Raw genomic sequence first — 115,343 nt, forward strand, 5'->3', positions numbered from 1 at the left:
ACGTCTGTTGTAAGCTGATCAAGATCAGTTGCGCCAGCTGAAAGTGTTGAAAGGTATCCCTCAACTTCGCTGACATTCATACCCTTTTGTGCCATATTTTTTTCCTCCGTTTAAAAAATATTATTGATCTGGTTCTTTTACCAGAATCTAATCTATGATAAAGACTGATACAGTCCGTATCACGCAGTAGCCATGCGTTGATGCGCAAAGCACCCCTCTAAAATGAACGCTACATCTTATATACAGATGAGCCTCCAAAAATGTTGCACATGGTTTCAAAAAAAATAAAATAAAATTTCCAAGTGCGTCAAAAAATAAGCTCTTCGTACCGAAGCGCCAATGCCAACCCTCATAAGAAAAATCGATAACCGAACGGTCATCTTAGATTAAGGCCTAAGGCCCCCACTCCCCTAAGACTTTATTTTATCCTTATCCTCCAAATTGTAAATAGTTTATTTACGTTTTTTAAGAATTCTACATTTTGTCCAAAAAAGTTGTAGCAGATTTATTCAAATATCATAAAAGACTATTTCTCAAATATCTTCGAATTATCCGTCAATTACGGTATTTGTCACAAAATAAAAACACGAAAGAACCTAATAGCAGATTCTTTCGTGTTCCACAAATTCTTTAATTAATCGTTAGCATTTCCCTTAAATATTACGATGCCTTTTTTCTTAAACTTCTTAACCGGCTCTGAAGCTGGTTTCTTAACTGGCGTCTCACTTGAGGCACTTGCAGGCTTCTTCGCAGCTGTAGTTCCCTCAGTCTTCTTAGCTGCAGGCTTCTTGGTAACTCCTGCTGCCTTAGCAACCTGATCAACAACTGATGTCTTCTTAGGAGCTGCCTTAGTCTTACCTGCATCAGGATTAGCCTTTGGAGCAGGTCTCTGAGCTGCTCTCTGGGCAGCCTCAGCTGCAACCTTAGCTGGATCCTCAATCTTCATGGTAAGGGCAATTCTCTTTTTATCAAGCTCTACATCAAGAACCTGAACATCTACGATATCACCAACGCTGACAGCCTCAAGAGGATGCTTGATGAACTTATCAGTGATATGAGAGATGTGAACCAGACCATCCTGGTGAACACCTATATCAACGAAGCAACCAAAGTCGATAACGTTTCTGACTGTTCCCTTAAGAACCATACCAGGCTTAAGGTCCTTCATATCAAGGACGTCGCTTCTAAGGATAGGAGCTGGCATGTTCTCACGAGGGTCTCTTGATGGTTTCTCAAGCTCTGAGAGGATATCTGTAAGTGTGATTTCACCGATACCAAGCTCTTCTGACAATTTCTTTTTATCAGTCTCTGAAACCTTCTTGGAAAGAGATCCTGTAACGCCTGTAGTAGCGCTTGTCTCTGTAGCCTTATTATCTGTATTCTTCTTAGCGCTATCGCTTGCGCCATCATCCACAACTGCAAGATTGCTTCCTGCAAGAGCTGCTGCAAGGGCTGCTCCCATGGCTGTGCTGGTATTTCTGATAACTACCTGCTTAGGCTTCTTCTGTGGGCGAGGCTTCTCTTCCTTCTTGGCAGCTGGCTTTTCAAGAGCTGCCTTAGCTGCGTTCTTCTGAGCTGCGCGAACATCATCAAAGGTGATGCCGAGCTTATCCATGAGCTTAAGTGTTGCCTCGTAGGACTCTGGGTGAACACTGGTTGCATCCAGAGGATTCTCACCATCTGCGATTCTAAGGAAGCCTGCGCACTGCTCGTAAGCCTTTGGTCCAAGCTTAGGAACGTTGAGAAGCTCTTCTCTTGATTTGAACTTACCGTTCTCTTCTCTATAATCAACGATATTCTTAGCAATTACCTTACTGATACCAGAAATGTACTGAAGAAGTGGAGCTGATGCAGTGTTAAGGTCTACACCAACCTTGTTAACGCAGTCTTCAACAACACCCTCAAGGGTTTCGCCCAGCTTCTTCTGGTTCATGTCGTGCTGGTACTGGCCAACACCGATTGACTTAGGGTCAATCTTAACAAGCTCTGCAAGAGGATCCTGAAGTCTTCTGGCAATAGAAGCAGCACTTCTCTGTCCTACGTCAAACTGTGGGAACTCCTCTGTAGCAAGCTTACTTGCTGAATAAACAGAAGCACCAGCTTCGTTAACGATGACATACTGAACTGGACTGTCCAGCTCTTTTATCAGTTCTACAATTACCTGCTCTGACTCTCTTGAAGCAGTTCCGTTACCAACTGAAATAAGATCTACGTTGTATTTATCAATGAGCTTCTTAAGCTCTGCCTTAGATTCCTCTACCTTGTTCTGAGGTGCTGTAGGATATATGACCTTGGTATCAAGGACCTTACCTGTAGCATCTACGATGGCAAGCTTACAGCCTGTTCTGAAGGCTGGGTCCCAACCAAGAACTGTCTTGCCTGCAATAGGTGGTGCCATAAGGAGCTGAGTTAAGTTCTTACCAAATACTGTGATAGCGCCGTCCTCAGCCTTCTCTGTAAGCTCGTTGCGGATATCTCTTTCGATAGCAGGAGCGATAAGTCTTTCGTAGGCATCCTGGTTGATCTCTTCGATAACTGGTGTAGTAATTGGGTTATCCTTAGTGATCATCTTCTTGTTAAGGTACTGAAGAATCTGCTCTTCTGGAGCCTCGATTTTAACCACAAGGAATTTCTCCGCTTCACCTCTGTTAAGTGCCAGAACTCTGTGTCCAAGCACCTTTCCAACTGGCTCCTGATAGTCGTAGTACATCTCGTATACGCTCTGAGCCTTCTCGTCCTTAGCCTTACTTGTGAGAAGTCCCTGTTCCATTGTGGCTTCTCTAATATATGTACGGAAGTCAGCATTATCAGACACTTCTTCGGCGATGATATCCATAGCGCCCTGAAGAGCCTCTGCTGCGTCGCTTACTCCCTTTTCTTCATCAACAAAAGCTGCTGCTTCTTCTACTAAAGGCTTAGTAGTCTCCTGGGCACGAAGGATATCAGCCAGTCCCTCAAGGCCCTTCTCTCTGGCAATGCTGGCTCTAGTCTTTCTCTTAGGTCTATATGGAAGATAAAGATCCTCGATGGCAACCATGGTCTCAGCAGCAACGATCTTAGCTCTGAGCTCATCGGTCATCTTGCCCTGCTCCTCGATGGAAGCAAGAACCTGCTCTCTTCTTTCTTCAAGACCGCGAAGGTATTTAAGTCTCTCATCAAGGTTACGGAGCTGCTCATCGTTAAGTGATCCGGTAACCTCTTTACGATATCGGGAAATGAAAGGAATGGTGTTGCCTTCGTCAATCAGCTTGATTGCGGCCTCGACCTGCCATTTCTCAACCTTAAGTTCCTCTTTGATCTTCAATACAATATCCATACAATCTCTCCTGCAAAAACGAATATAAACGTAAATGAATGCTGTATTTCTCATAAATCCCGTAAGAATTTACGGTGAAATTTTTATAAACAGCACCAACGTCACTATTATACCAATGAAACGGCAGGTGTTTCAAGCATTTCAAACTGGCGTAAACATTGTAAAATGTGGGATTATATTGTAGAATTTACTATAAGAAAGTATGTTTGAAAGGCTTATTTGATGGACTACAACAATTACAACTACAACATTTCGCACAATGAGTTGGATCCACATGTGAAGATGGCGCAGACAGCCCTGACCTTGGGGCTTATCTCCATTCCGCTATGTCTTTTTCCATATGTTGGTATCCCAATGGCCGGCGTGGCAATCCTTCTAGCCATCCTTTCCAAGGGCAACTATCAGAAGCTCCTGCCCCAGGCCAAGAAAAGTGTTTTTTATTCAATCGTAGGAATCGTGCTTGGATACGCACTTATCGCTCACTCCTTTGTGACGGTATTTACTAATCCGGAAGCAAGAGATTACCTCAATCAGACCTATGAGAGAATGTATGGTATTAGCTTTGATGATGCGTTAAAAGAGCTTGGAGTTCCAACGGATTATTAACGCATAGGAAGAAGGTGCCTATGAGTATGATCGGTGCAATAGGAAGTTACGGTGCATATGCCGCATATTCAGCTATTAGCATGCCTGCTTCAGGAGTAGATGGACAATCCAAGGCCATCCTCAATCCAAATGAATCAACCACAAAGGCTCCGGGGAGAACCTCTTCTCCTGCAGAGTGTGAAACATGTAGGAACCGTAAGTACCAAGACGGTTCTGATGAAATGGTTTCTTTTAAAAGTGCGCAGCACATCAGTCCTCAGGCCGCAGCAGCAAGGGTCAGAGGTCATGAAGCTGAGCACGTAAGTAATGCTTATAAGACAGCGGCTCAGAAGAACGGCAAAGTTCTTCAGGCATCTGTTTCTATAAAGACGGCGGTGTGCCCTGAGTGTGGCCGCACCTATGTCAGCGGTGGGGAGACCGCAACCAAGATCAAATATTCTAATGAAGACAATCCTTATCAGCAGGCAAGAAAGTCCAGCGACAGACAGGCATTAGTTGGGGCTAATATTGACCTTGCCGGATAAGGCAAGGGAGTTTTAATGACCAAATTTAAATCAGCAAAAGAGCTTAAATCCATCGCCAAAGAAGTTAGCATCGGTAAGTACGGTACCCTCATAGGTGCCGATCTTCTTATCCTCGCAATTACCTTTGGCGTTTCTTTATTTACAGGTGTTTCCAATGTATCCAGTATCGCCTTTTACATTTTCGGGCTGCTTCTTTCCTTTGCAGCATCAGTATTCCTTGGCATTCTTATGTCAGGTAAGGCGTACCTTTACATGAACCTCTTGTATTCACAGACTGTTTCCGTTTCTGATATATTCTTTGGCTTCAAACAGCAGCCAGTAAGCGCCATGAAGATTCAGGCATTTATCAGCGGAATCACAATGATCGCAGGAATTCCTGTTTCCTACTTCACGCTTCAGTTCTACACCAATCCTACAATTGATGTTTATATGTACGTTATCATCGGTCTTATTGTACAGATCATTGTTTCTGTCTACATGGACCTTACATATTCCATGTCTTTCTTCCTGCTTCAGGATTTCCCTGAAAGATCAGCAGCTCAGATCCTTGCCACAAGCCGCAGGATCATGAAAGGCAACAGGCTCCGCCTCTTTTACCTTAAGGTGACCTTTATTCCACTGTACATTCTGTGCTTTATAGCATTTATTATTCCTATTCTTTGGGCAACTGTTTATCAGTATGCTTCAACCTGCGCATTCTACCAGGATCTCATTGCTGGTATTAGCGCTAATTCAGCAAGGAAAAATGCTCCTGAGGTAGTTGATACCAAGATCACAGAAGAAAAGGACGGTGACTATGGACTTAATTGATGCAATCCGTGCAATAGACAAACCGCACGTTGACGATGTGCTCAACAGGCTCTATACTCCCTGGGGCGAGAACCTCGACCCAGACAACGTTCTAAAGGAATATCCCCGTCCCCAGTTTGTCAGGGACAGCTATATCAACCTAAATGGATATTGGGAATACGCCTTCTGTACTGAATCCGGCGACGAATCAGACCTTACTATCCCTAAAGATATGGAAGGCATTATCCTGGTGCCATTTTCACCAGAGGCCATGTTGTCAGGCGTGGAGAGACGCCTTAATCCAGAGTCCTACCTGTGGTATCAAAAGAAATTACCAGATCTTACAAGGAAGAACCAGGCTTCAAGGTTCCTGCTTCACTTCGGTGCGGTAGACCAGTTCGCCGATGTATTTATCAACAATACTCTCATCGGATCTCACAGTGGCGGCTACCTTCCATTTACCGTAGATATTACAGATTATCTTAAGTTTGGCGACGACAATCTTTTGGCAAAAGACAATACTCTTAACCTGAGAGTTAAGGACACCAGCGACTCCTCTTATCACAGCAGAGGCAAGCAGACTCTTAAGCGAGGCGGCATGTACTACACCTGTCAGAGCGGTATCTGGCAGACTGTCTGGATTGAAGAGGTTCCTGAAACTTATATCAGAGAGCTGTTCATTCGTCCTGAGAACGACCTTAAGACTGTATCCATAGAGATTTCCACTAACCGTCCAACCCAGGTAAGCGTTAAGATTCCTGGTCTTGAACAGGTTAAGTCTGCATCATCTGCTTCCGAGCAGTCACAGTACAATAACGACTTCGAATATTCATCGGACACCTGCCCTTGTGTTGGCATTGACCATTCAGAGGTTAGTCCGACATATTATCATTTCACCTTTGAGATCACAGATCCACACCTTTGGTCTCCTGAGGATCCATATCTATATCCTCTCCAGATCACAGCTGCAGAGGATCAGGTCAAGTCCTACTTCGCCGTAAGATCCTACACCGTAGAAAAAGATCCAAAGGGCTTTATGAGGTTCTGTCTCAACCACAAGCCTTACTTCCTTATGGGAGTTCTGGACCAGGGCTACTGGCCAGATGGCTTATACACTGCACCTTCAGATGAAGCTCTGATCTTTGACATCAAAGAAATGAAGAGACTTCACTTTAACATGCTTAGAAAGCACATCAAGGTTGAGTCCGCTCGCTGGTACTACCACTGCGACCGCCTTGGCATGATCGTATGGCAGGATATGGTTTCCGGCGGATCATCCTATGCTAAGCCTATGGTTTCCTATCTTCCAACGCTGTTCCCTAAGGTATTTGGTCGTATGAGCGATGGTCCAGCCTACTACAAGACCTTCTCAAGAGGCTCTGCCGAAGGTCGAAGCGAGTGGATCAACGAGATGAAGTCCACAATCCGCTACCTGTACAACGTTCCAAGCATTGCTACCTGGGTTCTTTTCAACGAGGGCTGGGGACAGTTCAATGCAGCGGGAGCTACGATTATTGCAAGGGAGATGGATGATTCCAGACCTATCGATCAGGCCAGTGGCTGGTTTGATGAGGGCAGTGGCAATTTCCGCAGTGTCCACAACTACTTCCGCCCACTTACTGTAGAGGTTGAAGAGAAAAGAGCTTTCGTCATATCCGAATACGGTGGATTCACCCACCACATTGAAGGACACAGTAGCGTTGATCGTGTTTTTGGTTACAAGAAGTACAACACCATCGAAGAACTTGGTGTGGCATACTACAACCTTATGAACGGAACACTTAAGCCTCTTATTCCAAGGGGCCTTTCCGGAGCTGTTTACACACAGCTAAGTGACGTTGAGGAAGAGGTAAATGGTCTTATGACCTACGACAGACGAATTACCAAGATCAATCCTGATCTGGATCCTAACATGACAGCAAGAATTAACGAATACTAAAAATAAGCACATCCAGCCATTTAGGTTAGATGTGCTTTTTATTATGTGTTTAATCATTGATATAGCTCTTTTTAATAGACTTCCACCTGACCGCTAAAGATCTTCCGCAGCTTGTTACGGACAATGATGAAGGCTGGAATAAGAAAGGCGTCTGCAAGGACCCATGCTACCGGGCTCGCAAAGCAGATAGCCACGTAGCCCACCTTTGGTACCAGAAGCACTGCCACTGCTGTTCTTCCTATCATCTCCATGATACCTGCAATTACTGCAAACATTGAGAAGCCCATTCCCTGTATCAGGAATCTAACGATATTAACAAGAGCAAGTGGTACATAGAACATGCTGTTGTAGATAACAAAGAGGTGGGCGTCATCCAGGCACTTAACCTCGCTGGCATCAAGGAACAGCATAGCAAAGTTCCTTCCAAAGAAGTAAAGAACTATGAAGGCCAGAACTGCATATCCGCATCCAAGCTTAATGGCTGCCACCAGGCCCTGGGACAGGTGATCAAGCTTCTTAGCTCCAACATTCTGTCCGCCATAGGTTGCCATGGTGGATCCAAGGGCATCGAATGGAATACAGAAGAACATTCCCACCATACCGCCTGTGGTTACGGCTGTTACCGCATCTGGTCCTACGCCGTTGATAGCGGTCTGAAGAATAACACTTCCTATAGCAGTTATGGAATACTGAAGTCCCATAGGAATTCCCATGTTACATAGAATCGCAAAGTGCCATTTGTCTATCTCCCAGTCTTCCTTGGAGAGCTTCAGGATATCAATCTTCCTGATAATAAATACAAGGCACATGATACCTGCTGCCAGCTGAGCAATTACTGTTGCAAGGGCTGCTCCCATGATTCCCCATTTGAAAGGAATAATGAAAAGAAGGTCAAGGCCAATATTGATGATAGATGCAATGATAAGGTATTGCACTGGATGCTTACTGTCACCAAGGGCTCTGATAATACCAGAGAGAAGGTTGTACATGTAAGTTACAGGAATACCAAGGAATATAACGATAATATACTGATAAGCGTAGTCCAAAAGTGAATCAGGTGTCTTCATAGCCACCAGGATCTGTCTGCAGAACACACTGACCAGCACTGTCATAACAAGTGCAAAGGCTGAACACAGCATAATGGCATGTGTTACGAACTTACGCATACTCTTATAGTCCTTAGCTCCAAATCTCTGAGCTACAGGAATAGCAAAACCGTTGCAGACTCCCATGCAAAATCCCATGATAAGGAAGTTGATAGCACCTGTTGAACCCATGCCAGAGTATGCCTCTGTTCCGAGGAACCAGGATACTATGGCTTTATCTATGATGTTGTAAAGCTGCTGGAACAACATGCCCCAGAACAGTGACAGAGCAAATCTAAAGATAAGCCCCATTGGATTACCAACTGTTAGATCCTTTACTGCTTCGTTTCTACCCATTTTTCTCACCATTTACACAAAATAGAAGGCATCTACCGATGCCTTCTCAAGAGTTATCAATAAGTAATTAATGTTCCAGCCTTGCCCTTAAGTGCATCCTGCACTGAAGAAAGAGATGTAATAAGTACTTGTCCCTCGTGGTTAGCCTCAAGGAACTCGATTGCTGCTTCAATCTTAGGAAGCATATCTACTTCTCCGAATTCACCAGCTTCGATGTACTTCTTAGCATCTGCTACTGTCATCTTAGCGATTGGCTCCTGGTCTTCCTTACCAAAGTTCTTGTAAACAAATGGTACAGAAGTAAGGATGAATAATCTATCTGAGTGAAGGTCTGCTGCAAGCTTACCTGCGATAGCATCCTTCTCAATTACTGCTGAAGCGCCCTTAAGAACATGTCCCTGCTGAATAACTGGGATTCCGCCACCGCCACAGGCAATTACGATCTGACCTGCATCTACTAAAGTCTTGATGGCATCCATCTCAACAATATCGATTGGCTTAGGAGCTGCAATGATACGTCTGTAGCCCTTGCCAGGCTCTTCCTTTACGAAGTTACCTTTTTTAACCTCAACATCAGCATCCTCTCTGGACATGTTACGTCCGATGGCCTTAGTTGGTGCATAGAAAGCTTCGTCATAAGGATCAACTGTTACCTGTGTAAGGATTGTGCTTACTGGCTTGGAAATACCTCTGCTTGTAAGCTCTGACTTAAGGGAATTCTGAATATCATATCCAACATATCCCTGGCTCATAGCACTGCAAACGCACATAGGTGCTGCAGTATAATCTATATACATACGGTGAAGCTCAGTCATGGCCTTGTGGATCATGCTGACCTGTGGTCCATTACTATGTGTGATAGTAAGCTGATAACCACTCTCAACAAGATCTGCCAGCGCCTTGGCTGCATTCTTGGTAGCATTCATCTGCTCATTAGTTGTGATACCAAGAGCTTCGTGACCTAAAGAAACAACTGCTTTCAAACTGTCCATATTGGGCCTCCACTTTATTCAGAAAAGATAGGTTTATTGTACCCTATTTACCGAGGTTTTAAAAGAAAAAGTATCCCCAAATCCTATTTCTGAATCTGGGGATACTATATTTATCGCAAATTGATCAGACACCTGTAGCCTGCTCTGTATTAAATACAGGAAGCTTAGGCTGAACGGCATCTCCGCGGATCTCGATAACTGGTCCGCCGGTGCCTTCGATGTAATCTCTTGTAATTGTAACGCGGCCGATGTTGTCATCCTTAGGAATCTCATACATGATATCCAGCATGAATTCCTCGATGATGGCACGAAGAGCTCTTGCTCCTGTCTCTTTTTCCAGAGCCTTCTCAGCAATAGCTTCAAGGGCGCTATCATCAAAGATAAGCTCAACCTCATCAAGAGCAAGGAGCTTCTGATACTGCTTAAGAATAGCATTCTTAGGCTCTTTTAATATCTTAACAAGCATCTCCTTAGTGAGAGCCTGAAGTGAACAGATAATAGGAAGACGGCCCAGGAACTCTGGAATCATTCCAAACTTCTTAAGGTCCTCAACTGTAACGTTGGTAAGAAGGTTAGGATCATCTTCGTATTTGTCCTTAAGATCAGCATCAAAACCGATTGATGTCTGCTTATTAAGTCTCTGTGTAATAATCTCCTCAAGATCCGGGAAAGCACCTCCGCAGATAAAGAGAATATTTCTTGTATTAACTGTAGCAAGTGGAACCATGGCGTTCTTGGAGCCGGCGCCAACTGGAACCTCTACGTTGGAACCTTCTAAGAGCTTAAGCATTCCCTGCTGAACTGACTCACCGCTTACATCACGGGATGTGGTGTTCTTCTTCTTGGCAATCTTATCGATCTCATCGATAAAGATGATTCCATGCTCTGTCTTCTCAACATCATTACCAGCTGCTGCCAGGAGCTTACTTACAACACTTTCGATATCATCGCCGATGTAACCAGCCTCTGTAAGAGATGTGGCATCTGCAATAGCAAGAGGCACATCAAGAAGACGGGCAAGAGTCTTAACAAGGTAAGTCTTACCACTACCTGTTGGTCCAAGTAAGAGAATGTTGGACTTCTCAATCTCTATCTCATCCATTGTATCTGTTGCAACTCTCTTATAGTGGTTATAAACCGCAACAGACATAACCTTCTTGGCCTGGTCCTGTCCGATGATATACTCATCAAGCTTAGCCTTGATCTTGTGTGGGGCAGGGATGTTCTTGATGTCGATAGTTGCCTTTTCTGACTTCTCTGCCTTTTTCTTGATCTTCTGTGAATTAGGGATTCCTCCCATGTTCATATTGTTATTCTGCATATCCCCCAGGTTAAAGAAGCCCATGTTAGGGAAGCCGGAATTCATATTCTTATTAAGTTCGTTCATAAGAGTAGGATTGTTGAGCATGTTCTGATAATCGAACTGGCTCACAGTGTCCATGGTCTTATGCATGCAGTCGTTACATACGCAGATGTTGTTAGGAAGATGGAACATCTTACCAGCCTTACTCTCAGGGCGTCTGCACACAAAGCAGACATCCTCGTACTCAGGGCCCTTATCCTCTGGGCCTTTGTCCTGAGATCCGGTAGATGAATCATCTTTTTTAACATCTGAGTTATCTGATGTATTCTCTACATTATCCTCTGAATGCTCAGAAGTAATCACCTCTTCGCCATCCTTAACTTCTCTAAAATCAAACTCGTTGTCTCTATTATCTGTCATACACTCTCCATTATAACGATGGCTTAGCCGTCATCGTCTTCGTCGTTACCACCCTGATTAGGCTGTCCTGGATACTGTCCTCCATTGCCGCTTCCTGGGCCATTTGAATCTGTGGCGGAATCATCTGCGCTTCCAAGTGTTACCTGAAGCTCAACTTCTTCGTATCCGTCGTCGCCTTCTCTCATTACCTTTATTGTAACAGTTGTTCCAGCTGCGTAGTACTCAAGTCTTGTAGTAAGATCTTCCATTGAAGAAATTTCTTTTCCCTCGAATTCTACGATAACATCGCCCTTCTTCATGCCTGCTGCCTCTGCAGCTCCTCCAGGAACTACTTCTGCAACATAGATTCCTTCTGGAAGGCCGTAGTAGCTGTTAACATCTGATGTTACCATTACGCCTTTGATTCCAACATAGCCACGCTCTGACTCATCCACCTTATATCTGGTCTCTTCGTTCATGAGCTCTTCGATGATAGGCTTAGCCACAGATATAGGAATAGCATATCCCATACCTTCTACAACGTCGCCACCAAGCTTGTTAGAATTGATTCCTATTACTTCACCATTTATGTTAAGAAGCGCACCACCTGAGTTACCAGGGTTGATGGCTGCATCTGTCTGAATAAAGGTCTTGGTCACACCTTCCTCGATCTCAACCTCACGGTTAAGAGCTGAGATAACGCCTGTTGTAACTGACTGTCCATAGCCAAGAGCGTTACCAATTGCGATGGCAGGCTCACCAAGCTTAAGTGTCTCACTGTCGCCCAGTGTTGCAACCTTGATTGTGTTGATGGTATCTGCTGAAATATCCTCAAGGTTAACTGCGATAACTGCCAGGTCCATATCTGAATCTGTACCCTTAACAACTGCAGGAACTACTGCATCGTCGCAGAAAATAACTTCAAGGGAGTCAGCACCCTCAATAACGTGATAGTTAGTAGCTACCAAGAGCTCAGTGTCGTTCTGTCCAACAATGATGCCACTTCCTGATGCTGTAGCCTCTTCTGACTGAGAATATCCAAAGTAATTAGCTGATGTCATGAAGTTATTGTGGATCATGACCATGGCTGGCATAACTGCCTCAACCATCTCTGTGATATCTGTTACAACCGCTGAAGAAGTTGTTGTAAGTGAAACCTTCTGTGCCTGAGTTCCTGCTGCGTTCTCAGTGCTGGCTGTTGTGCTGGCATCAGCAACTGCCTCTGAACCTCCAAAGCTAAAGCCATTATGTGAGAAGTACGCAACTCCAAGTCCTGTTATGAAAAGAACCAACACTAGTGCCACAGCTATGATAGCAGGTGCTTTGTTCTTTTTCTTAGGAGGAATGTTACCTCCATTAGGTGTGTTAACGCCAGTGTTGTTCTGTGTTGCGTACTGATATGTGCCGTACACTGGCTTTGGAGTCTCATAGCCGTTGTTACCTGTTAAGCTGTCGCTGTTCAGGTTAGAAAATGGACCCGACTGTGTCTGATATGAGTAATTGTGCTCTGGGTCAGTGTTTCCAGTATATGAATTACCAGCTACTGTCTGTGGCTGAGACTGAATCTGTGGCTGTGCACCAGTCTGTACCTGACTTGTATTCTGGAATGTATTATTAATCTGATTGTTCAGATTAGTATTCATATTTGGATTCATGTCTGAATTCACATTTGTGTTTACATTTGAATCCACATTTGGGTTCATGTTCAAATTATAAAAATTAGGGTTTTGGTTTTGATTATTCTGCTCTTCGTTCATGATATATCCCTTCTTCCTTTCATTTTATGGGACTAGTATAGTTTTATTCTGTGACGGAAATGTGTTTTAATTATTATAAAAATATAATCAAATAATTAATAATCTTCCTCTAAAACCTGTATCTCCATATAGTCAAAAGGAACGCTTTCCATAAAGGAATCCTTGTTAAATCGGCATTTAGCGTAAAGCTGGAACTCTTTAACCACATTATCAAGCCAGATTGGCTTGGAAAGATCCATCTCATAGCATGCCTTCTCTATTGAATTAAACACCTTGTGGGTTCTGGTATCCTGCGTATCGTCGCAGACAACCATGTCCTTGATAAGGTGGTTATTGTCTATTAGCTTAACCCATAATCTAAACATATCTCTATCTCCAAAACATCCCAGATCCAGTCTCACTGTAATAAGAAATAAGACTAAATCTGGGATTAATAATACTAAAGTATGTAACTAATATGCAAGAATTTTGGAATACTTATGTCACTTGTTAAGAGTAAATACTCCGCTTTCCTCAAGTCCTTTGAGGAAACTCTCTGCTGTTCTGTTTACGATAAGCTCCTCAGGGAAGTGGATATTCTCCAGGATTTCCTTAGTTTTATCCACTTTACCTATATCAAGACTGATATGTGCATCTGTGTTAACGCAGATGCCAACACCAAGCTCAGCGCATCTTTCTGCTACGTTGGAGCAGATGGATTCATTATCATCATTAAAGCCAAAGCTGTGTTCATTGATCTCTACTGGCTTATGAAGCTCTTTAGCAACCTTAAGAACCTCATCCATTTCAAATGGAACTCCGGCTCTTCCGATGTGTCCAATGAAGAATACCTTAGGATTCTCAAGAGCCTTAATGTACATATTAGTAGTCTGAGAAAGGCTTGCTCCTATTGTATGTCTCTTGGAATGTATGCTGGCGATAACATAATCGCAGCAGCCAAACACCATCTGCTGAAGGTTACGGGGAGTATCATAGATATCTCCGATGGTTGCCTTATAAACGCTGATGTCATGGCCAAACATATTGCCATCAAGATCAACTATATCCGCTTCGCATCCCTTAAGTACTGTCACGCCGTCCCAGTTGCGGGGCCACATGTGAGTACATAGAAGATACTGATAATTCTTGATATTCTCATAATCAGGAAAAAGCATTTCACTGAAGTGATCTGTGCTTCCAAGAAGCTTAAGTCCCGCTTCCTTGGCAGCCATTACATTTTCCTGAATTGTGGAATATGCGTGTCTTGAAAATAAAGTATGTGTATGGGTGTCGCATTCAATTTTATACATATCTACCTCTTAAATCTTCCCCATACCCCCTAAGTATCTATACTTGCTTATGATAGCTCTTTTAACAATTACTCGTCGTATCCGTTAGGATTCTGACTCTGCCATCTCCAGGCATCCTCGCACATCTCTCTGATGCCGTTCTCAGCCTTCCAGCCAAGCTCTCTCTCAGCCTTGTCTGCGTTGGAGTAGCAGGTAGCGATATCTCCAGCTCTTCTGTCTCTGATTACGTAAGGAATCTTAACCCCAGTTGCTTCTTCGAAATTCTTTACGATATCAAGGACACTGTATCCTACACCAGTTCCCAGATTGTAGATATTAAGTCCACTGCCTGGCTGAAGCTTGGCAAGAGCCTTAACATGTCCCTTTGCAAGGTCTACAACATGGATGTAATCACGTACTCCGGTTCCATCTGGTGTGTCGTAGTCATTACCAAATACGTTAAGCTCAGGAAGCTTACCTACAGCAACCTGTGTAATGTATGGCATAAGGTTGTTAGGAATTCCGTTAGGATTCTCGCCGATTGTACCACTCTTATGAGCTCCGATAGGGTTGAAGTATCTAAGAAGGACTACGTTCCACTCTGGATCAGCCTTCTGAATATCTGTAAGCACCTGCTCAAGCATGGACTTGGTCCATCCATAAGGATTAGTGCATGTTCCCTTTGGGCACTCCTCTGTGATAGGGATAAATGCCGGATTACCGTAAACTGTAGCTGATGATGAGAAGATGATGTTCTTGCATCCGTGCTGTCTCATTACATCTACAAGTGTAAGGGTTCCTGCGATATTGTTCTCGTAGTATTCCCATGGCTTCTGTACAGACTCGCCTACTGCCTTAAGTCCTGCGAAATGAATTACGCTTTCGATCTTCTCCTTGGAAAAGATCTCCTCCAGTCCCTGTCTGTCTCTTATATCAGTTTCATAAAATGGAACCTTCTTACCTGTAAGAGCCTCAACTCTTCCGATAACCTTCTTACTTGCGTTAGCAAGGTTATCCATTACTACCACGTCGTAGCCAGCGTTCTGAAGCTCAACTACTGTGTGTGATCCGATGTATCCTGCTCCACCTGTTACAAGAATAGCCATATTCAACCTCTTTTCTGTTTAACAACAAACTTTTTGTTTACATCAATTGTTCCTAATGTCTTTCTTCCCCCTGACATCAACTCCATTTTATTGTCGAATCCGAATATGTACAATTTCATTTTGTTATAATAACCTGTCAAAATGTTATAATTCTATTCCGTTCTTCTTGCAAAGCTCACGAGCTGACTCTACAGAATCCACACCCTCTTTGTTCTTGATAGGTGCAAATTCATGCTCTCTGACAACCTCGTAAGGAAGGCATGTATCGAGCTCATGGATCATATCAAGAACCAGCTGCTCAAACTTGCAACCATTTGGGCTCTCAGGCTTAACGAGGTTTGCATTCTCATCAATATATGGAATCTTCTTCTCAACAACGTGAAGAGGAAGAGTCTTCTTGGCAATCTCATAAAGAGCTTTCTCATTAAACATATAGTTCAGGATAACGCCGTAGTTGTATGCTGGATCGCCGTTTGCATCCTTAGCATCCATCATCTCCTGTGAAAGCTCGTAGTACTCAACGATTGAAGGTCTGCCATCCTCAAGGCACATAACACCAACTTTCTCATCTGGAGCATTCTTTCTAACCACCTTGGCACCGCAGGAAACACCTGCCTCAACTGTTGCACCAACAAAGCAAGGATCAGCAATTCTCTGAAGAACATTATCTACAGCAAAGATATCGATCCATTCGATTCCCTCCTTAAGGAGTGTATCGCGAAGGCCTGCCTTGAGCATTGATGAGTACCAGCCCGCATTACCGTTAGGTGATGTGGAGATTCTGCCCTTTCCTTCCATGTATACCTTGCCATCATAGTCAGAAGCTGGTGCCATATCCTGCTTGAAGAATGTCACCTTATCCTCTGGATATCCAAAGAACTTGTGCTCCTTAAGGAAAGCAACTGTTGCGTCATTGTTCTTTTCACTGGTCATGATAAAGAGGTGGATGTAGCTGCCCTCTGCCTGATTAACTGTATCCATCAGGTTCTCAATAAGTCTCTGGAAGATGTAAACTGGCTTAGTAAGTCCAATATTATACATTCCCTTAGGATCGTCAGAACCAAGTCTTGTTCCCATGCCACCTGCAAGGAGTACTGCTGCAACCTTGCCAGCCTTGATAGTTTCCACACCGATCTTGGTGAATTCGTCTTTTCTTTTCTCAATCTCTGATACCTGAAGAGCTGCCAGTGGCTCAAACTTACCACGAGCCTGACCCTTTCCAAGGTTCTTGCAGTTCTCAAGAATAGTGAAGTCAGTCTCTTCAATCTGTGTTAAAAGAGCTTCCTTCTCAGCGTCACTTAACTCATCATAATATTTAAGGACATGCTCCTGTCCAAATGCTTTAAGTTTCTCTTGTGCTTTAATAAAATCCATTGTAGTTTCCTTCCTGATTAATCAAACTGTCGACATTCGTAACTAATATTCTACCACAATAATAGAAAAGAGATAAGCTCTAAAGAATCCTAGAGCTTATCTCTAATTATTCTATGGATTATAGTCTTAGTTTCCTGTTGATGATGAAGCATCAGCAGCTGCTACTGGAGCAGGTGTGCCAGGTGTCCATCCTGCAGGATCTGTAAGAATACCGTTTGCATCAAATGTGCAGGATACGTTATCAAGAACTGCCGTCACATTTACAAGCATTCTTCCGTTGTTAGCGTCGAAGTAGCGCCATCCTTCTGGTGTCTGAACCCATCCAACAACCTGATGTCCATCTGCTGGATCAAGGTAATATACACCATCCTGAAGGGATGCAAGTCCAAGAACCATCTTGCCGTCTGCTGCGAAGTAGTAAGACTTGCCTTCAATTGCGTTCCAGCCTGTAACCATCTTACCATCTGGTCCGAAGTAATATCTTGCAGAAAGATCTCCTGACCATCCAGTGAACATTACACCATCAGCTCCAAAGAGGTATACTGCGTTATCTACTGACTGAAGTCCTACGAGAGCTGCGTGGTTAGCTGCAAAGTAGAATCTCTGTCCCTGTTCGTTGGAGTACCAGCCTGAAATAGCTACGCCGTCTGCACCGAACATGTACTTGCCACTCTCAAGAGCGAACATTCCAGCCTGCATGATACCGTTCTCGTTGAAGTAGTAGAGCTTGTCTCCAATCTGAGTAAGTCCGGTATGCATGATGTACTGCTCATCAAAGTATCTGATGCCATCCTCAAGGTTTACAAAGCCTCTCTGGCAAAGGCCATCAGCGTTAGCGTAATAAACTGTTCCGCCAAGGTTAAGAAGTCCTGTGCATCTGACACCATTCTCATTGAAATAGTAGTGACCGCCGTCTATATCAGCAAATCCAGTCTTAGCAAGACCGCCTGCGTTAGGATCAAGGTAATAGATACCGCTCTCGTCCTGGAACCAGCCTGTCTGAATGAATCCGTTGGCGTCAGCATGATATCTTGCGCCGCTAAGGTTAATCCAGCCGTACTGCTTGCGGTAGTTATGATAATAATAAACATGTCCACCCCAGCTGTTAAAGCCCTCTGGAATGATACGTGAGAAATAGTCCACATAAAGGTGGTTAACATCACATCTTGTTGGGACACCAGCATATGTAGCATGTGAGCTTGACTGCCACATAGCGTAATCACCAGGATAATCGCAGGCTGTGTTGTACTGAGCTACCCACTTAGCTGATGCTACGTTAGGCATTCTCTGAAGGAACCAGTTCCTGCTGGCATATACCATTGCCTCATAGCCGTTGGCATTGATGATGCCACAGAATGTATCTGCGATTGCCTGAAGCTGGCCTGCATTAAGGCCCTTCTGGCAAGAATCCTCAATATCAATTGCGATTGGGAAAGTAACTGTATAAGGTGCTATCCAGGCAAGTACCTGATTAGCCTCAGCTGCTGCAGCCTCTGGTGTTGTTGCATAAGAGTAAATGTAGATACCTGTTCTGATACCTGCTGCATTAGCTCCATTGATGTTATTAACAAACTGTTCATCAAGGCCCTTCTTGGTTGTACCAACTCTGATCATGGCGAATCTAACGCCTGAAGCCTTGACCTGCTGCCAGTTGATTGTTCCCTGATACTTGGAAACGTCGATTCCCACTGCCACTTCTGGTCCAACGGCCTCAGCCTTAAATGACGCGGCAGGAGAAAAAGACAGGATTGCTACTACCCCCAGTAACATTCCCAGTGAAAGTATGATGTTTCTAAGCTTTTTCATCAAAATATCTCCCCTCAGTTTTAAGCATGTCTTAACATTTAAATTATACTTGGATATCATTAGGCGGGTCAACCTATTTTAAAAGAGGTACCGGTATAAACCGATACCTCTCTGAATAGTTATTTCTTTTGACCTATTCTGCAATTAAGCGAATGGGTTCTCTGTAGGATATGGAAGTGATGCAGGCTGGTTGTAGCCGATTACTTCTGCTCCTAAATACTTAAATACTTCGTAGATAGCCTTTCCAAAGTGACCGAATGCTACTGCACCGTGGTGAGGGAAGTTGTGCTGGATAAGAATGTGTCTGTAGAATCTTCCCATCTCTGGAATAGCGAATACACCGATACCACCGAAGGACTGTGTAGCAACAGGAAGAACCTCACCCTGTGCAACATAAGCCTTAAGATGATTGTCAGATGTGCTCTGAAGTCTGTAGAATGTGATGTTTCCAGGAGCGATATCGCCTTCAAGTGTTCCCTGTGTAACTTCCTCAGGAAGGTTTCTAGCCATAATTCTCTGGAACTTCATCTCGCAGCTTGAAAGCTTGCTTGTGCATGTGTTTCCGCAGTGGAAGCCCATGAATGTATCTGTGTGCTTGTAATCAAACTTGCCTTTGATTGACTGCTCATACATATCAGCAGGTACAGAGTTGTTGATATCAAGAAGTGTAACAGCGTCGTCAGAGATGCATGTTCCGATGAACTCAGAAAGTGCACCGTAGATATCTACTTCGCAAGATACAGGGATTCCTCTTCCTGTAAGTCTTGAGTTAACATAGCAAGGAACGAAACCAAACTGTGTCTGGAATGCAGGCCAGCACTTACCAGCGATACATACGAACTTCTTGCTGCCCTTGTGCTCTTCGATCCAGTCAAGAAGTGTAAGCTCGTACTGAGCAAGCTTGTCAAGGATCTCAGGCTTCTTGTTGCCAGCGCCAAGATCTTTTTCCATATCAGCTCTAACTTCTGCGATTCTAGGATCTCCAGCGTGCTTATTGAATGACTCGAAGAGGTCAAGCTCTGAGTTCTCTTCAATCTCAGCACCAAGGTTGTAAAGCTGCTGAATAGGAGCGTTACAAGCAAGGAAGTTCATTGGACGAGGTCCGAATGAAATAACCTTGAGGTTAGCAATTCCGTAAAGAGCTCTTGCGATTGGCACGAACTCGTTGATCATCTTAGCACACTCATCAGCTGTTCCTACTGGATACTCTGGGATGTATGCCTTTACGTTACGAAGGTGAAGGTTGTAGCTTGCGTTAAGCATACCGCAGTAAGCATCTCCTCTACCATCGATAAGGTCGCCCTGTGACTCCTCTGCAGCTGCGCAGAACATTACAGGTCCGTCGAACTTCTCAGCAAGAAGTGTCTCAGAAATTTCTGGTCCGAAGTTGCCAAGATATACGCAAAGTGCGTTACATCCAGCCTTCTTGATATCCTCAAGAGCTTCCATAGTCTGAGTCTCGCTCTCGATGATACATACAGGACACTCATATACGTCCTTGTCGTTAAAGTTCTTCTTGTAAGCCTCTACTAAAGCTTTTCTTCTGTTAACAGCAAGTGATGCTGGGAAGCAGTCACGGCTTACTGCAACAAGTCCAATTTTTACTTCTGGAATGTTAATCATAAAAAATCCCCTTTCTACGCTTAAAAAGCGCATCTAAAACTATTCATATAATCCCAAGAGCTGCCCGCTCTATTTGGTCAAAAAACATATGCCTCATGGCATTGTGCCCCGACGTATCTAATTATCTGTCATGGCAAATCAAAATACAATTCGCGAAAATGTAGAAATTTGGGGCTGAAATTTATTCAAAATGCTTGTAGTTATTATCAGAGTGTCAGATCAAATGAAGCACACTTGTGGCCTGTAAGTTCCTCTGATCTTGCGCCTGGCTGCTGTGTTCCTGCGAAGATTCTGAAGTTCTTTCCAAAGATCTTACGCTGACCCTCTTCATTAACTGAAGTGAAAGCTTTTTTATCAATGTTGATCTGAACTTCTACCTCTGATCCAGCTGGAACGTGTACTCTCTTAAATCCGCAAAGTGTAGGATTTGTTGTGGCAAACTCAGAATCCAGGTCCTTAATGTAAGCCTGAACAACCTCATCGGTGTCGAACTTACCATCATTAACAACAGTAACGATAAGAACTGCGCCCTTAGCCTCATCATCTTCGATGCCTTCAACTGTGAAGTGGTTCTCTGGCTTAACGTAGCAGTCACCATATGTAAGACCATATCCGAATGGATAAAGTGGTGTGCCTGTGAAGTATTTGTAAGTTCTGTTCTTCATTGAGTAATCTCTAAAGTCTGGAAGATCGTCAGCTGACTTGTAGAAGGTTACAGGGAGCTTACCTGATGGAGATACTTCTCCAAAGAGGATGTCAGCGATATCTGCGCCACCTCTCGCTCCAGGATACCATCCCTGAAGAACTGCATTAGCTTTATCCTGAGCAACAGAAAGATCTATTGCACTACCTGCCATGTCGATAACGATTGTTGGCTTGCCACACTCAAGAGCTGTGTAAAGGAGCTGTCTCTGAGGAAGTGGAAGGTTAAGATTGATCTTATCTCCTGACGCAAACTGGTTACCTGCATCACCCTCTTCTCCTTCAAGATTCTCATCAAGTCCAACTACAACCACCAGAACGTCTGAATACTCAGCTACTGTCTTAACCTCTGAAAGTCTGTCAGGAAGGTTAGGATCTGCAAGGTTACTGATGTTGTCCTTGAAGATGTCGCAGCCCTCTGAGTAGAGAACTCTTACGTCATCCCCAACCTTGTTCTGAATTCCCTCAAGAACAGTGATGTATTTGGATGATGTTCCGTGGTAGTTACCAATAAGAGCAATTCTTGAGTTGGCGTTTGGTCCAACTACACCGATTGTCTTGATGTTGTCCTTGTTAAGAGGAAGAAGTCCGTCATTCTTAAGAAGAACTACTGACTCCTTAGCTGCTCTGCTGGCAACTGCAAGGTGTTCCTTGCACTCAACTACTGTATATGGAATCTCGTCGTATTCTGTCTTATCAAACATTCCCAGGAGGAATCTTGCTGTGAAGAGTCTCTCACATGATGTTGTAAGAAGGTCTTCGCTGATGATGCCCTCTCTGTATGCGTTCATGATCTTCTGATATGTGCATCCGCAGTTAAGATCACATCCCATTTCAAGAGCAAGCTTAACTGACTCTTCAGGGCTTGATGTAACCTTGTGGTTCTCATGGAAATCTCTTACTGCCCAGCAGTCTGATACGAAGTGACCTTCGAATCCCCACTTACCTCTAAGAGTATCTACCATAAGTGGCTTGTTAGCACAGCATGGCTCTCCGTTGGTTCTGTTGTAGGCACCCATAACAGCCTCAACACCAGCCTCTTTTACAAGAGCTTCAAATGCTGGAAGATATGTCTCCTCAAGGTCTTTCTTGGATGCCTTGGCATCGAAGAAGTGTCTGTCTCCCTCAGGACCTGAGTGTACAGCGAAGTGCTTGGCACAAGCTGCTGCCTTCATGTACTCTCCATCTCCCTGGATTCCCTCTACAAAAGGAACTGCCAGTCTGCTTGTAAGGTATGGATCCTCACCATAGGTCTCATGTCCTCTTCCCCAACGTGGGTCACGGAAGATATTAACGTTAGGAGCCCAGAATGTAAGGCCCTTATAAATATCTCTGTCATCATGCTTGGACTGCTCGTTGTACTTGGCACGTCCCTCTGTAGCAATGATCTCACCGATCTCTTTCATAAGCTCTTCATCAAAAGCTGCAGCCATTCCGATGGCCTGTGGGAACATTGTAGCTGTACCCGCTCTTGCAACACCGTGAAGCGCTTCATTCCACCAGTTGTATGCTGGAATTCCAAGTCTATCTATAGCTGGTGCGTCGTAACGAAGCTGTGAAGCCTTCTCTTCAACAGTCATCTTGCTCACAAGCTCGTGCGCACGTTTTCTTGCTTCCTGTCTGTCCATTATTATCCCTTTCTTATTTGTATTCCCGCCAGCTAGTCTTATGTGATTCGCATTAATTCCAGTTACATTCCATTAGACCAGTGTGCAGCAATCTCATCTTTCATAATTTTACATTGCGGTGGTCTTGTTTTCTTACCATATTTTGCCTTCCTACTCTTAATATGTGCGGAGGCGATTTTCTATATTTGCAACAAATAAAAACGCTTATCTGTATTAATGATAGAGACAGGAAAGGGAGGATTTATAGATATGACCAACCAGATGCCCAGGAAAAAGATAACCGTGCTTAAGGTTCTTGTTGCATTTATTCCAATAATTCTTTTTATAATCGCCACAGGATGGGACATGCAGTTATCCCACCCAAGATATAACGTATTTAAACTAGTCTTTGATTCAATAATCATGGGACTTATGTGCATGCTCTGCGGCGCAGGATTTGGCCCATTATCCTTTGCCATCTACCTTATTATTCAGGGTCTTGGAAAGGTAAGTGATATCTGCGGATTCATAGGGGTTATTGTGGGAGTTTTTGCAGGAAACATTTTAGGATTTTTTGGAATGTACATCCTTGCCATAGAAGGCAACACAGAATACGGCTACAAAATGACTTCCTATTTAGGAATTGCGTATATAATAATTGCTGCCATTATTCTTATCATTAATATGATAGGATATGCCAACAAAGAGTAATAGCATTTACACTTCATGTATATTTAGACGCAACAAACAGAAGATTTTAGCACAAAAGAAACGGATAAGATGAAAAATATCATCTTATCCGCTTTCTCTATTCTCGCACAATCTAACCCTAATCCAAATTCACGCTATATCTTGCTTTATTTCCACTCTATCAAATAATTTTCACTAATTGGCACTTACTCCAACTCAATCCTCTTAACCCCATACCCAAAGAAGCTATCATAAGTAGCCAGAATAACATCATCACCTTTCCTGGTTCTACCATAGGTCTTAGGGCTCACTTCATATCTCTCGTACTTGCCATCATTATCAATAGTGAAGTAGTAATATACAGATCTATGCTTTCCGCCAGATACTTGCTTCTCCTTTTTCACAACATATACTTCTTCTTTCGTTGAAGAAGGCGCATGAGCAACAACGGCAAATCCATAGGCAAAAGCATTAACTAAAAACAATGTTATGAACAGTGTTATCACATATGCAAGAATCTTCCTTGGAACATTTGACTTGATTCCCATCTGTCTATTTCTGCGTCCGCGGATTACACCAGCAATTCCCACAGCAAGAACAGCTACAACCACAACAAAGGTATTAAAGCTAGCCAAGTTATTCACATTAAACACAAAGAATCTAATAGAAAAAAGCCCTGCTAACAAGTACCCTATGAAAGCAGCTGAAATAACAGCTCCACCCACTTTGCCGTAATCTCTTTTCGCAGCGACATCCTTATAACGAACATATTCGCTCCCGACAGCAATCCCGATAACATCAGAATACAACAGTCGGAAAATCAAGAAGGCAGGCACAATGGTCATTACCCATTCTGAAAAAACGCGATAATTTAGGAAAAACTTGTCAACAAACATCAGGATCGGTGACAGGATTCCCACCACTGTTCCAGCATAAGGTATCAGGCCAACCGAATAGTCATGATCAATTTCTACAATATCATCAGCATTCTTTTTTCGTGGCTTAGGTTTCTCAGTAAGATACATGGAATGCTTAACGAGATAGTTTTCCAGTTCCTTAAAGCCCCTATGATATTGTTCATAAATAGAGACGTGCTTGTCTCCATAATATACCTTTAGAACCCTGGTTCCTTTTCTGCTCTTATTTTCAATGTCGTCATATCTATATCCCAGAAGCTCTCTTTTAGTTATCGCCACTGGTCTACCTGGAAATCTACGTATTATCAATCCATCGTTATGCACTTTAATATAGGCACCCATCACCGCTAAAGCATGATAAATGCAGTAAATACCAAAGCCGAGTATACTTCCAAAAAATAGAATTATAAATAGAATCAAAGCTACATCAAACGCTTCATCTTTGCTTGGCGCAGTTACCAAAAAATAAAAACCAAAAAAGCAAAGTGCTCCCATCGGATAAAACAAAACTATGGGAAACACTTTGCTCTTAACTTCAAATAAAACTATACTCAATTCTGTGACTCCTGTGCTTCATTTTCCTGTCTCAAAATATTAGCACATTTTTCAGATTAGTAAATCTCTCTACCCTTTTCATCTGCAATTCCGCTCTTACGGAAGAAGTAAGAGTTGACCTGATCACGCCATTCCTTAGCATTATAAAGCTGCATCTCAAATCTGTGCTTAACCAGATTAAATACTTCCTGAGGCACCTTGCCCTCAAGGGAATCCCAGGTCTTAGCAAGCTCTTCAGCCTCTGCTTCGCCCTCGAAGTGACTGTCATAGATGTGCTGGATCAAAGTCTTGCCAGTCTTAAGCTTATATGTATAAGGAATATGGTGGAAGAAGAGAAGGAGCTCCTCTGGACATGTAGCAGGGTCATTGTACATGCTGGCATTTGGCTCATAGTACTGCTGAGCGTAGCCTGTGCCCTTGTCTGTTCTGTCTACACCAATTCCAAGATGATCAGCTCTGTGGTAAGTGCCCCAACGTGAATACTCGTAGCCGTCAACACTTGGTCCGTAGTGCACGTTAGGAGTTACCATCCAGCCTATTCCAAGAGGAGAGGTGTACTTCTCGTAGATCTCTCTTGATCTAAGAAGCATGTCCACAAGCTTGTCCTCCTCAGCCTTCTCAAGGCCAAAACTCATGCGAACCCACTCTCTTGCAATCTCTTCAGAAGTAAGCTCAGTATTAAAAGCAAGTCTTCCAAATCCATATGTATTAGCTGCTGCCAGGTAGTTACCTGTCCAGTTGTAGTCATTACCTGTGTTAATAACTGCTGCCATTCCGGCAAGCTTATTGCCCATGGTTCTGCCGCTTACAACATCAGCAACTGTGTCCTTGCCCTCGCAGCAATGTGTGTGGAAATCAAGAACCTCCTTGAACATAGGCATAAGGTAGCAAAGGTCGATCTGATGGCCTGTGTATTCCTGTGCGATCTGCACCTCCAGCATCTGGTTAGTCTTGGTGAGACCGCCAAGAAGTGGAGAAATAGGCTCTCTTATCTGGAAATCCATAGGACCGTTCTTGATCTGGAGGATTACATTGTCATGATAAGCTCCGTCCAGATCCTTGAAGTAATCGTAGCCAGCCCTTGCTCTGTCTGTCTTGTAGTCTCTCCAGTCCTGAGTGCAGTTGTAAACAAAGCATCTCCAGATGATGATTCCGCCATAAGGAGCCACAATATCACCAAGCATGTTAGCTCCGTCGGCCTGAGTTCTTCCATATGTGAATGGGCCAGGTCTTCCCTCAGAATCCGCCTTTACGAGGAATCCACCAAATCCAGGAAGTCTTGTGAACACTTCCTTGGCCTTTTCCTTCCACCATGCGATAACGTCCTCATCGAGAGGATCGCAGACCTCAAGGCCTCCGAGCTCGATAGGAGCTGCAAAGTTAAGTGACAGATACAGCTTGATGCCGTAATCTGCAAAGATTTCCTGCATCTTCTGAACCTTGTCAAAAAATCTATCGGTGATCAGGTAAGTAGCGGCGCCCTTAACGTTAACATTGTTGATAACAACGCCGTTGATACCTACGCTGGCCATGAATCTTGCGTAGTCTACAGTTCTTTCACCAATGACAATATCGTTATTCTCAAAGAAGAAGGACTGTCCTGAATAGCCTCTCTCAATGCTGCCATCCATGTTGTCCCAGTGGTTCGTCATTCGAAGCGGATTAGATGGCATCTCGCCCTCATCAAGAGAAGCCAGATCCTTACTACATGCCTCAGCTCTAATAAGCGCAAACACACCATACAACGCGCCATTTGCATCAGAGGCCTTTACCAGCACCTTTCTATCCTGTGAAAAGAGCTTATATCCTTCCGCAGCAACGCTCTCATCTTTAAAAAGAACTATCTCACGCTCTTTACCTAAAAGGCCCTTTGTAAGCTCTTTTACCGCGCTAGCTATCACGCGGTCAGCCTTATCAAAGCCCTCAAATGTCACCTTCACTTCCTTGTTAGCATCGCAGCCCTTCTTGTCATAGTCAAGCCAGAGCTGTGTCCAATTACTGTTCCCCATTTCAAAAACCTCTTTCCCTAAATATTTCAACAGATATTAGTAGCAAATTTAATCATCATTGTTACTATAACTCAAATCCATTTTGAAAACTCCTCGTTTCCTTACCAAAATATTGCCCAATATGTGCTATTTGCCAAGAACAGCTAAAAATGTGCTATTCACTAAACATTGCGTTCCCAGGACCCATAATGTAAAATGTTTGCGGAGGAAACGCTATGATAGATGATATTAATTCTCAGGCACGTGAGCATATTAACTATGACACGCTTAAGGGCGTTCTTTTATATCACAACACCCTTTCAGAATATCCAATTCACTGGCACAATGAGGTGGAGCTTATCCTGCCACTATCAGGATCTCTCAAGCTCAAGTTCCACAATGATACCTCATCAGTGATCACCTGCAATCCAGGAGATATAATGCTTGTGGCTCCTGGTACTTTGCATGAATATCTGTCAGTGGCTCCTGGCGGAGAGAAGCTGATACTTCTTTTCGACATCGCCAACTATTCACAGGTATCATCCCTGATACCGCTTTTGCAGACACTTCCTCCTTACGTACACATCAAGCAGGATGAGTATCCAGTAGAGACTGCCCGCCTTCAGAACTATTTCTGGGAGATTGACAGACTTTACGGAGAAAGCGACGAATTCCTTCAGGTAAGTGTGTACTCACTTGTAACACTAATCCTTGCCCAGATTGGAAGCATGCACCTTGGGGAGAAGCCTAAGACTGACGATGCTCCAGATCCTCAGCGCAAGAATATTGATAAGCTCGTATCTGTTACCAACTACATTGACGCTCACAGGTCAGACGACCTGACTGTGGAACAGCTGGCTGAGATTGCAGGCTTTTCCAAGTTCCACTTTGAGAGACTTTTCAAATCCTACATGGGAATCTCATGCTATCAGTACATTACCAAGCGCCGCGTGTTGATGGCTCAGGAGCTCCTTGGAGACACAGATCTGTCTGTTATGGACATAGCTCTTCAGTCAGGGTTCTTTAGCCTTTCCACCTTCAACCGCGTGTTCAAGGATATCAACAAGTGCTCTCCAACTGAATTCAGGAAGCTCTATCGTACTGGTGCCGACAGAACTCCCTGATCATTCATACAATCATATTTAGTTCCAGATCACTGATAACCACCAAGAACTACTAGTTATCAAATATCACTCAAAACGGAAGCTCTTAAAATCAAAATTGCTTCCAGGTAAAAATACAAATGAAACACTCCAGCTTCCTGATTTCTTATCAATTGGGAAGCTGATTTCTTTATATTCAGAAGTCTTAGGGAACTCAAGAATTTCCTTGGTCTCCTCAGAATCATTCTTCATTCTAAGGTGAATGGTGTTGGCCCCCTGGGTCGCTCTTCCGGTAACCACAACCTCAGTAACACCCTCACTTCCAAGCTCCATCTCATCAAAGGTAATGGTCACGTTATTACCAATTCCCTCTACAGAATCTGCCTTCTTAGTAAAGCTGTCACCATAGATGGAATCTGCGTTCAGCACGCTCTCACCTCGCAGGGCCCGGAGCTGTCTTTCAAAGGAGAAGCCCTTAAGATGCATCTTCTGATTCACCTTAAAGCTCATGGTCTTAAGTCCAACCAGCACCTTGTCCAGCTTATAGGTCACATCCTGGTAGGTATTCCAGATCATGCCCTTATCATAGACCACATCCCCAATAAGCTCTGCCCCTGCTTCTCCAGGAACGCCGTCCCAGATCTCAATAGGGAATGAATCATTGGTAAGAGGGAAAATCGGCATGGTTATCGTATCTGACCCATCCACTCCAAAGTCCACACCGCTGTAGGTAACTACAGTCTCTGTCTCTCTGCCAGTGGCAACGCCCTGTTCATTACCGCTTCCCACCTGTCCAACTGTTGAAGAGTACATGCATCCGGGAACAAAATCGTAAGGATCAAGGAACGCCTTTCCAACTCCAGATACCTTGAAGTTAAGGGCGGACATAACCTTAACACAGTCGCAGCCACTCTTTGCTTCGCACCTAAGGACGAACTCTCCATCTCCAAGGGCTGTAACTGTAGCCACGTTTCCTTCCCAGGTAACCTCTGCAATATTGGATTTAACGCACTTTTCATTAAGCACCTTGAAGGTCAGCTCTTTATCTGTAGCATCCTCTGGCAGCACCTTGGCTGTCACCTTTACAGTTTTATGGTCAGGCCCCAGCTCACATTCATCCTCTGGTAAAAGAACTATCTTCCTAACCGGAATGTCTGCAACAACCTTTTCAACATGAACCTCTGGAACCTTATACTTAACTGCGTCTGAATCAGAACAGTTATCCACATCAGCCTTTATAATTGCCAGTAGTTTTCCACTAAATAATCTTCTGTTATCAACCTTGAAGCTGTCGTAGTCAGCACTGTCACCATTATCAAGTGCAAGGAGCTTACCACCTTCAACAGTTACTTTAACTCTGTCTACAGCATTCTCCACAGGATTGCCATCCTTGTCGATGGCGCTTATCTCAGCAAAAACAAGATCACTTCCTGCTTCCTTCATAGCTCTTTTATCAAGATTAACCACGAAGGAGTCTGTATCTCCAAAGGATCTGTGCTCGTCAGATGCGATCTCTTTGCCATTGTCATCGTAGGCCACAGCCCTGATAACGCCTGGCTCATAGGCAACCTGATAATCTCCAAGGACATTCATGCCACTGCCCTTTTTGTTTGAGAGAGTTCTTTTGCCAAGGCTCTTTCCATTTAGGAAAAGCTCCACAACTGGCGCGTTGCTGGCAACTCTCACATCGATGATCTGGCCCTCATTAAAGTCCCAATATGGAAATACGTGAACAAAAGGATCCTTGTCGCAGGTCACCCAGGCTGACTTCCAGATGTAGTAGGCATCCTTGTAAAAGCCTGCGGTGTCGATGAGGCCAAAATAAGAATTCTTAGTATCGTAGGGAGTTGGCTCTCCCAGGTAATCATAGCCAGTCCAAAGGAACTGACCCATGGAATAATCAGTGTCTCTGTCTTTGCAGATACAAGCTTCGATACTCTCAGCGCCCCAGCAGGTAATGGAGTTACCAAGGCTTGAGCACTGCAGGTCTGAGTCTGAGAGGATCTGGGTTGCCAGAGGGAAATGATAGATTCCCCTACTCTGCACAATTGAATAGGTCTCGCTTCCGTAGATGATCCAGTCAGGATACTTCTTGTGATGGTCCTCGTAACAGCTCTCAGCATAGTTATAGCCTGCAAGCTTGTAGTGGTCCGCACATTTCTGGGCATTTTCCCACTGCATATAGTTGGAAGCAATGGTCACTCTTGCATTCTTCCTTGGATCATGGAGTTCCACAAGGTTCATAAGCTGCTTGGTAATATCTTCGCCGTGCTCATCACAGTGGGTGTCGTAGATCTCATTACCAATGCTCCACATGATGACACAAGGATGATTGCGGTCGCGCCTTATCCAGCTCTCCACATCTCTTTCGTGCCATTCCTTAAAGTAATTGGAGTAGTCGTACTCTGTCTTTGGCTTCTCCCACATGTCAAAGGCTTCGGAGATCACGAGAAATCCCATGGTATCAGCCATCTCCAGCACTCCCGGATCAAACATGTTGTGGGCAAGTCTAAGGGCATTAACTCCCATATCCTTAAGCTGCAACAGCCTTCTCTTCATGGCTGTCTGATTGTAAGCTACCCCAAGGCCTCCTAAATCGTGATGAATGCACACGCCGTTTAGCTTGGTGTTCTTGCCGTTTATAAAGAATCCTTTTTCAGGGTCAAAAACAAAATCTCTAAAACCAAAGGGCACTTCTTCCTTCTGTATTGTGACGCCCTTTATCTTAAGCTCCACCACAAGGATATAGCGAACTGGGTTGTCCAGATCCCAGCACTCAATGTCCTGGATCAGGAACTCGGCCTGATTCCTGCCTTCCTTAAGGTTGTTGGAATCGATCATCTCCTGATAGAGCTCGTTGCCTTCTGTATCCGTAAGGGAATAGAAGACCTCCACGTTGTCCTCAGGGTTTAATTTCTTTTCCCTGTTGTTACAGTTCTTGTCCAGATACTCATCGATGAGTTCTTCCTCGTCCTGATACTCCCTCTTTATCTCGGTATCAACGAACAAAAGAAATCCCTCTGATGCCTTCTGGGTATGCAGATAAATTCCATTCTCAGGGATATAGGTCTTTTCATACTGGCAAAGCCACACGTTGCGGTAGATTCCGCCTCCGGTGTACCATCTGGCGCTTGGGTATCTGCACCTAAGAGCCACCATGATAGTGTTCTCGCCTTCCTTAACATACTGACTGATATCCAGGATGAACTGGGAATAGCCGTATCTCCAGACCCCAGCCTTATGTCCATTGACAATGACCACTGCGTTCATATAAAGGCCATCAAAAACAAGCGTAGTTACTTTGTCAGCAACTTCCAAGTTGAATTTCTTGTAATACCATCCACAGGCGTCCTTGTAGAAGCTACTGACCTGGCCTATCTGAAAGTCATGAGGAATCTCAACATCCTCAAATTCCTGAAGGCGGTCCATAGCATCCTCGTATGTAGTCCCAATCTCAGTTCGCAAAAATTTCCAGTCGTCGATGAATAGTGTCTTCACGTGTTATTCCCTTTCTGTTATCGGCAAGTCGAACGGTGACATAGGGATGTCAGTGATGTTGGTAACAAGGCCTCCATGGTAGGTATCATCAACGCACCACTGTACTCGTGATGGGTCAAAAGAACTATCTTGTGGAGTTAAAATGATCTGACTTCCACTAAGGTGGGCTGATGCTTTAGCTCTTTTACCATCCTCGTCTACGATGTAGAAGTCTTCAAGGTCTGTTCCCTTTCCTGCATCCAATATATGAAGGCCTTCGGCGTGGGAAAGATTTATGCTGATTGCAAGCTTGCCGTCCTGGTGAATTCCAGTGGCACTTTCCGCAACAGGCCCCATGTACTCTCTATTATAACCATATTTGATGTGGGCTGCTAGCAAAGAAAGCCTTTCTCCAACAGGTTCTTTGGTAACAGGGTGAAGATCATTGTCCTCGCCAAGGCCAAGAGTTACCACAAGACCTGTGGAAGGAAGCTCTAGGAGCTTATTCTGCTTAAGTCTGAAAGGTCCCCACTTATCCTGGTCGTTAAGGTCTATTGTAAAGTTAGGGAGCTGTACTCCGATGAATGGAAGGTTCTCCTCTCCCCACATTTTGCGGTAGCCTTCCACCTGTCTCTTAGTTAGATCTGCGTAGTCGTATGGCTCATGGGTGTTGGACTCGCCCTGATACCAGATGACGCCGTCGATCTTGAAATTATGGCAAGGCGCAGTCATGGCGTTGTAAAGACCTGTAGACTTCCAGTTAACAAAGTCTGTTGGCTGAATCTGCTCAGTTGTAGCGCCGATTCTGTACTGCCATGTGCCATCTACGTTAACAGCAAGTTCTGGCTGATCATTTATAAAGAACTTGTAATCCTTGTCCGGAGTGAATCTTCCAAGTCCGTTCTCCACAACAAGTCTTATTACTATTGTATTATCTTTTTCCCTGGTAAGGCCTTCTCTTATGTCATATTTGCGTGGTGGATACTGATAAAAAGTCTCACCAACCTTCTCTCCGTTGACGAATACCGTATCGGAATCAACCATGGTTCCAAGGAAAAGACGCATCTTCTTACCTGCCATTTCCTTGGGAAGGTCGAAGGTTCTTCTAAACCAGACTACGCCAATAAAGCCCTTAAGCTCTGTATCTACAAACATTGCAGGGATATTGAATGGCTTCCACTCCCCTGAATCCTTGGAGAAATCTGCCTTGTCCCACTTCTCCTTAAGGCCAAGGTCTCTTGAATCCAAGTCCTGATGCCAGTTCATGGCATTGTCCATATTTCTCTTTTCAACTGATTCTACAAAGTAGTCGTCTGCGTATTTATCAGTCTCAGCAAGAAGCTCATCGTAGCCCTCAAGCATTTCTCTGCTCATCCAGGAGCTGATTCTGGAGCCGCCAAGGCTGGCGTCAATAAAGCCCACAGTCTGACCTGTGATCTGCTGAAGGTGCTGTGCAAAAAAGGTTCCTGTGGCAGAAAAGTCCATGATGGTTTCCTGGGAAATACTCTTCCACTGACCTGATTCAAGCTCCTCAAATGGTCCGTGGTAGCTGGACTTAGCTGTGATCTTGAAGGTTCTGATCTTGTCATTTGGTTCTGTATGTAGAAACTCTGGATATTTATCTTTTACCCTTGTTATAGGAAGCTCCATGTTGGACTGGCCTGTGCAGAACCAGACAAGGCCCAGCATTACATCCTTAACAGTCTTAGTGTTGCCAAGATCGTCAGATACTACAAGTTCGTATGGTCCGCCACTTTCCCTTGCAGGAAGGTAGAGATCGAAACGTCCCTTCTCATCTGCCTTTCCTGTCACTTCGTCCTTTTCAAGTCTGGCTGTGACCTTGGCTCCTGCCTCATCCCAGCCCCATATGTGAATGCTCTTTCTTCTCTGTAATACGCAGCCATCTGATAAAAGCCTTGGTAATCTTAACTGTGACATAATCTCCCACCTCATATATTGTTTTTCGCTCTCATATCAAACAATTATATAGGTATGTGTTTTTGTTTACCGCGTATATAATGCGGCTATTTTCTCAATTTATGCGTTGCGAAATAAGCGCAGCAATACTTAATTGCAATAAAAGGCCCGAACCCCCGTCAATAGGTTCGAGCCTTAAGTTTTTTATTTTTTGTCAAAGCTGTCGAGAATGTCAGAAACGCCGCCAGCAACCTTTCTCATGTTGTACTCGTTAGGGTTGATGTAAGCCTTTCTGAAATCAAGAACTGTGTTACCTGACTTGATTCCAAGAATGATCTTGTCGCGAAGTTCTGTATCCAGCTGGTGAGACTGAACGTACTGGATGTAATCGCAAAGAAGCTCCATGTAGTTGCCCTTTGGACTAAGAACGATGCTAATGATAAATTCAACAACCATGATGGCGATGAATACAGGACTCTTTGTGTACATGTACAGAAGAAGGAATGGAATCATGAATACTGTTGAGATCTTATTGCAGATAAATCTCTTGAATTCCAACTTAACTGTCTTAGAAACAAAGCTCTTTCCATCCTGAACAAAGTATGTAACAAGATCATAGAACTGGTCCTGATTAGCCTCTTCGTAGTAGCCCAGCTGATAAAGAATAACGATACTAGCTGACTCCTTGAGAAGTCTCTCAACAATTCTCTTATAGGTGCTTGCAAGCTCCTTAACATAAGGCACCTGCTCCATCATATCACCAAAGGCCATAGCACCCTTTGCTACCCAGTACATGATACGGCCGCAGCTTCTTCTGTACTGCCAAAGGTTTCTTCTACCGAACTTTCTGATTCTCTCAATACCCTCTTTAACAGGGTTATCTGAGATTGGCTTGCCAACAAGGGCGCGAGCATACATAAGTCTCTCAGCCTCATCCAGAAGGTTCCAATAGGACATTGTAATTCCCCAGATAATGAGCAGAATGATACCACCCACGATCATAACGATTTCATTTGAAATAAACTTGAATGCCAGCAAAGCAATTGCAGATAAAGCAAGAATAATGAGTGCAAATGGATATGACTTCTTATTAAACTGCTTCTGGATAGACTTTGCTAATCTTTTTCTTTCCTCCAACTTAACTTCCTCCTTGAACACTTGATTAACCGCGGCTCTATTTATGCTCCCCTTCTAAGCAATACTGCAATAGTGTCACAGCCTGTGCAAATCTTTTATATTATAAACAATGACGGCCATTGGGGCAATACAAAATAAAAAGTAGAATCAAATGTTAATCTGTGATATTATCTCTTTCATATGATTTTAATTGAGAGGATTTTATATGAATAATTTGAAATGGATAAAAGAGCTTGTGGCTATGCTTTTAGTAGCTGTTATAGTATCTGCAGCTATAGCAGCCTGTGGCACTAACGAAAGCGCAAGTGAAGAGGATATTGCCAAGGCCAGCGAGCTCATTGATAAGTGCAGCCGCGTGGACATTATGTACGGCTACGATGCTGATACTCAGAAGGTAGGAGATGTGTGGTTCTATGTGGCAGACATGCCAGAGCGCGATGACGTTGTTTTCAACGTATATCCCGCAAAGGAATCGAAGTACGAGACCATTAATAGCTCTTTTCCAAAAGAGAAATATACAGAGCTGATGGGAGCTATGAAGGATGCTGCTCCTGTAGTGATCACCGAGGAAGAGACTAAGAATCTTAAGAAGGATCAGCCAGCTATCTGCATCTACATCGCATCTGATAGTTCTGATGCAGAGACAGAAGTATACTGGATCAAGGTTACAAAGCCTAAGGCTCTTAAGAGCGTTCTTATGAGCATGTATGACAACGTAAAATAAAAGAGGCAGCCAAATGGCTAACCTCCATTCACAGCAAAAATTTACAGCCCCGAATAATCGGGGCTGTCTTCATTAATCAATATTGATATTATGTTCCTGTCCGGAGGAACCAAGTCGTACCAGCGCTCTATAGAGCTTAGCCTCAGCACGGATTCGTGCTTCGTTATCAAGCTGCTTATCCTTAAGGATCTCTTCAGCTCTTGCCTTAGCTTCTCTAGCACGCTCAACGTCGATGTTTTCGCTCCACTCCCAGGTGGTAGGAAGAACTCTGACTTCACCGTTCATAACGGAAATCATTCCACCGATACAGGCTGCTTTTCTTTCCTGGCCGTCCTCCATGGTCACCTTGGCTGTGCCCATTCCAATAGCTGTACAGTAGTTGGTGTGACGAGCAAGAATCTCGATGTCACCATCTATTGTACGAAGCAATATCTTTTGAACTTCGCCCTCATATTCAAGACCATCTAAGGATACAACCTGTAAATGATAAGTTGCGGACATATTGTTCTCCTTTACTGCTTCTTAGCCTTTTCGAAAACTTCGTCGATGGTTCCAACAAGAAGGAATGCTGACTCTGGGAGATCATCACACTCACCATCAAGAATCATCTTGAAGCCACGGATTGTCTCCTTAAGAGGAACATACTTTCCAGGAAGACCTGTGAACTGCTCAGCAACTGAGAAGCTCTGTGACAGGAAGTTCTGAACCTTACGAGCTCTGTAAACAGTAAGCTTATCTTCTTCAGAAAGCTCATCCATACCCATGATGGCGATGATATCCTGAAGTTCACGATATCTCTGAAGCACCTGCTGAACGCCCTTGGCAACTTCATAATGCTCTTTTCCTACGATATCAGGTGAAAGGATACGGCTTGTTGAATCAAGAGGATCAACAGCTGGATAAATACCCTTTGAAGCAATATCTCTGGAAAGAACGGTTGTTGCATCAAGGTGTGTGAATGTTGTAGCAGGAGCAGGGTCTGTAAGGTCATCAGCAGGTACGTAAACGGCCTGAACTGATGTGATAGAACCCTTCTTGGTAGATGTGATACGCTCCTGAAGAGCACCCATTTCTGTAGCCAGTGTAGGCTGATAACCTACGGCTGAAGGCATACGTCCAAGAAGCGCTGAAACCTCTGAACCAGCCTGTGTGAAACGGAAGATATTATCGATGAAAAGAAGCACGTCCTGATTCTTAACATCACGGAAATATTCAGCCATGGTCAGTCCTGACAGACCAACTCTCATTCTTGCTCCTGGTGGCTCATTCATCTGTCCATAAACCAGGGCTGTTTTATTAATAACTCCGGATTCTTTCATTTCTCCGTAAAGGTCGTTACCTTCACGAGTACGCTCACCAACACCGGTGAATACTGAAAGTCCGCCGTGAGCCTTAGCAACGTTGTTGATAAGCTCCATGATAAGTACGGTTTTACCTACGCCGGCACCACCGAACAAACCAATCTTACCACCCTTAGCATAAGGGCAGATAAGGTCAACGACTTTGATTCCAGTCTCGAAGATTTCTGTAGCAGGAACCTGATCTTCATATGAAGGAGCTGGACGATGGATTGGCCATCTCTCTACTCCCTCTGGAGCAGGTTCGTTATCAACAGGCTCTCCAAGAAGATTGAAGATTCTTCCCAGACACGCTTCACCCACTGGAACAGTGATTGGGCTTCCGGTATCTAACGCATCTACGCCACGTACAAGACCATCAGTTGAACTCATGGCTACGCATCTAACTACGTCGTCTCCAACCTGCTGAGCAACCTCTGCGATCAGCTTGTGGTCTTCGACCTTGATCTCTATGGCATTGTGAAGATCCGGAAGTTCACCCTCTTTAAAGCGGATGTCGAGTACAGGGCCTGTAACCTGTATTACCTTTCCTACATGATTTTCACTCATTATTGTATACTCCTTATCGTTGTCTAGCGGGCGTCAACTTTCTGCCCCTGCGACTATTTCGGTTATTTCTTGTGTAATGCTTGCCTGACGAGCTCTGTTATAGTACAGACTCAACGTCTCAATCATTTCCTCTGCGTTATCAGTTGCTGCCTCCATGGCTGTTCGCCTAGCAGCCAGCTCACTGGCATAGGAGATGTTGATACTTGTATAAAGAATACCCGCCAGATATTCCGGAACAATAGCATCGAACACTGTCTCACTATTTGGCTCATACAGAATCAGATCTTTTGGCTTACCATCAGATTCCTGCTCCTCTGAACGAAGGTCAGAAAGAGGAAGAAGTGATGTAGCTGTAGGAACCTGTGAAAGCATGGACACGAAATTTGTGTAGCACAGGAATACATGTCCAAATCCTTCACCACCATATGATCCGCAGATTATCTTAGCTATCTGGAAACAGTCTGAGATAGTAATCTTAGCAACCTCAGCATATTCCTCCGTTAAGATAGGAATATTTCTGTGTTTAAAGAACTCCACAGACTTCTTACCAATAGGAAGAACTGTTACGTCTGTCTTGTCCTTGATCTCAGCCTCAACAAACTTAAACAGGTTAGAGTTGTAGCCGCCTGCAAGACCTCTGTCTCCGGCAATTACAACATACAGCCATCTTTCAGCATTATCACCAGGCTTGGTGTAGATTGATCTGAAGTCGGTGTTACCGTTAGCTATATCTGTAAGCGTTGTAAGCATTGTTTCAAGGTAAGGCTTTGACTCATCAGCTCTTTCCTTAGCTTTACGAAGCTTTGAAGCTGCAACCAGCTGCATGGCCTTCGTAATCTGCATGGTGCTCTGGACGCTCTTGATTCGGAGTTTAACAGCTTTCATTGATCCAGCCATTATTTCATCCTCCTGTCATCATTATTTCTTACTACTAACAAACTTGTCAGTATATGCGTTCAAAGCAGCTTTGAGCTTGTCTTCTGTCTCTGCTTCAAGTTTTCCGGTCTCACGAATATCGCGCATTGCTGCAATTCCTGAAGGATTCTGATCCAGGAAGTCATAAAGACCTGCCTCATACTCAGCAACGTCGCTGGCTTCGATCTTCATCAGGATGTTGTTAACAACGGCATAAAGGATTGCAACCTGCTTCTCAACTGGTACAGGCTGATTCTTGTCCTGCTTAAGAACTTCCACAATTCTTTCACCCTGTGCAAGACGATTCTTGGTATCCTCGTCCAGGTCGGATCCGAACTGTGCGAAACTCTGCAGCTCACGATACTGTGAATATACAAGCTTAAGTGTACCAGCAACCTTCTTCATGGCCTTGATCTGAGCGTTACCACCTACACGGGATACGGAGATACCAGGGTTAACCGCTGGCATGATTCCTGAGTGGAAAAGCTCTGTCTCAAGGAAGATCTGTCCGTCTGTGATAGAGATAACGTTTGTAGGGATGTATGCTGATACATCGCCGGCCTGAGTCTCAATGATAGGAAGGGCTGTAAGTGATCCACCGCCGTTCTCATCAGAGAGCTTAGCTGCTCTCTCAAGGAGTCTTGAGTGCAAGTAGAAAACGTCTCCAGGATAAGCTTCACGTCCTGGTGGTCTTCTGATAAGAAGGGAGAGTGCACGGTAAGCTACGGCGTGTTTAGAAAGATCGTCGTAGATACAAAGCACGTGTTTTCCCTTATTCATAAAGTACTCACCCATAGCACAGCCTGTGTATGGAGAGATGTACTGAAGTGGGCTTGGTTCTGAAGCTGTAGCTGCTACAACGATTGTGTAGTCCATAGCTCCGCCCTTTTTAAGGTCTTCAACAAGTGATGTTACTGTTGAACGCTTCTGTCCAATAGCAACATAGATACAGATAACGTCCTTACCCTTCTGGTTAAGGATAGTATCTATAGCAATTGTTGTTTTACCTGTCTGTCTATCGCCAATGATCAGCTCACGCTGTCCTCTTCCGATAGGGATCATGGAATCGATAGCCTTGATACCTGTCTGAAGTGGCTCTTTAACGGGCTGTCTTGCGATGATACCAGGTGCAGGTGACTCAACAGGTCTGTATTCTGATGACTCGATTGGTCCCTGTCCATCAATTGGCTGACCGATAGCATTTACTACACGGCCAATCATCTTTTCACCTACAGGAACAGATACAACTCTTCCTGTACGCTTAACGGTCTGTCCTTCGCTGATACCTACATCCTCTCCGAACAATACCGCGGATACTACTGTTTCCTCGAGGTTCTGAGCCATTCCGAATGTACCATTCTCGAACTCCAAAAGCTCGCCGGACATACAGTTCAAAAGACCGCTAACACGAGCGATACCGTCACCAACGGTAAGAACTGTTCCAGTCTCATTCTGGATAATTGCATTCTGATAATTCTTTATCTGGCTTCGAATGACCTCGGATATTTTTTCTGGTTTTAGTTCCATATCATCCTCCGACGTATAATTTTAGATGACCGTCTCGTCGACTCTTCTGCGAAGCTCGGATAACCTGCCTTTGACTGTTCCGTCAAAGAGCTGTCCCTCCAGATCCACTCTTACACCGCCGTATACGTTAGGATCTGTTTTCTGCTCAAGCAGAATCTTTTTACCACTGATCTTTTCAAGCTTGTCCTTAAGAAGTGACAGCTGCTTTTCATCAAGCTTAACCGCTGTTGTAACAAGGGCATCTGCTATTCCGTGATCCTCGTTATAGCTCTTACGAAATCTCTTTTGACATGCTGAGAATTCTCTAAGGAGCCCCTTCTCAATGAGTATCTTGATAAAGTTCATAAGGTATGGCTGCAGGCTATTGTCAAAAGCCTGATCAACAAGCTGCAGTCTTTCATTCTTCGGGACTGAGGGTTCCGACAGGAGTGTGATGTAATCAGGATTTTCTTTGAAAATCTGCTTCACAACTTCCATTTCGCCCAGTATCTCATCCGATAGGTTTTCTTCCACTGCCAGATCATATAGGCTCTGCCCATAAAGATCTCCAGCTTTACTCATTATTACCTCTTTTCTCTAATCAAGCACCGACTTTATTTATGAAGTCGTCGATAAGCTTCTTGTGATCAGCTTCGTTAATCTCTTTTTCAACAACCTTGCCTGCAATATCCATTGCAAGGGAGCCAATCTCGTCTTTGGCTTCGTTGATAGCCTTCTTCTTTTCCTGTTCAATATCAGCTGCAGCTCTTGCTTTGATGCTTGCTGCCTCTTCCTCAGCTTCCTTGACCATTGTATCGGCCTTGGCCTGAGCCTCCTTCTGGGCCTCAGAAACAATCTGAGCAGCTTCAGTATGAGCCTTTGTTAAGCTGCTTTCGTACTGTTCCTTGAGGGAATCAGCTTCACTCTGAGCATCCCTGGCTTCTCTAATTACCTTATCAGCAAGGTTCTTTCTCTTTTCAAGAATCTCGTTGATTGGTTTAAAAAGAAATTTCTTAATCAGGTAAACCTGTAAGAACAGGTTGAGAATCTGAATAATAAATGTCCAAGGTACTAAAGTTACAAGCTCCTGTGTAGGCTCAACCTTCTTGGTCATGCCTACATAAAATAAGAGTGCAACGAAAAAGGCAAGAAGCGCTATGAAAAATATGCCATTTTTTCCGGCATTTTTCTTCTCGTTCATAGAAGTAGCACCTCCTTAATGAATTATTACTGCAAATAGTTCATGAACATTCCAGGTGCAACGAAAATAAGAAGAAGACCTGTAACAAATCCATAGATACCAGTTGTCTCAGCAACCGCACAACCAAGAAGCATTGTACCAGTAACATCGCCCTTACACTCTGGCTGACGGCCAATAGCTTCAAGAGCCTTAGAAACAGCAGTTCCTTCACCAATACCAGGTCCAATACCTGCGATAAGTGCACATCCTGCACCAATACCACATCCTGCAAGTGCAATACCTCTAGCTAGTAACTGATAATCACCCATAATTATTTGCCTCCTAAATGAAACTATTATTATTTTGTTTTTTATGATAACGGACCGCTCTGCGATCCTTTTTCACGCGTTATCCTTCTTCTGCCGCATTAGCAATATACATTACCGTCAGCATACAGAAAATGAACGCCTGCATACATCCTGAGAACCAGTCAAAGTAAACACCGGTAACAGCAGGAAGTCCCAATCCTAAGATAGGGATGTTTGACAGGAATGCGCCCACAGCTCCTGGTATAAGCTTAAGGAGTGCTGCAGATGCAAGTCCAAGTGCCCAGTAGATAAGTCCGTCGATAACTACACCTGACAAGATGTTACCAAAATGACGGCACGCCATACTTACTGGAGTTGCCAACTCTGACAGAACGTTAAACGGGGTCATGACAGCAATTGGTGTTGTAAATCCCTTTAAATATCCGCCAAATCCGTTGGTCTTGATCTTGGTAGCAGTAATCATTACGAATACTACTATCGCCCAGGCTGCTTCTGTTGATAGGTCTGCTGTTGGACTTCGTAGTCCGATCAGGCTTATCAGGTTTGATACCACACTCGTAGTAAAAAGAGCTGCTACAAATGGAATAAGGTGATCAAACTTGTTTCCACCTGTGTTGTTACGGACAAAGTTATTGGCCGTTTCAACCAGCATTTCTGCAAAAGCCTGCCTTTTCGAAATGTTCTCGATCTTCAGATTCCGGGTTAAGAATATACATAACCCTGTGATGATGATCATCACTATCCAGCTCACGATCAGCGTCTGAGTGATTTTGAAGTCGCCCAGAACCGGGATGCCAGTTTTAATAGTCTGATAGATCTTGGCGTAATCAACTTCGAAACTACTATTCATGCTTTCGCCTTCAACCTCCTTTCCCCGCAGACATTATCCCGCGTAATTTAATTGTTAAGCTAGGTATAAATAGCGGTACAATGCCCGCCACCAGGTTAAACACTGGAACTACTATAGCCAGTATCACCCATAAAAGCTGAAGAAGGGTTCTGTACCTGAAGCTTACGCCCATGGTCTGTCTTGCCTTCTGTTCATCCTCTATAGATGCTACTTTTTGCACTGTGATTGCCATCCAGAAGAAATTGCCAACGGCTACGATAAAGCCCACAATTCCTCCAAGGACAACTGTATAATCAAATGGCACCCAATCATCTGGTATCACCATGTGCAAAACAAAAAATACAAGGATCATTACTGCAACGCCAATTCCTGTGCCGATTGCAATATTTCTAGTTTCCTTCTTAACTGCATCCTGTAACTTAAACATTTAGTCTCTCCCAACTCCCAATAATGCCCATAAACACCTTACATGTGCTTGTTAAAATAGACTTCGTTTGGATTCTTTTCTTTTTTCTTTTTCTCTTCCCTGTGAATTACTGACAGATAAACCTTATAGGCAGTTGTCATAGAACCGCCGAGCCCCAAAATAAACCCCGGTATGTAAACCCATGTACCAACAGACATCTTGGTACACAGCAAATAGCAGACAAAAAGACATATCAGAAGTGGCATCAAAAGAGAAAGTCCCAATTGTCCAACCATTGCAAACTGACTAATTAGCTTTGACGCTTCTCTCATTTGCATTTCTAACTATATTGCCCCTTCCTTTGGTGTTATCGATAAACCGTATACATCAGCTTATCTTTTGTTTACTATCCAAGAAGTATTTTAAAAAAACACAGAATATGAATAGTATAACAACATAATAATACACTTTTTGCGGGGTTTTCTCAACTAATGTTAGACAATTTGTCCTTTTTGCACAATTGAACACAAAAAAGCCGAAAGCCGCTTGTTTACTAATACAACCGGCTTCCAGCTTTTTTCTTCATAAATATTTTATCAAAATTTCGCTCATGCTCGTTCTATCAAATCTTGAACTGACTGATAAGGTCTTCAATTCTGCCAGAAGATTCTGATACAGCAGCGGCGCTTCCATCTACGCCTCTGGAGTTCTCAGCAACCTGTTCTGCGCTTGTAGCAAGGGTTGTAGCTGTAGCGCTAACTTCCTGTGTACTAGCTGACTGTTCTTCAGAAATAGCTGCCATAGAAGTTGCGATTTCATCTACACTTCCTACCTTGGCAATCATCTCTCCAACAATATCGCTTGTCTCATCAAGACTTCTGAAGATTTCTTCGAAGGTCTCACCTGCTGTGTTAACAGCGTCCATATTTGCATTGATTTCTTCCATGTTGGACTGAGATTTATTAGACAGATCCTGAATCTGAGCTGTGATATCTTTGATGATCTCTGCAATCTGTGTTGTGGATTCAGCACTGTTATTAGCAAGCTGACCAATCTCTGTTGCAACTACTGCAAAGCCTTTACCTGCTTCGCCTGCTCTTGCTGCCTCAATAGAAGCATTAAGTGAAAGAAGGTTGGTCTGTGATGCAATAGAGTTAATAATCTCGATGATAGAATTAATCTTATTAGCAGATTCTCCTACATCGCCTACTACTCTGTTCATGTCTTCCATAGAGGATGCAATTCCTGTCATACCGGTCTGAACTGCTTCCATGTCCTTCTGACCCTCTTTTGCCTTGGTTACAAGAGCGCCCATAGTATCCTGAGTCTGATGGCTCTTATCTGTAAGGTTGCTAACTTCCTGGGCAAGAGTTGTTGCCTGATTTGCAAGCTCTGTAACAGCATCAGCCATGTCATCCATAGCACCCTGAATCTGCTGCATTGCCTTGCTCTGTTCATCAGCCTGAACATTAAGATCACTGGATGCACTCTTACTGTTTCCGGCTTCAACTGCAAGTTTGTCTGTAACAGACTTAAGTTCTGAGAGAGTATCACGCATCTGATTTACGTAATCAAACATGTTGTTATTCATTACGCCAATTTCATTTTCATTGCCAGAACCCTTCTTGATATCAACTGTAAAGTCACCACTTGCAATTCTTGTAATATTGTTTGTAAGGCTGCTAACCGGCTTAGTGATCATCTTGCTAATAATATTGAGCATTACGAGTGCAGAAACAAGAATCATTACTGCTGCAATAATAACACTTATAATTATGAATCTCCTAAGTGATGCTAATACGTCAGATTCTTTTACAAAAGAAACCATGTACCAATCGGTTCCAGCTACATTGTTAAATGCAACGTAGTAATCATGTCCGTCTGTTCCATGAATATCCTTGATTTCATCTGTTCCGCCCTGCTGAACAATAGCAGCTACTTCCTGAACAAATCCATCATCCGCATATTCAGAAACCTCTTTACCAATCTGTTCTTCTGTAGGAGAAGCCAGAATTGTTGTTCCGCTGAACATCATTGTTGCACCGGTTCCTAAAGGCTTAAATGCACTTGCATTCTTGGAAACACCAGCAAGGCCGATATCAATTGACATAACACCAGATCTACCGTCACGCATATTAATGCTTCTTGATCCGCACACAACCATATTGCCGGTTGTAAGGTCAAATGAAGGCGCACCAAGTACTACGCTTGTAGCACTCTCACCGTTTTTATACCATGCTCTTGTTGTTGGGTCATAATCAGACTCCGGAACCCAGCCAGATCCATCATAGAATCCTTCTCTTCCAAGTGCTATATATACATCGCTTACAACATCCTTATACTCTGTCATGCCTGGCTCTAAAGCTTTAAGGATATCTGCATCTGTCTCATATACAGACACTTCAATTACATCAGCAAGTCCGTTGTAGTATCCTTTAATACCATCTACCATCTGCGCAATATCAGCACAGTTCGCTCTGGCCTCCTGATATAGGCCGTGAGTTGCCTGTTCTGAAATGACATTCCTGGCCTGCAAAGAAACAAAGATAGTTACAATCGCTATTGCTGCGATCATCATTGGAATGATAACCAGAAGTAGCTGTGCACTTATGTGTTTAGCCTGTTTTTTGTTTGAAGTAGCTTTTTTCTCCGACATAGCACCCTCCTTACAAAATTGAACAAGAGCAAAATCAAAAAGAAAAATTAACGAAATATAGACTGTAACATATTCATTATAATATGTCCCATACATCATATAAATAAACAAAGAATTAATAAAACATAGAATAAAAATAAAATGAGTGCCCTGCTGCTAAGCACCAGAGCACTCATCAATAATATTATTCTTCTGTCTTTGTTACTTTAATATGTAATTCCTCAAGCTGCTTGTCTGTTACGTATCCAGGCGCGTCCATCATTACGTCCTGTGCATTCTTATTCATTGGGAAAGGAATAATCTCACGGATTGAATCCTCACCAGCAAGAAGCATAACCATACGGTCAACACCAGGAGCAATACCAGCGTGTGGTGGTGCACCATAGCAGAATGCGTTGTACATAGCAGGGAACTTAGCCTTAACGTCTTCTTCACCAAGTCTTACCATCTCGAATGCCTTGATCATGATTTCAGGATCATGGTTACGAACAGCACCAGATGAAAGCTCTACGCCGTTACATACAAGGTCGTACTGATCAGCTGTGATTGAAAGAGGATCAATCTCGCCTCTCTCTGCCTTGAGAAGTGTCTCAAGACCGCCTGTTGGCATTGAGAATGGGTTATGACAGAACTCAAGCTCACCTGACTCCTCACCAATTTCATACATAGGGAAGTCAACAATCCAGCAGAATGCGTACTGCTCTTTATCCATATGTCCAGGAACAGCAGCACCGAAGGTCTTAACGATAACACCAGCAGTCTTCTGAGCTGCAAGAAGCTTGCCGCTTGAAAGAACTACAAGGTCGCCTGCCTTAAGTGAAAGAGCTGAAACAACAGCATCCTTGATAGGAGCAACGAACTTAGAGATACCTCCAACAAGCTCGCCGTTCTCATCCATTCTGAACCAGTAAGCCTTGTTACCTGACTGAACCTCTACATCACCGATAGTCTTGTCGATGAACTTACGGCTCTCCTTGAAGTCAGAAACAACAACAGCCTTAATTCTAACGTTTGTATCTGTTCCATCCTCAGCCTTAGTAGCGAATGGTCCAAAGCCGCAATCCTTAAGAGTCTCAGTTACATCAGCAACTGTAAGGTCAATTCTAAGGTCTGGCTTATCTGAACCATATTTCTCCATAGCCTCAAGGAATGGAATTCTCATGAATGGAGCGCCTGATGCGCGATTGTATGTACCATATTTAGCAAAGATTGGAGGAAGAACATCCTCACAAACAGCGAATACGTCTTCCTGAGAAGCGAAAGCCATCTCCATATCGAGCTGATAGAACTCTCCTGGGCTTCTGTCTCCTCTTGCATCCTCATCACGGAAGCAAGGTGCGATCTGGAAGTAACGGTCAAAACCAGCTGTCATAAGAAGCTGCTTGAACTGCTGTGGAGCCTGTGGAAGTGCATAGAACTTACCAGGGTGCTTACGTGCAGGAACAAGGTAGTCTCTAGCTCCCTCAGGTGATGATGCTGTAAGGATAGGAGTTGTGATCTCCATGAATCCATGCTCTGTCATTGACTGACGAAGAGCTGCTACAACATTACATCTAAGAATGATATTCTTCTTAACTTCTGGGTTACGAAGATCAAGATAACGATACTTAAGACGAGCTGTCTCATCAGCCTCTCTTGAGTGGTTGATCTCGAATGGAAGCTCGTTGTAACGGCATCTTCCAAGAACTGTGATAGTCTCTGGAACAACCTCGATATCACCAGTTGCCTGCTTAGGGTTCTTGGAGCTACGCTCTCTTACAACGCCCTTTACAGAAATAGTAGACTCCTTGTTGATAGCCTTGGCAGTCTTAACCATTTCCTCTGTCTCTAAAACGATCTGTGTTGTGCCATAGAAGTCACGAAGAACTACGAATCCAAGTCCTGATCCAACTTCTCTCATATTCTCGAGCCAGCCAACAAGTGTAACGCTCTCGCCAGCATTCTCGATACGAAGCTCACCACAGTTATGTGTACGTGATTGCATCATAAATACTACTCCATTTCATCATTAATTACGTTTTACAATTCAACATCAAACTATTTTAATGCAACACCTTAATAGTTGCAACCTTTAATAAGAAATAACATCTTCAATATGATCTTTAGCTCTTTCCACAAGCTGAATGTACTCACTTACGCCAATGGATTTAACTTCTCCATACTCTCCATAGAAGGTATCAGGATGCTCTTTGTCCACATCTCCCCAGCCAGAAAAGCGCTTTGGAGAAATGCTTTCATCCATATCGCAGTCAAGAAATACAGTCCTTGCCTCATCTCTCCAGGGCCTTCCAAGAAATACCGAACCTGGCTTGCACCCTTCTTCCCCGCGGATCCTGCAATTCATAAAGACAAATCCAAGGCCATCCTTTTTGCCGCTGGCGGCGGTGATATAGCCGTTGATCCCGCCGTTGTCAGGCCTGTGATTGCAGGTGATAAGACAGTCCTCAAACACAGCATCTGCTCCGCCAAAGATAAAGTCCACATCGCCCCTTATCTCGCAGCCTTTGTAATACTGCCTTGTAAGAACCCTTGGAGAAAGAACTCTTGGCCCAAGGAAGCCGTTCTTTTGCCTTTCCTTTTCAGGAAGCGGACTTAAGAATAGCGTATCCTGATGACCTTCAAGTTTCACGTTCTCAAAGTGACAGTAGTCTGCATCTGCATACACCGCCAGAGCCTGTCCAGCTTTAGCCCCGTCTCCTGCAGTGTTTCTGATGGTCATGTCCTTTACAACAGCCCTGTGTCCACCAAAGAATGCGGTAAAAGATCTAAAGGTTCCCCGTTTGGTTCCATCCTCCATGTCATCAAAAGCTCCATCGCCGTATTCTAAGATGGTCTTGTCCATTCCTGCCCCGATAAAAGAGATAGCTCTTTTGTCTGAAAAGATCTTCTCCCTGTAGGTGCCCTCGCCGATGTAGATCACAGCCTCTGTGTCATAGGGCACAGCCCAGATGGCCTCCGTTATGGTGGAGAAATCTCCGTTTTGTTTATCTACATGTATTTCCAGCATAGTTCCCCTTAATCAAGCTTAAGAATCAGCTTGAGCACTCGCTCTGCGCTTCTTTCAAGGTCTTTTCTCTTAAGGACCTTCTTGTCGATGGCTTCAAGGAGCTGATCTGTGTAGCCGCAGCCCATCTTGATATCGTTGCCTGCAAGGACTTCCTTGTAGTGCTCGCCGTAGCCCCACCAGTCGCTGACAACAACGCCATCAAAGCCCCACTCATCTCTAAGGATTCCTGTTAAAAGATCTGCTGACTCTGAGCAGCGCTGACCGTTGACGATGTTGTAGGAAGACATGATGCTCCAAGGCTCTGCCTCTTTTACCACGATCTCGAAGGCCTTGAGGTAAATCTCTCTGATGGCACGCTCTGATGCTCTTGAGTCGCTGGCCTTTCTGTTGGATTCCTTGTTGTTAAGGGCAAAGTGCTTAGGTGTAGCGGCGATGTTGTTACTCTGAATTCCGCGAACCATGGCTGCTGCCTGTTTTCCTGCAAGGAATGGATCCTCTGAGTAATATTCAAAGTTTCTTCCGCAGAGAGGACTTCTGTGAATGTTAATGGCAGGTGTAAGCCATGCTCCAAAGTTGCATTCTTTGGCCTCTTCACCGCCAGCTACACCAACTTCATAGCAAATATCTTCATTCCAGGTGCAGGCAAGAAGTGTTGAGCATGGGAAAGCTGTTGTTACAACGCCAACCTCCTGCTGGATTCTAACGCCAGCAGGTCCGTCGCAGGTCTGCATTGATGGAACACCCACCTCTGGAAGATTGCCGTAGCCAAAGGTGTTGGCCATTCCTGTGTTAGGCTGTCCACCAAGAAGTGAAGCCAGCTGCTCGTCGGAAAGCTGTTTCATGAAGTCCTCGAGAGTTATCTTGCACTCAGCAACCTCAATGAATTTCTTAGGATCTGTATCCTTGGCTGGTAAAAAGAGCTGCATCATTTCCTGAGGGCGAACCTTAGGAGTCTTAAGGACTTTCCAATTGATGGTCTCTTTCCAGTCTTTATCTCTTTTGAAAATAGTTGCGTAGGTATCAACAGGCTTGGTCTGAGGAAGGTCTTCAAAGCTTCCGTCAGCAAGCATTCTATTCTTAAGGGATGTAGGTGTGAGTCTGTTTGCAACCTGCTCTACAACTACGTTTTTAGTAAGCTTATAAGTATAGTCCAGCTCTTTTACGTCTCTAACAGAGGTTCCAAGGAAGAACTTGTACTCACCCTTTTCAAGAACCCATGCGGCTTTCTTGACCTTTCCAAGGTCGTCGTAGGAAGCCATGTCATCCATATAAAGAGCTATAGTCACTTTCTGACTCTCACCTGGCTGAAGAAGTCTTGTCTTAACGTATCCGCCAAGGGCCTTGGCTGGCTTACCAAGCTTACCCTGAGGAGCACTGTAGTAGAGCTGAACAACTTCCTTGCCTGGAATCTTGCCGATATTGGTGACTGTAGCGCTGACTACAATGGCATCTGCAAGACCAGACTCTTTCTTGTCAGTGCTCTTGGCTGTCTTTGCTTTTTCGTCCTGGAATTCTACAGTGAATGGCTCTGCCTTGTAGTCCTCTAAGAGGAATGTGGTGTAAGAAAGGCCGTATCCAAATGGATAGTTGACCTTCTTAGCCGCTCCTGGAATTGTCTCAAAGTATCTGTAACCTACGTAGATATCCTCTGTGTAATCTACGTATTCGTCGTCTTCGTGGAAACCTGCAGTTGAAGGGTAATCCTCCAACTTCTCCGCAAAGGTATCTGCAAGCTTTCCTGATGGGTTCTCTTTTCCAAGAAGGATCTTGGCTGCAGCAAGACCGCCTTCCATTCCGCCCTGCCAAGCCATGAGAACTGCTGGAATCGCTTCGTTATCCTTGAACCATGTGGTGTCCACAACGCCGCCCACATTCATAACAACGACTACATTAGAAAAATTCTCAGCAACCTGCTTAACCATCTTCTTCTCTGCGTTTGTGAGGTAGAAGTCGCCATGGTCAAAGATCTTGTTGCCTGCTGCCACCAAGTCCACAGCCTCGCACTTGATTTCTCTGTCTACGCCAGCAACCTTTCTATCCCAGCCCTCGCCTGAGAATCTGCTGATGGTGATGATAGCTGTATCTGTATAGGCTGAAGCGTCAGCAATGATGTCCTCTGGAAGAGATGGCTCTTTTAACATTCCAGGAACGATGCCCTGCTTGTACTGATCGTTAACATAATCCTCGTAGAATCTGGCAGACTTCTCGTAGATTGAGATGTCTGAAGAGAACATAGAAAGGCCCTGGTAGAGGTTTCTGATGTAAGGCACTGTTACATCGCCGCTTCCACCGCCTCCCTTAACATAATCAAAGGTTCCCTTACCAAAAAGAGCTACTCTAGTGCCCTTCTTAAGTGGGAGGAGATTTCTTTCGTTCTTTAAAAGAACCATGCCTTCGCAGGCGGCTGCACAGGATAAGTCGATGTGCTTCTTACTTGCTGTAACATAGGTTCTGTCCTCACCCAATGGGAGGTTTGGTGTATATTTGATTCTTGCCCATTTTTCCATAAAAAATACCTCGCTTGATAATTCACATATATATTGACTTTAGTATATTATCCAGCGGTTGGCAAAAGGTTTTTCATGATTTTTCTGTTATTCTGTCCAATATTTTTGGGTACACATTTCAAAAAATGTGTGCTACAGTAATAATGCGTTAAAAAGGTTTATCTAAAATTCAACGCATTCGTATTGAAAAGATTATTATTCAGATGTCTTTCAATAAATCTCCGAAGGAAAGGAAGGTGGTTTTTATGAAGTCAGATACACATATATGTTTAAGTGATCCTGCTCCTGGTCGAAGTACCAAGCTAAGAACCACCATCAATTTCATAAAAGGAGATTTATACAATGGAATTACAAGAAGAGAAGACAATCGCTGAAATTCTACAAGAGCTTCTTGAATCCAGGCAATACACAATGCTTCGCCAGACCATCTCAGAGATGAACACAGTAGATATCGCTGCTGCCATGGGTGAGATGGAGGAGGAGGATTCCCTTAAGATGTTCAGAATCCTTCCAAAAGACATGGCTGCTGATGTTTTTGCCGATCTGGAACTGGATAATCAGCAGTATATTATCCGTTCACTGTCAGATCGAGAAGCTTCCAACGTTATTGACAATCTAATGGCCGATGATGCTACAGACTTGCTGGAAGAAATGCCTGCAAGCGTTGTTAAGCGCATCCTGGCTAACGCAAGCCCTGAAACAAGAGCTGATATCAACCATCTGCTTCAGTATCCTGAGGATTCCGCTGGTAGTATCATGACCGTGGAGTATGTAGACCTCAGAGAGGATATGACTGTGGCAGATGCTATTGAGCGTATCCGTTCAAAGGGCGTTGATTCTGAGACTATCAACATCTGCTACGTTGTAACCAAGCAGAAGGTCCTGGTTGGTACTGTGGCCCTCAGATACCTGCTGATCATGAAGCCTGATGATATTATTGGTGACATCATGAACACCAATGTCATCAGCATCAACACCATGACTGACCAGGAAGAAGCTGCCAGAATGTTCCAGAAATACGGCTTTACCGCCATGCCCGTTGTAGACAACGAGAATCGTATGGTCGGTATCATCACCATCGATGACGTAGTGGACATCCTGGAAGAAGAGGCTACCGAGGATATCGAGAAGATGGCTGCTATCGTGCCATCCGACAAGCCCTATCCAAAGGTTGGTATTTTTGAGACCTACAAGAGCAGAATTCCCTGGCTTTTGTTCCTGATGGTAAGTGCCACATTTACAGGCGCCATCATTACAGGCTTTGAGGATGCTCTTTCATCATTTGTTGTACTGACAGCATACATTCCAATGCTGATGGATACCGGCGGTAATGCAGGTTCCCAGGCAAGTGTTTCAATCATTCGTGGATTGTCACTTAAAGAGATTGAGTTTAAGGATCTGTTCAAGATCATCTGGAAAGAGGCCCGTGTTGCTCTGCTTTGCGGCTTAACACTTTCTCTTGCCAACTTTATCAAGCTTCTTTTGCTTGATCGCCTGCAGCTTGAAGTTGCTGCTGTTATCTGCCTGACACTGCTCGTAGTAGTGCTCATTGCTAAGTTTGTTGGCTGCTGCCTTCCTATGCTGGCTTCACGCCTTGGCTTCGACCCAGCAGTTATGGCCAGCCCATTTATCACAACAATTGTTGATGCACTTTCACTTCTGGTGTACTTCAATGTGGCAACAAGTTTGCTTCACCTGGGGACATGAGGGTAGACAATGTAGTGAATAAACTACATAGTTGTAGAACTACAGAGATAGTGGCTAAGATGCGGCGTTATTGCTGCGGAGAGGCGATTAAATATGTGTGAACACATAATATGCGGATAAGAGACGCTGAATCAGCTCTCTTATCCGCATTTTTGTTGGATGAGTGACGGATACAATAGATTTGCGGATAAAGCGGGCTGATTCATGATCTCTTATTCGCAAGTTTTGTTGATTGAATGGTGGCTGAAAAGACGTGTTCGCAAAAAATACAGAAAAATCGCCATTTTTTGGATTTTTACCGTAATGGTTTCCCGAGTTCCTCCAAAAACAATCGGAATGTAGTTATAATACATTCGCAATTTTGCAAAAACGTTCTCTTGCTTCAATCACCGTATATTAGTGCACTTTTTATTGTGAAAAAATACAGAAAAATCGCCAAAATTTCTATTTTTACCGTAATTTTCCATGGAAACTATTTTTCTAGTTTTCTCGGAACGCTCTCCTGAACACCACGCGTACCACCGCGTACATGACTACTGCACCGAGTACGTTAAGGATGAAGTCGTCGATGTCGCAGGAGCCAACGCAGAATAGGAACTGTGTGGACTCGATAAATACTACAACCAGTGCTGCCATAAGGGTAAAGGGCAGGAAGTGTCTTGCCCGTCTGAACAGTGCTGGCAAGAAGAAGCCCAGGGGCGCAAGGGCAGCGAGGTTTCCAAGAATGTTAATTGCAAAATATCTAAAGGAAGTGCTGTATTTAATGGCATTCCTAATGGTCTTAAAGGGCACGAAGTTACACCTGAACTTCAGATAGTAGTTCAGCCTGTCTCTACTGGAAAATATCAGCTGCGGTGTCGCTCTTCTGACGCTAAAGGTCAGCAGAAACAGGAATAATAAGTAAAACACAAAGGCAGCCCACAAAAACACTCGTCTAGCCCTATGTTCCCTCTCTGGATTATGTCTCCCATAGAGTCTTACGGCATTGTAAGAGAACAAAAGCGTCACCACAAACAGGATCAGCATATATGTATAGGAGAATTCATTAATTCCCCATAGAAACACCAGGCCGAAGACCGTGGCCACCGCCAGTGAAATGTACATCTTAATTTTCATATCTATATATTCTACACTCGAAAGGTCGAAGGAATCCGTGTTTCACCTCGATCTCTTCAATCTCCTTATCGATATATTCCTTAAAATTCTCATTTTTCAGTTTATCTCTACCATTATCTACACCATTAAAATCCGCTGTCAATTCCACATTTCTTCCAGTTCCATCACCAGCATACTTCCTGGCATAATTACACAGCACCAGCTCACCGTGCTTCCCGGCAAACTTCTTGGGCTTGTAGGCTTTGACTGGAAGTCTTGAAAATGAGCAGATCACAAGGTATGACTCGCCGCCACGGCTTCGCTCATACATGTAGATATTCTTATCCTTAGCAAAGTGCTCAGTATAATCTCCGTAGATCAGCGTATCTGAAGACTTCCTAAGGGCCAGGCATTTCCTGTAGAAATTCAGGATGCTGTCAGGTTCACCCTCTTCAGCTGCCACATTGATCCTCTTATAATTGGGATTAACGTAGAACCAGGGCCTTACCTTGGAAAAGCCCGCATTCTCGCTACTATCCCACTGCATAGGAGTCCTTGCTGAGTCCCTACTTGATAAATGAATCCTGTGAAGTCTCCTCTCGGGATCCTCCTTGAGATGATAGGTGTGGTAGTTGGTCTTGGAGGACACATCCACGTATTGGTCGATGGACATGAGCTTAATGTTGGTCATGCCAATCTCCTGCCCCTGATACACAAAAGGTGTTCCCTGCTGGAAGATGTAGCTGGCAGCCAGCATGGTGCCACTCTCCCTCCAGAAATGATGACTTCCGTACCTGCTGATAATCCTTGGATGATCGTGGTTCTCAAGGTACAGCGCATTCCAACCCTTGCCATTCAGGGCATACTGCCACTTAGAAAAGGCCTTCTTAAGCTTGATTAGAGAAAATGGCCTGTGGACATACTCAGTGTACAAGCAGTCCGCCATCATATGGTCAAAAGAAAACATCATATCCAGGGACTTAGTGGGCCCCGTAAGATAATTCATAGCAGACTTAACAGTAGTCATAGGTCCCTCACCAAGTTGGAAGCAGTCATACTCATCGCAGACCTTCCTAAACTCCGCCAAGTACTCATGAATATGCGGACCATCCTTATAATATGGCATTCCATTTACCGCAGGTAGGAAAGGCACGCCATTTGGCAGCCCCTCAACCTTGGAAATGAAATTGATAACATCCTCTCTAAAGCCGTCCACTCCCATGTCCAGCCAGAAACGCATAATACTCTTAACTTCCTCCCTGACCTTAGGGTTGTCCATATTTAGGTCAGGCTGCTTCTTGGCAAAGATATGGAGATAGTACTGTCCCCTCTCAGGAACGTACTCCCAGGCCTTGCCTTCAAAAAGGCTATCCCAGTTGTTGGGCTTATCACGCCAGATATAATAGTCGCTATAAGGGTTGTCCTTGCCCTTCTTACTTTCCAGAAACCAGGGATGCTCATCAGATGTGTGATTCACCACCAGGTCCATTATCACCTTAAGTCCCATCTCATGGGCTTTAAAAAGAACTTTCTTAAACTGCTCAAGAGTTCCAAAATCCGGATGGATATCCTTGTAGTCGGAAATGTCATATCCAAAATCCGCATTTGGTGAAGGGTATATGGGAGAGAACCAGATTCCATCAACGCCCAAGGACTTCACATACTCAAGCTTGTCATAGACGCCGTAGAGATCTCCAATTCCGTCTCCATTTCCATCTGCAAAGCTCCTGACCCAAATCTGGTAGAAGCTCATCCTCTTGTACCAGTCTCTATTCTTTACATTAGAATTGCTATCTTTCATGAATCATCCTCGATTCGATATCACCTGTTAATACCTGTTAACACCTGTTAATCCTCACCAATTCTGGACATCTTATCTTTAATATCATTTTTCATGTCATTAACGTTATCTTTGAATTCTTCCATGTTGTCCTTAATATCATTCTTAAAGTCAGCAACATTATCCCTAAATTCTTCCATGTTATCCTTGATATCATTCTTCCAGTCTGTGACATTATCCCTAAAGTCATTCCTAAATTCCTGGAAGTTATCCCTCATGCCCCAGTAGATGCTCCTTGGTGTATCAACGAATACCCTCTCAGTACCGTCAAGAACGGTAGCTGCAGACTTCATAAGATACTCAAAGCTCTGGTGCTTGCGGATTCCAAGTTCTCCGGAGCGCACCATCTCATTAAGCTCCTTATAACGGTCGTAGGCTAGTCTCACAGCCTGCTCCCAGGAAATATAAATCTCATCCATGGCATTTTGTCCAACCTGGTGGAGATGAGATAGATCTTTTGCCACCTCTTCCAGAAGCGCCGCCATGGACTGTGCATTCTCTTCGATCAAGAAACCGTTTCTATCGTGGGTTATTCCCTCTGCTGCGCAGGATCCCTTTATCAGCACGCTGGCAAGGCCGCAGGCTGCTGCCTCCCTGACAACAATTCCGTTAGTATCATAGACAGATGGGAAAAGAAATAGATCTGCCCTGGTATTCCATGCGCGAAGCTTTTCTCTGTCATGCTCTGGGCCAGTAAATATCACCTTTCCGCTGATTCCATACTCATTAACCAGCGCCTTCATCTCGTCCTCGTCAGCACCGCCGCCAACAAAGACCATTCTGAAGTCAACGCCCTTGTCTGAAAGCATCTTAAGGGCATCGACAATAATAGGAAGTCCCTTGTATTTCATAAGTCTTCCCACAAAAAGAAATACCGGCACGCCCTCAGGAAGGTCGTAGGCAGAAGTTAGCTCTTTTACCCTGTCCTCATCTACGCGGCCCTTAGGGAAATCCACGCCGTTATTCATAACTCTGTATTCGCCCTGATAGCCCAGAGAGCGAAGGTTCTCGCCGGCTCCCTCGGATACGACCCACACGTCGTCGCAGGCTTCAATGTTGTTTATCATGGTCCTGATGGTCTCCTTTTTAAGGAAGCCCTCGCCCACAGCCCTTGCTATGTCCACGTCGAACTTGGTGTGGTAGGTAAAGACGATAGGCGCGCCAGTCTCCTTCCTTAAGATCCTGGCCATGATTGTGGAAACTGCAGGGCAATGAGTGTGGATGATGTCTGGCTTCATGCTGGCCATCTCATCGATTTCCCTTATGGAGAAGGGATATCCTGTCCTGTAGCCCTTTATAAAATCCGTGGTGTCAAAGCTGTGGTAAGGCACAACTTTGTAAGGATAGCCTGAGTAGTCCGCATCAGGATATCCCGGTGTTCCCACCACAACGTTAGATTCAAGCTGATTAGTAAGCACATTTCCGTAGTTCATGACAACGTTGGCAACGCCGTCGATCACCGGCGGAAATGAATCATTCAAAAGACATATATTCATCAGGTAAGCCTCGATTCATAGTTTCGTTTATCAATATCTGCATTCCTGCATGATTTCAAAGTCCAACATATTTTTTTCTAAGGTATATCCCCAGTCCCAGAAGGCCCAAGGTTTCCACCAGGTGGAAGATAACTGAAGTCCACACGATTCCCACGCTGTAGCCTCCAAGGTTAAAGGTCTGCATTCCAAGGAGCACGAAGGAAAGCAAGAAAAAAGCCATAAGTATCATGGTTATGAACTTAAGGATCTTGTCATTAAGGAATATTCCAGTGGTCATAATCCCCAGCAAAATCGCCACAAGAAGGCCTATGTATTTAAATCCATGGGTGTTGTTGTAGATTTCAACGAAGCTGTTGGTGGTAACAACTGCCGACCGGGCAGCTCCGCTCACTGCACTGCTCATGGACACAAGATCCATAACAAATTTCCTGTAGACGATGGAGCATATATCATAGACCATACGCACTCCGATCAGAATGATGCCCCACAATTCCAGGAGCTTTCCGATGGAATCTCCTGTCAGAGTAGGCAGTCCCTTTCCCAGAACCTCCTGCTGAAGCACCGCCATTTGTAGTCTGTCACTTTCAGATATTACGGACAAAGATTTTTTGAGCTTGTCAAAGGCGCTGATAAATACCACTGTCATGCAGATTACCTGCATGGCAGACACAGCCATCTGAGCTCCTATGTTAACTGTGTTGGTCATCTGTGGTCCGATAGAGCTTAGGGTCTCGCTTTTCCCTACCAGATATCTCACAGTGCCGAGTATAGCGTTAGAAAAGACATGTATCCCTGCAGCCCAGAAAAGAGCTGTTGAAAGATAATGTGTCTTGCGATTAATGTACATTTCCCCTCCAAATACAAATAATACTTCTCGCTATATTTGCTGCCAAAGCTTATGAATCACTCCTGATCGCCCATCGCATCTTGGTGGATTTGCTGCGAGGATTGATACGGCACTCCTCTGCAGAAGGCCTTGTCACATCCTGTGATATCTCACTATACACCCCGTCCCTAAATAGTTCCTTAAAAGACTTCTTAACCAATCTGTCCTCTCCAGAATGGAAGGTAAGAATTGCCACCTTTCCGCCTGGTTTAAGGATTCCAGGGAGCTTTTCAAGGAATGTATAAAGAACTTCAAACTCACTGTTAACATCTATTCGAAGAGCCTGGAACACTCTGGCACAGCTCTTTTTGATGGCATCCTTCTTCTCTTCCTTAGGTACCTTCCAAAGGGCCGCCTCAATTGCCTCTCGAAGAGCAGTGGTGGTGTCCATAGGATACCCCTTTTTCATAAGGGAAAAGACCTTGTCCGCAATCTCCTCAGCATAGGGCTCGTCAGAATTCTCCACCATCATGCCCACAAACTCTTCTCTTGTGATGTCGTGAAGGCGCTCTGCTGCTGACTGTCCATGCTGTGGATCAAGTCTAAGGTCCAAAGGTCCATCTATCTTATAGGAAAAGCCTCTCTCCGGATCGTCTATCTGCATGGAGGATACGCCAAGATCCGCCAGCACAAAGTCAAACTTACCAACCTCCCCAGCCACTTCATCTATGTTGGCAAAGTTGGTAAGCCTAAAGCCAAAGTTCTCCTCAGAAAAGCCTGCATCCCTAAGTCTCTTAACAGTCTTAGCTGACTCGATAGGGTCAACATCAAGGCCGTAAACACAGCCCTGTCCCTCCAGCTTTTCCAGCATCTTGCGGGTGTGACCGCCATATCCGAGCGTGCAATCAAGACCCTGCTGGCCAGGCTTAATATCCAGCACATCCAGGATCTCTTTTACCATAATGGAAATATGCATGCCGGCAGGAGTTGAGCCCTTTGATATAATGTGGGCCACGGTGTCAGCATACTTTTCCGGATTCTGCTCTTTATATTTTTCTTCAAATTTCTTGGGGTACTTGCCTGAATAGTGCACCCTTCTCTTGTGGGGCTTCTCTTCCATGTAATCTCCTACATTATCTGAATATTCGACAGCCCTGCTGTCTCGCAATTCTCAGTTCAATACTATACACATCTGCCATAATGTGATTTGTTATATTTAGTCGTCACAGATCATAACAGGAAGTGTGTAGTCCTGATCTGGGACAAGTAATTTCTCATCTTCAACAATTGGCTTAAACACTGACTCAGGGTCGTGGGCATTCCTTCGAACCACTGGAGTTCCGTCCCCAGCCTTAAAGGCCTTTACGAAATCCTGGATGGTCTCAAGCTTGTATGGGAAGCTCATTCCTCCCATGTCCTCCTGGGTAAATCTGTGAATATCAGATCCGCCAGTCATAAGAAAGCCGTGTTCTACAGCGTACTTGTAGCACCAGGCGTTCTGATAATCAGGGTTTCCTGAGTTGTAGGCTTCTGATCCATCCACTGCGTTAGGTGCCAGGCGGATTGTATCAAGATAGCCTCTCTCCCTGTAGGGATGGGCCTGTATCATAATGCCTCCCGCTTCGTTGACAGCCCTTTTTAGTTCTGATCTGGTCATGGTCATGATCTCTGGATTGTCCAAAAGCCACTGTTTGTCTACACCATAAAGGAGGTACTCATCTCCACGGAAATTAAACTCTATGCCAAAGAAAACCTTAAGATCAGTTCCCTTAGCCCTTTCCAGCGCATGCTCGTAGCCAAGGCAATACTGCCTGATCCTCTCCTCCCAGGGAAGGTTCTTGTCGATGCAGCTGTTGCCATTAAGAAAGTGATCTGTAACTATTATACCGCTGTATCCCAGCCCAAGCATATAATCGATGTAATCCGCTGCAGGCGTGGATGAACAGGCGCTAGCTTCTACTGTATGCAAGTGAGTTTCGTAAATGTATTCCATGATGTCAGTCTCCCTTTTTATCAGCATTTCTCATGGTATTATATCACGCATTTTGACCTTTTTTTGTCGCAGCCCTATAATTAAAGCTAGAATTTATCTCAATAATTAAGGAAACTCAATGTCAGATTTTATAGAAATAAATGAACTAAACACGCCAGAACTGAGCATTTATCACGCCCTTAACGAGAATCAGCTCTATCACATCAATGAGCCGGTCCCAGGGATCTTCATCGCAGAGAGTCCCAAGGTTATTGGAAGGGCTCTGGATGCTGGTTACAGCCCTATTTCTCTCCTTCTTGAGAAGGACCAGACAGAGAAAGAGGCTGCTGAAATAATAGAGCGAATTAAGAGTTCTTTTGACGTTCCAGTTTACGTGGCTCCTTCAGAGGTTCTTACCAAGATTACCGGCTTCCACCTTACACGAGGCGTTCTATGTGCCATGGCGCGAAAAGAGCTACCATCTGTAGCCGAGATAACCCAGAGCGCCCATAGGATAGCGGTTCTTGAAAACGTCACCAATCCTACAAACGTAGGCGCCATCGTCCGTAGCGCAGCGGCCCTGTCTATGGATGCAGTTCTTTTTACAAGCGGATGCTCAGACCCTCTGTATCGCAGAGCTGCCCGTGTCAGCATGGGTACGGTATTCCAGATCCCCTGGACCTTCCTACCTGAGGGAAAAGAGCTATCTACTCTGCAGGAACTTGGGTTTAAAACTGTGGCGCTGGCTCTTAGGAACGACACCAAGACCCTTGGAGACAGGGAGCTGGCAGAGGCTGATAGGCTGGCCATCTTCCTTGGTGCAGAAGGGGATGGGCTTCTTCCAGAGACAATCGAGGGATGCGACTGGTGCGTCAAGATCCCTATGTCCCACGGCGTGGATTCCCTTAATGTTGCAGCCTGCAGCGCTGTTGCCTTTTGGGAGCTTGGTAAACGCCAAGGAAGTAACTGATCAGTTTATTTCTTTGCAGTCCCTGTAACTGTTCTCACTACGAAAGGATCTGTGTATGACATATTTCACATGCTTTTTCCTGGATAATGAAAAGGATATCATTGTAAACCTTTATAAGGATCTGGACAGGATGTACTACGTTCTTTCCACTCCTAATCATCACACTGGAAACCTTATCAGGAACCTGGCAAGGACCTGCAATCTTCCCCTTTCTCAGGACGAAGAATCCTCAATGCTTGTTATTAAGGGTGAGATTCCCTGCTATATCAACGCCCGCAACGAGGATGTCTATATATTCAAGCTTGGCAATATAGATGTGGCCGACATTCACCCAGATGGAAGTGTTGAGCTTAAGGCCACAATTCCAGCCATTGCCAAAACTCTCATGAGTCAGACCAAGGACTACGACCTTGATCTTTCCAAGACTATCTTTAGAACTTTTATCCCCAAGGAGCTTAAATTCCGGGCAGATCTCCACACTCACATGAACGGTAATCTGCCGGCGGACATTATGATCGCCCTTGGTATCTATCATCAGATCCGCTACCCTCTTTATTATGTTAAAAAGCTTGAGCTTGAACTGACCCCCGCCCAGTGGGAGAAGGTCAACGCCCAGCGAGAGAAGGTAGCAAGACAGTTCATTACTTCACCTTTACAGGGCAAATACCTTGCCCGTAAGATCAACGACAATACCTTTATCAACTTTGCAGACCTGATCCTTAATAACCTTGATAACGCGGAAATGAACATTGTGAAGATTCGCGGCTCTCTTGCAGTTATCAAGGACGGACAGGCCGTCTTTACCAACCTTGAGAAGGTATATCTTTATCGTTATGTCTTTGCAAAGGGGAAGGAAAGCGAGGATAAGATTCAGCTAAGTAACGTTTCACAGATTCCGGATGTGGACGTTCGAAATGCCCTTGTGCAGATGCTTCACGATAAGGAGAATCCTGACTACTGTAGTAACACTATCTTCCAGGATAAGCTGTTGTGGATAGCCAGATGCTACAAGGCTCAGGGCGTTTCCTATGCTGAGATCAGTGATACAACTCTGGTAAAAAAATATGAATCTATAGAAATGCTAAGACAGGTCCACGAGGTAATGCCTAAGATCTATCAGGAAACAGGAGTCATGATCAGGTTCCTGGCGGCCATTAGAAGGATTCCTCTTACAATCATCAAGGACGCTGTCACTCCGTCAGACTATCTTGAGCAGAACCTTGAGGTTCTTAAGGCCACTGCCCTTGATCCATATGTTGCGGGCTGCGACTTTGTAGGTGAAGAGATCAATGACATCATCACCTTAAAGCCTGCCTTTAAGGAAATTGTGAAGATTGCTTCCAAGGATCCAAGCTTTGTTATCAGGGTTCATGCCGGCGAGAACGACAGCCAGAAGGATAATATAGCCCACAGTATTTCCTGTGTTAAGGATTCTCTTTTACCTGGTCAGAAGATGCCTAACATGCGCCTTGGCCACGGCCTTTACACCTACAGTCCACGGTCCAAGAAGGGTAAAGAGGTGCTTAAGCAGCTTAAGGAAAACAACGTGGTTCTGGAGTTCCAGCTCACAAGTAATGTGCGACTTAATAACCTTAATTCCCTCAAGCATCATCCGCTTAAGGAATACTTAAGACAGGGTCTTAGATGCGTACAGGGAACAGACGGCGCAGCCCTTTATGGAACGGGAGCTATCGATGAGGAGCTGTCCCTTGTTACACTTCTTGATCTGACACCGGATGAAGTGCGACTTATGAAGGATGCAGAGGCTGGCATTATTGAAGAGAGCCAGAAGGCCTACTCCGATAAGAAGGCAAGCTTTGGAAATCTTCTTAAGGGAAGAGACATGGAGGAGGTTCTTCTTGAGAAGATGAAGGCTGTTAAGATCTCAAGAAAGGCTTCACCTTCAGCAGCTAAGCTTGATGCCAACCAGGAACTTAAGGAACAGATTAGCGAAATAACCTGGGATCGCTTCCCAGTAGTGCTTCTTGGAGGAAGCTTTAATACAGAAAACAGAGCCACCAGAGTTACCAAGGAGGGCAAGAAACAGCTTGATCTTCTGCTTGATTACCTGTCTCCTGAAGAGGTGTGCTTTGTTATCGGTCACAAGCTTTCAGGCTATGAGAAATACCTGCTAGAGCATAACAAGAAGGGCTTTAGGATCTACTGCGTTGTTCCATCTCTTATAACCAAGGCAGAGGCTGATAAATTAAAATCTCTGGACGTTGAGATCCGTGTATCCACAGAGGCCCAGGGCATGGGCATTTACAAGAGCTTTAACTACGAGATCTTCGAGCGCCGCCCATCAATGGTTGTGGCCTTTGACGGTAACAGCGCCGCTTCCAATATTATTCAGGAAGCTAAGAACGGCAAAGGTAAGTCCGCCATCTTCGTTTGGAGCCGCTCCAAGACTTTGCAGAACAAGGCAAGATCTCTTCATGGCTATGTATTTTCTTTTGACGAGGAAAAAGACATTGTATATCAGTTAAAAGAATTGCAAAGCCAGTTTGATAAAGGAAAAGAGATTAAAGAGTAAAAAAAGGCTGTGCACTGAACCGTGCACAGCCTCTTTTAATATCTAACGGATATTTAATTAGTTAGAAGCAGCCTTTCTAGCTTCAAGCATAGGGCCATACTTATTTGTATCGAATGTTACAAGGTCGTTCCAGCCAAGTCCTTCAAGCTGAGTAACCATTGCATCCCACTGAGCTTCGAAATCAGCATCGTCTGCTGCATAGATCATCTTCCATGAAGAATCCTTAATAAGCTCACCACACTGGCTTCTGATAAGGCTGATGTCAGTTGTGTCAACGTCAAGAGCGATGTTGATACTTGGAACTACTGTCATCATGTTGTTCTTTGTAAGGTATTCAACGTCATCAGCTGCACCAAACTTCTCTGACCATTCCTTAGTAGTTGTTGTCTGGTTCATCTCGATTGTTGTTGACCACATATCTGAAGCATATGGTTCGCCTGTGTCAGGGTTAACATCGCAAGAAGCTACGATCCACTGGTTGATCTGGTTGTTACCATCGTTCCAGTTACCACCACCGAGTTCTTCAGGTACAGCAACTTCTGCTGAGAATCTGTTAAGACCATCTTCTGTAAGTGTGTACTTGCCGTTCTCAACTGTGTATGTAAGGCCTTCTGTACCAGCGTGCTGGATCTGAACTCCCTCTGGAGAAGCGTACCAGTCAAGGAACTCCATAAGTCTTGCGAGCTCTTCGTCTGTTACCTGTGAACCAACTGCGAGTACTCTACCATCACCATAGTATGTATCAGCTGTCTGGAAAAGGTTAGTATCTGCTACAGGGATCTCGATGTAGTTAACACCTTCGTTACCCTTTGCAGGTGTGTTCCAGAATCCATACTGCCAGCTATACCAGTAGAGGTAAACTCTCTTATCCTGCATCTTAGATACAACTGAGTTCCAGTCCTGAGTAGCTGAGTCTGGATCTACAAGTCCCATCTGCTGAGCCTGATATAAGAACTTAAGCATCTTGTAGTAAGCGCCGTTCTTATCTGTAAGAGGAGCGATTGAGTTGTCTGTTCCGATAAGTACAGAACCGTTAACTTCCTGTCCATACCACTTAGCAATCTGAGCTACGTTCTCCATGTACTGGCTATCCCAGTCTTTCCAAAGTGAGAATGCATAAGCCTTGTCGCCGTTGTCGTTTGTAGGATGAGCCTTCTGGATCTCTGCAAGGCAGTTAAGAAGGTCATCTGTGTTCTTAAGCTCTGGAGCACCAACTTCGTTGTACATATCCCATCCCATACGAGGATATGAGTAAACGTGAAGCTGCTTGTAAGCTGTAGGTCCGTTGTTGTTCATTTCAAGAGGAATAGCATAGATCTTTGTACCATCACCCATCATTGAGTTGAATGCCTTGATCTGCTCCTCATACTTCATGAGGTTAGGATACTGCTCGATGATGCCTGTAAGATCCTTAATAAGACCTGTATCTACGCACTCCTGCATATCTGAGTTATCAAGAATGATGAGGTCTCCGAGGTCACCAGCTGCGCATCTTGTCTGATAAAGTGCATTGCCGTCACCTGAAACCTGAGGTGCGATGATGTTAAGCTCCATATTAAATTTGTCTTTTACAATCTTGCCGTACCAACCAGACTGAACGCCCTGGAAGTTAGCAGCTACATTGTAGAAATCAACTGTATAGGTGCTGCTGTGATCTGCTTCAGCTACAGAAGCTGCAGCGCCGCTGCCAGACTCAGTTGATCCCCCTGATGATGTGCTTCCACCAGCATTGTTACTACAGCCAGCAACTAAAGAAGCTACAAGAACTGTAGAAAGAGCTAAAGAAGCAAGTTTTTTACTCTTCATTTTCATACCTCCGTTTTTCTTATATCTGAACCCACTATGGGCTAGATTCGTTAACCCTTTACCGCACCGATCATGATTCCCTTTACGAAGTACTTCTGGAAGATTGGATATACAAGCATGATAGGTATTACTACGATAACGGTAATTGTCATACGTACACTGGTTGTGGTCTGTGTTGTAGCTGCAGCTGCCGCCAGTGAAGATGTACTGGTGTTACTTTGGGCCAGTGAAGCCAGTGAGCTGGCCTGATTAAGGTACTGATAAAGCACGAACTGAAGTGGATAGAGCTTCTGGTCTGTAACAAGAAGCAGTGTATCCTGGAAAGCGTTCCACTGTCCTACAGCAGAGAAAATAGCTACTGTAGCCATGATAGGCTTGATTACTGGTGCAATGACTCTGAAGAAAATTGTAAATATTCCGGCTCCGTCGATCTCGGCTGCCTCCTGTAGCTCTTTTGGCACAGACTCAACGAAGGTCTTGGTAAGGATCAGGTTGAAAGGTGATACAACTGCTGGCCAGATATATCCCATGAAGTTGTTGGTAAGGCCCATCTGCTTCATAACCAGATACCAAGGAATGATACCTGCGTTGAAGTACATGGTTGCTACAACGAGACGATACCAGAACTTTCTAAGGAACATCTTCTGCTGGGTGAACATGAATCCAAGCCATGCAGATGCAATAACTGTGCAGGCAGTTCCAAGTACAGTTCTTGATAAGGAAATGAAGAACGCCCATGGAAGCCCGTCAATTCTAAATGCTGATGTATAGTTGTGAACGTGGAAGCCCACAGGCCAGAACAGAACGTCACCTCTGGCACTTACATCGTTGGCACTGAATGTGTTTATGATTACGTAATAAAACGGATATATACACAGGAATGCGGCTATTGCGAAGATAACGTAGCAGATGATCTCCAGCACCTTGTCGCCTGTGCTCATTTTTATCTTGGTTTTGGCTACTATTTCTTTACTCATATCTATCTCCAATCACAGAATACTCTCGCCACGGATCTTCTTGGAAGCACCGTTAACGATGATCAACAATACAAGGCTGACTAAGCTCTTTAGCATACTAACTGCTACAGAAACCGGATAACCGCCTGAACTCATCAGGTTGAATACGTAAAGATCAAGAACCTGTATGAATTCCTTGTTGAAAGGATTAGAGAATACGTAGTACTGTTCCATACCGTTGTTAAGGAAGTTAGCTACGTTGATAACGAGAAGAACGAAGTATGTAGGTAAAAGGCTTGGGATTGTGATGTGCCAGATTACCTGCATTCTTGAAGCACCGTCGACCTTAGCTGCCTGGATCATCTCATCATCGATACTCGAGATAGCTGCGATGTACATGATCGCTGCCCATCCAAGGTTCTTCCAGGTAAGCCAGAGCCACTGTGTGAACCACACGTGCTCAGAGGACTGTAAAAAGAGAATTGGCTCCTCAAGAACCCCTATCTTCATAAGGAATGTATTCGCTGCACCTGTGCTGTTGAAGATACAGAAGGCAATTGAGTAAACCATAACCCAGCTGACGAAGTTAGGAAGTGTTGTAGCTGTCTGAACAAATTTCCTGAACTTAACGCCTCTTATCTCATTGAGAAATACAGCGAAAATCATAGGAAGCCAGCTGGTTCCAAGGGTAAGCCCACTCATTGCAAAGGTGTTCTTAAGAACCTGCACGATCTGTCCAATTTTAACTGGAGAATCCACCAGGGATTTGAACCATTTGAATCCTACATATGCGCATTGATCCAATGTCTTTGGTGGCTTGTAGTCGTAGAATGCATATCTCCAACCATACAGTGGATAGTAACTAAAAAGAAATACCAGTACCAGGAAAGGTACTATTAGTGCAAATAGATATATTGAATACCAAAATTTCTTGGATTCCCAAAAATGCTTCGTTGACGACACTCTGAACTCCTTCCTTGTTTAACGTTAAACTTAAATGCTAAAAAAATTACCTTTTGCTGACTGACTTTCTCGTTCTTAAGCTGCAAGGAAACTTGTATACTTCTGGCTTTAAGCTGATATCTCCCTTTTCTTCCCCGTTTTCAAGCTTCTCCAAAAGAAGTTCAGCAGCTTTTTGGCCTATCTGCCTAAGTGGTAACGATGTGGTGGTCAGCTGTGGCCTGAAGAATGCTGAGATACTCTCATTATCAAAGCCTACAACCGAAATGTCTTTTCCAATGGTAATGTCCTTCTCTTCAAGATAGTCATATATTCCGCCTGTCATCAGGTCTGATATGCCGAAAAGAGCTGTAACCCCCTGTGGAACCAGGGCTTTCGCCCCATCATATCCTGATTCCCTTGACCAGTCCCCATAGTAAACGAGCTTAGGATCAAAAAGCAGTCCCCTTTCATACAATGCTTTCTGATATCCAAGTAGTCTCTGGGCTGTATGGATGTTATCCATGCGGCCTCCTATGAAACCAATTCGCTCATGGCCATTTCTTATAAGATATGAAACCACATCATATGCACTCTTCTCATCATCTATAACGACAGATGGTATAGATGGCGATTCTGAATATGCATAGCACATTACAATCGGTATCTTTGATGATGTCGAATTTAAGGATTTAATAATTCGTGCATGACCTGCCAGGTAGATGATTCCATCGATCTGAGCAGCCATGATGTCTTTAATGACAGGATCCAGAACAGAATGGTATTCGTCGTCCTGGCCATACCAGGTATCCTGCCATCTGTCATAGAGTCGAAGGTTATGGACAACCACGCGATAGTTCATCTTCTCACAGGTTTCCATGATGCTCTCGATGATGGTTGGTGAAGTGAACTGGGCAATATCCTCGGCAACTATCGCTATGGATCTTGTACGCTTAATTCTCAGTCCCTTTGCAACTGTATTAGGCTCGTAACCAGTTTCCTTAATGACCTGCAATATTCTGTTTTTAGTCTCTTCGCTAGTCTTTGCTTTTCCATTTATTACGTTGGAAACTGTCGTAGCTGATACGTTGCATCTTTCTGCAACTTCCTTGAGAGTTATCATCCCACGCTCCTGTCAACAAATATTTAGTAAATCGTTAAACTCAAGTTTATTATTACGCCTGCGGTAGTTTCATGTCAATAGTTTTTTTGTTAAACTGCACAGAAAACATTAATATTGATTTAGTTTTTTGTACATTTTGATTGACTTTTGTCATTTTGAATCATAGTATTGATACATATCGAGATGTTTATCGTTAAACAATTTGCACAAATTAGGCACTTTGCCGAAAGGAGATCTCATGATTTATTATGTAGACGCCAATTCCTTCAGAGATGGGGATGGTAGCGCAGAAAGGCCCTTTAAACATGTTAATGATGCGGCTAAGATTGCTCAGCCAGGTGACGAGGTTATTGTTAAACCTGGTATATATAGAGAATTTGTAGCTCCAAAGAACGCAGGAACCAAGGAAAATCCCATTGTGTATCGCTCTGAGGAGCCACTTGGTGCTGTGATCACAGGTGCCGAGCTTATTACCGGATGGAAAAAGGTTAAAGGCTCCACATGGACAGCTCGCGTTAGCAACACTATCTTTGGGGATTACAATCCATATACTGAGAGAGTTTACGGAGACTGGTATTTCTCTCCTATTATCAGACACACAGGTTCCGTATTTGTTAATGACAGCATGATGTATGAGACATCTTCTCTTGAAGAGTGTCAGAAAGGCAAGGCTGATCCTCTTGCCTGGGATCAGGAGGCTGCCAAGTATCTGTGGTATACAGAGCAGGATGAGAAGACTAACGAGACAGTTCTTTTTGCTAATTTCCAGAAGCTTGATCCTAACAAGGAGAAGGTTGAATTCAGTGTTCGTAGAAACTGCTTCATGCCTACCAGAAATCATGTAGATTATATTACCGTCAGCGGATTCACCATCTGTAAGGCAGCTACAACCTGGGCTCCACCAGCAGCTTACCAGGATGGTATGATCGGTCCTCACTGGAGTATGGGTTGGATCATTGAAGACTGCGAGGTTTATGGAAGCAGATGCTGCGGTATTTCTTTGGGTAAATATCTTGATCCTGAAAATGACATGTACTTCACTATTAAGCAGGTTAAGAGTCCTACTCAGATGGAGAGAGATGCGGTCTGCAGAGGCCAGTACCATGGCTGGTTAAAAGAGAAGATCGGTCATCATATAGTTCGTCGCTGCCATGTTCATCACTGTGAGCAGACTGGTATCGTAGGCAGAATGGGTGCTGTATTCTCAACAATTGAGGACTGCGAGATTCATGATGTCTGCACATCACAGCAGCTTGGCGGTGCTGAGACAGCTGGCATCAAGCTTCATGCTGCTATTGACGTTACTATCAGACGCAATCATATACACCACTGCATCATGGGTGTATGGCTTGATTGGGAAGCACAGGGTGCAAGAGTCAGCCAGAACCTTATGCACGATAACTACAGACACGGTGGCCTTAAACAGGCTCCTGGTGCTATGTTCAGCTGCGATGTATTCATTGAGGTTGGCCACGGTCCAACACTTATTGATAATAATATTCTGCTTTCACCAACAGCCATCATCATTCCTAGTGAAGGAATCGGTGTTGTGCACAACCTGGTACTTGGAGGCTTTGGTCTTATCAACTCCGGTGTGGACAGCATTGTTAATGGCCAGAGAGAGCCAAGATATACACCATATCACATCCGTCACAGGACAGAGGTTGCCGGCTTTATGACTATCCTCCACGGCGACGACAGAATCTACAACAATGTGTTTATTCAGCAGCATGCTGTAACAGATAAGAAGAAAACTCCTGCTGATGCAGAATATGAAGTTGTTGGAACTAAGCCATTTGATATCTTCCCTTCTTATGAAGAGTGGATTGCACAGTTTGACTTTACCAAGAACCCTGATATGGGCGGTCTTGCCGAGGCTCACTTTGGTCACCTTCCTGTATGGGTTGAGGGAAATGCTTACTTTAACGGTGCTACTGTTTGTAAGCATGAAAAGAAAAAGAACCATCTTGAGGATAAGAAGAGTAAGATCACTGTTGAACTGAAAGAAAAGAATGGTGACTATTACCTTAAGACTAATTATGGCAAAGCTGTAGAGGACCTTGTTGATGGAATCATCACAACTGAAACACTTGGCAAAGCCTTCGAGCCAGAGCAGAAATTTGAGAACACCGACGGAACTCCAATCACCTTCGACAGAGATATCCTTGGTGATCACAGAAATTCTGAGACCATCCCTGGACCTCTTGCTAGTGTCGGAAACAAGGAAGTTCTTGTTTGGAAGAAACTGGTTATCTAAATAATTCAAAAAACGAAGGGCGCTCATATCAAAAAATGAGCGCCCTTTTCCTTTAGTTATTACATAACTATCATTTCTTTTTTCTCTTGAATGTGGCTGCAAATATCAAAGCTGCAATCAGTGCCACTACTGATATTCCGGCGTAGATATAGTTCTTTATATCTATAGTAGTTCCTGATCCAAAGTTCCCTCCAGGGAAGTCTCCACTTGGGAAGTCTCCATCCTGAGAATCTCCTCCTGGGAAGCCACTTGGAGGACCACTAGATTCACCACTTTGATCGCTGTCTCCTGGCTGAGAATCACCACTAGGGAAGTTTCCACCACCTGGGAATCCACCTGGTCCGCCAGATTTGTCATCATCAGATGATCCACCGAATGGACCACCAGATTTATCATCTCCAGAAGGACCACCACCACCGCCCATGGAGCCAAGATTTGAAAGTGTGATTGATGAGGCATCAATAAGGTTAGAGCTATCCTCTTCCTGGCCTGAATCAGTTGAAGGAATTGTTCCATCAAGCTGACCCTGGATACTCTGGCATCTAAGTTCTACAAACTGGCTCATGGTTTCTACCGCTGTCTCGAATTCTTCTACTGTGCAGAACTTTGTAGGATCTTTTTCCACATATTCATAGATCATTTCATAAGTGTTCTGCACAAGGTCTGCAAGATATCCACTTGTATAGAACTGATCAAGGAATTCCTGATAGTATTCGTGATACTGCTCCTGATATTCTTCTGTGGATGTTATCCATGTAAACATTGGTCTGTCGTTACTTCCTTCAGTGATGGACTGCGGAGTATCGATTGGATCATTTATTGTCCCTGTAGAATCTGATGCCTGGAAGGTTCCAAAGGCAAGGTTGTAATCCCAAGGGATCATGTACAATTCGCCATCTTCCTCGTACAGGTAGTAGTTGTGGATCATGTTACCTGTGTAGCTATCGCCATTTACAACGAAGTTGTGGACAACCATGTAGCGCATTACTTCGTCTACATTAACAGCGCTATCAATCTTCTCAGAATCTGACTCTTCAATTCCCTCACTGAGGTTCTTCAGGGCCTTGATCAATCTCTTTTTATCTGCCTTAGAAACTTCAGTCTTGGCGCTGTTAAATATTGTTGAGTAGCTGTCGATGTCATCATCTATGTACTGGAGCTTGGCGTCGCTACTTCCCATTCCAAATTCGCCAGAGCCTCCTTGGAATCCGCTGCTAGAATCAGGTCCATCGCTATCGCCATCTCTTTCAAATGGATTCTTCATACCCATCTGATCAAAGTCCATGTCCTTCATGTCGAAGTCGCCACCGTTACCCCGGCCACCGCCCATAGACATACTATCTGGTTTATAGAGATCACCAAAATTGGTGCCATAATTTCTTTCAAGGAAGGAATCCTCAACTGCTTCAACTGCCAGGTAAAGTCCCCAGTCCTCGCCGTTGACTGTTATGTAACAAAAGCTAACAAGAGGTGCATCCACGCCGAACTCGTTCATAAGCTTGTAGGTTATATAGTCCTTCATCATGCTGTAATCCTGAATCAGGTCATTAAGGCAAAGCTTATCAAGTCCGTGATAATTTCCAGAAGTGTCATAACAGTCAAACTCTATCTTAAAGGAGTATCTCTCACTATCAAGCTGGGATACTGTGCTAAGGGATGTGTTTCCTTTAGCTCGTATTCCAACATTTTTGACGGTCTCACCATCTATCGTAACGTCGGCCACGCTGTACTCTTCACTGGTGGCATTCTCTATGAGTTCATCCCAGTTATCCATGGTAATGTCGATGGTATGAACGTAGCTGTCATCGAAGAGAGTATCCTCGTAGCCAAAAGAAACAGTATCCTCTGCTGTTACTCCCAGCGCGCTTCCGTTCATAAATAGCACAGTTACAAGAACAGTCACGACAGTGATGATGACACATATTTTGTTTATATTCCTGCTAGTTGACATTCATTCTGTCTCCTTTAGTTCTTTTAACCGTTCATCCCATGTACTCGCCGTTGTAGCTTACAAGTACTGCGCTGTTAACGCCAGCCATATCAGAAAGCTCGTTAACAAAATCTGTGTTGTCTTCTTTAAGTCTTACTTCGATGTTGAGCTCAAGGTTGCCCTTCTGAGCACTCTTACTCTTAACTACGAATCTATCAACCTTAGATTTGATATAGTCAGTTGCCTTAACCTCTGCGTCATGACCGTCGCAGTTTACAACTACGATATAAGGCATGAGGTAAGACTTCTTATTAACAAATACAAGAAGGATTATTCCGATGATAATGCTTCCAAATACTGCAAGTGGGATCATACCTGCTGCAAGAACGATACCTACTGCGATTGACCAGAACAGGAACGCAATGTCCAATGGTTCCTTGATAGCTGTTCTGAAACGAACGATTGAAAGGGCACCCACCATACCAAGTGAAAGAACTACGTTACTTGTTACTGCAAGGATTACCAGTGTTGTTACCATTGTGAGAGCTACAAGTGTTACGCCGAAGCTGTCTGAATACATAACGCCCTGGTAAGTCTTCTTGTACACAAGATAGATAAACATGCCGATACCAAAGGCCAGTGCCATTGCCAGCACCATGTCCAGAATGCTTATGCTTGTTACATTTTCCAAAAAGCTTGATTTAAAGATGTCATTAAAGGTCATTTCTTTTTTCTCCTATTTATAATTATTGGTTATTGTATTTATATTGATCAGATCTGTCTGGCCTGTATTACAGGAAGCCTGCAGGCTTCGTACTTGGAAAAAGAGCCAGTCCTTGCATGTGGAAGCTGAACTGCGTCACGTATTATCTCTGGAAGGAAGTTGTCCCACTTAACCTCCATGATGCATACGCCGAAGGCTGCCGGAACTGTAATGCATTCCGTGTTCAGAAAATCTATACAATTAAGTCCGGATCTGATGTTGTAGTCCAGTGTTACTCTTACATTTCCAGGTCCATAGATAAATGGTTCTCTGTTGTAGTCAACGATTGTCTTAGGGCCAAGCCGTTCTGAGACCATTTTGGAATACAATTCCCTTATCAGGTCCTCATGTCTGTCTTTCATCCAGGCGATATCACCCTCTACAATTTTCTGAGCCTCTGTTTCCGTTAGAGAAGCCGAGACTTTTGTACCCAGGCCTGCTACTTTACTTTTCTTTTCAAGATGTATGACTGACTTATCTGAGTTGTAGTATCTTATCCTGAACTTCTGTCTCCGGCTGATTCCTGATTGTTTTTCTAAAAGAGCTTTATCTTCAGGGGTGTCAAAATAAAGACTACGAATCAGATATTTTCCATCTATGGCATGAGGATCCGGAGTGGCTATGGCTCTTAGGCGCTGCCTAATTGCGATCATGTCCTGGGTCGAGATCTCATGCTTTAATTCATGTCTAAATTGCACGGCGTACTCCTTTCATTGTTTTCATAAATCCCATGATATTTTCTTAACCTAAAAATAACCTAAAACTATTTTTAGGTATAAAAAAACAGGACTACGAAAATTCGTAGTCCTGATCTTATTAGTAGTGGTATTACTATATATTATCTTTGATAAATCAAAGAGCCTCGTGACATGTACGAGCGATAACGTCGAGCTGCTGCTCCTTAGTAAGGTTGATGAACTTAACAGCGTATCCAGATACACGGATAGTGAAGTTAGCATACTCAGGCTTCTCAGGATGCTCCATAGCATCGATGAGCTTCTCCTTACCAAATACGTTAACGTTAAGGTGGTGTGATCCCTGATCGAAGTATCCATCAAGAACGTTAACGAGCTTGTTAGCTCTCTCCTCGTCGTCGTGACCAAGAGCGTTAGGGTTCATTGTCTGTGTGTTTGAAATTCCGTCGAGAGCGTACTCGTAAGGAATCTTAGCAACAGAGTTAAGTGATGCAAGAAGACCGTTCTTCTCAGCGCCGTATGATGGTGATGCACCAGGTGCGAATGAAGCGAATGCAGGTCTTCCATCAGGTGTAGCACCTGTAGCCTTACCATAAACAACGTTTGATGTGATTGTAAGGATAGATGTTGTAGGCTCTGAATCACGGTATGTGTGGTGCTTCTCGATCTTCTTCATGAATGTCTTAAGAAGCCATACAGCGATCTCATCAGCTCTCTCATCATCGTTACCGTATCTTGGGAAGTCTCCCTCGATCTTGTAATCTACAACAAGACCAGACTCGTCACGTACTGTTGAAACCTTTGCATACTTAATAGCTGAAAGTGAATCTACAACGTGTGAGAAACCAGCGATACCTGTAGCGAATGTACGTCTTACGTTTGTATCGATAAGAGCCATCTCAGCTGCTTCGTAGTAGTACTTATCATGCATGTACTGGATAAGGTTGAGGATGTTTACATAGAGTCCTGCAAGCCAATCCATCATGATGTCATATTTGTGCATAACTTCATTGTAATCAAGTACATCTGAAGTGATAGGAGCCATCTCAGGTCCAACCTGCATGTGCTTGCCATCCTTTGTAAGGAACTTCTCATCCTTACCACCGTTGATAGCGTAAAGGAGACACTTAGCAAGGTTAGCTCTAGCTCCGAAGAACTGCATTTCCTTACCTGTCTGTGTAGCAGATACACAGCAGCAGATGCTGTAGTCATCGCCCCAGATAGGTCTCATAACATCGTCGTTCTCGTACTGGATTGAAGATGTTGTAACAGAGATCTTAGCAGCATACTTCTTAAATGTAGCTGGAAGCTTAGAAGTATAAAGAACTGTAAGGTTAGGCTCTGGTGAAGGTCCCATGTTCTCAAGTGTGTGAAGGAATCTGTAGTCGTTCTTTGTAACCATGTGACGACCGTCCATTCCAAGTCCACCAACCTCAAGTGTTGCCCAAACTGGGTCTCCTGAGAAGAGGTTGTTGTATGAAGGAATACGAGCGAACTTAACCATTCTGAACTTCATTGTCATGTGGTCGATAAGCTCCTGAGCCTCAGACTCTGTAAGTGTTCCTTCCTTAAGGTCTCTCTCGATATAGATATCAAGGAATGTTGATACACGACCAACAGACATAGCAGCACCGTTCTGAGTCTTGATAGCTGCAAGATATCCAAAGTAAAGCCACTGAACAGCTTCTCTAGCGTTCTTAGCAGGCTGTGAAATATCAAATCCGTAAACAGCTGCCATTTCCTTCATTCCCTTAAGAGCTCTGATCTGCTCTGAGATCTCTTCTCTCTGACGAATGATGTGGTCAAGCATTGTGCCATCGCCGCAGTTGTTGTAATCTTCCTGCTTCTTAGCGATGAGGTAGTCGATACCGTAAAGAGCAACTCTTCTGTAGTCGCCTACGATACGTCCACGACCGTATGTATCTGGAAGACCTGTTACGATGTGGCTGTGTCTAGCAGCTCTCATCTCAGGTGTGTAAGCATCAAATACTGCCTGGTTGTGTGTCTTGTGGTACTCTGTGAAGATCTTGTGGAACTTCTCATTTACCTTGTAACCATATGTCTCAGCAGCTTCTTCAGCCATCTTGATTCCGCCGTAAGGCATGAATGCTCTCTTAAGAGGCTTGTCTGTCTGAAGACCAACTACTGTCTCGAGGTCCTTCATAGACTCGTCGATGTAGCCAGGGCCATAAGCTGTAAGGCTTGATACAACTTCTGTCTCGCACTCAAGTACGCCACCCTTTTCACGCTCTTCCTTCTGAAGCTCCTGAAGTCTGCCCCAAAGCTTGTTAGTAGCATCTGTAGCATCTGCAAGGAAGCTCTCGTCTCCATCATACATTGTGTAGTTGTTCTGAATGAAGTCTCTTACGTTAACGTCATCCAGCCAGTGGGTTCCTTTGAACCCTCTCCATGCTTCGTTCATAATATATACTCCTCTCGTAATACGTGAATGAATTTGTTTGTTAATTATTTATCACTTAATTACACCGAGAGTTATGTTATCAAATAACAAAATTACAAACATTGATTAGAATCAAGTTTGCGAATTCTTTCACAAAATTGACACAATTTATCATTTACTTTTTTAAGAATCCAGATTTTATGATATTTTTTATCATAGTTAGTTTCATCTGGTCTTATTATTTTTTCTTATTTTGGATATTATTATATATTCAGTCTCGTATTATCATGTTTTTCATAGGATTTTAGATCGGGCCCACTTATAACTACAGAATTCAAGCTATTTTCCACACCACCCAGGAGGACATCGTATGAAAAACAAACAGGCTATCACAACAATCCGCTTAACAACGGCCGCTCTTTTTATGGCCCTCAACATTCTCTTTTCTTCATTTGGAATCCCCGTTTTAGGTGGTCACCTTTATCTTTGTGACATGGTGATCTGCCTTGCTGCTATATTACTTAATCCTTTAGAAGCCTTCGTTGTTGGAGGCGTAGGATCTTTTCTTGGAGATCTGCTCTTTTACCCAGCTCCAATGTTCGTGTCTCTCGTAACCCACGGATTACAGGCTGTAGTAATTTCACTTATCTCCCACAAAACTTTAAAGAATAAGCCCCTTGCATCAGGAATTGGTGTTACAATAGGTGCTATCATCATGGTTGTGGGTTATACCCTTGGTAAGATTTTTGTATATAGTACCTTTGAATATGCTATGTTGAAGCTCCCATTTGAAATCCTTCAGGGTGCTCTTGGAGCTGTTCTTGGAATGGTACTTTGCTGGGGATGCGGAATACACAAGCTGTTCAACAGATTTATAGAACCTCAGGACAGAGTTAAGAATAAAGAAAGTATCACCGTTAAAGGAGAATAAGATGTACGAAGATTTATTTGATCAGGCTGCTGCCATAACTGAAGAACTTGTAGAAAGAGCTGGCCTCAAAAAGGGACAGATCCTTGTAGTTGGATGTTCCTCATCAGAAGTTTGCGGAGACCGCATCGGAAGCGGCTCCAATCTTGATGCTGCAAAGGCTGTTTTCTCAGGAATATACTCTGTTACTCAGAAGTATGAGCTCTTTCTGGCCGCCCAGTGCTGTGAGCACCTCAACAGAGCCATTATAATTGAGCATGCTGCTGTACCTAATCAAGATATAGTTAACGTTGTTCCTCAGCCTAAGGCAGGCGGATCCTTTGCAACCACAGCCTACGAAACCTTCTCTGAGCCAGTTGCTGTAGAAGAGATCCGTGCAGACGCAGGTCTTGATATCGGCGATACATTTATCGGAATGCATCTAAAAAAAGTGGCTGTCCCTGTCAGATTGACAGTGAACAGCCTTGGACAAGCTCATATTACAGCCGCACGAGTACGACCTAAATTCATCGGCGGAATCCGCGCTCATTACGATGAGTCCCTTGAGTAAAAGAGCTTACTCCTCTCCGCGAAGGATGCGTGTTGCGTTCTGAACACGATCTGCGGAGGGGGATTCTACTCCCTCAAGCTGATAAGGGATTCCCAGTGCCTCAAATTTGTGCTGACCCATTGTGTGATATGGCAGCACTTCTATCTTTTTAACATTAGAAAGAGTCTCAATAAAACTTCTTGTCTCTTTGAGATATTCATCATTATCGGTAATGCCAGGAACCAGCACGTGTCTGATCCAAATTGGCTTGCCGATCTCTGACAGATACTTCATTCCCTCGATAATATTTTCATTAGGAAGGCCTGTAAGCTTAACATGCTCTTCTCTGTTAATGTGCTTGATATCTACAAGGAGAAGATCTGTGTACTTCATAAGCTCTTCAAACTTTCCAAAGAACTCGCTGTTTCTGTCTGGATCAAAAGGCTGAAGCGCTGTGTCAATACAGGTATTAATGCCACGCTCCTTGCACTCCTTGAAAAGCTCGATTAAAAAGTCTATCTGAAGAAGTGGTTCTCCACCACTTACTGTAATTCCGCCATCTTCACCCCAGTAGCCTCTATATCTTTCTGCAAAGTCTAAAAGCTCTGTGGCAGTTCTCATATCCTCTGACTTAGGATCCCAGGTGTCTGCGTTGTGGCAGTACTTACACCTTAACTTGCATCCCTTAAGAAATACGATGAATCTGATTCCTGGTCCATCAACTGAACCAAAAGTCTCTATAGAATGAATTGCTCCCTTTATCATTTGAACTCCTTACATCTTAATTATTATTACTGGGAAATATAGATCTCCCTCAAGGCATCACGGTCAAGAACTCTTAACTTGGCGTGGCCTACTCTCTGGATCAGCTTCATCTTCTCCATTTCCCTGAGCTTCCTGCTGACGGTCTCAGTTCGAAGACTAACGCTGGCTGCTATATCATCAAGCTTTAGTACTATATCATCTGTAGCGCTTCTGTCAACCCTGTACATCAAAAAGCCCGCCAGACGTGCAAGTGGGTCCTTGGTGGACAGTAGCATATTTCTTTCGTTGGCATCATGAAGCTTCTTACTTAGCAAAATAATGATGTTCATGGCGGCTGTTGGATTATCAACCACTTTAATGAAATCGTCCCTGTGGATCTGACAGATGGACGCATTAGTCAGACACACTGCAGAATACGGATAAACACTGCCATCCAGGAACATGCCCTCCCAGATGATATCATGGTCTGCAAGAATAGTGATGATCTGCTCTCTTCCAAGGGAATCATATCTGCAGAGCTTTACTCTTCCCTTTCGGATGATACAGATTGAGTCTACATCCTCGCCCTCACGAAAAAGATAACTACCCTTCTTGAGGTTCTCGTGGATGGAGTGCTCCATCAGACTCACCTGAGCATTTACAGGAAGTCCTTCGATAAGAGGGACACTCTCAGTACAGAATCCACCGCACTCCTCACAGATATTAAGGCCTATGATGCCCTTCTTGAGCTCCTCGGCCTTCTCTGCATTCTGGTATATTCCGCTTTTCGATGTTTTGGTCTTATCGTTCATACTCTTTTCCCAATCCGTTATTCCCTGGACCACAAGTAACAATAGGCCTGTGTTCTGGCTGCAAAAGGCTGAGTCTTAAGAAGTTCCCTAACCTCTGCCTTGGTATACCAGCCTGGAACAATCTCCTCTACATTGGAATTGCTCTTGGCAAACTCACCCTTAGCCTTTCCTACACAGCACACATTCTTTTCATTGGAAAATCCCACAGCGCTGTAGCTCTCTCCGATCCAGTCGTCGATACTAGTAATATCAAGTCCTGTCTCTTCCTTGAGCTCTCTTCTGGCGCACTCTTCAGGGCTCTCCCCTGGCTCCATAAGACCTGCCGGGAAACCATAAACCCAGGCACCTGGCGCAAGTCTGAACTCTTTATCGATGAGGATCTTCTCCCCTGTTTCGTCATGCATGATCATGACTACCGCATCAATCTTGTCATTGTTGATGTCGCTAATATCCTTAATATCAGGATTTCTACTGATGATCTCGTAGATCTTAGGCTGATCATCCTCGGTCCTGTAGTGAAGGTCATATCTGGTGATGAACTCACCCTGCTCCTTCTTACTAATATGTTCAAGTTTCATGATAGCTCCTTTTACATTGCACCATAAACGATCTGGCGCATCTTACGGATAAAGCTGTAATCGCAGCCTCCCTCGATCTGCTGCATGTAGATAAATGTCAGGTCCTCGCTAGGATCGATGAAGAAATAAGAGCCTGCTCTTCCGTCCCATCCGTACTCTCCAACGCTGCCGTTGGACACTGCCAGTGAAGGATCTGTGAGAATTCTGAAATAATTGCCATAGTTGTAGCCAGCACAGTTCTCAAGGTCATAGCCATCAAGCTGAATGCCGTGAAGCTGTGGTGATGTCATGTAGGCCAGAGTCTTCTTACCCACAAGCTCCTTGCCGTGGTAAGCACCCTTGTTAAGAAGCATCTGTGTGAAATGAGAATAGTCGTTAGCTGTGGAATACAAGCCACTTCCACCCATCTCAAACCAAGGATCCCTTGTTGGATTGTCCATTTCAAGGCGTCTCTTAACGTCATCCTCGGCTCTTACAACCTTGCCACTTTTATCTCTTCTATAGAGAACTGCCTGTCTGAAGGCCTTGCTCTCATCGATCTTGAAATCTGTATCCTCCATATTAAGTGGAGAAAAGAGCTCCTTCTTAAGGTAGTCTGAGAATTTCTTACCAGTTACCTTCTCAATAACTCCCGCCATGATATCTGCGGAATGTCCATATCTAAAGCCTGTTCCAGGTTCAAATGCAAGATATCCTTCAGAAAGCTTATTGCAAACATCGAGATTATTCTTAAGAATTCCAGATTCTCTCTGGGTCTTGGCTTCACGATAGATTTTACCCATGGATCTCTCTGCTTCGCCGAAGTCTCCAGCGTAGACGATTCCTGAAGTCATGTTGAGAAGGTCCTTAATAAGGATTGGTCTTGTAGCTGCTGTAATTCCCTCAGCAGATGCAACCTTGCACTTCTCAAAGCCAGGAATATAGTCTGAGAGCTTACTCATAAGATCCAGCTCGCCTCTCTCATAGAGCATCATTGCTGCAAAAGCAGTGATAGGCGCAGTCATGTCAAAAATCTTATAGATGCTGTCCTCTCTGTCTGGTTCAAAATGATTCTCGTAAACCCTTTTACCGTTGTGTTCCACAAGGATTGTGGCGCCCTGAAGCTTGTTGGCACTTCTCTGGGCATCAATAAGTTTATCAAGTCTGTTAAGCTTTCTAATGTTCATTACTATTTCCTCAAATCTATCGTTACTTTATTCAGGTTCTATCCTGATTGTCCGCCATACATAAATGTGAGCTGTGAGTAATCCCACAGCTCAATGATAGCATATACAAAATTATATTTAAAATTTTACTTCTGGCAAGCGATATTTTCTCTCGTAGAAATCCACTGCCTTCTCGAAGCCCTCTCTCTTCTCGGCCTTGAGGTGCTCGATATAACCGTGAGCATCGTAAGCATCGTCGTTGACCTCAATGATTCCAACAGCTATGTTACTGCAGTGATCAGCGATTCGCTCAAAGTCTGTTCCGATATCGCTAAGGTCAAAGCCCTGCTCAATAGTACATTTACCCTTACGAAGACGTCTTACATGTCTTCTCTTAACTTCCTTCTGAATGCCGTCAATGGCTTCCTCAAGAGGCTCAATGGTCTTGGCAAGCTCAATGTCCTGATTCTCGAAGGCTCTTATTGAAAGGTCTGTGATCTCCTGAACAGCTGATGAAAAGATATCCATCTCTGTCTGGGCCTTTGGCGAGAACTTTCTCTTATTTTCATCCATGTTCCTTGCCTTCTGCATGATATTAAGAGCATGGTCACTGATACGCTCGTAGTCAGTAATACAGTGTAAAAGAACCGACAAGGTGTGGGAATCCTGCTCGCCCAGGTGATGACTGTTGATCTTCATCAGGTAGGTTCCAAGCTGATCCTCGTACTGATCCACCTTACGCTCAAGGTAGTCAACCTCAGAAGCCTCATCCTCATCGAATTCAGTGATAAGTCCGATTGCCTTAGTAAGAGCATCCTTGGACATATTGGCCATGGTAATAGCTGCCTGTCTTGCCTGCTCCAAAGCAAATGGAGGATTGGAAAGGAAACGAGGATCCAGTGTGCGGATGCCTTCCTGCTCTTCCTGTTCCTTCTTTTCCTTATCATCGATAGGAATAGTCTTAAGTGCCAGGTTAACCAAAAGACCTGCAAATGGAAGCATAAGTGGTGTTGCCACCAGGTTAACCAGTGTATGAATACCAGCGATTCCCACCATACCGATCTCTGTCTCCATAAATGCGAAGTGCATAACTGCATTTAATGAATAGAAGATGATCATGAACAGGGACGCCTTGATAATGTTGAAGTACAGGTGCATAAGAGCAGTTCTTTTACCATTCTTGTTAGCTCCAAGGGATGAAAGAATTGCTGTAATACAGGTACCAACCTCAGCTCCGATGACAACTGGGATTGCCATGCTGTACTTAACCTTTACAGAAAGAGATAACGCCTGAAGTACACCGATGGTACCAGCGGAACTCTGAATAACCATTGTAAAGATAATACCTACCATAAAGCCGACAAGCGGATTACTAAAGGTTGTAAGGAATGCCTTAAAGCTGTCCACGTCCTTAAGTGGAGAAACTGCGTTGGACATGGTGCTCATTCCAAACATAAGAACTGAAAAGCCAAGAAGAATTGTACCGATGTTTTTCTTCTTATCTGTTTTGGCAAACATGTATAAGCCAATACCAATAAGGGCCAGGAATGGTGTAAAGGATGTTGGCTTTAAAAGATTGATTATAAAGTTATCACTGCTGATTGCGTTCAATGAAAGAAGCCAGGCTGTAAATGTAGTACCAAGGTTAGCACCAAGGATTACGCTAACTGCCTGCTTAAGACTCATGATTCCGGAGTTAACAAGACCAACAACCATGACGGTTGAAGCTGATGATGACTGAACAAGAGCTGTTACTCCAACTCCAAAAAGATATGCAATGACTGGATGCTTGGTCACCTTGGCAAGTACAATCTCAAGCTTGCCACCTGCTGCCTTGGTAAGACCGCCACTCATGACATTCATTCCATAAAGGAACATGGCAAGTCCGCCCACCAATCCTGCTACCAGACTAAACATTTCTAAAGAACTCATTTTTCCTCCATATAGGTACTCTCCCTTAAGAGCTTTCCTGCTCTTCGTACCTATTTCTTATCTTTCCTTCTCTTTGCTACAGGTATATATTACAGGATTAACCTAAAAATTACCATAAAAAAATATAGGATATCAGCTCTTTACTATAACTCCTTCAGCATGCGGACATACTTACCAAATCTTGCCTCATTAAGAGACACCCTTTTGTCCGTCATGTATTCATCTCCATATATATTCTCTTCAACATCCACCTCATCAGTTATAATGAAACCCAGCTTCTCGCAAATGTGGATGGATACTTCATTTTCTTTTTTAACAAGGGTCTGGACCTCTTCAAATAGAAGCATATCTCTTCCATAATCCAGGATCGCTTTGCAGGCTTCGTATGCATAGCCCTGTCTCTGATACTCTGTGCCCACAAGAAAGCCCAGCTCTATATCGTCGAAACCATTTCTGACTGAATAGCCAGCTCTTCCTATCACTGCGCCGTCGCTCTTACGGACCAGAGTCCACACTCCAAAGCCCATGAGCCCATAGACCTTCTCGATGTAGTCCTTTTGATAACGCTTCTCATCCTCTGGATTCTCGAAAAGACCTTCCATATATCTGGTCATTTCCGGATCTCTGTATAGCTTGTAGAACTCATCCACGTCATCCACGGTGGTCTCTCTTATATGAAGGCGCTCTGTATCTAATATATCCCAGGGCTCACCACTGTATCTCTGATAAGCCTTCACAAATGAGTCCATTTCCACCTGGTCAATGTCGGAAAAGACATATTTAAGACCTTCAAAGGTTGTATTTCCTTCACCTTCCGTCTGGGCCGCATCTGGAATGATGCCCACCACGTAGAAGCCTTGATCTGTCAGCTTCTTAGCAGTATCTGGATTATCACAGCCTATAAGAATCTCATTCTTATAGGGCTCATCACCGTCAAATATAGTATTTGTGTCGTTAAGCGCATGGACTGTGCTGATAATATCACTGCCGTAGCCATTTTCTATAACGTAGCTACGGGTTTCACCTATCTTTTTATCTGGATTGTCCACCACAAAGACTATCTTTTTAAGCATGCATCTACCTCTACTCAATATATTACTACGAATCGCTTATAATTCCCACTATTCACCTGTCTTGCAATGACAAAATCCCGTAGTTTCCCTATACAACAAGAAAACCACCGAATCCAGAAATCTGAATTTGGTGGCGTTTACAATTTGTTAACAATTAATTAAAGGAATGGTTACTTCAAATCATTGTTTGGACATATTGACTTGTTACTATAATATTGTCAGATGAGTTAAGACAATACCAAATTAAAAAAACTTTTTCATAATATGCCAGGTAAGGAAGCTTACCTGGCATCCTCCCTGTTATAGGGCTTTTTTTATTTCTGGGCATTTCCCTGAAGGAAATTCTCCATATCAGCTACAGCTGATTCCTCATCACTACCCTCGGCAATTACAGTAACTGCCTCGCCAGAACTAAGGTTAAGTGTCATCATTCCCATGATACTCTTGGCATTAACCTTCTTGGACTGAGCTTCAATGTGTACAGTGCTGTCATACTTGCTGGCAAGCTGAACAAGCTCTGCAACTGGTCTTGCCTCTAAACCTCTAGGCAACTTGATCTCGATAGATTTTGTTATCATAATTTCCTCCTTAAAATCGAATCTTATCCGCGATTTCACTAAGCTTCCTGAGACGATGATTAACTCCTGACTTACCAACAGGTGGATCCAGATACTGTCCAAGCTCTGAAAGCGTTGCATCCGGATGCTCCAGCCTTACCTCGGCCATCTCTCTTAAACTGGCCTGCAGATTGTCGAATCCATAATGATCTCGGATATAGGTAATATCCTCAATCTGCTTGGTGGCTGCATTAACGGTCTTGGTAATATTGGCAACCTCACAGTTAACGCGCCTGTTTATGGAGTTACGCATCTCTTTTACAATACGGAGATTCTCCAGATTCATGAGACTTACGGGGGCTCCCATTATATTCAAAAGATCTACAATGTCAGCACCCTCCTTAATATAGAGGACGTAATACTTCTTCCTAACTACTATCCTTGACTCTATATCAAAGCTTTCTATCATCTCTTGTAACTGCCGGGCAATTACTTCATTGGAACATACAAATTCAAGATGATAGCCCTTATTGGGATCGCTAATGGACCCGATGCATAAAAAAGTGTCACGCAGAAAGGCCCTCTTACAACAGGAATTTCTGGTAACCATCGGATTGGCTCCATTATCAAAGCCCATTATCTGGTTGTTACTATCAAGCATCTTGACCGCTCCTAAAATAGAGCGAATATGCGAAGCATCAGTCAAAACCGGTCTGTAAACACGACCGTTATTTCGCACATCAGGAACGTCCTCCAAAATGCTAGTTCCTATATTAAATGCTTTTTTTAATAATGTAAAGAACTTTCTCACTACAAGCACGTTATCGGCCTGTAGGTACAAGGTTCTATCCCCCTCTTTGGAGGTCTTGATGCACCCTGCATTTATCAATATTGCGGCAATTTCAGAAAGCTGACAGTGTCTCGCGTTTCCAATATTACCGGCAAGCTCTTCTCTAACTTCTTGTGAAAAAGACATATCTCACCTTGCCTGCTTAACATCTCTATGAGACAGTTTAAGACCATAGTTTCCTTTTGAATCCTTGAGTCTCTGGTAGAGCTCATTGGCAATAGTCACACTTCTGTGCTGTCCACCAGTACATCCTATTGCAACAACAAGCTGGTATTTACCTTCCTGAACATAGCCAGGAATCAAGAACTGAAGCATATCCTCCAGCTTATCGCAGAATTCTCCACAGGCTGGGAAGCTCTTTACGTAGTCCTGAACGCCCTTGTCGTTACCTGTCTGGTGCTTGAGCTCATCAATATAATATGGGTTAGGTAAAAATCTGACATCAAATACAAGATCCGCATCACTTGGAATTCCATACTTAAACCCAAAGGAAAGGATTGTTACCATCAGGGAATTGTATTCCTCGTTTTTAACGAAGATCTTATCCAGCTCCTCTTTTAACTCTCTGGTAAGAAGCTGAGAGGAATCAATTACATAGTCAGCTCTTTTCTTAATCTCTGCAAGAAGAGCTCTCTCCTTGGCAATACCCTCCTCGATTCTGTCTCCTACAGAAGTGACATTCATTGGATGAATTCGTCTTGTCTCTTTATATCTTTTGATAAGGACCTGATCGCTGGCATCCATGTAAAGGACCTCGATAGGAATACCTCTAACCTTGAGACCATCAATAATTCCCGCAACTTCTTCAAACTTCTGTCCGGCTCTGGTATCTATTCCAAGGGCAACCTTACTGATCTCACTATCAGGCATTGTGATAAGCTCAGCAAACTTCTCGATCAGGGAAACTGGCAGATTGTCTACACAGTAAAAACCTGCATCCTCAAGCATATGAATCGCTGTGGACTTACCACCGCCGCTCATTCCGGTTACTATCACAAATCTCATGTGAACACCTCTCAAACTGTTCTAAGTTAAAACTCACCAAGCATTATTACTTCCGGCTCCAGTGTAACGCCAGAAACGTCGAATACCTTATCTCTTACGTCGCAGATCAGCTGGTACACATCTGAAGATGTAGCTGAACCCTTATTAACTACAAATCCGCAGTGCTTCTCAGAAACCTGGGCGCCACCTACTGTGTAGCCCCTAAGACCGGCATCCTCAATAAGCTTACCTGCAAAGTGGCCTTCAGGTCTTTTAAATGTAGAACCTGCGCTTGAGAATTCCAAAGGCTGCTTCTCTCGTCTCTTTCCAGCCAGCTCAGCCATGGTCTTGGAAATCTCTTCCTTGTCGCCCTTTTCAAGTTCAATGAGCACAGAAAGAACTATGAACTTCTTGCCCTTTAATGCGCTGGTTCTGTATCCAAACTTAAGAGCTTCGTTATCCAGCCTTATGATCTCTGCATCTGGAGAAAGAACTCTCACTTCTTTGGTAACAAGCTTCATCTCTCCGCCATAGGCACCAGCGTTCATGATCATGGCTCCGCCGATGGTTCCAGGGATTCCAGCTGCAAACTCAAATCCGGTAAGAGAGTTATCACAGGCAACGCGGGCTATCTTGGAGTTCATAACGCCAGCTTCCGCATATATTCTGTTATCGTCCTCTAAATGTATTTCGGTTAATCTCTCTGTTGAGATTATAGCTCCGTCATATCCCTTGTCAGAAACAAGGAGATTGCTTCCATTTCCAAGAACGAAGTATTCAACTTCAGCTCTTTTAAAAAGAGCTATGATCTTCTTAAGCTCATCAAAGCTCTTTGGCCTTATAAAAAGGCTTGCAGGCCCACCAGTTTTAAACGTAGTGTGCCTGCTCATGTCTTCATTTATTAAAATATCTTCCTCTGAGACAATGTCTCTTAGGATATTAAGTACTTCCTTATTCACCAAAGACTCCTTTAGTCGATGAGCATCTTAGCTGCACCGAATACACCAGCATCATTTCCAAGCTTAGCAAGTGCGAACTTAGCATCTGCACAACCTGGGAATACATATTTCTTAAAGCTTGGCATAAGAAGATCAAAGAGAACGTCTCCAGCTTTAGAAACACCACCACCGATAACGATGATCTCAGGGTTAACAACAGTTGCTACTGCTGCGATTCCCTTTCCAAGGTAATAACCATACTGCTCTGCAGCCTTCTTGCAAAGAGCATCTCCAGCCTTGTAGCCATCAAAGATATCCTTACACTCGAAGTCCTTACCACGAAGAACGCTGTCCTCTGTGCTTGACTCTAAAACTCTTTTTGCAAGTCTTACTGCCCCTGTAGCGCTGGCAAACTGCTCGAAGCAGCCGTGCTTACCGCATCCGCATGAATCTGGCTCATCATCTACAAGATGAATATGTCCGATCTCTCCGCCTGCACCCTTTGCACCTGCAAGGATCTTGCCTTCGATGATGATACCACCACCAACGCCTGTTCCAAGAGTTACAAGAAGCATATTGCGATAGCCCTGTCCACCGCCCTTCCAGGATTCTCCAAGAGCTGCAACATTAGCATCGTTACCAGCCTTTACAGGAAGTTTAAGCTTTGAATGAAGCTCATTAACTACATTCATGTTCTCCCATCCAAGGTTAACTGCCTGATAGCAGATGCCATCAACATTAACTGCACCAGGAACACCGATTCCTGCGCCGATAACGTCGTTATCGTTAAGACCTTTCTCTTTCATCTTGTTTCTGATTGACTCAGCAACATCAGGGATGATCATCTCACCATTGTTCTCTGTTCTGGTAGGAATCTCCCAGAAATCAAGCTTCTCACCTGTCTCTGAAAGAAGTCCGATCTTAGCTGTTGTTCCTCCAACATCTGCTCCAAATACGTAACGTGCCATTTTATTTCTCCTCATTTATAAATATATCTGTCCTATCAATCTTCGTCATCGTCGTCAGATCTTCTCCTTGCAAGAGAATTCTGAACCCTGTTGTAAAGCTCCTGAGCTGCATTATATCCCATAGCCTTCTGTCTGTGGTTAACAGCAGCTGATTCGCAAATAACCGCAAGGTTTCTACCTGGACGGATTGGAATACGGTGGCAAACTACCTTATTACCAAGGTACTCTGTGTACTCCTCTTCCAGACCAAGTCTGTCATATTCCTTATCCTTATCCCAGTCCTCAAGCTTGATAACAAGGTCAATGTTCTGTGTCTCTCTTACGCTTGATACACCGTAAAGGGTCTTAACGTCGATGATACCTACACCTCTCATCTCGATGAAGTGCTTAGTAATGTCTGGTGCTGAACCGATAAGGGTCTCTTCACTTACTCTTCTAAGCTCTACTACATCATCAGATACGAGACGATGTCCTCTCTTGATAAGCTCGATTGCAGTCTCGGACTTACCGATTCCACTCTCACCTGTAATAAGAACACCAACACCATATACATCCACAAGAACACCGTGGATAGAAATGCATGGAGCAAGCTTAACATTGAGCCATCTGATTATCTCTGCCATGAATGCAGAGGTTGATTTCTTAGTAATAAGAACAGGAACCTTCTCTTCAATAGCGATCTTGATAAACAGAGGATCTGGAGTAAGCTCTCTACAGAATACAACACCAGGGATGTCAAAAGAGAGGAACTCTCTGTACATCTTTTCCTTTTCTTCCTGTGAGAATGACTCCATATATGTATATTCTACGAAACCAATTACCTGAAGTCTTGTTGCCTCAAAGTGCTCAAAATAACCTGCAAGCTGAAGCGCTGGTCTGTTGATATCTGGCTGAAGAATTCTGATCTTCCTGATATCAAGCTCCGGTGTCAAATTCTCAAGCTTCATTTTTTCAATGATAGTTTTAAGACTTACACTCGACATTTGTCCCCTCCTAAGAATACATTACATATTTACATTGAACAGATTTCTAAGTTCATTGACGATATCTGCAGAATCTGCATCAATACAAACTGCTTCGTTAACCTCTGATAAGGTCTGGAGATCTTTTTTATCAGATTCATCCATCTCATATCCTATAGTATATACTGAAATACCAAGACCTCCAACTATTGGAGTAATTCTTTTTAATTCATAACCGGCATTCTGCGCTCCGTCAGAAAGAACGAAGAGCATCATGTTAGCATCAGGAATATCCTTCTTAGCATCAATAAGCATCTTCATACCAACAAGTACAGCATCGTAAGTAGCTGTCTGTCCACCAAGCTCTAGATCCTTAACGGCACCGCTAAAGTATGCGCGCTGCTTGTTGTCGAACTGAGCGATTGGAAGGTTGATGTAAACCTTATCACTGTAGCTTACAAGACCGATGTAGCTGCTGGAATCAATGTACTGCATTGTATTAAGAAGAGATTCCTTAAGGGACTTGATACGTGTACCATTCATAGAACCTGAAACGTCAGTAACGAATACAGCAACTGTTGGACGGCTACCGTTCTTGTTAGTCTTCCATACCTTCTGTGCTGAAAGGTAATCAGCACCTGTCATACCATAGTTCTCTGATACATAATCCTCGTGAAGATTGAAGCCACGCTCTGTAGCCATATCCTGGCTTTCCTTAGAAAGGCAGAAGTCTACGAACTGCTTGGCAACTTCCATCTCATTATCATCTGTCCAGCCGAAAGCATATACAGGGTGATCATGACGAACACCTGCTGGTGTATATACGTAATTCTTAAGCTCTGCGTTGTTGATGTAGGTCTGCTCTTCCATTACCATTGCATCGATAATGCCCTTGGCAGCTGAATCCTTAAGGATTGATGTTGTGTAAGCTGCTGTTGGAGCGTTGTTCTGATACTGTACAAGCTGATCAACAGAGCTTGCTGACAATGGATTTGTATTATCAAAAGCATAAAGCATTGAGCAAAGGATGTTCATACCTGTTGCTGATGTGTAAGGGTTAGTGTAGGCAAATACAAGGTCACCAGCGTTAGCCGCTTCCAAAACGCCCTTAACAGTTACTTCGCCGTACTTAGCTGAATATGTGTCATACACATCCTTGGACATAAGGATACCTGCTGTGTTTCCAGCAAGTCTGTCTGTAAGCTTTGTGGTCTTAACGCCGTTTGCTGAGAGCATCTCACCCCACATGTCGTTAGATGGGATATAAAGATCTGGCTGATATCCACCACTTGTAATATAAGTAAGAGTCTCACCTGATGAGATCTTTCTAATTGAAACTGAAACACTCTTTCCATCTACTGTATAGCCAGCCTTGTTGAACTTCTGTCCCACAGCAACCAGCCACTCATCTGGATATGAGCTTCCGCTAAGCTCTGATGGAGCAGCAATCTCAATGTTGATCTCTCCTGTTCCCTCAAGAACCATATCGAAGGTATCGATATCTGCCAGAGAATCTGCAACAGATGCATCTGACATATCAACGTCAAGTCTCGCTTGCACTGTTGTAGGATCGATCTTCTTAACAAAAGAGTTAAGCTCAGTAACAGCGTCATCATAGCTAAGTGAATTAGAAAGCGTTGCGTTCTGTGTAGTGTTAGTGCAAGCAGTTACAGACAACGCAAGTAAGACAGCCAAAGCTCCCTTTAAAAATTTCCCTTTTTTCATATAGTTTCCCACTCCTCTATATTATTAATATTTTAGAATTCTCAGTTATACGTATGTCTCAGTGACTGTCCTATGGCATTGGCATAATCCTGAACCATGGTCACTGCATCCGTGTCCTCATTCTGTTCATTAGTATATCTAGCAAGCTCCAAAAGGAAATCCTGCGAATTCTTGATAAGCTCCTCGTTGCCATCAATTACCTTCTGGAACTCTGTATCGAATTCACCAGAATCCTCAAGGGCAACGTACAGGTTAACCGCACCACGGCAGTTATGATAAAGTGCATTCTTAGCCTGAGAGATAATCCCCTTCATACTCTCAAACTCAGTCATATCGTTAATTCTAAAGAGCTTGTCGTTTCTCTCAACAAACTCATCCATCTGATCCATGTGATCCAGAAGCTTCTCACCAGCCTGTGCAAATCCAGGCTCATCAAGGATAAGCTGATTAACAAGGCCCTTAACGTCCTCTCTCTTCTTGCGGATCATTTCCTCTTCCTGAGCCTTCTTCTTGGCTGCTGCCTTATCTTCCGCGCTCTTCTTGATCTTGTACTTAATAATAGGAAAGGCTGTAAGACCAATACCCAGAAGTGACACAAGGACTGCTGCTATTGTCGCCAGCTTAACCACAAATATACCAGCACCAATGATCATATCTGTTGCATTAACACCGATAGCCACCGCTGCTCCTATTCCCAAAATCATAACCAAAATACCGGTTACAAGTCTCTTTTTATTCATAGTTTATATCCATCTCCATTTTGTATCATTGTTAGAAGATTAATTACATCAACAGTCTTTTTCTGTTTCTGTGCCAGCTCAAGCTTCTCCTTGGCTGTCACTGCCCCATCGATCTGAGCGTCAATAGAAGCAAGGTAAGTCTCCGTGGTTGCCTTGGCATGCATGACCTGAACCACACTAAGCCTTATGGACTCAGACAGCTCTTTTGTCCTATCCAGATTCCCTTCAAGGGCCTGAAGTCTTGCCACATCCTGGTCAATCTCCTGCTTAAGCTTGGCAAAAGAGCCTCTATTTACCTTAAGCTGTAACATATAGGAATTAAGCCCCTTGATGGCAGAAGAAATCTCTGATGACCTTGGGGCCATGATCATACCATATCGCTTTTGCATCTTATCGATGCGCTCAGGATAATCCGCTATTTTCTTTTGAAGTAAAAGTACTTCCATACTACTCATTTAGCAGAAAAAACCACCATTTCTATCAATAATCTGTGAGATATTATATATTATTCCCCTAAAATTTGCCACTCAGTTACTTCATTAACTTTTTTCATTTCTGTTTTAGATAAAAGCTTGTCCTGATCCAGGAACTTAAGGCCCGTTAAGTTCTCCAGGGCTGTGGTGTCTTCGTCTCTTCCAACGCAGTAATATACGTTGTTCACACCATCCTCTAGAACTGTAAGCTTTGTTACCGATGTATACTTGGCATAATCATAATTGTTAGCCAGGTTTGTAAGTCCTTTACTATCCATAGAAGAAAAGGCGTTCATTTCCTCTTCCAGCAACAGATTAGAGATCTTGCTCTCTTCAACTTTGGTGTACTTATCGATAATCCTACCGTACTCATCCAGTGTACACAGCATTTCTCCCCACAAAGAATCTGATATGGAATGAATAACCATAATGCTTCCATCTTCATATACAGAAACCATGTCTTCGGAAAGAACTACCATGTTGGTGCCACAGATTAAGCCATCTGCGGTCATTATTATTGGAACAAATATACTTCCAGCTTCCTGACCATCTTTATCAAAAGTGAAACGAACCAGAATCAGAGTCTCATTCTCATCAACATTATATTCAGCTTTTACTTTCTCGTATCCTGTCTCCTTTGCAGCCTCACCTATAGCTTCACTGTACCTTTGAATAGAAAATCCTTCGTCGGTAATTTTTGAAAGAGTTCTGGTTAATATGATCCTTGCATCTTCTGCCCACTGAGTCCCTTCTATAAAAGGCATTGTAATACCTGCATTTGGAACTATGGTACTGTCGCCAGTAAGAAACCCGTTAAGCTGCGAGTTTTCTACAACTACATCAGGAATTTCAGGCATCTCAACCTGGCCATATTCTATGGCGTTAATCTTAATATCAGTTTCAAAAAGATACAGGGTTTCATAATCACTTAAATATACAGTGGGACTGGAGTGTGAGCCTTTAACATAAACCTTTCTAAGGCTCTTGGTATCATAGTTAAAATAATAGGTTACATTATCCAGTTGCGCATGGACATCGTTATCTACCTGGAATGAGTTAAGAAAATACGAAAGATCATCTCCCTCTATCTTCACTCCCAGGGTCTTATCAACACTGTCTGGATAATAAAAGATCTCGACATTCATCCCGGACAAATCATTTGAAGACAAAGCTAATATCCTCATGACATCTATCTTAGGTGAACATTCACTATCACCATCATACAGAAAAGCCGTTTTAGGCTCTCCATTCTGTAATCCCTTGTACCAGGTGTATTCTGATGCCATTGATTTGTTTTGATTATAATCAGATGCAATACCACCAGTTGCAGAGTAATAACTACTTCCTGTCCCATTAAGCACCGACATATTATTCTTATCATCCAAAAAATATCTGTCGTATAAAAGGGTTGCCTTAATATCAAAACTCTTATTAAACATTAAATTACCCATATTAAGATCACCAGTATAACGGGTATCTTCTGAGTAGCTATACTCCACATCTGCATTTATATGATTGGCATAAGTTAAATCCTCAGCGGCAGCTTCAAACAACTGCCTTGCTGTGATTTCTTTATCTTCTACCTCAATGGCAATATCAAGGCCACTGGCATAAACTTTACCATTTGCATCCTTCAACATTCCAGGCGTGGCTGGTTTACTTATCAGGCTTAATAAGCCCATTATCAGCACAAGGACTGCAAAAAATATTATTGCTGGCCCAAAATCCTTAACTAACTTTTTCAATTTCTATAACTCCCAAAAACTAATATTGTAGTGGCAAGAAGTACACTTCCTCCCAGGTAGTGGTCACATCAACATGCATGGTAACTGCGTCAATGCCTGCTATATTGAGCCCTGTATGAGACCTCATACCACTCCACTCCTTCTCATGGCCTTCTGGAACGTAGTAGACCTTTTGATCTTTACCAACCATGAATTCATATTTGGTTAATGACATCTCCTCTGCGCAAAGGTAATCATTTGCCAGGATTTTTAATCCAGGCCAGTCTGTTTCAGAGAATGCTTTCAACTCGACCTTTACACTAAGATTCGATATCTTCTCTTCCCTGGTCATTTTATATTTCAACGAATAGTATCCGTTAATATCTGAACTATAACATGCTTTCTTATAAAGGCTGTCAGAGATAGTACGGATTATCTCAACATCGCCATTCACAAGATACAAGCACTGATCATTCGCAGATACGATGAAGGTATCATGGCATTGTAACATTCCATCATAATAGGCTAACGGAAATACTATACTGCCTATTTCTTTTTCATCTTGTGAAAAAGAGATTAGAACAAACAATCCGCTGCCTTCATTAAAGTAGGCATAGCTCTTTTCCTTCACTGTTAATCCACGCAAGTCAGCACTCTGTTCCAATGCAGTCAGGAATTCCGGAAAAGAGCTTTCTCCTACTGCAGAGGCCTCTTCCACCATAGCCCTTGCGTCACCCGCCCAGGTACTATCCTCAATAAACGGCGAGTAAACATTTTCTCCTAAATTAAGCGCCTTGTCACCAACAATCATTCCATTGAGGATCCCGTTCTCTACCTGTATCTGCGGAATCTCTACAGGTGTGTGGTCGCCCTGTGGCTCATAATCCATTTCAAAAAACATAAAAGGAGACACATCCCCTTTGGCATATGCATCAACCTCAAGAAGCTTATGAGTATCTGCATCAAACTTATATTTTACTTCATGAATTACCGCATATGGATCAATAGTTCTGGGCAATGCCTCTTGAATCCAATCATCCTTCCCTGCTATGCTCACGTATATATAGCCTTTATCCTGAGAATAGTCTTCAATAGATATTTCCAACTCCGAAGTATCAGTAAGGTCAAGCCACAAAAACTTTCCAACATCTACAATCTGAGCGATGCCTTTGCAACCATTGAATAAGAAGCCATCTTTCTCAACACCATTTTCTTCCCATTTGTAATAAGAGAACTTTACATTCAGATAGCCAGTGACATATTTTTCAGGATTTGAATCACAAATGCTTTTTCCTTCAAGAACGCTCCTGCTGCCATCTTCGCCATAATAGTAGTCGTAAGTAAACTCCTCTTCAACAAAGCTAGAATCTTCGTAATAGCCATGGGCACGTAAGTGACTGGCATAGTAGGTATCCTCATATGCCGCTTCGAAGAGCTTTCTTGCCGTAGTCTCCTGATCATCCAGCTTAAGAACATCATCAAGAACTGCCTGATCATTAGTTGTTGTATCCTTTATCTTATTCTCAGAAGTGTTCTCAAAAAATGCTATGATAAAAACAAATAACGCTACTACTAATGAAAAGTATGCTACTTTCTTTTTCAATTTCTATAACCCCAATTATCATCCGGCATCGTAATCAATAAATGATGCCTTTCCCTTATGTCCCTTCTGCATATTTGATGTGTCGTCATCTTCACTGGTCAGCAGATAGCTCCAGATGTATGTTCCACTCTCGCTAAGGGTGTAATACTCTTCAGAATAAAGAGCGTCAGTCATCTCAAACTTAACCAAAATGCCGCCATCGGAGTAGCAGGTCAGTTCTCCATCGGAAGACAATGCCAGAGCATTCTGATTTATCTCCACTGCTCCGTCCTTTTTTATTGGAACGAAGATGTATCCGACTTCACTTCCATCCTTGATAAAGGAATAACGTAAAAGAACTGTCTCTCCATCATAGAGGACTGCATAGCTCTTTTTAACATCGTTTAGGCCCTGGTCTAAAGCTTTCCAGATCAATACCTGTTCAAAATAACCGATAGTTGGCGATTGCCCTTCCAAGGCAGAAACTGTATCATTCCAAATGGATGACGCTGTCTCACTCCAACCGCTCTGATCAATTTGAGAGATCTGCATGTCAGCGCCCAAGCTTATTGCTACATTTCCCAACAGAATATCATTTATCCTAGCATTACCGTCAGTTACCACAGGAATTTCAAAATCAGGGTTGCCTTCTCCTGGCTCGAAATTCGGCATAACCTTCAATATGCAGGAATATTTTTCCTCATATGCTTCAATACTCTTCAATTTGTGTGTGTGTTGGTCAAAACGATACTTAACAAATTCAATATAAAAAGCATTAGCCTTCTGCCAGGGTAATACCTTCTCATCCCAGTAGTTCCTGCCACTGAGGGTTACGTAATAGTCTCCACCTTCATTTAGATTCTCTTGTAAAGTCACCTCTAAGCTTGACGTGTTAGTAAGGTCCGGCCATAAAAGAGCTTCTATATTCATTTGCTGCGCAACTTGTTTATATCCATCGTACAGAAATGCTGACTTTGCTTCGCCATCTTCATTCCATCTATAGTATGTAAATGTAGCCTTAGGGTTCTCTTCATCAGAAGAGTTATATCGGCTCAGGTGGAAAATACCATTTCCCTCAAGAATGCTTTTCCAATTGCCATCATTGTAATAATAATCATAGGTGAAGTCGTCATCTACAATATATCCATCACCATATGTTCCCTTGGCACTAAGGTGTTTAGCGTAATAAGTATCTTCATACAAAGCCTCAAACAGTTGTCTTACTGTTATTTCCTGATCTTCACGAACCACTATCTCATCAAGTGCTTCCTGTGCATCCTTTTTATCAGTATTAGTTGTGTCCGCAATTCCTACAGTTGAGTATGTATCCTTCTTCGGCTTTTCTCCCTTTAACGAATTGGATATCATTATGAACACAATCAACAGCAATGCAATTCCCACTGTTAAATAATGAAATGCATGTACATCATCTTTCAAAACTCAATTATCTCCAATTTCTAACTCAATTTCCAAATGAAACCTCATCAACGGTTACTGTTCCGCTGTAGGTTCTATCTATAATCCAATTCATCATGTTTGTGGTGTTATCGCTACCCTTCATTTCCACTTTCTTGAGTTTATGATAGGCATCGCGAGTGAAATAGTAATCTATTTCGGATATGCAATAAATCCCATAAACATTACCATCAACAAAAGCATCTGATATTAAGTCACAACAACTAGTTCCAAAAAAGGATATTTTGATATAATCAAGATCTCCATTTATTTCCATGCTTGTCTTATTCAGCTTGGTAAGATCTGGGACTAAGATTTTCTCCAGATCAATTATAGCTACAGGGCCGTCTCTGTCATAATCCTCAGGAGATCCTATCTCCTCCCCGTTAGCCATTCCGCCATAGTAAGTGTAGTTTGCTCTGTCATCAGTATCTCCAGAGTATCCATAGAAGCTTGTTAATGTAGGTTTTATTCTTTGAAATTCCCCCTCACCTGACAATGTCCATTTATAGTTTTCAGAATCTGTGTAATACCTGTCATACTTTATATCAAAAGATGCATTCTCATCACTTAGTGTAAATGTGCCACTTGCTCCTTTAACTCCACTCTTTGACAGGTCAGAAGATGTTTTCTCTGTCTTATAAAAAGATCCTGTTGCCTTCAAATGACTAGCATATGAAATATCCTCCGCAGACGCCTCAAACAACTGCGCTACCGTAATCTTTTGATCGTCGATAGTTATTCCTCTCTCCATCGGAGGCTTGAAGCTATCATTTTCCCTTACACTTTTAGAAACATATAAAATTAAGCCTATGATAATGATCATAGGCAAAAAAGCAAATAACTCATCAAATAGTTTCCTAACTTTTTTCAACGTCAATCTCCCCTAAAGTATCTGTATATTTCCTCCGCCACGGATTCTGGAATCTCAGAAACCTGAGATAGCTCTTCGACGGTGGCGTTCTTGATGTCTTCGATTGATTTAAAGCTTCGCATGAGAGCTTTCTTCCTTGATGGTCCAATGCCAGGAATGTCGTCCAAGACACTCTTAACCTGGGATTTGCTACGAAGTGATCTGTGATACTCGATGGCAAATCTGTGGGCCTCGTCCTGAATTCTGGTGATGAGCTTAAAGCCCTCGGACCTTGTGTCTATCGGAAGCTCCACATTGTTGTAGTAGAGGCCTCTGGTTCTGTGGTTGTCGTCCTTAACCATTCCGCATACAGGAATGCTGATTCCAAGCTCTTCAAGAACCTGAAGGCATATATTAACCTGTCCTCGGCCACCATCCATAAGGATGAGATCCGGGAACTTGGTAAAGCTGCCATACTGGGCATCTATATCCCTTACTTCCAGGTCATGTCTTTCTTCTATTCCGTGAAGGAGACGCCTTGTAAGCACCTCATGCATGCAGGCATAATCATCAGGTCCTGCAACAGACTTGATCCTGAACTTACGGTAATCACTCTTCTTGGCCTTACCCTTCTCAAACACAACCATGGAACCAACATTGGCAAAGCCGCTGATATTGGATATATCATAGGCCTCCATTCTGTTAAGTCCCTTGATTCCAAGGATAGCCTCTATCTCTTTGACAGCACCAATGGTTCTGCCTTCTTCTCTTTTAATTCGTTCCTTGTCCTTGCTAAGAACCAAAGCTGCATTCTGAGCCGCAAGCTCCATCAGCTTTTCCTTCTGGCCCCTCTCAGGAACAGTGATGTACACTCTGCTTCCCTTTCTCTGGGTCAGCCACTTCTCGATGATCTCCATGTCCTCGATAGGTTCAGGCAGCATCAGCTCCCTTGGAATAAATGGAGTTCCTGCGTAGAACTGCTTAACGAAGTTAAGAAGGATCTCTGCCTGTGGATTCTCTGACACATGAGTCATGTAGAAATGCTCTCTGCCAATAAGACGACCATCTCTTACGAAGAACACCTGAACAACAGCGTCCTTGTCATCTGAAGCAATAGCCACAATATCCTTATCCTCCATGGAGGAGTCAGTCATCTTCTGCTTCTGGGCCACAACCTTAACACTGGTTAAAAGATCTCTATACTTAGCCGCCGCTTCAAAATCAAGCTCTTCAGAAGCAGCCTCCATCTTGTCCTGTAAATCCTTAATAATCACGCCATAATTACCATTTAGGAAATCCAGAGCCTTATCAATTCTCTCCCTGTATTCCTCCTTGGATACATTACCGGTACATGGGCCACAGCACTGATTCATGTGGTAATTAAGGCAAGGTCTGTCAACGCCAATGTCCCTTGGAAGAACCCTGTTACAGTTCCTAAGACCATAGATCTTATTGATAAGATCAATGGTGTCCTTAACAGCTGCTGCGCTGGTGAAGGGTCCAAAATATCTGGATTTATCTTTTTTCATAAGACGCGAAAAAAGTATCCTAGGATATTCCTCGGACACGGTTACTTTAATGTATGGGTAGGTTTTATCATCTTTTAACAGGGTATTATATCTGGGACAGTGCTCCTTGATGAGATTGTTCTCAAGCACAAGAGCCTCTAGTTCTGAATCTGTTACGATGTATTCAAACCTGGCAATCTGCTTAACCATCTGGTCGATCTGAGGGCCACGACCAATGTTGGCACGAAAATACGACCTTACACGGTTGTGAAGGTTGATAGCCTTTCCAACATACATGATGGTGTCATTCTCATCATGCATGATGTAAACGCCAGGTTTATTAGGAAGCTTTTTAAGCTCCTCTTTGATATCAAAATTACTCATTTGGGTCAATGTTGATCAACACCGCTGATATATTATCAGCTTCACCTCTCAATTTTAGCTTTTCAACAAGGCCATCCAATCCTTCCTTCATCTTGGTCTCGGAAGTGCATGCCTTAGGCATTGCTACGGCCTTGATCTCGCTCATGGAGAGTTTGCGCCAGAATCCGTCGGAGCATAAAAGAACTGAGCTCAAGTCTTTTATTTTGCCGTCAACGAATTGAGGTGTTACGCTCTCTGAAGCGCCAATACACTGTAAAAGGACACTCTTCTGTGGGCTCTTCTCAGCTTCCTTCTGAGTCATCATGCCCTTATCTATCATGTCCTGAACTACGCTCTGATCATGGGTTAAGAGCTTATCTCCCTTCTTATCAAAGGAGTAAAGTCTTGAATCTCCAACGTTCATGATAAGATAATCTCTATCTATACAAATGAAAGCAACTGTTGTCGTGCCAAGAACGATTCCGTTGTCTGTACCATATTTAATGAGATGGGCATTTATCTCTGATGCAAGGATTGCCCATTCTCTCTTAATATCCTCTATTACCTCTACGCCTGACCCTGAGATCTTAACCTCATCAAGCTTCTCTGTAACATTCTTCTTGGAAAGTATTACTGGAAGCTCGCTGGTGAACCATTTCTCGAATCGTCCAACAGCAGATGCACTTGCCACTTCTCCGCAGGAGAGGCCTCCCATTCCATCACAGAGAACAGCCATTGCTATTCTTCCATATCTCTCAGTATTGGCAACCTTGACCATTGCCGCATCCTGATTAACTTTCTTAACTATTCCTTTATCTGTACTTATGCAAAGCTTATACTTCATCCTAAAGAGCCTCTTGTTTAGACTTATAATGTAGCGCCAAACTATGCGATTTTTAGTTTGACACACAACATTATATATGGTTTCAGTATAAAATTGCAAAAAATAAGTATTTCTTCAAAATTATTTTTTTACAGGCAAGTACTGAACCGCAATTCTGTTCTCTGGATTAGCATCTACCAGATAAAGAACTATTACAAAAATCCACTCCAGTGGCTTCATTATAAAGTAGGTAGCATCACAGGCTGTCTTATTGAAGCGGATATAATTGGATATCGGGAAGCCATACTTATCGTAAAAGTTCCTGACTGCTCTGTGAAAATGTGGAGTGTGTTCCTCAAGGACATTTTCAAAGGCATTGGCCACCATGAGCTGTCTGTTAACCACAACCCTATGTCCGTGACGCTGTCCCATTCTTACAGGCTTAACAATATCTCGATGTCCGCCCGCTGCAACTGTGCAAAGGTAATGCATGTCATAATCAAGATCCTGTGGAGCAATCTTGGTTGAAAGTGTCCAATCCGCTGTCTCTGTAAAAGCTCTTATAGCCTTATCCGGTGTCTGACCAAACAGTGTAAGTATAATAAGCACAATGCCCAAAAGTGGCAGCACAAAAAGAAGTCCATAAATCGGCCAGGTATTTGCATTAGCCAGCTTTCTGTTAAGAGAATTCATAAGGTCATTTTTATTGTAATAATCGACGCTATGCTCAGGAACTTCATTCCACTCAGTTATCTTTTCCTTGATCAGAGAACCCATCATGATAAAGATATTAAATGGCAAAAGAAATATCGGCCAATAATTTATTCTAGGCCCCACCTGAACCATGAATGCTATGATCACTCCTACCTGGATATACATGGCTGCTATGCATGTGACAGATACAATAGGTGACAGCTTTCTTGGACCTGTCAGTGCCAGGACAGAGAAGCCAATCACGCCAACCAGGAAAAGAACTATGACTGAAGGCAAACCTCCTGTCCATATGATCTGATGGGTCTTTGTGTAATGAAGTGCTTCGTACCATGGTGCGTAGGAATCCGCCATAAACATGTACCACAACCAAGAGCAAGCCACTCCCAGTACAAGTGTTATCGCCCAGTTAAGTCTAAGTGATATCTTTCCAATAAGACCGTCAAATAGTCCCAAAATATTGGTGATGGTCAATAGTATTGGATATGCTGTGATCATAAGTAACAAAATGCACGCTCCGCAACTATTGAAAAAACCTCTTATTCCCCAACCATTTCCCAAATACTTGCTTATAAAACCAAGGGTTCCAAATCCAACGCCCAGAATCAGCAATACTCCAATTCCAATTAGTGTGAACCACTTTCTGATAAAGTTCATATTCAAACTCCTCATTATTATGTCTTCATATACTAATACAGATGGCACTTCTAATTTGTTGCATGCCCAAAGAAAAAAGGCAAAAGCATTTCTGCCTTTGCCTTAATGATTCTATTTAATTACTGCTTGTCAAAATCCTCTGGCACGTGTGAAAATCTTCCACCGCCCTGATTCTGCTGACTTCCTGTGTTGCCCCAGTTAATTCCTCCCTGGTTGTCTGGAGTGTTATTGTTGTTATCATTAACTGGATTCTGAGGAGCGTCATTGTTCTGAGGAGCAACGCCCTCGCCCTGAGCTGGGCCATTCTGAACTCCCGCATCAGAAACCTGTGCGTCAAAGGAGCTCTTATTATCATCCTTGCCCTTAACTGGAACGTTCTCACCAACAACGGCTGACTCAGGTCTTGTAGCGTAGATACGCTTAGCCTTTGCAGCTTCCTTCTCTTCCTCTGTTGGCTCAGGAATATTCTCGCTGGCGCGATAGATATCCATGAACTCCTTACCTGTGATAGTCTCGCGCTCGATAAGGAACTGTGCGATCTTATCCATGGTATCAAGGTGTGCTCTTACGATCTCTTTAGACTTCGCATAGCACTCATCAAGGAGCTTCTTAACTTCCTGATCTATAAGGGTCTCAGTCTCATAACTACAGTTAAGAGTTCTGTTAGCATCAAGATATCTGTTCTGAATAGATTCAAGCTGGATAAGTCCGAACTTCTCACTCATACCGTAGAGAGTGATCATGCTGCGGGCAATTGATGTAGCTCTTTCTATATCATTAAATGCTCCAGTTGTAACTGTGTTGAAGATAACCTCTTCGGCAGCACGTCCTGCAAGCAGTGTGTAGAGCTCATCCATAAGCTCTTCCTTGGTCTGAAGATGATTCTCATCCTCTGGAACCTGAAGAACATAACCAAGAGTACCTCTTGTTCTTGGAACAATTGTGATCTTCTGAACTGGCTCTGTGTTCTTAAGAACAGCTGTTACGATAGCGTGACCAACCTCGTGGTAAGCAACGATCTTACGCTCTTCCTTGCTAAGGATTCTGTCTTTCTTTTCCTTACCAAGTTCAACCTGTTCAACGGCCTCTAAAAGGTCCTTCTGACTTACGTATTCTCTATTGTCCTTAACTGCGATGATAGCAGCCTCGTTGATCATGTTAGCAAGGTCAGAACCAACTGCTCCGCTGGTTGCAAGAGCAACTTCCTTAAGGTTAACGGTCTCATCCATCTTAACATCCTTGGAATGAACCTTGAGAATCTCTTCTCTACCCTTAAGATCAGGCTTATCAACAGTGATTCGCCTATCGAAACGACCTGGACGTAAAAGAGCTTTATCCAGGATCTCAGGTCTGTTGGTAGCACCAAGAACGAGAACACCCTTTGAAGAATCAAATCCATCCATCTCTGAAAGGAGCTGGTTAAGTGTCTGCTCACGTTCTTCGTTACCGCCGCCGTACTTACTGTCACGGCTACGACCGATGGCATCAATCTCATCGATAAAGATGATACATGGTGCATTCTTGTTAGCTTCATTGAAAAGATCTCTTACACGGCTGGCACCAACACCAACGTAGAGCTCTATGAAATCTGAACCTGCAAGTGAATAGAAAGGAACATGTGCCTCGCCGGCAACAGCCTTGGCAAGAAGTGTCTTACCTGTTCCTGGAGGTCCTACGAGAAGGGCTCCCTTAGGAAGCTTAGCACCGATCTTGGCATATTTGCCTGGGTTGTGAAGGAAGTCTACAACCTCTACGAGGGATTCCTTCGCTTCATCCTCTCCGGCAACATCCTTAAATGTTACGCCTGTTTCCTTCTGAACATAAACCTTAGCTGTGCTTCTGCCAACGCTAAGTGGTCCGCCGCCTTTGCCCATCTTCTTAAAGATGAAGCTGAGAACCAGCCACATAAGTGCGATAGGAACAATGTAAGTAAGAAGGAATGTAATGATAAGTCCTGAATTATCAGGAACCTCACTGGTTACTACAATGCCAAGCTCAAGCATTCTCTCTGTAAGATCGCTGTCAAACTCGGCCTTTCCTGTAAAGTAAGTCTTAGAAGACTTACCGGTTATAAACTGATATCCGTACCCATGCTGTTGATCTTCATAACCAACTGGGTAGATAACTATGCGGTCATCCTGGATCTCGATCTTTTCGATCTCGCCCTTATCTGCCATCTGGAGGAATTCAGAATAGGTCAGCTCTTCGCTGGTACTATCAGAAAACGCTCTAAGAAAAGTAGACATGAATAAAAGAGTGATAACCGCAGCCACAACAAGAAGAATTATATTCTGTCTTCTTGGACTATTCTGGTTATTATTCTGGGAGTTATTTCCCTGATTTTGATTATTTTCCATGCTTTATTTTCCAATCTTATTTCTACTTATAAATATGTTACAAAGCTTTTTGACATTTGAACACTCGTATCTTACTATTATATAGAGTGCAATTTAATATTTCAATCCGATTATTTTAGAATTGCTTCCTTAAATATGAATCTTTTATAAACAATTTGCAATTCCATCTAGATTTTCTAGCTTCAAATATATATAATAAGACTTTGTTTTGTTCTTTAAATCAAATAATATCTCGTCAATAATCAGGAGGAATTTTTCTAATGGCAGTTAAGTACATCTTTGTCACAGGTGGTGTAGTATCAGGTTTAGGAAAGGGAATCACGGCAGCTTCTCTGGGCCGTCTATTAAAGGCCCGCGGATATAAAGTTACGATGCAGAAGTTTGACCCCTACATCAACATCGATCCTGGCACTATGAACCCTGTTCAGCACGGCGAAGTATTCGTCACTGAAGATGGTACTGAAACTGACCTCGACCTTGGTCACTATGAGAGATTTATTGACGAGAATCTTGATAAAAATTCTAATGTAACTACCGGTAAGATTTACTGGTCCGTACTTCAGAAAGAGCGCCGCGGAGATTACGGCGGACGCACAGTTCAGGTAATTCCTCACATTACTAACGAGATTAAGAGCAAGTTCTACCGCAACTTTACAGATGACGAGACACGTATCGCCATTATCGAGGTTGGTGGAACCGTGGGTGATATTGAATCACAGCCTTTCCTTGAGGCAATCAGACAGTTCCAGCACGAGGTTGGTCGTGAGAACGCAATGCTTATTCTTGTTTCTCTCATTCCTTACCTTCGCTGCTCACAGGAGATCAAGACAAAGCCTACACAGTCAGCAGTTAAGACTATGCAGGGAATGGGTCTTCAGCCAGACGTTATCGTATGTAGAACTGAGATCGAGCTCGATCAGGAGACAAAGGACAAGATAGCTCTTTTCTGTAATGTTCCAAGCTCTCACGTTCTTAACAACCTTGATCTTGAGTATTTATATGAAGCTCCTCTTGCAATGGAAAAAGAGCGTTTGGCTCACGTTGCATGTGAGTGTCTCAACCTTGAGTGCCCAGAACCAGATCTTACAGACTGGAAGGCAATGGTTGATACTCTCTACTCTCTCAAGCATGAAGTAAAGGTTGCTCTTGTTGGTAAGTATACACAGCTTCACGATGCATATATTTCAGTAGTAGAAGCTCTTAAGCACGGTGGTATTTCTAATCAGACCGCTGTTGATATTAAATGGGTAGATTCAGAAGAGGTTAATGAAGAGAATGTTGCTTCCTTCTTCCAGGATGTAGATGGAATCATCGTTCCAGGTGGATTTGGAGACAGAGGTATCGAGGGTATGATCTATTCTATCCAGTATGCCCGTGAGAACAACATTCCATTCCTTGGACTTTGCCTTGGTATGCAGCTTGCAATTATTGAGTTTGCAAGAAATGTTATTGGATATAAGGATGCTCATTCTATTGAGTTTGATCCTAATACTACACATCCTATGATAGCTCTTTTACCAGATCAGAATGGTGTTGAGGATATCGGCGGAACACTTCGTCTTGGATCATATCCTTGCGTACTTGATAAGGATTCTAAGGCTTACGAGTTATTTGGTTCTGAGAATATTACAGAGCGTCATCGTCACAGATATGAGGTTAACAATGACTTCAGAGCTGTACTTACATCTAACGGCATGAAGCTCTGCGGTATGTCACCAGATGGACGTATTGTTGAGATGATCGAACTTCCAGACAATAACTTCCACATGGCAACGCAGGCTCACCCAGAGCTTAAGTCCAGACCTAACCGTCCACATCCATTGTTCTCTGGCTTCATCAAGGCTTCACTTGAGCATGAGAAGAACAGATAAGAATTGGCTACGCGGGAGGCCGTGCAGAAGGGTGAACGAAGGCCCAGACGTTCACGTTTCCTCACCGTGATCTACATCAACTTAAAAACAGATAACTGTCTCATTTCACTTTGTTCAGAGAAATCGACAGTTATCTGTTTTTTCGTTGTGTATATCATCGGCTCGTGCAAATGCTCACTTCTGGGCCTTCATTCAACCTCCTGCACTCACATCTTGCGTTAGTTCATTAATATCAACTATTATCTCCAGCTCTGATTCTAGCTTTATTCTCAAGCTTACTTATTATTGAGAGCTGCGATTAGTTTTCACTTTATTACCAATCAAGCTTAGATAACGCTGCGTCATCAGCTACGAGTGTGAAGTCTGGATGAAGCTGTAGGATAGAAGCTGGAACTTCTGGAGTAACTTCTTCTGTTAGTGCTCTCTTTAGGATTTCAGCCTTTTTTTCGCCTTCTACTACCATGAGGATTTTCTTGGCACGCATGATGGTTCCAATTCCCATTGTGTAGGCCTGGCGTGGAACCATGGAGGCATCCTCAAAGAAGCGTTTATTGGCTTCAATTGTGGCCTCTGCAAGGTCAACGACATGTGTTTTACGTGTGAAACAATTAGATGGCTCATTGAAGCCTATATGGCCATTTGGGCCAAGACCCAGGAGCTGAAGATCGATTCCGCCGAGGCTGTCGATGAGTTCTTCGTATTTCTTACATTCATCCTCTGCGTCTTCGTTCATTCCATCTGGAATATGTATGTTCTTTTCCTTGATATTAACTTTGGAAAAGAGGTGATGATGCATGAAGTAGTTGTAGCTCTGTGGATTATCCTTATCAAGACCTCTGTACTCATCAAGGTTTACAGTCTTAACCCTGGCAAAGTCAAGGTCGTCCTTGTTGTACCAGTCTACAAGCTGCTCATAGATTCCGATGGGTGATGATCCTGTGGCAAGTCCCAATACACATTTAGGATTCATGATGATCTGAGCGGATATAATGTTGGCAGCCTTTCGGCTCATTTCCTGGTAGCTGTGTGCTCTGTAAATTTTCATGTCTTTCTCCCCTGGTTTGATTCAACTTTTTGTCATTGTGTCTATAGTTCTTTTACCCGAAATATCACTATCTCTATAATAGTATCTTTCCGTATATTTCTGAACAGAAATATATAACATCAACAATAATCGTCAATAATTGACAATAATAAAGAGGATGCCCTATTCAGGCATCCCCTCTAAATCCTTATGGATTAGTTTACGCTGTCGTAGTAAGCAGCTCTTGCATCAAGAATCTTCTGAAGTCCTGAATTTACAAGCTCATTGTAACCTGCTTCATATGTTGCCTCGAACTGATCTGCTGGGCAGCAAATGCATGTGTATACGAAGCTGAGCATCTTGTTCTTAATGTCTGTTCCGTATGTTGCCTGATCTTCTGAGATGTAGCCGTATACTGGGAAGCGGTACTTACCTGTTGCACATACATCGTAGTAGTTCTTGTACCACTCAACTGAAGCCCAATCCTGCTCCTGTGAAGCATACATTGACTTTGACATTGTGTCGTAGTCGTTAACCCAATCGAAGTTGAGGTTCATGATGCAAAGGTCATCACATGTTCCAGGATATCCCTTAGCTTCCTTGTCAGCTGTTGAAGGCTCATTAGCAACGCCGAGCTCATCGTATGTAAGGTCTGGTGTGTAGCGAACCTGTACTGCGTTTGCAGGATCTGCAAGCCAGTTGAGGTACTTCATGCAAGCTATAGCCTGCTCATCAGATGTTGTCTGCTCTGGAATCATTACGAACATAGCATATCTGTACTCGTAAGGTGTTCTGTATGATCCATCTGGGCAATCGAAGCACTGTACTGGGATGAATGATGCATCCTCAGCGCCAAGTGATGTGTTGAGAACTGCTGTAGGATCCCAAACGTGAGTTGTGTCATCAAGTGTGAAACCGATCTTACCATTTGCAAGGTCTGCAAGGAATACGCTCTCATCTGTATCTGTTGGGAAGTCCTGTGTAATAAGACCATCGTTGTACCACTGGTTGAGCTGCTTAAGACCATCCTTTGATCCAGGAGCTACTGCCATGTATGACTCAGCATATGTGTAAGCCATCTTGTCATCTGTAAGATCTACATAAGATCCAACGAAGTTAAGGTACATCTTCTCTGTATCTGCACGTCCGCTCATGCCCCAAGGTGTTCCAAGGCCAGCATCCTTAACTGCATAGAGATATTCGCCGAGCTCTTCCTTTGTTGTAGGAACATCCATTCCAAGCTGGTCGAGCCAGTCCTTACGGATGTATGCTGTGTGACGAGCATTCTCTGTTCCTCTCTGTTTCATAACAGCGAACTTCTGATCACCGAGATCTGCGATTCCGGACTGAGCCTCGCCGCAATACTGCTGGATGTTTCCGCCGTACTGATTGTAGATATCTGTGATATCCTTAAGTGCTCCACTTGAAGCGTAGTTGTAGAAAAGATCCTGTGAGTATGAAAGGATGATGTTTGGTGCTGTTCCACCTGACATCATGATATTAACCTTGTCATCTGACTCTGATCTAGGAACTGATACGTATGTAACGTTGATGTTGTAGAGTTCCTTCATCTGCTGCTGGATCCACTGTGTAAGCGCGTTATCCTCTGTTGTTGTTCCAGGTGCTGCGTTACCTCTGTCCCAAACCATTACTTTGATATCAACTTCTTCTCCGTAAAGGTCGTCTGCGCCTGTTGCTGCAGAAGCTTCTGATCCTGCGTTCTGCTGTGCTCCTGAATTAGCATCTGATCCAGAGTCTGCTGGAGTCTTACCACAGCCTGTGCCGAGCACCATGAGTGCTGCCATAGCTGCTGCCAGTGAGCGTTTTCCTAGGTTTTTGATTCTCATTTAATTCCCTCCCTATAATATACATTTATAGTTTCCCTTTTATATATCATCCAGTTGTTTCTGGATTTATATCTGTTGATAATAGTTCTCTCTGGGATTCTCACTAGACTCGAAAAAACCTCGTCAAGTGTTCACCCATGGCTCGTACTAAGCTCGAAAATACCTCGCTAAGTACTCTGCTCACCCTTTAACCGCTCCAACCATGATTCCTCTTGTGAAGAACTTCTGAACGAAAGGATATACGATAAGCATTGGAAGCATTGAGATAACAATACTTGCTGCCTTGATATTCTCCGCTACCAGGTTGGTCTGAATACCTTCCTCAACAGATACGTTGACTGATTCAACGAACTGCTTAAGTACCATCTGTACTGTGAAGAGTTTGGAAGAGTTGATGTAGTAAAGTACATCACTGATTCCGTTCCACCTTCCTACTGCATAGAAAAGACCTAATGTTGCCAGTGTAGGATATACAAGTGGAAGAACAACTCTTGTAAGTGTCTTAGCTTCGCTGCAGCCATCGATCTTAGCTGCATCGTAGATAGCTGAATCAATTCCCTTAAATGCGTTGCACATGATGATCATGTTGTATGCACTGAGCGCACCAGGAATAACAAGTGCCCAAACTGTATCGATCATCTTGAAGTCTTTTACGTTCAAGTACTCAGGGATAACACCTGGGTGAAGATACATTGTAAGTACGAAGAGCGCCATTACCAGCTTGCCACCTTTAAGGTTTGGCTTAGAAAGTGGATAAGCTGCCAGTACTGTCATAACAAGGTTAAGTACTGTTGAGCCAAGCATAAGTAAAATTGAATACCAGAAGGCGTTTACAAAGCTTCCGCTCTGAAGTGACTTAACATAAGCTTCTACGTTGAAATCTACAGGCAGGATGAAAACCTTTCCTGCAATAATTGCGTTCTTACCACTAAGTGATACAGCTAAAACTCGAAGAATAGGTATCATGGCAATGAATGTAATTACGATGAAGAATCCCATCCAGAATCTCTGGAATCTTCTTTCCTGTTTACTATTGATAGCTCCCATTACAAGATACCCTCCTGTCCCATTTTCTTAATTGTCCAGTTCGCAACGAGAACCAGGATGATTCCTACAACAGTCTGGAAAAGACCTACTGCAGTAGCGAAGTCAAATCTTCCTGCTGCAAGACCTACTGAATATACGTAGGTACTGATAACATCTGATGCATCCTTAACAAGTGTGTTACCCATGAGGTAAGGTCTGTCAAAGCTGATGTTTACAAGTCTTCCAACCTGCATGATAAGAAGGACTGTAATAGTTGATGAAATCTGTGGCAATGTTACGTGCCATATTCTCTGAAGTCTTGTAGCTCCATCGATGTAAGCAGCCTCTCCAAGAGAAGCATCTGCTGCCATCAAAGCTGCCAGGTAAACGATAAGTGAATATCCAGCTCCCTGCCATACACCCATTATCCAGTAAACGAAACGCCAGATAAATGAATTACTAAGGAATGATACTGGCTCTCCACCAAATGCTCCGATGATGTTGTTAACAAGTCCTGAGCTGTTAAAGAGCTGTGTAACAATACCTGCAATGATAACCCATGAAAGGAAGTTAGGAAGATATAAAAGTGTCTGTGTTGTCTTTCTAATTCTTTCACTTCTAAGCTCGTTCAAGAATACTGCCAGGAAAATTGGAATTGGGAATCCGATAATCAGATCACCGATGTTAAGAATGATTGTATTCTTAAGTGCACTCCAGAAATCCTTTGATGAAAAAGCTTCTTTAAAATTCGCAAGTCCTATCCAAGGGCTGCTCCAAATTCCTTTAAATACATTAAATTTCTTAAAAGCAACTACTACTCCAAGCATCGGCTTGTACTTGAAAAGAATCATGTACACAACCGGAACAAGTAGCATAAGGTATAGCTGCCAGTTGTTTCGAAGGTAAATTCCTACCTTACTCTTCTTGCCATCTTTCTCCATATAACCCTCTCTACACTCCTTGGAAACTCCCAAAAACTTAACGGCTTGTATGTATCTGCCTCTCACCGTTGTAATGATTGTATAATCTTTAGGAGTAAGAAACTATATGATTTTTACCAAAATCGAGATAAAACATTGCATTTTTTGTCCGAATCAATCATATAGCTTTCTATATAGCTCTTTTATAACCTCTACATCCAGCTCCCTTACAGTGTTTGAAGGGCTTCCGCTTATCATTGCATCCTCTGCCATTTTGTCGATCTGGGCAAAAAATGCCTCTTTTTCGATGCCATAGCCTGCCAGCGTTGGAATCTGGCACACATGACAGATCTTTTTGATCTGGGACATGAAGATATCTGCCGCCACCTCTACGGAATCGCTGTCGTTTGCTGCTCCGATGGCCCTTGCCATGTCTGCAAAGCGCTCCTTTGCTCCCTCCTTGGCATACTCGAGACATACACTAAGAAGCATTGCGTTAGAGATGCCGTGTGGCACATGGAAAAGAGCTCCAATTGGCCTGCTCATGCCGTGTACAAGAGTTACACTTGAGTTGTTGAAGGCCATACCTGCCTCCAAAGCTGCTATAGACATCTGAGTCCTTGCTACATCGCTGCCTTCATCGTGAAATGCAAGAGGAAGGTAGTTAAAGATTCTTTTTATTGCAGATATTGCCAAGGTGTCTGTCAAAGGCTGAGCTTTTCTTGATGTGTAGGCCTCTACTGCATGTGTAAGGGCATCAAGGCCTGTAGATGCAGTCATCTTAGGTGGAAGAGTCATGGTGAGCTCAGGATCAATGATTGCCACATCAGGCATGAGCTGAGCTCCCTTAAGGAGCATCTTAACTCCTGTATCAACGTCAGAAACGATGGTGAACTGAGTAGCCTCAGAGCCAGTGCCTGCTGTTGTCGGGATTGCCACCATCTTGGTCTTAATTCCCGTGATCTCTTTTCCCATGTAATCGGAGAGCTTGCCTTCGTTGGCATCCATGGCAGCCACTGCCTTCATGATGTCCAGAGCACTTCCGCCGCCGATACCAATGAGGAAATCGCAGTTCTCTTTTCTATATATTGAGAGTGCATCTGCTATCATCACATTGGTTGGCTCCCCGAGAAAGTCATCATAGATAGCAAAAGAAATGTCTTTCTTAGAAAGAGCATCTGTGATAATCTTCACCTTTCCAAGCTTCTCTGTGATCTGATCACAGACGATAAGGGCTTTTTTGCCAAAGCCCTCTATGTATTTGGCCACCTCTTTCAGGCTCCCCTTGCCTGTTACGATCTTGCCTGGTGCGATAAATTCTTTTGCCATACCCGTTTCCCCCTTACTCTACCTCAGACAGCTTAACTGGTCTGTGTTCCTTAACGGAAAGATTTGCTGCCATAGCCATAAGAACTGGCTTAAGGCCATCATCAATGCCGAGCACTGTATTTGTATCATTCTCAACTGCTTCAATGAAGGACTTGATCTCGTCTGAGTAAGCCTGCATGTATCTTTCAAGGAAGAAGAACAATGGCTTCTCGCCTGTTACGCCGCTTTCGTTAGAAAGAACTACATTGGACTGGGAGTCGTTGGCATTAGCTACCATTCCCTTTGATCCAAATACTTCTGCTCTCTGATCGTAGCCATATACTGACTTTCTGCAGTTATCGATAACAACCAGGGCGCCGTTCTTCATCTTGATAGTGATGACAGCTGTGTCAACATCGCCAGCTTCACCAATTGCAGGATCCACAAGGACTGCAGACTGAACATATACTTCCTCTGCATCGCATCCAGCAAGGAAACGAGCCATATCAAAATCATGAATTGTCATATCCATGAACATACCGCCAGAAACTGCAACGTACTCAGGTGATGGTGGCTCAGGATCTCTTGATGTGATCTTGATGATCTGTGGATCACCGATCTTGCCTGCAGCAACTGCAGCCTGAACAGCCTTAAAGTTGTGGTCAAATCTTCTGTTAAAGCCCACCTGATACTTAAGGTTCTTGCCCTTTAATGCATCCATTACCTGATGGATCTTCTCTACATCGTGATCAATTGGCTTTTCGCAGAAGACGTGCTTGCCTGCTTTAATTGCCTCGATTGAGATTGGTGCGTGTGTATCTGTTGATGAGCAGATAAGAACTGCCTGGATCTCTGGATCGTTAATGATATCCTTGTAATCCTTTGTTACGTTCTCGATGCCCATATTCTTAGCCCAAGCAGCTGTCTCATTGTTCATGAATGGATCTGCCAGGGTCTTGATCTTTGCTCCTGGAACATTGTTAGTGATGCTCTGTACGTGTACCTTTCCAATACGGCCTGCGCCGATAATTCCTACTGTAACCATTTTCTTTCCCCTTTTCTTATATAATCAAAGTCCTGTATGTTCTGCGATGTACTTTCTAGCCTTAAGAGCATATTCGAATGGATTTGCTTTTGCTGGATCCTGCTCTGCTTCAACCACAACCCAACCTTCGTAACCAGACTCTTCCAATATCTTGAAGATTGGTGCAAAGTCTACGTCGCCATCTCCTGGAACTGTGAAGACGCCTTCTCTTACGCCCTTTAAGAAGCTCCAGTTGTTCTTTCTTGATTCCTCAACCTTTTCTCTTCTAATGTCCTTAAGATGTACATGCTTAACTCTGTCTACATATTTCCTAAGGATTGGCTCTGGATCGATGCCTGCAAAGGACAAATGTCCTGAGTCAAAGAGAAGATATACCAAATCAGGATCCACCATCTCCATGAATCTGTCGATTTCTTCTTCAGTCTGCACTACTGTTCCCATGTGATGGTGATAGGTAAGGGTCATACCATTGTCCTTAGCAACCTTGCCTAGGCGGTTAAGGCCCTCTGTGAGGCGCTTCCACTCATCATCGTTCATAACATACTTGCCCTCAAAAATAGGCTGATCAAGCTTACCCTGTGTTGAGTAGCTCTGCTCTGAAGCACCGATCACCTTCGCCCCAAGGGTCTTAAGGAATGTGAGCTGCTGCACAAATTCTTTTTCCACCTCTTCATAGGGCTTGGTTAAAAGAAATGATGAAAACCACTGGTTACAAACCTGAATACCTCTAAGGTCCAGCGCTTTCTTAAGCTCTACTTCATCCTTAGGATACTTACTTCCTACCTCGCAGCCCTTAAATCCTGCCAGTGCCATCTCTGAGATGCACTGCTGAAATGTATTTTCTTTCCCCAAATCTGGCATGTCATCATTGGTCCAGCCAATAGGTGCAATGCCAAGTGATACCTTCTTGCTGTCTAACATTATCCTTCTCCTTAATTAAATTTATGATCATACATCCAAGTGTAACGCTCATCATCAATTCGGTCGGTCCATGGATTGCCTGGAAGATGTCTGATCATCCAGCAAGTGTACATCTGAAATCCTGGTGCGCAGGACTGTGGATGAACCTTGCCTCCCGGAATAGCTGAAAAGCTGCCGTCCACACTCTTAAACACTTCATCTCCAACAAAGCTTGCTCCAAAGCCCTCTGGTCTGTCGAACAGGAAGTAGTAGGTCTCTGGCTGTGGATGAGTGTGTGGAATGTAGCCTGACCAGTTACCTGGATCATTTAACACCTCGCCAAGAACCATGTTTGAATATGGCGCAGTCTCATAGTCGAAGGCTGTGCTTACTCTTCTCTTGGCTGTTCCACCAAACTTATCCTTGCAGGAATAGATCCATGGTGTGTTCTCAGGATCATAGAACTTAGCCTCAAACTCTTTTTCATTGTCTGTGCACTGGACCAGAATCTCTGCGTCGCTGTCAGCAGTTACTACCACCTTTGTGTTCTTGCAAACATGAAGTGCATAGAGCCCATCAGTGAAGACATCCTTTCTATAGACCTCTTTTTCCTGACCATTCCAGCTATACTTAAGCTTTCCCTTTAGCAAAAGAACTGCCATCTCCTCGGTGGGCTTAAGAAATTCCTTGGTCTGTCCCTGTGTCAGCTTAAATACTCTGATATCCATAAGCATATCTTTGTAGTCGTTGTCATAGGTTGTCAGGATCTTCTCACCGTTTTCGTCAAACTCTGGATATCCAAAAACTTTTCCCATTTGCTTACCCTCTCTACATATATTTCTTTTCAAACTGGTAATTCTCATCTAACCAGTTAACATCAATACTTTCTGGCTTCTTTTCTTCCCTCTTCAACTTCTTTTCTGCAACTTCTTACTGACTTGGATGTTGATACAGCCGCAAGGCCTACATCCCACCAGGACTCGTAGCCATCTGTCATGGTCTTAGGCATAACCTTAAGGTCGATAAGTGTTGAAACCTTCTGTTTCTTGGAATCCTTAAGGGCCTCTTCAAGCTCTTCAACAGTTCTTACCGTGTAGGTCTTAAGTCCGTAGCCAGCACCGATCATAGCGTAATCGATTGGAATAAGATCGCCATTTAGCTTTCCACTCTTATCTCTGTATCTAAACTCTGTAGCAATGGAGCCGATTCCGTGGGTCATCTCCAGGTTGTTGATGCATCCAAAGCCGCAGTTATCAAATACTAAAAGGTTGATCTTAGCTCTTTCCTGCATTGCTGTAGCTATCTCGCTGTGAAGCATAAGGAAGCTTCCATCACCAAGGAAGGAATAAACCTCCTTCTTAGGCTCAGCCATCTTAACTCCGAGAGCTCCGGAAACCTCATATCCCATGCAGGAATAGCCGTACTCAGCGTGATAGCCATTTCTTTCATCAGTAGTCCACATTCTCTGAAGGTCACTAGGAAGTGATCCACCAGCTGTTACGATGTTGGCGTTCTCATCGATGACTCTTCTGACAGCGGCAATTGCTGCGGTCTGAGTGAGAGTTGCTCCAGTCATCTTGTGGAATTCAGGAAGTGTTCTAGGATCTCTTGCTTCGATCATTGGCTTGAACTTATCGCCTGTGTACTTGATCTCTGCCAGCTTACCCATCTCCTTGTTCCATTTGTCTTTGGCATTTCTGATCTCATCCTTATAGGATGTTGAATACTTGCTCTTGGAAAGGACTTTAGAAAGAGCTTCCAATGTAACCTTAAGGTCACCAACAGCCTTGGTTGCATC

91 protein-coding genes (1 of these 91 running past the window's edge) are annotated in these 115,343 nt (G+C 43.6%); 14 read left to right on the top strand and 77 right to left on the bottom strand.

Annotated features, from left to right (window positions below):
* Positions 1 to 634: 634 nt before the first annotated feature.
* Positions 635 to 3,316, bottom strand: a complete 2,682-nt coding sequence (locus T541_RS0109890; RefSeq protein WP_026652585.1) for a Tex family protein — start codon at positions 3,314 to 3,316, stop codon at positions 635 to 637.
* A gap of 222 nt (positions 3,317 to 3,538) precedes the next feature.
* Between T541_RS0109890 and T541_RS0109895 the strand changes: the two genes are divergently transcribed.
* The 4 genes from T541_RS0109895 to T541_RS0109910 are packed head-to-tail and all read left to right on the top strand — an operon-like array spanning position 3,539 to position 7,174.
* The gene (locus T541_RS0109895) at positions 3,539 to 3,922 is read left to right on the top strand and encodes a hypothetical protein (protein ID WP_026652586.1); all 384 of its coding nucleotides are present in this window, start codon (positions 3,539 to 3,541) and stop codon (positions 3,920 to 3,922) included.
* Between the two features lie 20 nt (positions 3,923 to 3,942).
* Entirely contained in the window at positions 3,943 to 4,446 is a 504-nt protein-coding gene (locus T541_RS0109900; protein WP_026652587.1) for a hypothetical protein, read from the top strand.
* A 15-nt stretch (positions 4,447 to 4,461) separates the two neighbouring features.
* Complete coding sequence (locus tag T541_RS0109905; RefSeq protein WP_026652588.1) at positions 4,462 to 5,256, top strand: DUF975 family protein; 795 nt, start codon at positions 4,462 to 4,464, stop codon at positions 5,254 to 5,256.
* Positions 5,243 to 7,174: a glycoside hydrolase family 2 protein gene (locus T541_RS0109910; RefSeq protein ID WP_026652590.1), complete on the top strand. Its 1,932-nt coding sequence runs from the start codon at positions 5,243 to 5,245 to the stop codon at positions 7,172 to 7,174. The genes T541_RS0109905 and T541_RS0109910 overlap by 14 nt, the downstream gene beginning before the upstream one ends.
* A 71-nt stretch (positions 7,175 to 7,245) precedes the next feature.
* Here T541_RS0109910 and T541_RS0109915 read toward each other — a convergent pair whose 3' ends face one another.
* The 11 genes from T541_RS0109915 to T541_RS0109965 form a co-directional block, all read right to left on the bottom strand.
* Positions 7,246 to 8,616: an MATE family efflux transporter gene (locus tag T541_RS0109915; protein ID WP_026652592.1), complete on the bottom strand. Its 1,371-nt coding sequence runs from the start codon at positions 8,614 to 8,616 to the stop codon at positions 7,246 to 7,248.
* Between the two features lie 56 nt (positions 8,617 to 8,672).
* Positions 8,673 to 9,608 carry a carbamate kinase gene (arcC, locus tag T541_RS0109920; RefSeq protein ID WP_026652593.1) on the bottom strand — a complete coding sequence of 312 codons (936 nt, stop codon included), beginning with the start codon at positions 9,606 to 9,608 and terminating at the stop codon, positions 8,673 to 8,675.
* A gap of 124 nt (positions 9,609 to 9,732) precedes the next feature.
* Entirely contained in the window at positions 9,733 to 11,331 is a 1,599-nt protein-coding gene (clpX, locus tag T541_RS0109925; RefSeq protein WP_026652594.1) for an ATP-dependent Clp protease ATP-binding subunit ClpX, read from the bottom strand.
* Between the two features lie 23 nt (positions 11,332 to 11,354).
* Positions 11,355 to 13,067, bottom strand: a complete 1,713-nt coding sequence (locus T541_RS19330) for a S1C family serine protease (RefSeq protein WP_051538187.1) — start codon at positions 13,065 to 13,067, stop codon at positions 11,355 to 11,357.
* A 95-nt stretch (positions 13,068 to 13,162) separates the two neighbouring features.
* Positions 13,163 to 13,432, bottom strand: a complete 270-nt coding sequence (locus T541_RS0109935; RefSeq protein ID WP_026652595.1) for a hypothetical protein — start codon at positions 13,430 to 13,432, stop codon at positions 13,163 to 13,165.
* Positions 13,433 to 13,549: 117 nt separating this feature from the next.
* On the bottom strand, positions 13,550 to 14,356 hold the full coding sequence (locus T541_RS0109940; protein ID WP_026652596.1) for a phosphatase: 807 nt from the start codon (positions 14,354 to 14,356) through the stop codon (positions 13,550 to 13,552).
* Positions 14,357 to 14,424: 68 nt separating this feature from the next.
* Positions 14,425 to 15,441 carry a UDP-glucose 4-epimerase GalE gene (gene galE / locus T541_RS0109945; protein WP_026652597.1) on the bottom strand — a complete coding sequence of 339 codons (1,017 nt, stop codon included), beginning with the start codon at positions 15,439 to 15,441 and terminating at the stop codon, positions 14,425 to 14,427.
* A 144-nt stretch (positions 15,442 to 15,585) separates the two neighbouring features.
* The gene (locus tag T541_RS0109950) at positions 15,586 to 16,815 is read right to left on the bottom strand and encodes a UTP--glucose-1-phosphate uridylyltransferase (RefSeq protein WP_026652598.1); all 1,230 of its coding nucleotides are present in this window, start codon (positions 16,813 to 16,815) and stop codon (positions 15,586 to 15,588) included.
* 126 nt (positions 16,816 to 16,941) lie between these two features.
* A complete protein-coding gene (locus T541_RS0109955; RefSeq protein ID WP_026652600.1) occupies positions 16,942 to 18,621 on the bottom strand; it encodes a GH25 family lysozyme in 1,680 nt (559 codons plus the stop codon).
* Between the two features lie 144 nt (positions 18,622 to 18,765).
* Positions 18,766 to 20,244, bottom strand: a complete 1,479-nt coding sequence (locus T541_RS0109960; protein ID WP_026652601.1) for an L-fucose/L-arabinose isomerase family protein — start codon at positions 20,242 to 20,244, stop codon at positions 18,766 to 18,768.
* 206 nt (positions 20,245 to 20,450) lie between these two features.
* Positions 20,451 to 22,574 carry a glycoside hydrolase family 3 C-terminal domain-containing protein gene (locus tag T541_RS0109965; RefSeq protein ID WP_026652602.1) on the bottom strand — a complete coding sequence of 708 codons (2,124 nt, stop codon included), beginning with the start codon at positions 22,572 to 22,574 and terminating at the stop codon, positions 20,451 to 20,453.
* A gap of 249 nt (positions 22,575 to 22,823) precedes the next feature.
* Here T541_RS0109965 and T541_RS0109970 point away from each other — a divergent pair, with 249 nt between their 5' ends.
* A complete protein-coding gene (locus T541_RS0109970) occupies positions 22,824 to 23,264 on the top strand; it encodes a hypothetical protein (protein WP_026652603.1) in 441 nt (146 codons plus the stop codon).
* Between the two features lie 185 nt (positions 23,265 to 23,449).
* Here the strand turns inward: T541_RS0109970 and T541_RS0109975 are convergent, their stop codons facing one another.
* Positions 23,450 to 24,715: a hypothetical protein gene (locus tag T541_RS0109975; protein WP_155839494.1), complete on the bottom strand. Its 1,266-nt coding sequence runs from the start codon at positions 24,713 to 24,715 to the stop codon at positions 23,450 to 23,452.
* A 56-nt stretch (positions 24,716 to 24,771) separates the two neighbouring features.
* Entirely contained in the window at positions 24,772 to 26,724 is a 1,953-nt protein-coding gene (locus T541_RS0109980) for an alpha-glucuronidase (protein ID WP_026652605.1), read from the bottom strand.
* Positions 26,725 to 26,939: 215 nt separating this feature from the next.
* Here T541_RS0109980 and T541_RS0109985 point away from each other — a divergent pair, with 215 nt between their 5' ends.
* A complete protein-coding gene (locus T541_RS0109985) occupies positions 26,940 to 27,827 on the top strand; it encodes an AraC family transcriptional regulator (protein ID WP_026652606.1) in 888 nt (295 codons plus the stop codon).
* A gap of 66 nt (positions 27,828 to 27,893) precedes the next feature.
* Here T541_RS0109985 and T541_RS0109990 read toward each other — a convergent pair whose 3' ends face one another.
* The 3 genes from T541_RS0109990 to T541_RS0110000 form a co-directional block, all read right to left on the bottom strand.
* Complete coding sequence (locus T541_RS0109990; protein ID WP_026652608.1) at positions 27,894 to 31,304, bottom strand: glycoside hydrolase family 2; 3,411 nt, start codon at positions 31,302 to 31,304, stop codon at positions 27,894 to 27,896.
* 3 nt (positions 31,305 to 31,307) lie between these two features.
* On the bottom strand, positions 31,308 to 33,221 hold the full coding sequence (locus T541_RS0109995) for a sialate O-acetylesterase (protein WP_026652609.1): 1,914 nt from the start codon (positions 33,219 to 33,221) through the stop codon (positions 31,308 to 31,310).
* A gap of 183 nt (positions 33,222 to 33,404) precedes the next feature.
* A complete protein-coding gene (locus tag T541_RS0110000) occupies positions 33,405 to 34,337 on the bottom strand; it encodes a hypothetical protein (protein WP_026652610.1) in 933 nt (310 codons plus the stop codon).
* A gap of 205 nt (positions 34,338 to 34,542) precedes the next feature.
* Between T541_RS0110000 and T541_RS0110005 the strand changes: the two genes are divergently transcribed.
* A complete protein-coding gene (locus T541_RS0110005; RefSeq protein WP_026652611.1) occupies positions 34,543 to 35,061 on the top strand; it encodes a hypothetical protein in 519 nt (172 codons plus the stop codon).
* 72 nt (positions 35,062 to 35,133) lie between these two features.
* Here the strand turns inward: T541_RS0110005 and atpC are convergent, their stop codons facing one another.
* The 14 genes from atpC to T541_RS0110075 all read right to left on the bottom strand — a co-directional run bounded on the left by atpC (position 35,134) and on the right by T541_RS0110075 (position 50,324).
* Positions 35,134 to 35,562, bottom strand: a complete 429-nt coding sequence (gene atpC / locus T541_RS0110010) for an ATP synthase F1 subunit epsilon (protein WP_026652612.1) — start codon at positions 35,560 to 35,562, stop codon at positions 35,134 to 35,136.
* 11 nt (positions 35,563 to 35,573) lie between these two features.
* Positions 35,574 to 36,968: a F0F1 ATP synthase subunit beta gene (gene atpD, locus T541_RS0110015; RefSeq protein WP_026652613.1), complete on the bottom strand. Its 1,395-nt coding sequence runs from the start codon at positions 36,966 to 36,968 to the stop codon at positions 35,574 to 35,576.
* Positions 36,969 to 37,001: 33 nt separating this feature from the next.
* Positions 37,002 to 37,865 (bottom strand): ATP synthase F1 subunit gamma, encoded by an 864-nt coding sequence (gene atpG / locus T541_RS0110020; protein ID WP_026652614.1) that lies wholly within the window; start codon positions 37,863 to 37,865, stop codon positions 37,002 to 37,004.
* Positions 37,866 to 37,886: 21 nt separating this feature from the next.
* Positions 37,887 to 39,410 carry a F0F1 ATP synthase subunit alpha gene (atpA, locus tag T541_RS0110025; protein WP_026652615.1) on the bottom strand — a complete coding sequence of 508 codons (1,524 nt, stop codon included), beginning with the start codon at positions 39,408 to 39,410 and terminating at the stop codon, positions 37,887 to 37,889.
* Positions 39,411 to 39,431: 21 nt separating this feature from the next.
* Positions 39,432 to 39,971, bottom strand: coding sequence for an ATP synthase F1 subunit delta (gene atpH / locus T541_RS0110030; protein ID WP_026652616.1), 540 nt, complete (start codon positions 39,969 to 39,971; stop codon positions 39,432 to 39,434).
* A gap of 19 nt (positions 39,972 to 39,990) precedes the next feature.
* Positions 39,991 to 40,590, bottom strand: a complete 600-nt coding sequence (gene atpF, locus T541_RS0110035) for a F0F1 ATP synthase subunit B (RefSeq protein ID WP_330375724.1) — start codon at positions 40,588 to 40,590, stop codon at positions 39,991 to 39,993.
* A gap of 26 nt (positions 40,591 to 40,616) precedes the next feature.
* Positions 40,617 to 40,898 carry an ATP synthase F0 subunit C gene (gene atpE / locus T541_RS0110040; protein WP_026652618.1) on the bottom strand — a complete coding sequence of 94 codons (282 nt, stop codon included), beginning with the start codon at positions 40,896 to 40,898 and terminating at the stop codon, positions 40,617 to 40,619.
* Positions 40,899 to 40,977: 79 nt separating this feature from the next.
* Positions 40,978 to 41,748: a F0F1 ATP synthase subunit A gene (locus T541_RS0110045; RefSeq protein WP_026652620.1), complete on the bottom strand. Its 771-nt coding sequence runs from the start codon at positions 41,746 to 41,748 to the stop codon at positions 40,978 to 40,980.
* A gap of 10 nt (positions 41,749 to 41,758) precedes the next feature.
* Positions 41,759 to 42,175 (bottom strand): ATP synthase subunit I, encoded by a 417-nt coding sequence (locus T541_RS0110050; protein ID WP_026652621.1) that lies wholly within the window; start codon positions 42,173 to 42,175, stop codon positions 41,759 to 41,761.
* Positions 42,176 to 42,213: 38 nt separating this feature from the next.
* Positions 42,214 to 42,486 carry an AtpZ/AtpI family protein gene (locus tag T541_RS0110055; protein WP_026652622.1) on the bottom strand — a complete coding sequence of 91 codons (273 nt, stop codon included), beginning with the start codon at positions 42,484 to 42,486 and terminating at the stop codon, positions 42,214 to 42,216.
* A 290-nt stretch (positions 42,487 to 42,776) separates the two neighbouring features.
* The gene (locus T541_RS0110060) at positions 42,777 to 44,810 is read right to left on the bottom strand and encodes a methyl-accepting chemotaxis protein (RefSeq protein WP_026652623.1); all 2,034 of its coding nucleotides are present in this window, start codon (positions 44,808 to 44,810) and stop codon (positions 42,777 to 42,779) included.
* 184 nt (positions 44,811 to 44,994) lie between these two features.
* On the bottom strand, positions 44,995 to 46,797 hold the full coding sequence (aspS, locus tag T541_RS0110065; RefSeq protein WP_026652624.1) for an aspartate--tRNA ligase: 1,803 nt from the start codon (positions 46,795 to 46,797) through the stop codon (positions 44,995 to 44,997).
* An 84-nt stretch (positions 46,798 to 46,881) separates the two neighbouring features.
* Positions 46,882 to 47,817 (bottom strand): pectinesterase family protein, encoded by a 936-nt coding sequence (locus T541_RS0110070; RefSeq protein ID WP_026652625.1) that lies wholly within the window; start codon positions 47,815 to 47,817, stop codon positions 46,882 to 46,884.
* A gap of 8 nt (positions 47,818 to 47,825) precedes the next feature.
* A complete protein-coding gene (locus T541_RS0110075; protein ID WP_026652626.1) occupies positions 47,826 to 50,324 on the bottom strand; it encodes a glycoside hydrolase family 3 protein in 2,499 nt (832 codons plus the stop codon).
* Between the two features lie 342 nt (positions 50,325 to 50,666).
* On the opposite strand from T541_RS0110075, the gene mgtE reads away from it, so the two are divergent.
* On the top strand, positions 50,667 to 52,031 hold the full coding sequence (gene mgtE, locus T541_RS0110080; RefSeq protein ID WP_026652627.1) for a magnesium transporter: 1,365 nt from the start codon (positions 50,667 to 50,669) through the stop codon (positions 52,029 to 52,031).
* 480 nt (positions 52,032 to 52,511) lie between these two features.
* Here mgtE and T541_RS20710 read toward each other — a convergent pair whose 3' ends face one another.
* From T541_RS20710 to T541_RS19345, 6 genes are all read right to left on the bottom strand, one after another.
* Positions 52,512 to 53,147 (bottom strand): VanZ family protein, encoded by a 636-nt coding sequence (locus T541_RS20710; protein WP_051538189.1) that lies wholly within the window; start codon positions 53,145 to 53,147, stop codon positions 52,512 to 52,514.
* A complete protein-coding gene (locus T541_RS0110090; RefSeq protein WP_026652628.1) occupies positions 53,137 to 54,927 on the bottom strand; it encodes an alpha-glucosidase in 1,791 nt (596 codons plus the stop codon). Before T541_RS0110090 ends, T541_RS20710 begins: the two co-directional genes overlap by 11 nt.
* Before the next feature lie 47 nt (positions 54,928 to 54,974).
* Complete coding sequence (locus T541_RS19340) at positions 54,975 to 56,462, bottom strand: glycosyltransferase (protein ID WP_051538190.1); 1,488 nt, start codon at positions 56,460 to 56,462, stop codon at positions 54,975 to 54,977.
* Positions 56,463 to 56,517: 55 nt separating this feature from the next.
* Positions 56,518 to 57,309: a hypothetical protein gene (locus T541_RS0110100; protein ID WP_026652629.1), complete on the bottom strand. Its 792-nt coding sequence runs from the start codon at positions 57,307 to 57,309 to the stop codon at positions 56,518 to 56,520.
* Positions 57,310 to 57,358: 49 nt separating this feature from the next.
* Complete coding sequence (rsmH, locus tag T541_RS0110105) at positions 57,359 to 58,408, bottom strand: 16S rRNA (cytosine(1402)-N(4))-methyltransferase RsmH (protein ID WP_026652630.1); 1,050 nt, start codon at positions 58,406 to 58,408, stop codon at positions 57,359 to 57,361.
* 96 nt (positions 58,409 to 58,504) lie between these two features.
* Positions 58,505 to 59,281: a PHP domain-containing protein gene (locus T541_RS19345; protein WP_051538191.1), complete on the bottom strand. Its 777-nt coding sequence runs from the start codon at positions 59,279 to 59,281 to the stop codon at positions 58,505 to 58,507.
* 118 nt (positions 59,282 to 59,399) lie between these two features.
* Here T541_RS19345 and T541_RS0110115 point away from each other — a divergent pair, with 118 nt between their 5' ends.
* Positions 59,400 to 60,230: a TrmH family RNA methyltransferase gene (locus tag T541_RS0110115; RefSeq protein ID WP_026652631.1), complete on the top strand. Its 831-nt coding sequence runs from the start codon at positions 59,400 to 59,402 to the stop codon at positions 60,228 to 60,230.
* A gap of 55 nt (positions 60,231 to 60,285) precedes the next feature.
* Entirely contained in the window at positions 60,286 to 62,763 is a 2,478-nt protein-coding gene (locus T541_RS0110120) for a hypothetical protein (protein WP_026652632.1), read from the top strand.
* A 57-nt stretch (positions 62,764 to 62,820) separates the two neighbouring features.
* Here the strand turns inward: T541_RS0110120 and T541_RS0110125 are convergent, their stop codons facing one another.
* Genes T541_RS0110125 through T541_RS0110140 form a run of 4 tightly spaced genes read right to left on the bottom strand, consistent with a single transcriptional unit; the run spans position 62,821 to position 67,587 of the window.
* Positions 62,821 to 64,569, bottom strand: a complete 1,749-nt coding sequence (locus T541_RS0110125; protein ID WP_026652633.1) for a sugar ABC transporter substrate-binding protein — start codon at positions 64,567 to 64,569, stop codon at positions 62,821 to 62,823.
* Positions 64,570 to 64,619: 50 nt separating this feature from the next.
* The gene (locus T541_RS0110130; RefSeq protein WP_081779932.1) at positions 64,620 to 65,546 is read right to left on the bottom strand and encodes a carbohydrate ABC transporter permease; all 927 of its coding nucleotides are present in this window, start codon (positions 65,544 to 65,546) and stop codon (positions 64,620 to 64,622) included.
* 12 nt (positions 65,547 to 65,558) lie between these two features.
* Entirely contained in the window at positions 65,559 to 66,488 is a 930-nt protein-coding gene (locus T541_RS0110135; protein WP_026652635.1) for an ABC transporter permease subunit, read from the bottom strand.
* A gap of 46 nt (positions 66,489 to 66,534) precedes the next feature.
* Positions 66,535 to 67,587 (bottom strand): LacI family DNA-binding transcriptional regulator, encoded by a 1,053-nt coding sequence (locus tag T541_RS0110140; RefSeq protein WP_026652636.1) that lies wholly within the window; start codon positions 67,585 to 67,587, stop codon positions 66,535 to 66,537.
* A gap of 238 nt (positions 67,588 to 67,825) precedes the next feature.
* On the opposite strand from T541_RS0110140, the gene T541_RS0110145 reads away from it, so the two are divergent.
* On the top strand, positions 67,826 to 69,844 hold the full coding sequence (locus tag T541_RS0110145) for a right-handed parallel beta-helix repeat-containing protein (protein WP_026652637.1): 2,019 nt from the start codon (positions 67,826 to 67,828) through the stop codon (positions 69,842 to 69,844).
* 70 nt (positions 69,845 to 69,914) lie between these two features.
* On the opposite strand, the gene T541_RS0110150 is transcribed toward T541_RS0110145, so the two are convergent.
* The 4 genes from T541_RS0110150 to pflB form a co-directional block, all read right to left on the bottom strand.
* The gene (locus T541_RS0110150; RefSeq protein ID WP_026652638.1) at positions 69,915 to 71,795 is read right to left on the bottom strand and encodes a CotH kinase family protein; all 1,881 of its coding nucleotides are present in this window, start codon (positions 71,793 to 71,795) and stop codon (positions 69,915 to 69,917) included.
* Between the two features lie 31 nt (positions 71,796 to 71,826).
* The gene (locus T541_RS0110155) at positions 71,827 to 72,498 is read right to left on the bottom strand and encodes a DUF4956 domain-containing protein (RefSeq protein WP_026652639.1); all 672 of its coding nucleotides are present in this window, start codon (positions 72,496 to 72,498) and stop codon (positions 71,827 to 71,829) included.
* 47 nt (positions 72,499 to 72,545) lie between these two features.
* On the bottom strand, positions 72,546 to 73,235 hold the full coding sequence (locus T541_RS0110160; protein WP_026652640.1) for a polyphosphate polymerase domain-containing protein: 690 nt from the start codon (positions 73,233 to 73,235) through the stop codon (positions 72,546 to 72,548).
* A 154-nt stretch (positions 73,236 to 73,389) separates the two neighbouring features.
* Positions 73,390 to 75,654 carry a formate C-acetyltransferase gene (pflB, locus tag T541_RS0110165; protein WP_026652641.1) on the bottom strand — a complete coding sequence of 755 codons (2,265 nt, stop codon included), beginning with the start codon at positions 75,652 to 75,654 and terminating at the stop codon, positions 73,390 to 73,392.
* A gap of 349 nt (positions 75,655 to 76,003) precedes the next feature.
* On the opposite strand from pflB, the gene T541_RS19350 reads away from it, so the two are divergent.
* Together T541_RS19350 and T541_RS0110175 are read left to right on the top strand one after the other, a co-directional pair.
* On the top strand, positions 76,004 to 76,564 hold the full coding sequence (locus T541_RS19350; protein WP_051538192.1) for an ECF transporter S component: 561 nt from the start codon (positions 76,004 to 76,006) through the stop codon (positions 76,562 to 76,564).
* Position 76,565: 1 nt separating this feature from the next.
* Complete coding sequence (locus T541_RS0110175) at positions 76,566 to 77,111, top strand: TIGR01440 family protein (RefSeq protein WP_026652642.1); 546 nt, start codon at positions 76,566 to 76,568, stop codon at positions 77,109 to 77,111.
* A gap of 6 nt (positions 77,112 to 77,117) precedes the next feature.
* On the opposite strand, the gene pflA is transcribed toward T541_RS0110175, so the two are convergent.
* The 23 genes from pflA to ftsH form a co-directional block, all read right to left on the bottom strand.
* Positions 77,118 to 77,855 (bottom strand): pyruvate formate-lyase-activating protein, encoded by a 738-nt coding sequence (gene pflA / locus T541_RS0110180; RefSeq protein ID WP_026652643.1) that lies wholly within the window; start codon positions 77,853 to 77,855, stop codon positions 77,118 to 77,120.
* A gap of 26 nt (positions 77,856 to 77,881) precedes the next feature.
* Positions 77,882 to 78,646, bottom strand: coding sequence for a Crp/Fnr family transcriptional regulator (locus T541_RS0110185; protein ID WP_026652644.1), 765 nt, complete (start codon positions 78,644 to 78,646; stop codon positions 77,882 to 77,884).
* A 17-nt stretch (positions 78,647 to 78,663) separates the two neighbouring features.
* On the bottom strand, positions 78,664 to 79,224 hold the full coding sequence (locus T541_RS0110190; RefSeq protein WP_026652645.1) for an NUDIX hydrolase: 561 nt from the start codon (positions 79,222 to 79,224) through the stop codon (positions 78,664 to 78,666).
* 11 nt (positions 79,225 to 79,235) lie between these two features.
* The gene (locus tag T541_RS0110195) at positions 79,236 to 80,390 is read right to left on the bottom strand and encodes a serine hydrolase domain-containing protein (RefSeq protein ID WP_026652646.1); all 1,155 of its coding nucleotides are present in this window, start codon (positions 80,388 to 80,390) and stop codon (positions 79,236 to 79,238) included.
* A gap of 117 nt (positions 80,391 to 80,507) precedes the next feature.
* Positions 80,508 to 82,301 carry a Na/Pi cotransporter family protein gene (locus T541_RS0110200; protein WP_026652647.1) on the bottom strand — a complete coding sequence of 598 codons (1,794 nt, stop codon included), beginning with the start codon at positions 82,299 to 82,301 and terminating at the stop codon, positions 80,508 to 80,510.
* Positions 82,302 to 82,444: 143 nt separating this feature from the next.
* A complete protein-coding gene (locus T541_RS0110205) occupies positions 82,445 to 83,374 on the bottom strand; it encodes a GNAT family N-acetyltransferase (RefSeq protein ID WP_026652648.1) in 930 nt (309 codons plus the stop codon).
* Positions 83,375 to 83,688: 314 nt separating this feature from the next.
* A complete protein-coding gene (locus T541_RS0110210) occupies positions 83,689 to 83,952 on the bottom strand; it encodes an HPr family phosphocarrier protein (protein ID WP_026652649.1) in 264 nt (87 codons plus the stop codon).
* Positions 83,953 to 83,962: 10 nt separating this feature from the next.
* Positions 83,963 to 84,907 carry a DNA-binding protein WhiA gene (gene whiA / locus T541_RS0110215; RefSeq protein ID WP_026652650.1) on the bottom strand — a complete coding sequence of 315 codons (945 nt, stop codon included), beginning with the start codon at positions 84,905 to 84,907 and terminating at the stop codon, positions 83,963 to 83,965.
* Between the two features lie 3 nt (positions 84,908 to 84,910).
* Positions 84,911 to 85,786: an RNase adapter RapZ gene (gene rapZ / locus T541_RS0110220; protein ID WP_026652651.1), complete on the bottom strand. Its 876-nt coding sequence runs from the start codon at positions 85,784 to 85,786 to the stop codon at positions 84,911 to 84,913.
* Positions 85,787 to 85,812: 26 nt separating this feature from the next.
* Complete coding sequence (murB, locus tag T541_RS0110225) at positions 85,813 to 86,727, bottom strand: UDP-N-acetylmuramate dehydrogenase (protein WP_420314805.1); 915 nt, start codon at positions 86,725 to 86,727, stop codon at positions 85,813 to 85,815.
* 8 nt (positions 86,728 to 86,735) lie between these two features.
* A complete protein-coding gene (locus T541_RS0110230) occupies positions 86,736 to 87,671 on the bottom strand; it encodes an ROK family glucokinase (protein WP_026652653.1) in 936 nt (311 codons plus the stop codon).
* Between the two features lie 35 nt (positions 87,672 to 87,706).
* Entirely contained in the window at positions 87,707 to 88,654 is a 948-nt protein-coding gene (gene hprK / locus T541_RS0110235) for an HPr(Ser) kinase/phosphatase (RefSeq protein ID WP_026652654.1), read from the bottom strand.
* 21 nt (positions 88,655 to 88,675) lie between these two features.
* On the bottom strand, positions 88,676 to 90,358 hold the full coding sequence (locus T541_RS0110240) for a vWA domain-containing protein (protein WP_026652655.1): 1,683 nt from the start codon (positions 90,356 to 90,358) through the stop codon (positions 88,676 to 88,678).
* Between the two features lie 41 nt (positions 90,359 to 90,399).
* Positions 90,400 to 91,098 (bottom strand): hypothetical protein, encoded by a 699-nt coding sequence (locus T541_RS0110245; RefSeq protein ID WP_026652656.1) that lies wholly within the window; start codon positions 91,096 to 91,098, stop codon positions 90,400 to 90,402.
* Positions 91,095 to 91,553 (bottom strand): hypothetical protein, encoded by a 459-nt coding sequence (locus T541_RS0110250; RefSeq protein ID WP_026652657.1) that lies wholly within the window; start codon positions 91,551 to 91,553, stop codon positions 91,095 to 91,097. Before T541_RS0110250 ends, T541_RS0110245 begins: the two co-directional genes overlap by 4 nt.
* Positions 91,554 to 91,603: 50 nt before the next feature.
* Positions 91,604 to 93,316 (bottom strand): hypothetical protein, encoded by a 1,713-nt coding sequence (locus T541_RS0110255; RefSeq protein ID WP_026652658.1) that lies wholly within the window; start codon positions 93,314 to 93,316, stop codon positions 91,604 to 91,606.
* Between the two features lie 19 nt (positions 93,317 to 93,335).
* The gene (locus T541_RS0110260) at positions 93,336 to 94,898 is read right to left on the bottom strand and encodes a hypothetical protein (protein WP_026652659.1); all 1,563 of its coding nucleotides are present in this window, start codon (positions 94,896 to 94,898) and stop codon (positions 93,336 to 93,338) included.
* Between the two features lie 18 nt (positions 94,899 to 94,916).
* Positions 94,917 to 96,314, bottom strand: coding sequence for a hypothetical protein (locus T541_RS0110265; protein WP_026652660.1), 1,398 nt, complete (start codon positions 96,312 to 96,314; stop codon positions 94,917 to 94,919).
* A gap of 25 nt (positions 96,315 to 96,339) precedes the next feature.
* Positions 96,340 to 97,206, bottom strand: coding sequence for a hypothetical protein (locus T541_RS0110270; protein WP_034466737.1), 867 nt, complete (start codon positions 97,204 to 97,206; stop codon positions 96,340 to 96,342).
* Positions 97,207 to 97,208: 2 nt separating this feature from the next.
* The gene (gene uvrC / locus T541_RS0110275; protein WP_026652662.1) at positions 97,209 to 99,077 is read right to left on the bottom strand and encodes an excinuclease ABC subunit UvrC; all 1,869 of its coding nucleotides are present in this window, start codon (positions 99,075 to 99,077) and stop codon (positions 97,209 to 97,211) included.
* A complete protein-coding gene (locus T541_RS0110280; RefSeq protein WP_026652663.1) occupies positions 99,070 to 99,900 on the bottom strand; it encodes a PP2C family protein-serine/threonine phosphatase in 831 nt (276 codons plus the stop codon). Before T541_RS0110280 ends, uvrC begins: the two co-directional genes overlap by 8 nt.
* Before the next feature lie 120 nt (positions 99,901 to 100,020).
* Complete coding sequence (locus T541_RS0110285) at positions 100,021 to 101,247, bottom strand: DUF6688 domain-containing protein (RefSeq protein ID WP_051538193.1); 1,227 nt, start codon at positions 101,245 to 101,247, stop codon at positions 100,021 to 100,023.
* A 119-nt stretch (positions 101,248 to 101,366) separates the two neighbouring features.
* Positions 101,367 to 103,604 (bottom strand): ATP-dependent zinc metalloprotease FtsH, encoded by a 2,238-nt coding sequence (ftsH, locus tag T541_RS19355; protein WP_081779933.1) that lies wholly within the window; start codon positions 103,602 to 103,604, stop codon positions 101,367 to 101,369.
* A 260-nt stretch (positions 103,605 to 103,864) separates the two neighbouring features.
* Here ftsH and T541_RS0110295 point away from each other — a divergent pair, with 260 nt between their 5' ends.
* Complete coding sequence (locus tag T541_RS0110295; RefSeq protein WP_026652665.1) at positions 103,865 to 105,475, top strand: CTP synthase; 1,611 nt, start codon at positions 103,865 to 103,867, stop codon at positions 105,473 to 105,475.
* A 313-nt stretch (positions 105,476 to 105,788) separates the two neighbouring features.
* Here the strand turns inward: T541_RS0110295 and nagB are convergent, their stop codons facing one another.
* The 9 genes from nagB to iolD all read right to left on the bottom strand — a co-directional run.
* On the bottom strand, positions 105,789 to 106,520 hold the full coding sequence (gene nagB / locus T541_RS0110300; protein WP_026652666.1) for a glucosamine-6-phosphate deaminase: 732 nt from the start codon (positions 106,518 to 106,520) through the stop codon (positions 105,789 to 105,791).
* 194 nt (positions 106,521 to 106,714) lie between these two features.
* On the bottom strand, positions 106,715 to 108,346 hold the full coding sequence (locus tag T541_RS0110305) for an extracellular solute-binding protein (protein WP_026652667.1): 1,632 nt from the start codon (positions 108,344 to 108,346) through the stop codon (positions 106,715 to 106,717).
* Positions 108,347 to 108,526: 180 nt separating this feature from the next.
* Positions 108,527 to 109,393, bottom strand: coding sequence for a carbohydrate ABC transporter permease (locus tag T541_RS0110310; RefSeq protein ID WP_051538194.1), 867 nt, complete (start codon positions 109,391 to 109,393; stop codon positions 108,527 to 108,529).
* Positions 109,393 to 110,313: an ABC transporter permease gene (locus T541_RS0110315; protein WP_026652669.1), complete on the bottom strand. Its 921-nt coding sequence runs from the start codon at positions 110,311 to 110,313 to the stop codon at positions 109,393 to 109,395. The genes T541_RS0110310 and T541_RS0110315 overlap by 1 nt, the downstream gene beginning before the upstream one ends.
* A 153-nt stretch (positions 110,314 to 110,466) precedes the next feature.
* A complete protein-coding gene (locus T541_RS0110320; RefSeq protein ID WP_026652670.1) occupies positions 110,467 to 111,621 on the bottom strand; it encodes an iron-containing alcohol dehydrogenase in 1,155 nt (384 codons plus the stop codon).
* A 13-nt stretch (positions 111,622 to 111,634) separates the two neighbouring features.
* Positions 111,635 to 112,645: an inositol 2-dehydrogenase gene (gene iolG / locus T541_RS0110325; RefSeq protein ID WP_026652671.1), complete on the bottom strand. Its 1,011-nt coding sequence runs from the start codon at positions 112,643 to 112,645 to the stop codon at positions 111,635 to 111,637.
* Between the two features lie 24 nt (positions 112,646 to 112,669).
* Positions 112,670 to 113,566 carry a myo-inosose-2 dehydratase gene (gene iolE / locus T541_RS0110330; RefSeq protein WP_026652672.1) on the bottom strand — a complete coding sequence of 299 codons (897 nt, stop codon included), beginning with the start codon at positions 113,564 to 113,566 and terminating at the stop codon, positions 112,670 to 112,672.
* An 11-nt stretch (positions 113,567 to 113,577) separates the two neighbouring features.
* A complete protein-coding gene (locus tag T541_RS0110335; protein WP_026652673.1) occupies positions 113,578 to 114,360 on the bottom strand; it encodes a 5-deoxy-glucuronate isomerase in 783 nt (260 codons plus the stop codon).
* Between the two features lie 62 nt (positions 114,361 to 114,422).
* Positions 114,423 to 115,343: the 3' end of a 3D-(3,5/4)-trihydroxycyclohexane-1,2-dione acylhydrolase (decyclizing) gene (gene iolD / locus T541_RS0110340; protein ID WP_026652674.1), read on the bottom strand. 1,011 nt of this gene lie beyond the right edge of the window; the window shows 921 of its 1,932 coding nt (coding positions 1,012-1,932); its start codon lies off the right edge, out of view; its stop codon occupies positions 114,423 to 114,425.

Source organism: Butyrivibrio proteoclasticus P6B7 (assembly GCF_000622085.1).
GTDB classification, from domain to species: Bacteria; Bacillota; Clostridia; order Lachnospirales; family Lachnospiraceae; genus Butyrivibrio; species Butyrivibrio proteoclasticus_A.

What these genes read in the sequence shown, in the direction of transcription:
- T541_RS0109890 (WP_026652585.1), bottom strand. Translation starts at nt 3,316, where the DNA reads ATGGATATTGTATTGAAGATCAAAGAGGAACTTAAGGTTGAGAAATGG.
- T541_RS0109895 (WP_026652586.1), top strand. Translation starts at nt 3,539, where the DNA reads ATGGACTACAACAATTACAACTACAACATTTCGCACAATGAGTTGGAT.
- T541_RS0109900 (WP_026652587.1), top strand. Translation starts at nt 3,943, where the DNA reads ATGAGTATGATCGGTGCAATAGGAAGTTACGGTGCATATGCCGCATAT.
- T541_RS0109905 (WP_026652588.1), top strand. Translation starts at nt 4,462, where the DNA reads ATGACCAAATTTAAATCAGCAAAAGAGCTTAAATCCATCGCCAAAGAA.
- T541_RS0109910 (WP_026652590.1), top strand. Translation starts at nt 5,243, where the DNA reads ATGGACTTAATTGATGCAATCCGTGCAATAGACAAACCGCACGTTGAC.
- T541_RS0109915 (WP_026652592.1), bottom strand. Translation starts at nt 8,616, where the DNA reads ATGGGTAGAAACGAAGCAGTAAAGGATCTAACAGTTGGTAATCCAATG.
- arcC (WP_026652593.1), bottom strand. Translation starts at nt 9,608, where the DNA reads ATGGACAGTTTGAAAGCAGTTGTTTCTTTAGGTCACGAAGCTCTTGGT.
- clpX (WP_026652594.1), bottom strand. Translation starts at nt 11,331, where the DNA reads ATGACAGATAATAGAGACAACGAGTTTGATTTTAGAGAAGTTAAGGAT.
- T541_RS19330 (WP_051538187.1), bottom strand. Translation starts at nt 13,067, where the DNA reads ATGAACGAAGAGCAGAATAATCAAAACCAAAACCCTAATTTTTATAAT.
- T541_RS0109935 (WP_026652595.1), bottom strand. Translation starts at nt 13,432, where the DNA reads ATGTTTAGATTATGGGTTAAGCTAATAGACAATAACCACCTTATCAAG.
- T541_RS0109940 (WP_026652596.1), bottom strand. Translation starts at nt 14,356, where the DNA reads ATGTATAAAATTGAATGCGACACCCATACACATACTTTATTTTCAAGA.
- galE (WP_026652597.1), bottom strand. Translation starts at nt 15,441, where the DNA reads ATGGCTATTCTTGTAACAGGTGGAGCAGGATACATCGGATCACACACA.
- T541_RS0109950 (WP_026652598.1), bottom strand. Translation starts at nt 16,815, where the DNA reads ATGGATTTTATTAAAGCACAAGAGAAACTTAAAGCATTTGGACAGGAG.
- T541_RS0109955 (WP_026652600.1), bottom strand. Translation starts at nt 18,621, where the DNA reads ATGAAAAAGCTTAGAAACATCATACTTTCACTGGGAATGTTACTGGGG.
- T541_RS0109960 (WP_026652601.1), bottom strand. Translation starts at nt 20,244, where the DNA reads ATGATTAACATTCCAGAAGTAAAAATTGGACTTGTTGCAGTAAGCCGT.
- T541_RS0109965 (WP_026652602.1), bottom strand. Translation starts at nt 22,574, where the DNA reads ATGGACAGACAGGAAGCAAGAAAACGTGCGCACGAGCTTGTGAGCAAG.
- T541_RS0109970 (WP_026652603.1), top strand. Translation starts at nt 22,824, where the DNA reads ATGACCAACCAGATGCCCAGGAAAAAGATAACCGTGCTTAAGGTTCTT.
- T541_RS0109980 (WP_026652605.1), bottom strand. Translation starts at nt 26,724, where the DNA reads ATGGGGAACAGTAATTGGACACAGCTCTGGCTTGACTATGACAAGAAG.
- T541_RS0109985 (WP_026652606.1), top strand. Translation starts at nt 26,940, where the DNA reads ATGATAGATGATATTAATTCTCAGGCACGTGAGCATATTAACTATGAC.
- T541_RS0109995 (WP_026652609.1), bottom strand. Translation starts at nt 33,221, where the DNA reads ATGTCACAGTTAAGATTACCAAGGCTTTTATCAGATGGCTGCGTATTA.
- T541_RS0110005 (WP_026652611.1), top strand. Translation starts at nt 34,543, where the DNA reads ATGAATAATTTGAAATGGATAAAAGAGCTTGTGGCTATGCTTTTAGTA.
- atpC (WP_026652612.1), bottom strand. Translation starts at nt 35,562, where the DNA reads ATGTCCGCAACTTATCATTTACAGGTTGTATCCTTAGATGGTCTTGAA.
- atpD (WP_026652613.1), bottom strand. Translation starts at nt 36,968, where the DNA reads ATGAGTGAAAATCATGTAGGAAAGGTAATACAGGTTACAGGCCCTGTA.
- atpG (WP_026652614.1), bottom strand. Translation starts at nt 37,865, where the DNA reads ATGGCTGGATCAATGAAAGCTGTTAAACTCCGAATCAAGAGCGTCCAG.
- atpA (WP_026652615.1), bottom strand. Translation starts at nt 39,410, where the DNA reads ATGGAACTAAAACCAGAAAAAATATCCGAGGTCATTCGAAGCCAGATA.
- atpH (WP_026652616.1), bottom strand. Translation starts at nt 39,971, where the DNA reads ATGAGTAAAGCTGGAGATCTTTATGGGCAGAGCCTATATGATCTGGCA.
- atpF (WP_330375724.1), bottom strand. Translation starts at nt 40,590, where the DNA reads ATGAACGAGAAGAAAAATGCCGGAAAAAATGGCATATTTTTCATAGCG.
- atpE (WP_026652618.1), bottom strand. Translation starts at nt 40,898, where the DNA reads ATGGGTGATTATCAGTTACTAGCTAGAGGTATTGCACTTGCAGGATGT.
- T541_RS0110045 (WP_026652620.1), bottom strand. Translation starts at nt 41,748, where the DNA reads ATGAATAGTAGTTTCGAAGTTGATTACGCCAAGATCTATCAGACTATT.
- T541_RS0110050 (WP_026652621.1), bottom strand. Translation starts at nt 42,175, where the DNA reads ATGTTTAAGTTACAGGATGCAGTTAAGAAGGAAACTAGAAATATTGCA.
- T541_RS0110055 (WP_026652622.1), bottom strand. Translation starts at nt 42,486, where the DNA reads ATGAGAGAAGCGTCAAAGCTAATTAGTCAGTTTGCAATGGTTGGACAA.
- T541_RS0110060 (WP_026652623.1), bottom strand. Translation starts at nt 44,810, where the DNA reads ATGTCGGAGAAAAAAGCTACTTCAAACAAAAAACAGGCTAAACACATA.
- aspS (WP_026652624.1), bottom strand. Translation starts at nt 46,797, where the DNA reads ATGATGCAATCACGTACACATAACTGTGGTGAGCTTCGTATCGAGAAT.
- T541_RS0110070 (WP_026652625.1), bottom strand. Translation starts at nt 47,817, where the DNA reads ATGCTGGAAATACATGTAGATAAACAAAACGGAGATTTCTCCACCATA.
- T541_RS0110075 (WP_026652626.1), bottom strand. Translation starts at nt 50,324, where the DNA reads ATGGAAAAATGGGCAAGAATCAAATATACACCAAACCTCCCATTGGGT.
- mgtE (WP_026652627.1), top strand. Translation starts at nt 50,667, where the DNA reads ATGGAATTACAAGAAGAGAAGACAATCGCTGAAATTCTACAAGAGCTT.
- T541_RS20710 (WP_051538189.1), bottom strand. Translation starts at nt 53,147, where the DNA reads ATGAAAATTAAGATGTACATTTCACTGGCGGTGGCCACGGTCTTCGGC.
- T541_RS0110090 (WP_026652628.1), bottom strand. Translation starts at nt 54,927, where the DNA reads ATGAAAGATAGCAATTCTAATGTAAAGAATAGAGACTGGTACAAGAGG.
- T541_RS19340 (WP_051538190.1), bottom strand. Translation starts at nt 56,462, where the DNA reads ATGAATATATGTCTTTTGAATGATTCATTTCCGCCGGTGATCGACGGC.
- T541_RS0110100 (WP_026652629.1), bottom strand. Translation starts at nt 57,309, where the DNA reads ATGTACATTAATCGCAAGACACATTATCTTTCAACAGCTCTTTTCTGG.
- rsmH (WP_026652630.1), bottom strand. Translation starts at nt 58,408, where the DNA reads ATGGAAGAGAAGCCCCACAAGAGAAGGGTGCACTATTCAGGCAAGTAC.
- T541_RS19345 (WP_051538191.1), bottom strand. Translation starts at nt 59,281, where the DNA reads ATGGAATACATTTACGAAACTCACTTGCATACAGTAGAAGCTAGCGCC.
- T541_RS0110115 (WP_026652631.1), top strand. Translation starts at nt 59,400, where the DNA reads ATGTCAGATTTTATAGAAATAAATGAACTAAACACGCCAGAACTGAGC.
- T541_RS0110120 (WP_026652632.1), top strand. Translation starts at nt 60,286, where the DNA reads ATGACATATTTCACATGCTTTTTCCTGGATAATGAAAAGGATATCATT.
- T541_RS0110125 (WP_026652633.1), bottom strand. Translation starts at nt 64,569, where the DNA reads ATGAAGAGTAAAAAACTTGCTTCTTTAGCTCTTTCTACAGTTCTTGTA.
- T541_RS0110130 (WP_081779932.1), bottom strand. Translation starts at nt 65,546, where the DNA reads ATGAGTAAAGAAATAGTAGCCAAAACCAAGATAAAAATGAGCACAGGC.
- T541_RS0110140 (WP_026652636.1), bottom strand. Translation starts at nt 67,587, where the DNA reads ATGATAACTCTCAAGGAAGTTGCAGAAAGATGCAACGTATCAGCTACG.
- T541_RS0110145 (WP_026652637.1), top strand. Translation starts at nt 67,826, where the DNA reads ATGATTTATTATGTAGACGCCAATTCCTTCAGAGATGGGGATGGTAGC.
- T541_RS0110150 (WP_026652638.1), bottom strand. Translation starts at nt 71,795, where the DNA reads ATGTCAACTAGCAGGAATATAAACAAAATATGTGTCATCATCACTGTC.
- T541_RS0110155 (WP_026652639.1), bottom strand. Translation starts at nt 72,498, where the DNA reads ATGACCTTTAATGACATCTTTAAATCAAGCTTTTTGGAAAATGTAACA.
- pflB (WP_026652641.1), bottom strand. Translation starts at nt 75,654, where the DNA reads ATGAACGAAGCATGGAGAGGGTTCAAAGGAACCCACTGGCTGGATGAC.
- T541_RS19350 (WP_051538192.1), top strand. Translation starts at nt 76,004, where the DNA reads ATGAAAAACAAACAGGCTATCACAACAATCCGCTTAACAACGGCCGCT.
- T541_RS0110175 (WP_026652642.1), top strand. Translation starts at nt 76,566, where the DNA reads ATGTACGAAGATTTATTTGATCAGGCTGCTGCCATAACTGAAGAACTT.
- pflA (WP_026652643.1), bottom strand. Translation starts at nt 77,855, where the DNA reads ATGATAAAGGGAGCAATTCATTCTATAGAGACTTTTGGTTCAGTTGAT.
- T541_RS0110185 (WP_026652644.1), bottom strand. Translation starts at nt 78,646, where the DNA reads ATGAACGATAAGACCAAAACATCGAAAAGCGGAATATACCAGAATGCA.
- T541_RS0110190 (WP_026652645.1), bottom strand. Translation starts at nt 79,224, where the DNA reads ATGAAACTTGAACATATTAGTAAGAAGGAGCAGGGTGAGTTCATCACC.
- T541_RS0110195 (WP_026652646.1), bottom strand. Translation starts at nt 80,390, where the DNA reads ATGAACATTAGAAAGCTTAACAGACTTGATAAACTTATTGATGCCCAG.
- T541_RS0110200 (WP_026652647.1), bottom strand. Translation starts at nt 82,301, where the DNA reads ATGAGTTCTTTAGAAATGTTTAGTCTGGTAGCAGGATTGGTGGGCGGA.
- T541_RS0110205 (WP_026652648.1), bottom strand. Translation starts at nt 83,374, where the DNA reads ATGCTTAAAAAGATAGTCTTTGTGGTGGACAATCCAGATAAAAAGATA.
- T541_RS0110210 (WP_026652649.1), bottom strand. Translation starts at nt 83,952, where the DNA reads ATGATAACAAAATCTATCGAGATCAAGTTGCCTAGAGGTTTAGAGGCA.
- whiA (WP_026652650.1), bottom strand. Translation starts at nt 84,907, where the DNA reads ATGTCTTTTTCACAAGAAGTTAGAGAAGAGCTTGCCGGTAATATTGGA.
- rapZ (WP_026652651.1), bottom strand. Translation starts at nt 85,786, where the DNA reads ATGAGATTTGTGATAGTAACCGGAATGAGCGGCGGTGGTAAGTCCACA.
- T541_RS0110230 (WP_026652653.1), bottom strand. Translation starts at nt 87,671, where the DNA reads ATGGCACGTTACGTATTTGGAGCAGATGTTGGAGGAACAACAGCTAAG.
- hprK (WP_026652654.1), bottom strand. Translation starts at nt 88,654, where the DNA reads ATGTCGAGTGTAAGTCTTAAAACTATCATTGAAAAAATGAAGCTTGAG.
- T541_RS0110240 (WP_026652655.1), bottom strand. Translation starts at nt 90,358, where the DNA reads ATGAAAAAAGGGAAATTTTTAAAGGGAGCTTTGGCTGTCTTACTTGCG.
- T541_RS0110245 (WP_026652656.1), bottom strand. Translation starts at nt 91,098, where the DNA reads ATGAATAAAAAGAGACTTGTAACCGGTATTTTGGTTATGATTTTGGGA.
- T541_RS0110250 (WP_026652657.1), bottom strand. Translation starts at nt 91,553, where the DNA reads ATGAGTAGTATGGAAGTACTTTTACTTCAAAAGAAAATAGCGGATTAT.
- uvrC (WP_026652662.1), bottom strand. Translation starts at nt 99,077, where the DNA reads ATGAGTAATTTTGATATCAAAGAGGAGCTTAAAAAGCTTCCTAATAAA.
- T541_RS0110280 (WP_026652663.1), bottom strand. Translation starts at nt 99,900, where the DNA reads ATGAAGTATAAGCTTTGCATAAGTACAGATAAAGGAATAGTTAAGAAA.
- T541_RS0110285 (WP_051538193.1), bottom strand. Translation starts at nt 101,247, where the DNA reads ATGAACTTTATCAGAAAGTGGTTCACACTAATTGGAATTGGAGTATTG.
- ftsH (WP_081779933.1), bottom strand. Translation starts at nt 103,604, where the DNA reads ATGGAAAATAATCAAAATCAGGGAAATAACTCCCAGAATAATAACCAG.
- T541_RS0110295 (WP_026652665.1), top strand. Translation starts at nt 103,865, where the DNA reads ATGGCAGTTAAGTACATCTTTGTCACAGGTGGTGTAGTATCAGGTTTA.
- nagB (WP_026652666.1), bottom strand. Translation starts at nt 106,520, where the DNA reads ATGAAAATTTACAGAGCACACAGCTACCAGGAAATGAGCCGAAAGGCT.
- T541_RS0110305 (WP_026652667.1), bottom strand. Translation starts at nt 108,346, where the DNA reads ATGAGAATCAAAAACCTAGGAAAACGCTCACTGGCAGCAGCTATGGCA.
- T541_RS0110310 (WP_051538194.1), bottom strand. Translation starts at nt 109,393, where the DNA reads ATGGGAGCTATCAATAGTAAACAGGAAAGAAGATTCCAGAGATTCTGG.
- T541_RS0110315 (WP_026652669.1), bottom strand. Translation starts at nt 110,313, where the DNA reads ATGGAGAAAGATGGCAAGAAGAGTAAGGTAGGAATTTACCTTCGAAAC.
- T541_RS0110320 (WP_026652670.1), bottom strand. Translation starts at nt 111,621, where the DNA reads ATGGCAAAAGAATTTATCGCACCAGGCAAGATCGTAACAGGCAAGGGG.
- iolG (WP_026652671.1), bottom strand. Translation starts at nt 112,645, where the DNA reads ATGGTTACAGTAGGAATTATCGGCGCAGGCCGTATTGGAAAGGTACAC.
- iolE (WP_026652672.1), bottom strand. Translation starts at nt 113,566, where the DNA reads ATGTTAGACAGCAAGAAGGTATCACTTGGCATTGCACCTATTGGCTGG.
- T541_RS0110335 (WP_026652673.1), bottom strand. Translation starts at nt 114,360, where the DNA reads ATGGGAAAAGTTTTTGGATATCCAGAGTTTGACGAAAACGGTGAGAAG.